The 115,343-nt window shown below is 69.2% G+C and carries 85 protein-coding genes and 2 pseudogenes (2 of these 87 cut by a window edge); 47 read left to right on the plus strand and 40 right to left on the minus strand.

Features of this window, described 5'->3' with window-relative positions:
- Positions 1–666, minus strand: partial view of an ABC transporter ATP-binding protein gene (locus tag EV192_RS16380; protein WP_207926080.1) — the beginning only. The gene continues 1,011 nt to the left of window position 1, outside the view; the window shows 666 of its 1,677 coding nt (coding positions 1–666); its start codon is at positions 664–666; its stop codon lies off the left edge, out of view.
- 13 nt (positions 667–679) lie between these two features.
- On the opposite strand from EV192_RS16380, the gene EV192_RS54795 reads away from it, so the two are divergent.
- A complete protein-coding gene (locus EV192_RS54795; RefSeq protein ID WP_207926081.1) occupies positions 680–856 on the plus strand; it encodes a hypothetical protein in 177 nt (58 codons plus the stop codon).
- Positions 857–1,844: 988 nt separating this feature from the next.
- Here the strand turns inward: EV192_RS54795 and EV192_RS16385 are convergent.
- From EV192_RS16385 to EV192_RS16405, 5 genes are all read right to left on the minus strand, one after another.
- Positions 1,845–2,633 carry a transcriptional regulator gene (locus tag EV192_RS16385; protein WP_132116086.1) on the minus strand — a complete coding sequence of 263 codons (789 nt, stop codon included), beginning with the start codon at positions 2,631–2,633 and terminating at the stop codon, positions 1,845–1,847.
- Between the two features lie 77 nt (positions 2,634–2,710).
- Complete coding sequence (pip, locus tag EV192_RS16390) at positions 2,711–3,673, minus strand: prolyl aminopeptidase (protein ID WP_279493565.1); 963 nt, start codon at positions 3,671–3,673, stop codon at positions 2,711–2,713.
- A 24-nt stretch (positions 3,674–3,697) separates the two neighbouring features.
- Entirely contained in the window at positions 3,698–3,823 is a 126-nt protein-coding gene (locus EV192_RS56815) for a hypothetical protein (RefSeq protein WP_279493443.1), read from the minus strand.
- On the minus strand, positions 3,820–4,248 hold the full coding sequence (locus EV192_RS16400; protein WP_132116090.1) for an SRPBCC family protein: 429 nt from the start codon (positions 4,246–4,248) through the stop codon (positions 3,820–3,822). The genes EV192_RS56815 and EV192_RS16400 overlap by 4 nt, the downstream gene beginning before the upstream one ends.
- Positions 4,248–5,135: an RNA polymerase sigma-70 factor gene (locus EV192_RS16405; RefSeq protein ID WP_132116092.1), complete on the minus strand. Its 888-nt coding sequence runs from the start codon at positions 5,133–5,135 to the stop codon at positions 4,248–4,250. Before EV192_RS16405 ends, EV192_RS16400 begins: the two co-directional genes overlap by 1 nt.
- Before the next feature lie 264 nt (positions 5,136–5,399).
- Here EV192_RS16405 and EV192_RS16410 point away from each other — a divergent pair, with 264 nt between their 5' ends.
- Entirely contained in the window at positions 5,400–5,708 is a 309-nt protein-coding gene (locus EV192_RS16410; RefSeq protein WP_243726871.1) for a hypothetical protein, read from the plus strand.
- 58 nt (positions 5,709–5,766) lie between these two features.
- On the opposite strand, the gene EV192_RS16415 is transcribed toward EV192_RS16410, so the two are convergent.
- The 3 genes from EV192_RS16415 to EV192_RS16425 form a co-directional block, all read right to left on the minus strand.
- Positions 5,767–6,237, minus strand: coding sequence for a hypothetical protein (locus tag EV192_RS16415; protein ID WP_132116094.1), 471 nt, complete (start codon positions 6,235–6,237; stop codon positions 5,767–5,769).
- A gap of 91 nt (positions 6,238–6,328) precedes the next feature.
- Complete coding sequence (locus EV192_RS16420; protein ID WP_132116096.1) at positions 6,329–7,672, minus strand: cytochrome P450; 1,344 nt, start codon at positions 7,670–7,672, stop codon at positions 6,329–6,331.
- Positions 7,669–7,986, minus strand: coding sequence for a hypothetical protein (locus EV192_RS16425; RefSeq protein WP_132116098.1), 318 nt, complete (start codon positions 7,984–7,986; stop codon positions 7,669–7,671). Before EV192_RS16425 ends, EV192_RS16420 begins: the two co-directional genes overlap by 4 nt.
- A gap of 161 nt (positions 7,987–8,147) precedes the next feature.
- On the opposite strand from EV192_RS16425, the gene EV192_RS56820 reads away from it, so the two are divergent.
- The 3 genes from EV192_RS56820 to EV192_RS16440 all read left to right on the plus strand — a co-directional run bounded on the left by EV192_RS56820 (position 8,148) and on the right by EV192_RS16440 (position 11,793).
- A complete protein-coding gene (locus EV192_RS56820) occupies positions 8,148–9,347 on the plus strand; it encodes a sensor histidine kinase (RefSeq protein ID WP_132116794.1) in 1,200 nt (399 codons plus the stop codon).
- Positions 9,344–10,030, plus strand: a complete 687-nt coding sequence (locus EV192_RS16435) for a response regulator transcription factor (RefSeq protein WP_243726872.1) — start codon at positions 9,344–9,346, stop codon at positions 10,028–10,030. The genes EV192_RS56820 and EV192_RS16435 overlap by 4 nt, the downstream gene beginning before the upstream one ends.
- Positions 10,031–10,245: 215 nt before the next feature.
- Positions 10,246–11,793, plus strand: a complete 1,548-nt coding sequence (locus tag EV192_RS16440) for a M4 family metallopeptidase (RefSeq protein WP_243726873.1) — start codon at positions 10,246–10,248, stop codon at positions 11,791–11,793.
- 85 nt (positions 11,794–11,878) lie between these two features.
- Here the strand turns inward: EV192_RS16440 and EV192_RS16445 are convergent, their stop codons facing one another.
- From EV192_RS16445 to EV192_RS54800, 4 genes are all read right to left on the minus strand, one after another.
- Positions 11,879–12,727, minus strand: a complete 849-nt coding sequence (locus tag EV192_RS16445; protein ID WP_132116100.1) for a hypothetical protein — start codon at positions 12,725–12,727, stop codon at positions 11,879–11,881.
- On the minus strand, positions 12,724–13,134 hold the full coding sequence (locus EV192_RS16450) for a peptidase inhibitor family I36 protein (protein ID WP_132116102.1): 411 nt from the start codon (positions 13,132–13,134) through the stop codon (positions 12,724–12,726). The genes EV192_RS16445 and EV192_RS16450 overlap by 4 nt, the downstream gene beginning before the upstream one ends.
- A gap of 164 nt (positions 13,135–13,298) precedes the next feature.
- Positions 13,299–13,796: a helix-turn-helix domain-containing protein gene (locus EV192_RS16455; protein ID WP_341770861.1), complete on the minus strand. Its 498-nt coding sequence runs from the start codon at positions 13,794–13,796 to the stop codon at positions 13,299–13,301.
- Positions 13,699–14,166, minus strand: coding sequence for an AraC-like ligand-binding domain-containing protein (locus EV192_RS54800; protein ID WP_207926083.1), 468 nt, complete (start codon positions 14,164–14,166; stop codon positions 13,699–13,701). The genes EV192_RS16455 and EV192_RS54800 overlap by 98 nt, the downstream gene beginning before the upstream one ends.
- 174 nt (positions 14,167–14,340) lie before the next feature.
- Here EV192_RS54800 and EV192_RS16465 point away from each other — a divergent pair, with 174 nt between their 5' ends.
- Complete coding sequence (locus EV192_RS16465; protein ID WP_132116108.1) at positions 14,341–15,798, plus strand: MFS transporter; 1,458 nt, start codon at positions 14,341–14,343, stop codon at positions 15,796–15,798.
- Here EV192_RS16465 and EV192_RS16470 read toward each other — a convergent pair.
- Positions 15,788–16,321 (minus strand): TetR/AcrR family transcriptional regulator, encoded by a 534-nt coding sequence (locus tag EV192_RS16470; protein ID WP_341770862.1) that lies wholly within the window; start codon positions 16,319–16,321, stop codon positions 15,788–15,790. The genes EV192_RS16465 and EV192_RS16470 overlap by 11 nt on opposite strands.
- 113 nt (positions 16,322–16,434) lie before the next feature.
- On the opposite strand from EV192_RS16470, the gene EV192_RS16475 reads away from it, so the two are divergent.
- The 3 genes from EV192_RS16475 to EV192_RS16485 are packed head-to-tail and all read left to right on the plus strand — an operon-like array spanning position 16,435 to position 18,212.
- Complete coding sequence (locus tag EV192_RS16475) at positions 16,435–17,283, plus strand: SAM-dependent methyltransferase (protein ID WP_243726874.1); 849 nt, start codon at positions 16,435–16,437, stop codon at positions 17,281–17,283.
- A gap of 48 nt (positions 17,284–17,331) precedes the next feature.
- Entirely contained in the window at positions 17,332–17,883 is a 552-nt protein-coding gene (locus tag EV192_RS16480) for a mycothiol transferase (RefSeq protein WP_132116112.1), read from the plus strand.
- A gap of 41 nt (positions 17,884–17,924) precedes the next feature.
- On the plus strand, positions 17,925–18,212 hold the full coding sequence (locus EV192_RS16485) for a DUF1905 domain-containing protein (protein WP_132116114.1): 288 nt from the start codon (positions 17,925–17,927) through the stop codon (positions 18,210–18,212).
- Here the strand turns inward: EV192_RS16485 and EV192_RS16490 are convergent, their stop codons facing one another.
- Entirely contained in the window at positions 18,213–19,583 is a 1,371-nt protein-coding gene (locus EV192_RS16490; RefSeq protein WP_132116116.1) for a hypothetical protein, read from the minus strand.
- 90 nt (positions 19,584–19,673) lie between these two features.
- Positions 19,674–20,267 carry a toll/interleukin-1 receptor domain-containing protein gene (locus EV192_RS16495; protein WP_165960415.1) on the minus strand — a complete coding sequence of 198 codons (594 nt, stop codon included), beginning with the start codon at positions 20,265–20,267 and terminating at the stop codon, positions 19,674–19,676.
- A 104-nt stretch (positions 20,268–20,371) separates the two neighbouring features.
- Between EV192_RS16495 and EV192_RS57380 the strand changes: the two are divergent.
- The 3 genes and pseudogenes from EV192_RS57380 to EV192_RS57390 all read left to right on the plus strand — a co-directional run.
- Positions 20,372–21,745: pseudogene (locus EV192_RS57380) on the plus strand (nSTAND1 domain-containing NTPase); the annotation flags it as partial.
- Between the two features lie 415 nt (positions 21,746–22,160).
- Positions 22,161–22,466, plus strand: a pseudogene (locus EV192_RS57385) (hypothetical protein); the annotation flags it as partial.
- Between the two features lie 108 nt (positions 22,467–22,574).
- The gene (locus EV192_RS57390) at positions 22,575–24,104 is read left to right on the plus strand and encodes a WD40 repeat domain-containing protein (protein ID WP_132116120.1); all 1,530 of its coding nucleotides are present in this window, start codon (positions 22,575–22,577) and stop codon (positions 24,102–24,104) included.
- On the opposite strand, the gene EV192_RS16510 is transcribed toward EV192_RS57390, so the two are convergent.
- Positions 24,101–24,706, minus strand: coding sequence for a TetR/AcrR family transcriptional regulator (locus EV192_RS16510; RefSeq protein WP_243726876.1), 606 nt, complete (start codon positions 24,704–24,706; stop codon positions 24,101–24,103). The genes EV192_RS57390 and EV192_RS16510 overlap by 4 nt on opposite strands.
- A gap of 65 nt (positions 24,707–24,771) precedes the next feature.
- Between EV192_RS16510 and EV192_RS16515 the strand changes: the two genes are divergently transcribed.
- The gene (locus EV192_RS16515) at positions 24,772–26,187 is read left to right on the plus strand and encodes an FAD-dependent monooxygenase (RefSeq protein WP_132116122.1); all 1,416 of its coding nucleotides are present in this window, start codon (positions 24,772–24,774) and stop codon (positions 26,185–26,187) included.
- Here the strand turns inward: EV192_RS16515 and EV192_RS16520 are convergent.
- From EV192_RS16520 to mgtA, 4 genes are read right to left on the minus strand one after another with little or no spacing between them, the layout of a single operon-like run.
- Positions 26,166–27,446: an ABC transporter ATP-binding protein gene (locus tag EV192_RS16520; protein ID WP_243726877.1), complete on the minus strand. Its 1,281-nt coding sequence runs from the start codon at positions 27,444–27,446 to the stop codon at positions 26,166–26,168. The two genes, EV192_RS16515 and EV192_RS16520, sit on opposite strands and share 22 nt — an antisense overlap.
- 14 nt (positions 27,447–27,460) lie before the next feature.
- A complete protein-coding gene (locus EV192_RS16525; RefSeq protein ID WP_132116124.1) occupies positions 27,461–29,197 on the minus strand; it encodes an ABC transporter permease in 1,737 nt (578 codons plus the stop codon).
- Between the two features lies 1 nt (position 29,198).
- Entirely contained in the window at positions 29,199–29,918 is a 720-nt protein-coding gene (locus EV192_RS16530; protein WP_132116126.1) for an MgtC/SapB family protein, read from the minus strand.
- 33 nt (positions 29,919–29,951) lie between these two features.
- Positions 29,952–32,543 carry a magnesium-translocating P-type ATPase gene (gene mgtA / locus EV192_RS16535; protein ID WP_132116128.1) on the minus strand — a complete coding sequence of 864 codons (2,592 nt, stop codon included), beginning with the start codon at positions 32,541–32,543 and terminating at the stop codon, positions 29,952–29,954.
- A 276-nt stretch (positions 32,544–32,819) separates the two neighbouring features.
- On the opposite strand from mgtA, the gene EV192_RS16540 reads away from it, so the two are divergent.
- The 10 genes from EV192_RS16540 (at position 32,820) to EV192_RS16585 (ending at position 43,776) form a co-directional block, all read left to right on the plus strand.
- Positions 32,820–33,170 (plus strand): ArsR/SmtB family transcription factor, encoded by a 351-nt coding sequence (locus EV192_RS16540; RefSeq protein ID WP_243726878.1) that lies wholly within the window; start codon positions 32,820–32,822, stop codon positions 33,168–33,170.
- A 43-nt stretch (positions 33,171–33,213) separates the two neighbouring features.
- Entirely contained in the window at positions 33,214–34,464 is a 1,251-nt protein-coding gene (locus EV192_RS16545; RefSeq protein ID WP_132116130.1) for an MFS transporter, read from the plus strand.
- Between the two features lie 87 nt (positions 34,465–34,551).
- Positions 34,552–34,746: an MbtH family protein gene (locus tag EV192_RS16550; RefSeq protein WP_132116132.1), complete on the plus strand. Its 195-nt coding sequence runs from the start codon at positions 34,552–34,554 to the stop codon at positions 34,744–34,746.
- Between the two features lie 26 nt (positions 34,747–34,772).
- Positions 34,773–35,663: a GNAT family N-acetyltransferase gene (locus EV192_RS16555; RefSeq protein ID WP_132116134.1), complete on the plus strand. Its 891-nt coding sequence runs from the start codon at positions 34,773–34,775 to the stop codon at positions 35,661–35,663.
- Complete coding sequence (locus EV192_RS16560) at positions 35,660–36,244, plus strand: hypothetical protein (RefSeq protein WP_132116136.1); 585 nt, start codon at positions 35,660–35,662, stop codon at positions 36,242–36,244. Before EV192_RS16555 ends, EV192_RS16560 begins: the two co-directional genes overlap by 4 nt.
- Positions 36,241–37,263, plus strand: coding sequence for a BtrH N-terminal domain-containing protein (locus EV192_RS16565; protein WP_132116138.1), 1,023 nt, complete (start codon positions 36,241–36,243; stop codon positions 37,261–37,263). Before EV192_RS16560 ends, EV192_RS16565 begins: the two co-directional genes overlap by 4 nt.
- 11 nt (positions 37,264–37,274) lie before the next feature.
- Positions 37,275–40,613 carry a non-ribosomal peptide synthetase gene (locus EV192_RS16570; protein WP_165960417.1) on the plus strand — a complete coding sequence of 1,113 codons (3,339 nt, stop codon included), beginning with the start codon at positions 37,275–37,277 and terminating at the stop codon, positions 40,611–40,613.
- 2 nt (positions 40,614–40,615) lie between these two features.
- A complete protein-coding gene (locus EV192_RS16575; protein WP_132116142.1) occupies positions 40,616–41,512 on the plus strand; it encodes a thioesterase domain-containing protein in 897 nt (298 codons plus the stop codon).
- Complete coding sequence (locus EV192_RS16580; RefSeq protein ID WP_165960418.1) at positions 41,512–42,654, plus strand: acyl-CoA dehydrogenase family protein; 1,143 nt, start codon at positions 41,512–41,514, stop codon at positions 42,652–42,654. Before EV192_RS16575 ends, EV192_RS16580 begins: the two co-directional genes overlap by 1 nt.
- A 12-nt stretch (positions 42,655–42,666) precedes the next feature.
- On the plus strand, positions 42,667–43,776 hold the full coding sequence (locus tag EV192_RS16585; protein ID WP_132116146.1) for an acyl-CoA dehydrogenase family protein: 1,110 nt from the start codon (positions 42,667–42,669) through the stop codon (positions 43,774–43,776).
- On the opposite strand, the gene dapF is transcribed toward EV192_RS16585, so the two are convergent.
- The 5 genes from dapF to EV192_RS16610 are packed head-to-tail and all read right to left on the minus strand — an operon-like array spanning position 43,703 to position 50,427.
- On the minus strand, positions 43,703–44,572 hold the full coding sequence (dapF, locus tag EV192_RS16590) for a diaminopimelate epimerase (RefSeq protein ID WP_132116148.1): 870 nt from the start codon (positions 44,570–44,572) through the stop codon (positions 43,703–43,705). The two genes, EV192_RS16585 and dapF, sit on opposite strands and share 74 nt — an antisense overlap.
- Complete coding sequence (locus tag EV192_RS16595) at positions 44,569–45,273, minus strand: sulfotransferase-like domain-containing protein (protein ID WP_132116150.1); 705 nt, start codon at positions 45,271–45,273, stop codon at positions 44,569–44,571. Before EV192_RS16595 ends, dapF begins: the two co-directional genes overlap by 4 nt.
- Positions 45,270–46,253, minus strand: coding sequence for an aldo/keto reductase (locus EV192_RS16600; RefSeq protein WP_132116152.1), 984 nt, complete (start codon positions 46,251–46,253; stop codon positions 45,270–45,272). The genes EV192_RS16595 and EV192_RS16600 overlap by 4 nt, the downstream gene beginning before the upstream one ends.
- Positions 46,254–46,272: 19 nt before the next feature.
- Entirely contained in the window at positions 46,273–49,266 is a 2,994-nt protein-coding gene (locus EV192_RS16605) for a non-ribosomal peptide synthetase (protein ID WP_132116154.1), read from the minus strand.
- 9 nt (positions 49,267–49,275) lie between these two features.
- Complete coding sequence (locus EV192_RS16610; protein WP_132116156.1) at positions 49,276–50,427, minus strand: PLP-dependent transferase; 1,152 nt, start codon at positions 50,425–50,427, stop codon at positions 49,276–49,278.
- Between the two features lie 352 nt (positions 50,428–50,779).
- Between EV192_RS16610 and EV192_RS16615 the strand changes: the two genes are divergently transcribed.
- From EV192_RS16615 to EV192_RS16670, 12 genes are all read left to right on the plus strand, one after another.
- Positions 50,780–52,105, plus strand: coding sequence for a cytochrome P450 (locus EV192_RS16615; protein ID WP_132116158.1), 1,326 nt, complete (start codon positions 50,780–50,782; stop codon positions 52,103–52,105).
- 8 nt (positions 52,106–52,113) lie between these two features.
- On the plus strand, positions 52,114–52,917 hold the full coding sequence (locus EV192_RS16620) for a hypothetical protein (RefSeq protein WP_132116160.1): 804 nt from the start codon (positions 52,114–52,116) through the stop codon (positions 52,915–52,917).
- Between the two features lie 22 nt (positions 52,918–52,939).
- Entirely contained in the window at positions 52,940–54,472 is a 1,533-nt protein-coding gene (locus tag EV192_RS16625) for a condensation domain-containing protein (RefSeq protein ID WP_132116162.1), read from the plus strand.
- The gene (locus EV192_RS16630) at positions 54,472–56,244 is read left to right on the plus strand and encodes a non-ribosomal peptide synthetase (protein ID WP_132116164.1); all 1,773 of its coding nucleotides are present in this window, start codon (positions 54,472–54,474) and stop codon (positions 56,242–56,244) included. Before EV192_RS16625 ends, EV192_RS16630 begins: the two co-directional genes overlap by 1 nt.
- Positions 56,237–63,955: a type I polyketide synthase gene (locus tag EV192_RS16635; RefSeq protein WP_132116166.1), complete on the plus strand. Its 7,719-nt coding sequence runs from the start codon at positions 56,237–56,239 to the stop codon at positions 63,953–63,955. Before EV192_RS16630 ends, EV192_RS16635 begins: the two co-directional genes overlap by 8 nt.
- A 1-nt stretch (position 63,956) precedes the next feature.
- The gene (locus EV192_RS16640) at positions 63,957–73,922 is read left to right on the plus strand and encodes a type I polyketide synthase (RefSeq protein WP_132116168.1); all 9,966 of its coding nucleotides are present in this window, start codon (positions 63,957–63,959) and stop codon (positions 73,920–73,922) included.
- 31 nt (positions 73,923–73,953) lie between these two features.
- Positions 73,954–79,278: a type I polyketide synthase gene (locus EV192_RS16645; RefSeq protein WP_132116170.1), complete on the plus strand. Its 5,325-nt coding sequence runs from the start codon at positions 73,954–73,956 to the stop codon at positions 79,276–79,278.
- A gap of 34 nt (positions 79,279–79,312) precedes the next feature.
- Positions 79,313–89,257, plus strand: coding sequence for an SDR family NAD(P)-dependent oxidoreductase (locus EV192_RS16650; protein ID WP_481729068.1), 9,945 nt, complete (start codon positions 79,313–79,315; stop codon positions 89,255–89,257).
- Between the two features lie 11 nt (positions 89,258–89,268).
- Complete coding sequence (locus tag EV192_RS16655) at positions 89,269–92,286, plus strand: type I polyketide synthase (protein WP_207926084.1); 3,018 nt, start codon at positions 89,269–89,271, stop codon at positions 92,284–92,286.
- A 10-nt stretch (positions 92,287–92,296) separates the two neighbouring features.
- Positions 92,297–92,674 carry a nuclear transport factor 2-like protein gene (locus tag EV192_RS16660; RefSeq protein ID WP_132116174.1) on the plus strand — a complete coding sequence of 126 codons (378 nt, stop codon included), beginning with the start codon at positions 92,297–92,299 and terminating at the stop codon, positions 92,672–92,674.
- A 142-nt stretch (positions 92,675–92,816) separates the two neighbouring features.
- The gene (locus EV192_RS16665) at positions 92,817–93,596 is read left to right on the plus strand and encodes an AfsR/SARP family transcriptional regulator (protein WP_132116176.1); all 780 of its coding nucleotides are present in this window, start codon (positions 92,817–92,819) and stop codon (positions 93,594–93,596) included.
- Positions 93,597–93,681: 85 nt separating this feature from the next.
- Entirely contained in the window at positions 93,682–94,854 is a 1,173-nt protein-coding gene (locus EV192_RS16670; RefSeq protein ID WP_132116810.1) for a glycosyltransferase, read from the plus strand.
- Positions 94,855–94,862: 8 nt separating this feature from the next.
- Here the strand turns inward: EV192_RS16670 and EV192_RS16675 are convergent, their stop codons facing one another.
- A complete protein-coding gene (locus EV192_RS16675) occupies positions 94,863–95,465 on the minus strand; it encodes a transglycosylase SLT domain-containing protein (protein ID WP_132116178.1) in 603 nt (200 codons plus the stop codon).
- Positions 95,466–95,467: 2 nt separating this feature from the next.
- A complete protein-coding gene (gene tatA, locus EV192_RS16680; protein WP_132116180.1) occupies positions 95,468–95,752 on the minus strand; it encodes a Sec-independent protein translocase subunit TatA in 285 nt (94 codons plus the stop codon).
- Positions 95,753–96,373: 621 nt separating this feature from the next.
- Between tatA and EV192_RS16685 the strand changes: the two genes are divergently transcribed.
- Positions 96,374–97,183, plus strand: coding sequence for an endonuclease/exonuclease/phosphatase family protein (locus tag EV192_RS16685; protein WP_132116182.1), 810 nt, complete (start codon positions 96,374–96,376; stop codon positions 97,181–97,183).
- A 365-nt stretch (positions 97,184–97,548) separates the two neighbouring features.
- Here the strand turns inward: EV192_RS16685 and EV192_RS16690 are convergent, their stop codons facing one another.
- Positions 97,549–98,274 carry a hypothetical protein gene (locus tag EV192_RS16690; protein WP_132116184.1) on the minus strand — a complete coding sequence of 242 codons (726 nt, stop codon included), beginning with the start codon at positions 98,272–98,274 and terminating at the stop codon, positions 97,549–97,551.
- Between the two features lie 138 nt (positions 98,275–98,412).
- Here EV192_RS16690 and EV192_RS16695 point away from each other — a divergent pair, with 138 nt between their 5' ends.
- Positions 98,413–99,000, plus strand: coding sequence for a TIGR03086 family metal-binding protein (locus EV192_RS16695; protein ID WP_132116186.1), 588 nt, complete (start codon positions 98,413–98,415; stop codon positions 98,998–99,000).
- On the opposite strand, the gene EV192_RS16700 is transcribed toward EV192_RS16695, so the two are convergent.
- The gene (locus EV192_RS16700) at positions 98,974–99,921 is read right to left on the minus strand and encodes a pseudouridine synthase (protein WP_132116188.1); all 948 of its coding nucleotides are present in this window, start codon (positions 99,919–99,921) and stop codon (positions 98,974–98,976) included. The two genes, EV192_RS16695 and EV192_RS16700, sit on opposite strands and share 27 nt — an antisense overlap.
- 4 nt (positions 99,922–99,925) lie before the next feature.
- Entirely contained in the window at positions 99,926–100,489 is a 564-nt protein-coding gene (locus EV192_RS16705; protein ID WP_132116190.1) for a TetR/AcrR family transcriptional regulator, read from the minus strand.
- Between the two features lie 72 nt (positions 100,490–100,561).
- Here EV192_RS16705 and kal point away from each other — a divergent pair, with 72 nt between their 5' ends.
- Positions 100,562–100,954 (plus strand): 3-aminobutyryl-CoA ammonia lyase, encoded by a 393-nt coding sequence (kal, locus tag EV192_RS16710; protein WP_207926085.1) that lies wholly within the window; start codon positions 100,562–100,564, stop codon positions 100,952–100,954.
- A 3-nt stretch (positions 100,955–100,957) separates the two neighbouring features.
- Here the strand turns inward: kal and EV192_RS55785 are convergent, their stop codons facing one another.
- On the minus strand, positions 100,958–101,422 hold the full coding sequence (locus EV192_RS55785; RefSeq protein ID WP_132116194.1) for a MarR family winged helix-turn-helix transcriptional regulator: 465 nt from the start codon (positions 101,420–101,422) through the stop codon (positions 100,958–100,960).
- Positions 101,423–101,488: 66 nt separating this feature from the next.
- On the opposite strand from EV192_RS55785, the gene EV192_RS16720 reads away from it, so the two are divergent.
- Positions 101,489–102,250 carry a phosphotransferase family protein gene (locus tag EV192_RS16720; RefSeq protein ID WP_165960387.1) on the plus strand — a complete coding sequence of 254 codons (762 nt, stop codon included), beginning with the start codon at positions 101,489–101,491 and terminating at the stop codon, positions 102,248–102,250.
- On the opposite strand, the gene EV192_RS16725 is transcribed toward EV192_RS16720, so the two are convergent.
- The gene (locus tag EV192_RS16725; protein ID WP_132116198.1) at positions 102,243–102,608 is read right to left on the minus strand and encodes a hypothetical protein; all 366 of its coding nucleotides are present in this window, start codon (positions 102,606–102,608) and stop codon (positions 102,243–102,245) included. The two genes, EV192_RS16720 and EV192_RS16725, sit on opposite strands and share 8 nt — an antisense overlap.
- A complete protein-coding gene (locus EV192_RS16730; RefSeq protein WP_132116200.1) occupies positions 102,605–103,234 on the minus strand; it encodes a DUF998 domain-containing protein in 630 nt (209 codons plus the stop codon). The genes EV192_RS16725 and EV192_RS16730 overlap by 4 nt, the downstream gene beginning before the upstream one ends.
- A gap of 72 nt (positions 103,235–103,306) precedes the next feature.
- Between EV192_RS16730 and EV192_RS16735 the strand changes: the two genes are divergently transcribed.
- Positions 103,307–103,813: a MarR family winged helix-turn-helix transcriptional regulator gene (locus tag EV192_RS16735; RefSeq protein ID WP_132116202.1), complete on the plus strand. Its 507-nt coding sequence runs from the start codon at positions 103,307–103,309 to the stop codon at positions 103,811–103,813.
- On the opposite strand, the gene EV192_RS16740 is transcribed toward EV192_RS16735, so the two are convergent.
- On the minus strand, positions 103,784–104,257 hold the full coding sequence (locus EV192_RS16740; protein WP_132116204.1) for a flavodoxin family protein: 474 nt from the start codon (positions 104,255–104,257) through the stop codon (positions 103,784–103,786). The two genes, EV192_RS16735 and EV192_RS16740, sit on opposite strands and share 30 nt — an antisense overlap.
- A gap of 177 nt (positions 104,258–104,434) precedes the next feature.
- On the opposite strand from EV192_RS16740, the gene EV192_RS16745 reads away from it, so the two are divergent.
- Positions 104,435–105,043, plus strand: coding sequence for a TetR/AcrR family transcriptional regulator (locus EV192_RS16745; protein WP_165960419.1), 609 nt, complete (start codon positions 104,435–104,437; stop codon positions 105,041–105,043).
- 109 nt (positions 105,044–105,152) lie between these two features.
- Positions 105,153–106,037, plus strand: a complete 885-nt coding sequence (locus EV192_RS16750) for an SDR family oxidoreductase (protein ID WP_132116208.1) — start codon at positions 105,153–105,155, stop codon at positions 106,035–106,037.
- A gap of 16 nt (positions 106,038–106,053) precedes the next feature.
- On the opposite strand, the gene EV192_RS16755 is transcribed toward EV192_RS16750, so the two are convergent.
- Together EV192_RS16755 and EV192_RS16760 are read right to left on the minus strand one after the other, a co-directional pair.
- A complete protein-coding gene (locus EV192_RS16755) occupies positions 106,054–106,755 on the minus strand; it encodes a hypothetical protein (protein WP_132116210.1) in 702 nt (233 codons plus the stop codon).
- A gap of 58 nt (positions 106,756–106,813) precedes the next feature.
- Complete coding sequence (locus tag EV192_RS16760; RefSeq protein WP_243726880.1) at positions 106,814–107,311, minus strand: SRPBCC family protein; 498 nt, start codon at positions 107,309–107,311, stop codon at positions 106,814–106,816.
- 347 nt (positions 107,312–107,658) lie between these two features.
- Between EV192_RS16760 and lnt the strand changes: the two genes are divergently transcribed.
- Positions 107,659–109,239 carry an apolipoprotein N-acyltransferase gene (gene lnt / locus EV192_RS16765; RefSeq protein ID WP_243726881.1) on the plus strand — a complete coding sequence of 527 codons (1,581 nt, stop codon included), beginning with the start codon at positions 107,659–107,661 and terminating at the stop codon, positions 109,237–109,239.
- Positions 109,240–109,255: 16 nt separating this feature from the next.
- The gene (locus EV192_RS16770; protein WP_132116216.1) at positions 109,256–110,005 is read left to right on the plus strand and encodes a polyprenol monophosphomannose synthase; all 750 of its coding nucleotides are present in this window, start codon (positions 109,256–109,258) and stop codon (positions 110,003–110,005) included.
- A 108-nt stretch (positions 110,006–110,113) separates the two neighbouring features.
- On the opposite strand, the gene EV192_RS16775 is transcribed toward EV192_RS16770, so the two are convergent.
- Both EV192_RS16775 and EV192_RS16780 read right to left on the minus strand, forming a co-directional pair.
- Positions 110,114–110,458 carry an RNA polymerase-binding protein RbpA gene (locus tag EV192_RS16775; protein ID WP_132116218.1) on the minus strand — a complete coding sequence of 115 codons (345 nt, stop codon included), beginning with the start codon at positions 110,456–110,458 and terminating at the stop codon, positions 110,114–110,116.
- A gap of 342 nt (positions 110,459–110,800) precedes the next feature.
- Positions 110,801–112,159, minus strand: a complete 1,359-nt coding sequence (locus tag EV192_RS16780) for an MFS transporter (protein ID WP_132116220.1) — start codon at positions 112,157–112,159, stop codon at positions 110,801–110,803.
- A gap of 176 nt (positions 112,160–112,335) precedes the next feature.
- Between EV192_RS16780 and EV192_RS16785 the strand changes: the two genes are divergently transcribed.
- Positions 112,336–112,713: a transglycosylase family protein gene (locus tag EV192_RS16785; protein ID WP_132116222.1), complete on the plus strand. Its 378-nt coding sequence runs from the start codon at positions 112,336–112,338 to the stop codon at positions 112,711–112,713.
- Here EV192_RS16785 and EV192_RS16790 read toward each other — a convergent pair.
- A complete protein-coding gene (locus EV192_RS16790; protein ID WP_424923360.1) occupies positions 112,710–113,498 on the minus strand; it encodes a glycerophosphodiester phosphodiesterase family protein in 789 nt (262 codons plus the stop codon). The two genes, EV192_RS16785 and EV192_RS16790, sit on opposite strands and share 4 nt — an antisense overlap.
- 67 nt (positions 113,499–113,565) lie before the next feature.
- Between EV192_RS16790 and EV192_RS55790 the strand changes: the two genes are divergently transcribed.
- Positions 113,566–113,946 carry a hypothetical protein gene (locus EV192_RS55790; protein ID WP_132116226.1) on the plus strand — a complete coding sequence of 127 codons (381 nt, stop codon included), beginning with the start codon at positions 113,566–113,568 and terminating at the stop codon, positions 113,944–113,946.
- Between the two features lie 111 nt (positions 113,947–114,057).
- Positions 114,058–115,343: the 5' portion of a putative bifunctional diguanylate cyclase/phosphodiesterase gene (locus EV192_RS16800; protein ID WP_243726882.1), read on the plus strand. Its footprint extends 409 nt past the window's final position; only the first 1,286 of its 1,695 coding nucleotides appear in the window; its start codon is at positions 114,058–114,060; its stop codon lies beyond the right edge, outside the window.

The raw sequence follows: 115,343 nt of genomic DNA on the forward strand, positions 1-115,343 counted from the left end.
CAGGAAGTTCGCCGCCAGCACGAAACACAGCGCCAGGGCGCTCAAGACGTCGGTGCCGCGTTGTGCCCACACCTTCGCCATCGCGTCCGTCCACTCGGTACGGAACCGGTCCACCAACCAGTCCGCCAGGCCGAAGACGCGGATCTCCTTGGCAGCGCCCCCGGTCAGGGCCAGGTCACGGAAGTAGTCGGCGCGCCGCAACAGTCCGGTCTGGCTCACCAACGCCTTGGTCTGCCGGGCGTACTCCCGGCGGGTTACCCGGCCCCACACCAGTTGGGCCGCGAAAATCAGCGCCGCCAGCCACCACTGGTAGAACGCGATCAGCACAACCGCCGCGACACCCTGCACCCACTGCCCGGCCCGAGTGGTCAAACCCGTCACGGCACCACCAGGCGTGTAGCCGCCCACACCCATCCCCGCCACCCGGCTGACCTGGTTCTGCACGGCCGGGTCATCCAGGTGACGGACACCCACCGGCCCATTGACCGCAACGATCGCGCGCTGCTGCAACCGGCCGTCCAGCCTGGCCCCCACCGTGCCGGCCACACTCGCCGACAACCGAGCCACGACCTGCTGCCCGACGAACGCCACACCCATGAGAACCAACGCCCAGACAGCCGTCCGCCCATCCGCGGAGTCGAACCCACGGCTGACAGTTCCAGGCACAGCCCCGACAATCATGCCCGAAGCCAAAATGGCCACGGCCGGCAGCAAACCATTGACCAAGACGAGCAAACACAGCGCCGCGGCCAACCCAGCGCTGACCCCAGGCAAGAACCGCACCGTCCACACAACCGGCGACCCCCACCAGGCCCGCAACTTCGCCGATATCACCGCACAACACCCCCATCCCTAGCGATCCAGGAGCCGGTCGACGGAAGAAGCCAGCGACGCAGGCCCCGCCGGCGCCGAAAAGCCCGCTGACCACGAGGGATTCGTTGGCGGTGAAGGGCCTGCTGACGATGAAGGCGTTGGCGACGAGGGTCCTGCGGACGACAACGGCCCGCTTGCCGACGAGGGCGAGCCTGGCTTCGAGGGCCTCGTTGGCGACGAAGGCCCAGCTGGCGATGAGGGTCCTGCGGACGACAACGGCCCGCTTGCCGACGAGGGCCAGCCCGGCATCGAGAGACTCGCTGACGACGAAGGCCCAGCTGGCGCCGACGGCGCCGTTGGCGTTGAGGGCCAAGCTGGCGACGAGGGCCCTGTGGCCGACAACGGTCCCCTCGACGACGACGGCCCCGCCGGTGACGAAGGCCCAGCAGACGCCGCTGGGCCCACAGGCGACGAGAGCCCCGCCGGCGATGAAGGCCCTGCTGACACGGAGGGCGCCGCTGACGCCAAGGTGCCTGCTGACGATGAAAGGCCTGTGGGCGACAAAGGCCCCAGCGACAAGGGCCCTGCGGAGAAGGAGGGACTCGTTGGCGGTGAAGGACCTGCTGTCGATGAAGCCGTTGGCGACGAGGGCCTTGCGGACGAGGGCCTTGCGGACGACAACGGCCCGCTTGCCGGCAAGGGCCTGCCTGGCGTCGACGGCGCCGTTGGCGACGAAGGCCCGGCTAGCGACGACGGCGCCGTTGGCGTCGAGGGCCAAGCTGGCGATGAAGGCCCGGCTGGTGACGAGGACCCTGCTGACGACAACGGTCCCCTCGACGACGACGGCCCCACCGGTGACGAACGCCCCACTGACGCAGTTGGGCCCACTGGTGACGAGGGGCCGGCTGGCGATGGGAGGCCGGTTGGCATTGAAGGGCCGGCTGGTGACGAGAAGCCGGCTGGTGACGAGGGGCTGGTTGGCATTGAGGGGCCGGCTGGTGATGAAAGCCTGTTGGCGATGAAGTGCTCGATCATGACGAAAAGCCTGCTGAGGAGGAAGGCAACGAAGCCCCTGTTGATGCTGTGGCGAACAGGGAGTCCATGGTTTCGTGCTGTCGGTGGGCGACGTCCTTGGCCACTTCGTCCGCGTTCGGTCCGGTGGCGAAGATCCGGATCAGGAACCGGTCGCGGCCGAACCAGATCCGCGACTCGTTCTCGGCTTGCCTGGCTCGCGCCGCTGGGAGGTCTGGTACGTCCACAGTGGAGCCGAGGCCGTCGAGGACGGCTGTGGGCACCGATGGGTCGTCCAATTCCAGGAACACGACGTCGACACTGGCTCCGTCCCGGACCCACCGGCGGCGGTAACCGCCCCGGACCTCGAAGTCCGGGTGCAGTACGCCGTGTACCCGGTCGGACTCGACGGTGATTGGCTGCTCCACCTCGAGCGAGAACCCTGGTGGGACGGCGCTGAGCACGAACGGACGCCACTGCGCGTCGATCGAGAAGGTGACGCGGTGGGGGTAGCCCGCGAACGCCGCCACTTCGCGCATGGTGTCGAACTCGTCCCACAGGGACGCGCGGCCCTGTGACGTGATCGCCAGGAGTGTGCGCGGCTTTCTGTCCTGGAACGTCTTCTCGATCGTGATCAGGGCGGCTTCGGCCAGCACTCCCAGGTGTCTGCTCAGGCTGCCGTCGGGCTGGTCAAGCGCGTCGCGCAGTTCCGTGAAGCTCGCCCCGCGCATGGCGAGGACGCTCAGGATCCCCAGGCGCACGCGCTGGTGCACCGTCTCGTCCAACCGCTGGTACGGGTGCTCGGCCACTGGTCCTCCTGCTTCCGGTCTGTAGGTACTTTTATATCGGAAGTACTCGTGTGTGGCAAGTGAGCGGCTCGGGTTGGTCAGGCGAGTTCGGTGAAGGCTGCCGTCATGGCCTGGATCATCTTCGGCCCGCCGTGTCCTTCGTCGTCAACGAGCACGAACTGGCTGCCCGGCCACGCCTTGTGCAAGTCCCACGCGACTCCAGCCGGGCTGCTGACGTCCAGCTTGCCCTGGATCAATACCCCGGGAATCCCGTGCAGCGTGGGCATTCCGTCGCGCAACGCGGTGGGGGACAGGAATCCGGCGTTCTTCCAGTAGTGCACCACCAGCGTGGCGAACACCTGTCGCCACTCGGGGTCGTATTCCTTGCGGATGTACGGAGAACCCATCGAGACATGCGCGTCCTCCCACGCCATCCACGCGGCGGCTGCCTGGATGCGCACCTGAGGGTCGGCGCTGGTGAGCAGGTCGTAGTAGGCGTCGACGAGGCGCTGACCGGGCCGTGGGGCAGCCGCTGAGCGAAAGGCCTCCCACTCCGCGGGGAACAGGCAGCCCACGGTCTCGGTGATCCACTCGACGCATTCCGGCGTGCTCAACGATGTGGCCGCCAGGACCACCGCACTGACGTGTGACGGATGGGCTTGGGCGTAGGCCAGGGCGAGCGTCGTGCCCCAGGAGACTCCGTTGACCAGCCATCGCGGCACACCAAGGTGGGTACGCAGGGCTTCGATGTCGGCGATCAGGTGCTGTGTGGTGTTGGTGGCCAGGGTGGTCTCGTCGTGGGTGGCCAGTGGGCGACTGTGACCGCAGCCGCGTTGGTCGAAGCCGATGATCAGGTACTTCTCGGGATCGAACCGGCTGCGGTAGCCGGGCCGCAGCCCGCCACCGGGCCCGCCGTGCAGGTACAGCGCGGGTTTGCCCGAAGGGTTCCCGCTGGTCTCCCAGTAGATCGAGTGGCCGTCGCCGACGGGGAGCATTCCGCTGGCGTACGGTTCGAGCGGGGGGGAACGTCGAGGACACGGCCGGAGCGTATCGGCCGCGATTCGAGATGCGGCCGGGCCGACCGCCTACCTGGCCGGGCAGTGCCCGCTCGACGCCGCCGGCACGTTGGTCGGCCCCGGCGACGTCGGCGCCCAGATCGACCAGGTCGTGGCCAACGCCGCGACCGCGCTGCTGCCCGGCTGACTCCTCACCGTTCGGCGAGGTCGGCGTCGGCGGCGTCGAGGATCTTGCCGAAGACGTAGGTGATGAGCGTTCTGGCCAGCGGCCGGATCGGGAACGGGACTTCGACGATGCTGGTCCAGACCACGCGGGTGCCGCCCGGGACCTCGGTGAACGTCATCCGGCCGAGCTTGTGCCTGGCCGGCGGGAAGCTGCGGTCGACGACGTAGTCGAAGTCGTGCGGCGGGTGGTAGGCGGTGACGCGTTCCTTGAACCAGCCGATGGCCCAGGTGTGCAGGCGGACGGCGCCGACGCCGTAGGGCGCGCCGTCGCCGGGTTCGGCCAGCCGGGCACGGAGGACGAGCGGGGTGCGGGTGTAGTTGCTGGAGGTGGCGCACCAGTCGAACACCTCGTCGATCGGCGCCGCCACGACCCGCTCGACCTTGACGGTCACCATCAGGAGTCCTTTCCTCGGGTGAGCCGGTGAACGACGGTCGCGGCACGGAGTTTGTCCGGGTTGCGGACGGCGTAGAGGCCGCGCACGAGGTTGTCGGCGATTTCGAAGATCACCACGTAGTCCAGGTCGTCGGCGGCGTAGAACAGCAGTGCTGGCAACGCGTTGTACGTGGCGATCTCGATCCGTGGGTCGGGCACGTCGCGGCGGGCGATGGCGGCCACGAACTGGGCCACCTGGGCGGGGCCGTGGATCGGTCTGCGCGCGGCTGTCACTTTGCCGCCGCCGTCGGCGATCTGCACGACGTCCGGGGCCATCATGTCCATCAGGCCCTGCACGTCCCCGGTCTGCGCCGCGGCCAGGAAGCGGTCGACGACGTCCGATGCCGTCGGGGTGTTGGGGTGGAACCGGGCGCGGCGGGCCTGGACGTGCTCGCGGGCCCGGTGGGCGATCTGCCGGACTGTCGTGTCGGTCTTGCCGACCATGTCCGCGATGTCCCGGTAGGGGTAGCCGAACACCTCGTGCAGCACGAACACGGCACGTTCGTGCGGGCTCAGTGTCTCCAGCACGAGCAGCATCGCGATCGACACCGACTCGGCGAGGACGGCGTCCTCGCTGGCGTCGCCCTGGGTGCGGATCGGTTCGGGAAGCCAGGCGCCGACGTAGTCCTCACGTCGGCGGCGCGCGGTACGCAACTGGTTGAGCGCCTGCCGGGTGACGGTACGCACCAGGTAGCCGCGAGGGTTGGCCACTTCGGCGTGGTCGACGTCGCGCCATCGCAGGTAACTGTCCTGCAGCACGTCCTCGGCGTCGGCGGCGCTGCCCAGGATCTCGTAGGCGATGGTGAACAGCAGCGGCCGGTACTCGACGAAGACCTCTTCGTGGTTCATCGGGCGACCGCCGCGACGTCGCCGTTGTCCACTGTCACCGACTGATCATGGATCACGGAACACCGACCGGGGATGGACCAACGTCACAGCACGCTCCCTTCCGAGGTATCACCCATCTGACACCGCGGGCCGGGAAACCGTGACACCTCCGGGAATGACTCGGATCACACTGCGCCTACTGCTCCGTGACCGCTCATCACTCCAGCGGGTGATCTCCCCGGACTCGAAGTGAACATGTGTTCGAGTGCGGGTAGGTTGGCGTGCATGGACGCACCAGGGTCAATGTGGCAGTCGGATGGGGACGTGATCTACCGGACCGACGCGGTCGGGGAGCGCGTCGGCGTGTTCCCGGCGACGTGCCGCCGGGGAGAGCACTCGTTGGACAACGTCGGATACCGGGCGCACGACACGGGAGAGGGCTTCCTGCAGATCAGCTGTAACGCTTGTTTCCAGGAAACACCACCGAGATACGACCACTACTGGGTGCTCCGGCTGAGCGGGCCGGCGCCCGCGCGGGCCGAGATCGACGACCAGCCGTACCTGAACCTGCTCAGGGCGGTGCAGCTGTCATAGTCCATTGTGGATGGCCGTCGTGGGGACGCCACGACGGCCATCGCACACTACCGTCCGGTCACGGTGACTTAGGTCCGCACCTTGCCGGGGCCGGCGGCAGGTCCACGGCGCCGTCGATGACCTCGTGGGTCGGGCCGTCCAACCGGACGGCGTGCGCGGTCATGTGCTCCGGGGTGTTGTGCACCGCCGGGTTCATGTGGACTTCCCTGATCCCGGTGGCGATGGAGACGTCGTCGGGGTTGTTGAAGAACACCACGCCGTTGTCGGCGAAGGTGACCGACCAGTGCTGCCCGGCGGCCTCGGTGTTGATCTCGAACTCCTCGCCGACCACGAGCGCCCCGGGAACCGGGCCGTCGTCGTCGTACTGGGACTTCAGCGTCCATCCGGTGCCGCTGCTACCGTTGCCCTTGGTGGACACCGGGTCACCGCATTTGCGGCCCTTGGCGAACGCGGCACCACCGCCGACCGTGCCACTCGCCACCGATAAGGCACTCAGCGCCACAACAACTGCCAGTACTCGCTTGCGCATCGGACAACCTCCCGTGTGTCAGCGCTTGCGTCTTGCAGTAGTTGATACGCCAAAGGGTTACACCGCCGAGTTCGTCCACAGTGGACCATAGTTAGGCGTTTTCCGTCACGGTGGTACGGTTTGTGGCCGTTTGCGAAGCGGCACGGCCGGCGCGCAGGGGCAGTTGGCGGTAGCCGCGCAGGACCCGGGTGCCACCACGGGTCGGCGCACCGCTGGAGGTGAGCTCCGGCAGGCGGTCGAACAGCGTCCGCAGGGCGATGGCGGCTTCGAGGCGGGCCAGTTGGGCGCCGAGGCAGTAGTGGATGCCCGCGGAGAACGCCAGGTGCTCCCGGGCGTTCTCGCGGCCGATGTCGAACCGGTGCGGGTCGGTGAACACGGCCGGGTCGCGGTTGGCGCCGCCGAGCATGACGATCACCGAACGACCCTTCCGGATCGGACGATCCAGCAGGTGGGTGTCGCGGCCGGCGGTGCGTAACGTGATCTGCACGGGGGAGTCGTAGCGCAGGATCTCGCCGATGGCGTTGTTCCACCGGCCGGGGTCGTCGCGCAGCAGGTCCAGTTGTTCGGGGTGGGCGAGCAGCAGCGCGGCGCCGTTGCCGATCAGGTTGACCGTGGTCTCGAAGCCGGCGCCGAGGATCAGCAGGGCGGTCACCCGCAGTTCGGTGTCGGTGAGCCGGTCGCCCTCGTCGACGACCTGCACCAGCTGGCTGAGCAGGTCCTCGCCGGGGTTCGCGCGCAGGTTGGCGATGTGCTGGTCGAGCCAGTGGTGGCTGGTGCGCACCGCCACCTGGGCACGCTTGTAGTCCCGCCAGGACAGGCCGGGGTCCAGGGTGAGCGCGCCGTCGTTGCCCCAGGCCAGGAACTGCTTGCGCATGGCGGTGGGCACGCCGAGCATCTCCGCGATGACGGTCACCGGCAGCAGACTGGCGTACGTCTCCATCAGGTCGAACACCGGCGGCCCGGCGATGATGTCGTCGAGCAGTTCGTCGGCGATCTGCTGGATCCGGTCGCCGAACTGGGCCACGGCCTTGGGCGTGAACGCGCGGGACACCAGCCGCCGGATCCGGGTGTGCTCCGGCGGGTGCAGCCCGAGCAGCGACGGTGCCTCGAACGGGCCGAGCGAGTGCGGGTCGGACGCGGCGGACACGAGCCGGCCGAGCCGTGAGTCGGCCAGCGGCACGTCGCCGTCGACGAACTCGTCGTTACGCAGGATCATGTTCGCCGTCGCGTGGTGGGTCGTGGCCCGGATGAACGGGTTGCTGGCGACCGGTCCCTGGGCGCGGAGCTGTTCGTAGACGGGGAACGGGTCGGCGAGCACCTCGGGGTCGGCGACGACCCGGGCGATCAGGTCGCCGCGGGCCGTGGCGACCCGCAGCCCCACGCCGGGCAGGCCGTAGCGGATCGCCCAGATCAGGCCGGAACGTGCTCGGTTCATGCCATACCCCTCACCGCCGTCGTCAGCGACGGCTCCGTGTCGTGAGTTCGAAGGACGGCGAGCAGGCTGCGGTGCCGCAGCATCATGGCTCGCAGTTCGGCGCTGGGCCGCCCGTCCGGGTCGTAGGGCTCGTCGACCTGCGCACGCACGATCAGCTGCCAGTGTCGGCGCAGCGCGAGCACCAGGCCGGCGGGGTCACGGAAGATCTCGGCGAACTCGTCGCACCACGGCAACGCGCCGTCGTCGGTTCGTTCCACCTGGTCCACGACGGCCCGCAGACGGTCGTAGTACCGGTGGGTCTCGGTCCACGTCAACGGGCACCTCCCACGCCGATCGGGTAGATCATGGCCAGGACGCTATGCCCGGTTTCCGACGTGCCGCGACGTGCCGGGGGACCTATACCGTGGGCGGAGGCGATGCCCGTCCGCGGCGGGATGTCCCCGCCCGGAGTTGACCTTATTCTGGGCGGGTGGTGATGCTGCAGCGGTTCAAGGCACGGCTGGAGGCGACCTGCCTGCGCCTCGGGGTGCCGTATCCCTGGTGGCTGCCGTTGGCGTCGGCGGTGCTGAGCATCGGGTTCACCCTGGCGGCGTTGGCCCAACGAGGCGCCCTGCTGCCGCCGACTCCGCTGGCGCTGGTGCTCGTGCCACCGGCGGTCTACTGGCTGCAATGGATCATCACCGGGTGGTGGATGTCGCCGTGGCTGGAGGCCGTGATCGTCACGGGCTTCGTGGCGGTGCTGCTGACAGTCCCGACGGGACCGGTCGCCGACTTCGCACCGCTGGTGCTGGTGGTCGGCGTGGCCGAAGTCGCGGCGACGCTGCGGTTCCGGCACGCGGCCGTCGTCGCGGTCCTCGCCGCCGGGGTGCTGGTGTGGTCGGCGGCCAGGACGGGGCTGATCGGCACCCCGGTGTATCTCGTGTCGCTTGTCCTCGGTGCGCAGGTCGGCGTCGCGCTGCGCTGGCAGATCCGGGCGTTGGCCGCTGAGCGCGAGAACCACGCCATCACGCGGGAACAGGCGGTGTCGGCGGAGCGCCAACGGATCGCCCGCGAAGTGCATGACGTGGTCGGGCACTCGCTGACCATCACGTTGCTGCACCTCACCGGCGCACGGCACGCGCTGCAGGAGGACCAGGACATCGCCGAGGCCGTCGAGGCGCTGACCGAGGCGGAGCGGGTCGGCCGGGCGGCCATGGCGGACATCCGGCATTCGGTGGGCCTGCTGGGCTCCGGGCCGGCCGAGACCCAGCCGCTGCCCGGCATCCAGGACGTGCCGGACCTGGTGGAGCGCACCCAGGCCGCCGGGATCGACGTGCAGTACCGGCAGACCGGTGATCTGTCCATTGTGGATCGTACGCACGGGCTGGGGCTGTACCGGATCGCCCAGGAGTCGTTGAGCAACATCGCCAAGCACGCGCCGTCGGCCACAGCTACCGTGCTCCTGCGCGCGGATCTGGACGGGACGCGGTTGACCGTCCGCAACACGTTGCCGGCGGGCTGCGTCACGGCGAACGTCCACGGTACCGGCCTGAACGGCATGGCCACCCGGGCCCGGCAGCTGGGGGCCGTCCTCAACCTCGGTCAGCAGGGCGAGCACTGGGTGGTGGACCTGATCATGCCGTTCCTCGGAACCGATCCGACGTCGGTGTGCCCGATCCGGACGGTGATGTCGTGACCGACGTGACCGACGACTGCGTGCGGGTCCTGCTTGTGGACGACCAGGAGTTGGTCCGCGCGGGCCTGCGCCGGATCCTGCGCCGCCGCGCCGGGTTCGTCATCGTCGACGAATGCTCCGACGGCGCCGACGTGCCGGCGGCACTTGACACCCACGCGGTCGACGTCGTCGTGATGGACCTGCGGATGAAGAACGTGGACGGGATCGAGGCCACCCGGCGGCTGCGTCAGCGCCAGGACAACCCGCCTGTGCTCGCGTTGACCACGTTCGACGACGACGAGCTCCTGTCCGGCGCGCTGCGCGCGGGCGCCGCGGGTTTCATCCTCAAGGACTCGCCGGCCGAGGACCTGATCCGGGCCGTCCGGACGGTCGCGACGGGGGACAGCTGGCTGGATTCCACCGTGACCGCCCGCGTGCTCACCACGTACCGCCGGGCCGCCGACACGGGCCAGCCCACGGAGCCGCCCGACCAGCTCACCAGCCGGGAACACGATGTGCTGCGAGCGATCGGCCGCGGCATGACCAACAGCGAGATCGCCGACAGCCTGTTCATCTCCGAGGTCACGGTGAAGAGCCACATCGGCCGGATCTTCGCCAAGCTCGGCCTGCGCGACCGGGCCGCCGCGATCGTCTACGCGTTCGATCACCAGATCGTCACGCCCGGCCGCCCGCACACCGCCTGACCGGCATTCACACTTAAGTATTGATATCCGAATATGTTCTAGTTGCCCGATTCCGCACTATCGACGGTGTTCAGGGCCGGGGGTTCGTGTTTACGGTGCCGGTGTCACTGTGCGTGCTCTAGCCGACGCGTGCAGTGCACAAGTTGATCTCACGTGGATGTTTCGTCCCCTGCATGTTTCCAGCGCTCAACGATGACGCTGGGAAAGGAGCATCTGTGAAACGCACTTTGCACCGCACGATCGCCGTGGGTGCTGTGTTCGCGGCGGCACTGGCCTTGGCCGTGCCCGCTTCCGCGACGAGCCCCAGCCCCGGATTCACTGTGCAAGCCATGGCCGCTCGAGGCGCGGACGCGCTTGTGGCCACCCGACCCTCGGCCCTGTTCGCCAGCGCCGGCGAGCAGTTCGTGCAGCAGGGAGTGACGAGCTCGGCCGGCATGCAGTACGTGTCGTACGAGCGCACTTACCAGGGGCTGCCCGTCATCGGTGGCGACTTCGTCGTGGTCACCGACGGCACCGGCGCGGTTCAGGAAATGTCCGTGGCGCAGCAACAGGCCGTCGGCACCCTGGCCACGACCCCTCGGATCACCTCAGCGCGTGCGACGCAGCTCGCGCGCGGCCAGCTCGCGCAGGTCGACTCCGTGACCGCACCGGTCCTTTCGGTGTACGCGCTTGACGGCAAGACACGCTTGGCGTGGGACACCCGCGTGACCGGCAACGACGGCAAGGACTACTCGATCCAGTCGGTCTACGTCGACGCACGCACGGGCGCCATCCTGGGCACCCAGGAACACGTCATGCACGGCACGGGCAACACCGTGTGGAACGGCCCGACGCCGGTGCAGATCGCCACGACGCACCAGGGCGCCAACTTCCTGCTGCGCGACCCGGCGCACCCCACTGAGCAGTGCCAGAACGCGGCGAACAACACCACGTTCACCAAGACCACCGACACGTGGGGCAACGGCAACGCCACCAACCGGGAAACCGGCTGCGCGGACGCCATGTTCGTGATCCAAAAAGAGAACCAGATGTTGTCGCAGTGGGTGGGCCGCAACAGCTTCGACGGCAACGGCGGCGGATGGCCGATCCGGGTCGGCCTGAACGACCTGAACGCCTTCTACGACGGCAGCCAGGTCCAGATGGGCCACAACCAGCAGAACCAGTGGATCACCTCGCTCGACGTGGTCGCGCACGAGCACGGCCACGGCGTCGACGACCACACCCCGGGCCGGATCTCCCGCGGTGGCACCCAGGAGTTCGTGGCCGACGTGTTCGGCGCGTCCACCGAGTGGTTCGCCAACGAGCCGGCTCCGTTCGACACGCGCGACTTCCTGGTCGGCGAGCGGATCAACCTGGTCGGCAGCGGCCCGATCCGCAACATGTTCAACCCGCAGGCAGTGGGCAACAACCCGAACTGCTTCTCCAACGCGGTACCCAACATGGAGGTACACGCGGCGGCAGGACCGGGCAACCACTTCTTCTACCTGTTGGCCGAGGGCAGCAACCCGACTGACGGCCAGCCGACCAGCCCCACCTGCAACGGCCAGCGAGTGACCGGCGTCGGCACGCAGGCCGCGTTCACGATCTTCTACAACGCGATGCTCCGCAAGACCACGGCCAGCGGCTACCCGCGGTACCGGCTCTGGACGCTGCAGGCGGCCAAGGCCCTCACCCCGGGCAACTGCACCAACTTCAACGCCGTCAAGGCGGCGTGGAACGCGGTGAGCGTGCCGGCACAGGCCGGCGAGCCCGCCTGCCCGTGATCGACTGATCTGGTGAACCAGTAGCAGTGGCCGGCCATCGCCGTGTGCGGTGGCCGGCCATTACTGTGCGGCGTTGTTCGTACGGTCATGGCACGACTGTCTGCGCGCGTTCGACCGCGGCGGCTCGGTACGCGGCGAGCTCGTAGAGCAGCTTGCGGTCAGCGTCGGGCAGGGACGCCACGAGGTCTCGTTCGGCTCGCAACGCGACCAGAGGCAGGTGTTCCCGCATCGCGCACTCCCCGTCGGCGACCGCCACGGAGATCTCCCGTTGCGACACCGCCGCGGTTCCTGTTTCCTGCCCGAACGAATGGCGAGCGTCGTCGGGCGTCTGAAACGGGAACCCTCGCGCCGCCACACATTCCCGCCAGCCGGCCATGGCCGAGAGGTAGCCCGGGGCCGACGTGGCCTGAGCGGTCAGCCGGTCGTTGACCTGTTCCGGTACGTACGTGAGACGGGCCCACAGGACGACGTCGCCGACGAGGGCCCGCCGGCTGTCCGCCTCGCACCCCTGCCCCTTGACCGTGTATCCGCCGGCGATCCCGGTCGGGACGTCGGTTCCCGGCGGGCCGAACAGCGCGGCCTGGTAACCGGGTGGCCGCGACCCCGGGCTTGTGTCTGGAGTGGACGGTTCGGGTCGGTAACCCCGCGTCCTGCGGCCGGGCAGGTCGATGATGGCCGTCTCGTCCTCCGGTGACGGTGGCAACGGGGTCGTCCTCACCGGATAGTCGAACCCCCGTGCGGCCATACAGTGCCGGTCCAGGTGCGCGATGGCGTTGTCCAGCACCACCTGGGTGGACCGCCACGTCCCGGAAGGGGTGGCCAGGTCGACGGCGGTGGCATCCAGTTCGCCGGTGAAAGCCGGCGGACCGGCCGGCCGCGCGGTGGCGCAACCGGTGAGCCCGGCCAGCAGGATGACCAGCGTCCAGGTTCTCAACAGGTGCTGTCCGAACTGATCTTGTCGTTGAATCCTGGGTCGTTGTAGCCCGTCGGGGGCTGCGCGGCGAAGTTCGGGACCCGGTCACCGGCCGCCAGGCTGTGGCTGTGGCCACGGTAGTTCGCGTCGACATGGAAATAGGCGGTGCACCCCTTGGTGTTCGCGATGGAGCTGATGCAGTCGTTCCAGGTGCCGGTCTGGCACGCCGAGTGCGGAAACGCGGTGAAGTTGGGATTGCTGTGCTTGACGACACCGGGTGCGCCGGGGGAGTAGTTGGTGTCCACCCAGAAACAGAGGCTGTCCGCCGGGCACGAGGCGGTCGCCGCCTCGGCACTCGGCGCGGCGGCGAGCATGGACAGCAGTGGCAGAGCGGCGATACCGGCCGCGAGGACGTTCCTTGTCCGCATGGTCTTCCTCTTTCGATCAGGAACCGGTTGGCGAACCTGCCGGGAGCGTGGGAATCCCGCCAGATTGGGACAACGGCACTCTGTCGGGCTTCGGGGACGTCGAGTTGACGACGAGCGCTTGGACGTTGACCGCGTGTGCGAGCCGCCGTTCGGACGCGACGACCTCAGCGCACGGATCCGCGGCGCCGGTAGTGGCTGGGCGGAACGCCGTATCTGGCCCGGAACAGTCGGCTGAAGTGCGCCTTGTCGGCAAAGGCCCAGCGGGCCGCGATCGCGTGGATCGGTCGTCCGGCCAGCCGGGGATCGGCCAGGTCCCGGCGGCACCGTTCGAGGCGCCGCTGCCGGATACTGCCCACGACCGTCACACCCTGCTGCTGGAACAGGTGATGCAGATGCCGGGTGGAGATGTAGTGGGCGGCGGCGATCGTGTCGGGGGCGAGTGTCCGGTCGGCGAGGTTGCGTTCGATGAAGTCCTGGATGTGGACGAACAGCGCGCGGTGGCGCGTTTCCGGAGACAGTTCCCCGGTGGCGTCGAGCTCGTGCGCACACCACGCGGCCACGAGGTCAAGGGCCACCATGGCCAACCGGGCCGAGTCGCCCGCCCGGAACGCCCCCGCGTGCCTGACCAGCTCCTTGACGTAGGTCACCAGGACCGCGCTCATCCCGTGATCCGTCGACACGGGGATGCCGAACATGCGGCTGACCGCATCGGCTGAGGTGCCCCGGGCCGAAGCGGGAATCCCGCCCGGCCTGGCTGAACACGAACTTCCCGGACAGCGGCACGGCCAGTTGGAACTGTTCCGGATCGGACCTGCGGATCAGTCTCGCCGTGCGGAGCGACTCCAACTCCGGCAGGCGCATCGTCCTGAGCTGAAGGTCGCCGAAGTCCATCGACCGCATTTCGGCCAGGAACCCGGACGATTCGTCGGACACCACCGTGCTCGGGATCAGCGAGCCGGCGACCAGTTCTCGCCACGCGGACAACCGGTCGGCGACAGGAAGATCACTTGTCCGGAACACGGTTTCGATCATGAGCCGCCCCTCCCCGAGTGGTCTCGCACAGCCCATTGTTCCGGCGCGACCTGGAGGTTTGCGGAACGGCACCGGGCCAAGTGGTGATCCAGATCCCGTTGACTGAACCGTCCGGACGGTATACTTTGAACCCTGAAACTATACCGTCTGGACGGTTTACGAAAGAGGTGTGTGATGTCGGCCCGTGCGCGGCGGCTGGCACTGGGTGTCCTGGTGCTGCCGGTGCTGCTGATCAGTGTGGACATGACCGTGCTGGGTGCGGCCTTGCCGCAGCTGAGCGCGGACCTGGGCCCGACCGGGGTCGAGCAGCTGTGGATCGTGGACATCTACGGGTTCGTGCTGGCCGGGCTGCTGGTGTTCATGGGGTCGTTGGGGGACCGGATCGGCCGGCGACGGCTGCTGCTCGGCGGCGCGGTCGTGTTCGGCGTGGCCTCGGTGGTCGCGGCGTTCTCGACCACGCCGATGATGCTGATCCTGGCGCGCGCGTTGCTCGGTGTGGGTGGTGCGACGCTGATGCCGTCGACGCTGTCGTTGATCCGCACGATCTTCACCGAGGCCGGGCAACGCCGGATGGCGATCGCCGTGTGGAGCGCGGCGTTCTCCGGTGGGATGGCGATGGGGCCGGTCGTCGGCGGCTGGCTGCTGGAGCACTTCTGGTGGGGCTCGGTGTTCCTGGTGAACGTGCCGGTGCTCCTCGTCCTGCTGGTCGCGGGGCCGGTGCTGCTGCCGGAGGCCAGGGACCCGAAGCCGGGCCGGTTCGACCTGGCGTCGGCCGTGTTGATGCTGGCCGCGGTCCTGCCTGTGGTGTACGCGATCAAGATGCTGGCGACCGGTGAACTCACTGTGTTGTCGGCGTTGGGTGCCGGCGCGGGTGCGGCGGCGGGTGTGCTGTTCGTCCGTCGGCAGCGGAAACTCACGCACCCGATGCTGGACCTCGGGTTGTTCGCCAACCGGGCGTTCACCGGGTCGGTGCTCACCAACACGTTGAGCGTGTTCGGCATCGCGAGCCTGCTTTTCCTGCTGCCCCAACATCTTCAGCTGGTGCTGGGGATGTCGCCGCTGCAGTCGGCGATGTGGCTGCTGCCGGAGACCGCGGCCAGCCTCACCGGTGCCTTCGCGGGTGCCCAGCTGGCGAAACGGTTCTCCCAGTCCCGGCTGATCGCCGGTGGCCTGCTGCTGGCCGTCGGCGGGTTCGCGGTGATCGGGGTGGACGCCGGGCTGACCGGCGTGGTGGTCGGCTGTGTCCTGGCCGGCCTCGGCCTGGGGCTGACGTCGACGTTGACCAACGACCTGGTGGTCATGTCCGCTCCGGCGGAGCGGGCCGGCGCCGCCGCCGCGGTGTCCGAGACCGGGTACGAGCTGGGCGGTGCGCTGGGCACGGCCGTGCTGGGCAGTGTGGCGACAGCGGTGTACCGGGGCGGGCTGCCGCACGACGCACCGGCGGAGGCCCGGGAGACGTTGGCGGCCGCGGAGCACACGCCCGGCCTGATCGACGCCGCACGCGAAGCGTTCGTCAGCGGCCTGCAGGTGGCGTCATGGGCGGCCGCCGTGATCCTGCTGGGCGCGGCCATCCAGGCGTACACGATGTTGCGGCCGACGAACGCGCCGGTCGCGGACCTGGTCAGGCGTTGAGCCGGTTGGCGATCTCGCCGATCCGGGCGAGCAACGTCGTGGTGTTGGCCTCGCCGAGCGCCGAGCGCATGTAGAGGCCGTCACCGACGAGCAGCACGAGTTCGGCGGTGAGCGGGTCGTCGATGTGCTCGTTGAGCAGGTCGCGGTAGGCGGTGGTGCCGCGATGCATAACCTCCGTGGCCCGTGGGTCGTTGAGAGCCAGACGGAGGGTGGCCATGGTGGTGCGGTGCAGTGGGTGCTTGGGGGTCGCGTCGGTGATGGCGGTCCGCAGGAAGTACCGCACCACCCCTTCGGGGGCATGGCGGGCGTTGTCGACGTCCTCGGCCGTACGTTGCGTCATCCGGTCGAGCAGACCGTCACGCAGCGCGTCCTTCGAGCCGAAGTGGTACAGCAGGCCGCCCTTGGACACGCCCGCGTGCGCGGCGACGGCGTCGAGCGTGATCTCGACCGGCCCACGTTCGGAGAGGATGTTCTCGTACGAGTCCAGGATCCGTTCCCGGGACGACGGCTTCGGCACAGTCATACTGTACCGTCCGGACGGCACATATCGCCGTTCCGGGCGGCCGTGTGTCCCGGGTGGGTTTCGAAACACGCGGTCTGGACCACCTGCCGCCATCTTGGCCTTACGCTGGAAGAGTGAGCGGCGACACGGCGGTTCGGGGGCGAGTCATGACGCATGGTGAACGGTCGACCGATGACTCGGGAACGCATATCGCGCGTGTCTACAACGCGCTGTTAGGCGGCAAGGACAACTACGAGTCGGACCGCGCGATCGCCGACGAGTTCACCGCCGTCGCGCCCGAGTTCACCGCGCTGGCGTGGGACAACCGCCAGTTCCTGATGCGCGCCAGCCGGTTCCTCGCCGGCGAGGCCGGGATCAGCCAGTTCCTGGACTTCGGCGCGTGCCTGCCGGTCGGCGACAGCACCCACGAAGTGGTGCAACGCCTGAACCGCAACGCGTCCGTGGTCTACATCGGGATGGATCCGCTGGTGCTCGCGCACGGCCGCGCGCTCCTCGCCGACAACGACATGACCCACATCGTCGACGTCAACTGGCTCGCGCCGCAGAACGTGCTCAACGACGCCGCGGTCTGCAAGTACATCGATTTCGAGCAGCCGGTCGCGTTCTGTCACGTCGGCACCCTGATGCACGTCCCCGACGAGTACGACCCGTGGGACATCATGCGGGAGTTGATCGACGCGAGCGCACCGGGTTCGTACTTCGCGTTCGCCCATCTGCTCGACCCCGGGCCGGGGCACGAGCTGGCCGAGTTAGCCGCCCGCGTCCAGGACGTGTACCTGAACAGCCCGATGGCCAGCGGCTGGTTCCGCCCGATCGACCGGATCACCGAGATGCTGCCCGGTCTGGACCTGGTCGAACCCGGCGTGGTGCCGCTGGCCGACTGGTGGCCGGACGGCCCGCGGCTCAAGCCGGTCGCCCCGGTCCAGCGCCTGCTGGTGGGAGCCGTCGGCCGCAAGCCGTAGAGCGGGTTCCGGAAGCGGAACGTCCGCAATGGGTTCTACGGTGTCGCCATGACCGACACCCCTTGGGAACCACCGCTGGCCGGCACCGAGGTCGAGCACCTCGTCGGCGCGCTGGAGCGCCTGCGCACGACTTTCCGCTGGAAGACCGACGGCCTCGATTCAGCGGGGTTGCAGGTCCGCGTCGGCGCGTCCTCGCTGACTCTCGGCGGCCTGCTCAAGCACCTCGCCCGCGCCGAACAGCAGATGTTCACCAAGAAGCTCGACGGAACACCGGTCGGCGCGCCGTGGGACACCGCCGACTGGGCGGCCGACCCCGACTGGGACTTCAACTCGGCCGTCAACGACACCCCGGAGCAGCTCTACGCGCTCTGGGACGACACCATTGAACGGTCCCGGGCCCGGCTCGCGGCCGCCCTGACCGACGGCGGACTCGACCAGCTCGTCCACGTCTCCTGGCCGGACGGCCGGCACGCCAGCCTGCGGCGCCTGGTGTGCGACCTGATCGAGGAGTACGGCCGGCACACCGGCCACGCCGACCTGCTCCGCGAGGCCGTGGACGGGCGCGTCGGCGAGGATCCGCCGGCCGGCTGGCACGGGTGACAGTGTCCGATGTGGACATCGAACGAGGGGATGGGTGACTGGTGCGACTCAGGTTCAGCGGCGAGATCTGGTACTGGCGCGGCCCCGCGCCGTGGTTCTTCGTCACCGTCCCGGATGAGCAGTGCCGCGACCTGGAGGACCTGTCCGGGCGCGTCAGCTACGGCTGGGGGATGATCCCGGTGACCGTCACGGTCGGCGCCAGCACGTGGCGGACTTCCCTGTTCCCCAAGGACGGCAGCTACATCGTGCCGGTGAAGGCCCAGGTGCGGAAGAACGAGGACCTGGACGAAGGCCACACGGTGACCGTCCACATGGTCGTGGACACCTGATCACCGCTGCCGGTCGGAGGGGCCGCCGGACTCGTGGATGTCCTGGAACACGCCGCCGCGCCAGATCACCGAGAACCGCAGCTGCTTCCCGTTGGGCGCGCGGATGACCAGGATCCGCTTCTGCTCGCCCGGCTCGGTCGAGAGATCCTCGGGCTGCAGCCGGACCGAGCTGTACTGCTGTCTGGACCACTTGTTGTAGGGCTCCTGGTTCAGCGGCGGCGGATACCGGTTCATCAGCTCCTCGAACGCGGACTCCTCAGTGAACGGGGCGGACCGGGGAGCGCCGACGTCCTCGCCTCGGCGCAGGCGGTCGAAGTCCGCCGCTTCCCGTTCCAGGCCGGCGAGTTCCGCTTGGGCGGCCCGGCGGACGCCTTCGTCGGCCGCGCCGAGCCGGTCGCGCAGGTTGCCGACGTCACGGAACAGGCTGCCGGAGCGTTCCAGCCGGTCGAGCCGGCTCCGGGCGTCTTCCACATCCGCGGACGACACCTGCAGCTGCTCGACCCCCGTCGGCTGGCCGGGCAGGGAGACCGGCCCGGTTTGCCCGCCTGGCAACGAAACCGGGCCGCCCTGCGGTGCTCCGGGCGCGCTGACCGGTCCGCCGCCCGGCGCGGGTGGGGCGACGGCGGGCCCGCCTGGGGCGCCCGACGGCGCCTCGACCCGGTCGTAGTGGCGGTAGACCAGGTAGCCGACGACGCCGATCACGATGATCCCGGCGACGATCCAGCCCGCGACCGGAATGGTCGACGCGCCGCCGGCGGCGGTGGCTCCCGTGGCCAGGACCTCGGCGGCGGTCGCCTCGGCCGCAACGGCCTCCATCGCCGCCGCGCCAGCCTCCGCGGTGGTGACGCCTACCTCCGCGGTCGTCACCGCCGTTGTCTCCGCGGCTGCGGCTTGCGTTCCGGTGCCGAACAGGACCGACGGCGGGACGCCGGGTGGCCCGCCGGTGGTCGGCACGATCATCATCCCGGCCGCCAGCGATATCGCGCCGGGCATCCCCACCGGTGACGGCTGCCCTGGCGGGGCGGGCGGCGCGGTCACCCGCGCGGCCGGCGGGTGGTCGACCAACGGCAGGATCCGGTCGCGCTCCTGCAGGAGCCGTTGCAGTTCGACGGTGGACATGGCCGGGTTGGCCTGGACCTGCTGGTCGATCTCGGCCGCGCGGGCGGCGGCGCCGGCCTCGGAGTACGGCTCACGGCGCACCAACATCCGGGACACCTGCGAATTGCCCGCACACCGCTGGAGTTGCAGCAGGTACGGCTCAGTTCCGTCGGTTCGGGCGCGGTCCAGGTCCGCGGTCAGCTTCTGAGTCCGCGCGTCGAGTTCGTTTCCGGACGTTCCCCACTCGGTGTCTTGTTGTCGAGGCTCCCGCACGTTCGTCCACGCTGCCATCATTCGGCGGCGGGGACACCGACGTCCGGATGCTCGTGGGGGCACCGATGGCCGCACGTTCGGGCGCGCCGGCTACTTTTGCGGCGACTCATTGATTGTCTGGTCGCGGACAGCCTGATAGATGCGACTGTGGCCGGTGGCGTGCGCGGAGATCACGATTTGTCCATTCGTCGGTGAATTGTCGACGCCAGGACGGGCGAGTTCGGGAATCGCTTTGGTGAGCGCGTCGGCGATGGTGTCGAGGTCCGAGTCCAGGTCGTGATGGCGTAGCCGCAGGTATTGGCACGTGGTGATGGGCGCGATGGCCGGCGGAAGAGTCTCCCCGGTCAGCCTTTTCGTGGCGCCGACGAGGATCGGGATGACTCTGATGTCGTGCGCGAAGGCCTCCGCGATTTCCCGGCGCACCCAGTCGCCGTCCTGGTCGATGGGCCGCTGACCATCGGGTCCGGTGGGGGTGAGCCAGCGCGGGCCGACCACCGCGAGCAGGACCCGGCAGCCCCGCACCCGGTGCAGAAGTTCCCGTTCGAAGTCGTTTCCCGGGGGAATTCCACGGTCGCTGGCGAGGAAGACGGTGTCCTCACCGAGCCGCTCGGACAGGCCGCGCTTGAGCAGCGTCGCGGCACTCGGTTCGTCACTGGTCCGATAGTTGACAAAAACAGCGGTCATGATTCCGAACTCCCACTTCCGGCGACCGAACAAACGCATCCTACCGACACTTCTGTAACAGAAGCCTGCCCCAGGCGACCCATGGTGCGGAAGGGGTGATCTCGATGACGGACGACAATCCGGTGAATGCGCACCTGAACGCGTACGCGTCCGGTTCGGCTCAGGTCTTCCAGGCCGCCCGGGACCAGTTCGTCGTCGATCGCGATCTGCACATCTATTTGCACAACGGAGTGCGGGTGACCCGCCGGACCGTGAGCGCGCCGGCCGATGTCGAGTGTCCCTATCCGGGGCTGGCCGCGTTCGAGTCCGAGCAGGCGAAATGGTTCTTCGGCCGGGACCGGCTGGTCGCTGAGCTGGTCGGGAAAGTCGGCCATCAGCTCGACGAGCCGGGCATGCAGGCGGTGATCGCGCCGTCCGGAGCAGGCAAGTCGTCCCTGTTGCGGGCCGGCCTGATCCCCGCGGTCGCTCAGGGAGCGCTCCCGGTCCGGGGCTCGGCGCAGTGGCCGCAGGTCTACCTGACCCCGACGGCCCGGCCGATGCCCGCGCTCGCCAACAGCCTGGCGGCGCTCACCCGACTGCCACCGGAGCACGTCTGGCGGGTCCTGCACGCCCGGCCCGCGGCCGCCGGCGCGCTGGTCGCGACCGAGATGCGCCGGCAATCGGCCGCTGTTCCGCTGGTGATCGTCGACCAGTTCGAGGAACTCTTCACGATGTGCGCGAACCCCGCGGAGCGGGTCGCGTTCGTCGACGCACTGACGTCGTTGAGCCCGCGAGGCACGACTGGGCCACCTGCGGCACTGGTGGTGTTCGGGATCCGCGCGGACTTCTACGCCGCGGGATTCGACCTGCCGTCCGTGCGCGCGGCGCTCCAGGACGTGCCCGTGCTCGTACCGGAGATGTCGGAGTCCGAGTTGCGCGACGCGATCGTCTGCCCGGCCCAGCTGGAGCACCTGGATTTCGCGGACGACCTGGTCGAACTGCTGCTGCGCGACCTTGGCACGGGCTGCGCCACCGACGGCTACCCGGCGCACCGGCTGCCGATGCTGGCGTACGCCTTGCGTGCGACCTGGCAGACCCGGCACGGACACACCCTCACTGTGGCGGGTTACCGGGCGACCGGCGGCATCGCCGGCGCGATCGCCACCGCCGCGCAGCGGACCTTCACCCGGCTCAGCAGCACCGAGCAGGACATCGCCCGGCGGATGTTCCTGCGCCTGGTGCGGATCGGCGACGAGGACGTCCGCCGGCTGCTCCCCACGGACGAGTTGCTGGCGGCATTCCCCGGCAAGCAGGCGCACCCGGTGCTCGCCGCCTTCACCGCCAATCGCCTGCTCACCCAACGGGAGAACACGGTCGAGATCAGTCACGAGGCGCTCCTGCGGGCGTGGCCGACCCTGCGGAAATGGCTCGACGAGGACCGCGCCGGCAACCTGGTCAGACAGGACATCGAAGACGCCGCGACCGGCTGGATCCGTGACAAGCGGTCGAACTCCGTGCTGTACCGGGGAAACCGGCTCACCGCCGCCCGGGACTGGGCGGCCCAACCGAACCACGGGCTGAGCCACACCGGACACGCGTTCCTTGCCGCGTCGGTCCGACAGTTCAAGCGGGGCAAGAGGATCCGCCGCGCGACCATCGCTCTGCTGGTGGTGCTCACGGTTGTCGCCAGCGTCGTCGCCGGCTACGCCTTGGACAAGCGGGACGAAGCGGAGTTCAACGAGATGGTGGCCGCCAGCGCCGAACTCATGAAGATCGACTCGACGCTGGCGGCGCAGATGTACGTCGCCGCCAGGCATTACGGCCACAGCGTCCACCTCGACAGCGCGCTGGTCACGTCCCAGAACGCGCCGCTGGCGACGGTCCTGTTCACCAACTACGGCAACAACGAGCAACTTGGCTTCTCGGCGCTGGCCCACAGCCCGACCACCGACCTGGTCGCCGCCACCGACACGACCACGAAGCTGTACCTGTGGTCCGGCCCGCCCGGGCCGCCCACAGTCGTGCCTCTCGGCGGGCAAGCACGGCGAGAGCCTGGCGTTCTCGCCGAGCGGCGACCTGCTTGTCGTCGGCCACGACGACGGGACGTTCCAGGTATGGGACACCACGAGCCGGGCGACTCCGACACCGGTCGGGAAGCCGGTGCGCGGGGCGCAGGCCGCCCTGGTGGCCATGGCGTTCGACGCGCGGGGACGCTTTCTCGCCACCGGCGGGCTGGGCGACAGCGTCCGCTTGTGGGACTTGGCCGACCCGGCCGAACCGAGCCGGATCAGCGACGTGCCGGCCGGTGCGCGGGCCGGCATCCGCACCATGGCCACCAGCCAGGACGGCGATCTCCTGGCGTTCGCCGACGAAGGCACCGTGCACCTCTGGGACGTGTCGGATCCGCGACACGCCACCCGGATCGGGCAGCCGAGGCGGCTGGGCGACGCACCCGTGCTCGCCCTGGCGTTCAGCCCGGACGGCCGGGAACTCGCGGCCGGCACCATGGCCGGTGACGTGCTGCGGCTGGACATCGACGACCCCGGCCACCCGCGCGTCATCGGGCCGCCGTTGGTCACCGGCGGCGAGGTCCGGACACTCGCGTACGGGCCTGACAAGGACCGGCTGGCGGCGGGTCTCGGCAATCGGGACATCGCGTTGTGGTGGCTGGACGACGCCGGGACCATCTTCGCGGCCGCGAACGTGCTGGCCGGCCATGGCTCGGCCGTCACCGGACTGTTCTTCGCCGGCCCGGAGCACGTCATCGGGGTGGACGCGGGCGGCTCGTTGCGTGACTGGCACCTGCCACCCACCGTGTTCTCGCCGGGACAGCGGCCGGCTTTCACCCGGTTCGCGCCGGCCGGCGACCGCCTCGCGGTCGGGTTGGCCGACGGGTCCGTCCGGTTCTGGGACACCGGCGACCCCGCCCTGCCCATGCGGCTGGACGCGACGATCCCGGCGGGCGCGTGCACGGCCGCCGGGGTGTGGCTCAGCACCGAGCGAGACCTGTTGGCCTGTGTGGACGCGCACGGGCAGGCCCACATCTGGGACATGGCCACCTTGGACTCAGTGCGTCGGTTCGACGGCGTCATCCCGTCGGCGGCGACGACTGTCGCGTTTGGACCGGGCAGCCGCAGCCTCGTCACCGTGCGGTCGGACTCGGCCGCGCAACTGTGGTCGATCGACGACCCGGACAAGCCGCGACCGCTGGGCCAGCCCTTCGGCCACGACTACGACATGGTCGTGGCCAGTGCCGACGGCACTCGGCTGGCCGCCGCCCGGACCACCGGCGAGATCGACCTGTGGGACCTGTCGGATCCGGCCCACCCCCGGCCGTGGGGCACCACACTGACCGGCCCGGTGCAGCGGACAGCGGCGATGGCGTTCAGCCCGGACGGCCGTACCTTCGCCGCTGGCGGCATCGACCACGGCATCCGGCTCTGGACCGTGGCGGACTTCTCGCACAGCGGCGATCCGACCGTGACGCGCCTCTCCCCGGGCGTGGTGTTCGCCATCGACTTCAACCACGACGGCACCAGGATGGTCACCGCCGGCCTCGAATCCGAGCTGCACGTCTGGGACACCGGGACGATGGCCGAGGTGTACTGGCCGATCAGTCTCAATGCCGCCACTGTCTCGGGGGCGACGTTCCCCCGCAGGCCCACCTCCGCGCAGTTCCGTCCGTCCGGCGACTGGCTGGTGACCAGCCTCGACGACGGCACAGTCGCGCTGTGGAACACCGATCCACAACGCACGGCCGACCGCGTGTGCGCGCTGACCACCGAGTCGGACCTGCCCGCCAAGTGGCGCGAACACTTCCCGCAGATCTCGTATCGCGCGCCCTGCGGCTGGCGTTAGTATCCGCGGCTTCCGGCGCCGTCGCTGAGCAGGGAGAACGCTTCCGCGGCGGCCACTGTGGCCTCGGGGTACAAGGAGTCCGCGGTGCGGCCGTCGGCGAGGCCGCGCCAGTTCTCCCGGGCCAGTGTTTTGAGCACGGCGACGATCTGGGTCGCGACCAGGCGGGCCATCAGGGTTCCGTCGAGGGCCGATGTCAGCTGGTCGACGTCGTGGGTTTCCAGGTCCGCCAGTCGGGACGCCAGGCTGGGGGTGGTGAAGACCAGGCGGTGGAAGGCCAGGACGTCGGGTCTGTCGCAGAGGCCGGTGACTGGGTCGCGGCGGTCCAGTCCGGCCTGAAAGTGGTGGTGCAGGGCGGAAAGCGGGGACCGGGCGGGATCCCGTTCGCGGACGGTACGGGCGGGTTCGCCGATGTGGTCGGCGAAGCGGTGCAGCACAAGGTCTTCCTTGGTGGCGAAGTACCGGAACAGGGTGGGTTTCGACACCTCGGCCGCGGCGGCGATGTCCGCCACGGAGACCTGGTCGAAGCCGTCCGCGAGGAACATCTCGATCGCCACGGCCGAGAGCGCCCGCCGGGTCCGTTCCTTCTTCAGCTCTCTCAGCACGTCTGTAACCCTAGCACAAATTTAACCGGGTTGTATTTGAGACTCGGTTGTGTTTTGGTGGGGCCATGACCAGTGTGCTGATCGCCGGAGCCGGGCCGACCGGCCTCACCCTCGCCTGTGACCTGGCCCGATGGGGTGTCGACGTGCGGATCGTCGACAAGGCCGCCCGGTTCTCGCCGGCGTCCCGCGGCAAGACGCTCAACCCGCGCAGCCTGGAGATCCTCGAAGACCTGGGGCTGGTCGACGAGATCATCGCCGCGGGCATCACCCACCTGCGCTACCGCAAGTACCGCGACGGCCGGCAACTGTCCGAACTGGACCCGTTCGCCGAGCCCGGCCCGACCCCGGACGCGCCCTACGACAGCCTGCTGTTCGTTCCCCAGTGGCGGACCGAGGAGATCCTCCGCGACAAGCTCGCCTCGTCCGGGGTGAAAGTGGAGCTGGACACCGAGCTGAAGGACTTCACCCAGACCCCCGACAACGTGCGGGCGACCCTGGCCGACGGCCGGGAGATCACCGCCGACTACCTGGTCGGCTGCGACGGCGGGCACAGCCTGGTGCGCAAGCTCTTGGGAGTGTCGTTCGCGGGGGAGACCGCGCGCGAACAGACCATGATCTGCGGCGATGTCGAAGTCGACCGACTGGACCCGAACGTGTGGCACCAGTGGATCGACGAGGACGGCGCGGTGCTGCTGTCGCCGTTCCGCTGCACGAGATCGTGGCAGCTGCAGGCGAGTTGCGCGCCCGACGCCGACGGGCGCCTGCCGGAACCGACCCTGGCGACGTTCCAGCGGCTGTTCGACAAGCACGCGCGGATCCCCGGGGTACGGCTGCGCGATCTCACGTGGTCCACGACGTGGACGGTGAACACGCGGATGGTCGACCGCTACCGGGTGGGCCGGGTCCTGTTGGCCGGCGACGCCGCGCACATCCACCCGATCGCGGGCGGGCTCGGGATGAACACCGGCATCCAGGACGCCTGGAACTTGGGATGGAAACTGGCGCTCGTCGTGTCCGGGCGGGCCGGGACGGACCTGCTCGACACGTACGAGGAGGAGCGGCTGCCGATCGCCGCGTGGACCCTGAACCTCACGACCGACCGGCTGAACGCGGTCATGGCGGCCGTGCGGAAACCAGGGGTCGGCCTGGAGCGGGTGCTGACACCGGAAGGCAGGGGCCTCACGATCGGGTACCCGTGGAGTTCCCTGGCCGGCGCGAACGGCGGCGGCCGAGCGCCGGACGCCCCCACCGCGACCGGCCGACTGTTCGACATGTTCGCGGGACCGCATTTCACGCTCTTGACCTTCGGCGACGTCCAAGCCGAGATCCCGGTCGACACCTACCGGATCACCGACGACAACGTCCGTGCCACTTACGGGATCGAAGGTGACGGCATGGTTCTGGTCCGACCGGACAACCACGTCGCGCTGACGTCGGCCGACCCGCGACCGGTGATGGACTACCTGGCCGCGTTGGCATAGCCATCAGTGGTGAGTTGGTCGGTGTTGGTGTCGTAGTCGAAGAGTTCGGCGTACCGGCCCCAGTCGATCGCCGTGTCGAGTTGGTGTTGGGCGTCGGTGGCGGAGAAGGCGCGGCGGAGCAGGTCCAGGAAGAAGGTGGCACGCAGGGATCCGTCGGCGCTGGCGTCCAGTGCCCGGCAGATGGTTCGGACCAGTGGGGCGTGGTCGCGCACCTGGGTGGCGAAGATCTTCTTGCTGTGCTGGATGTCCGCCGTGGTGAAGGCCGCGCCGGTAGCCGTGAGGTGCAGGTCGGCGCCGGTCACGACGAGCAGTTGCAGCATGGCCGCCGCGTCCACCAGGGGCAGCAGGTCGTCCACCTCGAAGTTGAGGTCGGTGGCCAGGTCGGGCAGGTCCGCGTCGCCGCCCCGGGCGTGGATGATCTCAACCAGGCCGGCCAGGCCGCCGACGGACGCCTGCGGCAGCGGACGGGCCGTCGGGGTGGGTTCGGGGCTCGACTCCTCGGTTTCGCGTCCGGCGAGCAGGTCGTAGAGGTGGTCGACCACGCTCGCGAACGCGGTGGACCGGCGGTCGCGCGGGCGAGCCAGGGGGATGGTGACCTCGGCGCGGATGCGGCCCGGGTTGGCGCCGAGCACGAACACCCGGTCGGCGAGCAGCACCGCCTCCTCGATGTTGTGGGTGACGATGCAGATCGCCTTGGTGGGGAACTGATCGCCGGCCCACAGGGACATCAGTTCGGTCCGCAGGTTCTCCGCGGTGAGCACGTCGAGCGCGGAGAACGGCTCGTCCATCAGCAACAGGTCCGGTTCGAGCACCAGGGCCCGCGCGAAGCCGACCCGCTGCCGCATCCCGCCGGAGAGTTCCTTGGGATACGCCGACTCGAAGCCGTCCAGGCCGATCAGGTCGAGCGCGGCCAGTGCGCGCGCCCGGCGTTCGGCGGGCGCGACACCCCGCGCGGCGAGACCAAGCTCCACATTGTCCTGCACGGTGAGCCACGGCATCAGCGCGAACGACTGGAACACCATGGCGGCACCGGGATTGGCGCCGTTGAGCACCTCGCCCCGGTACCGGACGGTTCCGCTGGTCGGGCTGATCAGGCCGGCGACGGTCCGCAGTAACGTGGACTTCCCCGACCCCGACCGGCCCAGCAGCGCCACGATCTCGCCGGCTCGCAGGTCCAGGGTGATGCCGTCCAGTACGCGCAGTTCGTCGCCTGCCGCGCCGGTGAAGCTCTTGCTGACGTTGTCCATGCTGATCAACACGGGATCCTCCAGGTTCACAGGGTGAAACGGCGTTCGGCGATGGCGTACAACCGGCGCCAGAACAGTCGGTTCAGGCCGACCACGTACAGGCTCATCACCGCGACGCCGATCAGGATCCGCGCCCCGTCGCCCGTTGTCGTGGCGTCCTTGATGTACGCGCCCAGCCCGGTCGCGGTGAGCGTGGTGCTACCGTAGCTGACGATCTCCGCGACGATGGACGCGTTCCAGGCGCCGCCGGCCGCGGTGATGCCGCCGGTGACGTAACTCGGGAAGATCGCCGGCAGGACGAGCCTGCGCCACCACAGTTTCCGGGGCAGCCGGAGGGTGGCGGCGGCCTCCCGCAGGTCGTTCGGGATCGCCGAGGCGCCGGCGATCACGTTGAACAGGATGTACCACTGCGCGCCCAACGCCATCAGCAGGATCCCGCCCCAGTCCAGGCTGATCCCGGTCGCCACCAGCACGCCCGTGATCAGCGGGAACAGGAAGTTCGCCGGGAACGACGCGCACACCTGGACAACCGGCTGCGCGAGCCGGGACACCTTGGGGTTGAGCCCGATCCACACGCCGATCGGCACCCACACGAGCGTCGCCACGACCAGCAACGCGATCACCCGGCCGAACGTCACCAGCCCGAGCAGCAGGGCGTGGCCGACCTCGCCGAACCCCGCCGTGTCCGCGATGAACGTGACCATCCGGACCAGGCCGTAGCCGATGAGCGCGAACACCACGACCGCGAAGACCACGTCCCCGATCCGGCGCCGCACCGGCGATGTCCGAAGTGGACGGTCCGCGAGGCCCAACACCGCCATCAGCCGGTCCAGCGGCCGCACCACCCAGCCGAACAGCCGGCCGAGCCCGCGCGGCACCCGAGACCGGCGCAGCAGGTCGAGCACGATGCTGCGGGGCGCGGTCGCCGCCTCGGACTCCTCCACCCGGAACCGTTCCGCCCACGCCGTCAACGGCCGCCAGAACAGCACGTTCACACCGACCACCATGACGATCATCACCGCGATCGCCAGCAGGACCTTGCCGAGGTCGGCGTCGTCGGTCGCGGCGGCGACGTACGCGCCGATGCCTGGCAGCACGTACGAGTGGTTGTTGACGCTCAACGCCTCCGATGCCACCAGGAAGAACCAGCCGCCGCCGAAGCTCATCATCCCGTTCCACACCAACGGGATCATCCCGCCGGGCACGTCCACCCGCCAGAACCGCTGCCACTTCGACAGCCGCAGCAGGCGCGCGGCCTCGTCCAGCTCCCGGGGCTGGGACACCAGGGACTGGTAGAACGCGAACGTCATGTTCCACGCCTGCGAGGTGAAGATCGCGAACACCGACGCGAACTCCAGGCCGAGCTGCGAGCCGGGGAACAGCGCGAGGAACCCGGTGATCGTCACCGAGAGGAACCCGAGGATCGGTACGGACTGCAGGATGTCCAACACCGGCAGCAGAACCTTCTCCGCGCGCCTCAGTCGGGCCGCTGCCGTCGCGTACACGAACGTGAAGACGACCGACAGCACCAGCGCGGCGAACATGCGCAGCAGCGAACGGGCCGCGTAGTACGGCAGTTCGCCCGGGTCCGTGGAGATCCGGTCCGGTGCGTTGGCCTCGTCGAAGGGCGCGACGAGGCCGTGCGACAGCTGGACCACCGCCCACAGCAGCGCGGCGGCGCCGGCGAGCACCACCAGGTCCGCCGCGCCCTGCCGGGGGCGGGACAAGGCTGGGCGGGACGGGAAAGTACGCAGTAATGCCATGTCACTTCTCCTGCCGCGGCGTTCGGACGTCCCACCGCACACTGGTCACCGAGGGTTCGAGGGACAGCCGGCTGACGGCCGTCTCCATCTGCTTGTCGTCCCGCCGGTCCGCGGCCAGTTCGGCGCGCACCTCGACGTGGCCGTTGTCGGGCGCGTTGCTGCTCTGCACCGACTCGAGCCGGAAATCCGTGCGCCCCAACGCCTGCACCAGCAACGCACGGACATGCGCCTCGGCGTCGTCCTTGGTCACCGCGCGGAAGATGTACACGGTCGGCGTCTCGTCGCCAGCCTCCGGCCGGCGGTCGATCACCCGGCCCAGCGGGCGCAGCAGGACGTTGACGATGACGACCACGACCGTGCCCGCCAAGGCGACCTGGTAAAGGCCGGCACCGGCCAACGAGCCGACCGCGGCCGAACACCACAGGGTCGCGGCGGTGTTCAACCCGCGCACCGTCAGCCCGTCCCGCAGGATCACCCCGGCGCCGAGGAAACCGATCCCGGACACGATCTGCGCCGCCACCCGGGTCGGGTCGGCGCTGCCGCTGCCGGTCAGCCCGCCGAAACCGTACGAGGACAACAGGACGAACAGCGTCGCCCCGGCCGCGACCAGCGCGTTGGTCCGCAGGCCCGCCATCCGGGCCCGGTACTGCCGTTCGAATCCGATCGCGGTGCCCAGCCCGACACCGGCGCCCAGGCGCAGCAGCATTTCCGCAGTCGTCATAACCGCGCTCACTTTCTTACAGTGTAAAAGGAGTTACAGCCAGGCGCCTGTCCGACGCGTGTACATCGTCTTCGCCAGCTGTGCGGCCACCCCGTACGCCGCCAGAATGGCTACCAGCCAAGGGAAATAGCCGAGTGGCAGTGCGGACAGGAGTAATGGTCCGGCCAGGGGCGACAGCGGCAGCGCCAGCGCGACGAACGCCACCACGCACGTGGCGACGAGCACCTGCCGAGACGGCCGACTGCCCATAATGGACCGCAGCACGAGGACGGCGATCAGCTGGGACAGCAGGCCTTCGACGAACCACCCGGTCTGGAACACCGTCGGGTCAGTGTCATTGTTACTGCCCGTGCCCAACGCCCACCACAGCACCGCGAACGTGGTCACGTCGAACAGCGAGCTGACCGGTCCGAACACGAGCATGAACCGGACCAGGCCGCCCGCCTGCCACCGGCGCGGGCGCTTCAGGTACTCCCGGTCGACCCGGTCCCACGGCAGCGCGAGCTGAGCGGTGTCGTACAAAAGGTTCTGGACCATCAGCTGCACCGGCAGCATCGGCAGGAACGGCAGGAACGCACTGGCCACGAGCACCGACAGCACGTTGCCGAAGTTGGAGCTCGCGGTGATCTTGACGTACTTCATCGTGTTGCCAAGCGTGCGCCGGCCTTCCACGACGCCGTCGGCGAGCGCGCTCAGGTCCCGTTCGGTCAGGATGAGGTCGGCCGCGTCCTTGGCGACGTCCGTGCCGCCCTGTACCGAGATCCCGACGTCGGCGGCACGCAGCGCCAGCGCGTCGTTCACGCCGTCGCCGACGAAACCCACCGAGTGGCCCGCCGACCGCAGTTCGGCGACGATCCGCGCTTTGTTCGCCGGGGTGAGCTTGGCGAACACCGTTCCGGTCGTGACCAGCCGCCGAAGGTGGGCGGCGCTGGCGCGGTCGATCTCGTGACCCTGCACCACCTCACCGATCCGCAGGCCCGCCTGTCCGGCCACGAACGCTGCGACGTGCTGGTTGTCCCCGGTGAGGATCTTCACTGACACGCCGCGCTCGTCCAGCGAACGCACGGCTGTGGCGGTGCTGGCCCGGACCGGGTCGACGAACCCCACGAACCCGACGAGCACGAGCCCGGCTTCGTCCATTTCGGAGTAACCGCCCAACCGCGCCGGTTGCTGGCGTGCGGCCACGGCGAGGATCCGCATGCCGTGTTCGGCGTAGGCGCGGACGAGGTCCTCGGTGTCCCGTCGCCGGGCGTCAGTCAGTTCGATGACCGCACCCGCCTGCCACGCTTGGGCGCATCGCGGCAGGACCTGGTCCGGGTCTCCTTTGGTGATCACAATGTGCTCGTCGTCGTGCCGCACCACCACGGTCGCCCGGCGTCGGTCGTGGTCGAAGCCGATCTCGTCGACTGCGCTGTAGGCCGCGTTGTTCGACACAGCATCTTCGTCACCGGCGAGCTGGTCCGCGATGGCCTCGTCGAGCCGGTTGCGTGGCCCGGACTGGAATCGTACTGCCAGGTACGCGTATTCGGCGGCTTCGCCGTCAGGCTGGCCGTACAGGTCGATGCTGTGCGCGTACGCCACGCGGTCCTCAGTGAGCGTGCCGGTCTTGTCCACGCACAGCACGTCCATGGCGCCGAGGTCCTGGATCGCGTTGAGCCGCTTGACGACCACCTTGCGCTCGGCGAGCCGGACCGCGCCGCGCGCGAGGTTCGTGGTGACGATGACCGGCAGCATCTCCGGGGTGAGCCCGACCGCCACGGCCGCCGCGAACATCGCCGCCTGCGCCCAGTCACCGGTGACGAACCCGTTGACGGCCAGCACGATCGGCACCATGACCAGCATGAACTTGACGAGCGTCCAGCCGACCGCGCGGACGCCGAGGTCGAACCCGGACGCCGGGCGCGCGCCCTGGATGTCCCGGGCGATCGTGCCGAAGTACGTGTCCGATCCGGTCGCGACCACCACCGCGGTGGCCGTGCCCGCCACCACGGAAGTGCCCGCGAAACAGATCGTCTCTATGTCCACAATGGACGCCTGACGCGTGTTGGTCACGCCTTTGCGCTCGGGCAGCGTCTCGCCGGACAGCCCGGACTGGTCCACCATCAGGTCCACCGCGCTCACCAGCCGTACGTCGGCGGGCACCACGTCACCCGGGACGAGCAACACCACGTCGCCCAGCACGAGGTCTTCGACCGGCACTTCCCGCGTCACGGCAGTGTGGCCGTCGCTCGCGCGTCGGCGCACGGTTGCTGTCGCGCTGACACGTGCGCGCAGCGCGTCCACCGCGCGGTCCGAGCGAGTGTGCTGCCAGAACCGCAACCCCACGGCCAGCACGACCATCGCGCCGACCGTCACGGCGCCGCGCACGTCGCCGACAACGACGAACACCACACACAGGCCCGTCAGCAACGCGATGAACGGACTGTTCACACCCGCGCGCACACGCGCCCACACGCTGGCGCGCGTCGGCCTGGCCACATGGTTGTCGCCGTGCTGGGCCAGCCGGTCGGCCGCCTCGGCCTCGGTCAGGCCCTTCGGAGTGCCGTGCACGGCACGGAACAGCGGCAGCTCGGCCGCGTTCGCCAGTTCACGCAGGCGGGCGTCGTCGGAGAATGTCTTGAACATGGTGCGGTCCTGTCACGTCGGCGGCGTCGGCCGGGAACAACTGGCAACGACGAGCACCACGCGGACCGCCGGGCTAACTGAGCCCTCGCGGGCGCGGCCGGGCGACCGCGTGGTCGTGACTACTTCCCTCGCCGGTCATCCGGCACACCTCCCTCCAGCACAAGTCCTGGCCGCTCAGCGGCCATGAGCCATTAGACATGAGCGGGCCCGATCAGTCAAACAGTTGTGCAAGTGTTTGTTCTATGTCACTCTGGCGGTATCACCCGAGAGGACGCCGTGCCCGTCGAACACTTACCCCAGCCCGCTGAACCGTTGCCCGCCGACCTGCTGCAGGACACCGCGGCGACCTTCGGGATGCTCGCCGGGAGCGTGCGCCTGCAGATCGTGTGGCTGCTCGCCGCGGGTGAGCGTGACGTGGGCACGCTCGCGGCCGAGGTCGGCCAGTCCGTGGCCACGGTCAGCCACCACTTGGCCAAGCTCAAGCTGGCCGGTCTGGTGCGCGCCCGCCGCGAGGGAAAGCGCCAGGTGTATGTCGCCGCCGATCCGCATGTGGTCGACGTGGTCCGGCTGGCAGTCCGACACCAGGACGAACTCAGGACACCCTCGCAGGCCCGCGCCACCCGCTGACCCCCGGGGTTAGGCTTTCAGGTCGCACCCGGGAGGGGGACCTATGAGCCGGCCACGTGGGTTGATCCGCCGACACCGGGATTTTCGGTGGTTCTGGTCCGGGCAGGCCGTGTCGGTGATGGGTACGCAGGTCACGGCGGTCGCTTTGCCTTTGGTGGCCACGCTGTTACTGGATGCGCGGGCGGGTGCGGTCGGCGCGATCGCGGCGGCGACCTACCTGCCGAACGTCGTGGTTCCGATGCTGGCGGGTCACTGGTTGGAGACGCGTCGTCGCCGGCCCGCGTTGATTGGCGCGGATGTCGTGCGGGCCTTGGCGCTGGCGGTGGTGCCGTTGTCGGTGTTGTTGGGCTTTTTGTCGTTGCCGCTCCTGGTTGTTGTCGCGTTCGTGGTCGGGGCCGCGAGTGTGGTGTTCGACGTGGGGAGTTTTGCCTACGTACCAGGCATGGTGGACGACGACGACCTGCCGAGGGCGAACCAGGCACTGGAGGGCTCGCTGACAGTCGCCCAGGTCGCCGGCCCAGGGTTCGCCGGTGTGCTGGTGCAATGGCTGGGGCCGGCGGTCGCGGTCCTGGTCGACTCGGCCAGCTACATCGCCAGCTTGGTGGGCATCACCGCCGCGCGCCGGCCGGAGCCGGAGCCGGTGGTGGACAGCACTGAGCGGCGCAAGGTGCTGGCGGGGTTACGGCACCTGCTCGGCAACCCGGTGCTGCGGGCGTTGACCATCCACGCGGGTGTGTACAACGTGGGTTCGCAGATCTTGATGGTGAACCTGTTGGTGTGGCTGGTGTCCGACCGGCAGGTGAGTGTCGGCGTCTACGGGCTCGGGTTGTCGGCGGCGGGCGCGGGGGCGTTCGTCGGCACCATGTCGGTGTTACGGGTCAGCGGCCGGATCGGCTACGGCTGGACGTATGTGTTGGCATTGCTGCTGTTCACCGGCGTGCCGCTGGTTCTCGCCGCGCTGCCCATGAGCGGTACCGCGTTGGGTGTCGCCGTTTCGGCGGTGTGGGTGGTGGCGGGAGTGGGGCTGGGCGGGGCGAACGTGCTGTCCACGACGCTGCGGCAGGCGGCGGTGCCGAAGGCGGCGCTGGCCAGGTCCATTGGCACGTACCGGTTTCTGATCTTCGGCGTGATCCCGTTGGGCAGTGCGGCGGCCGGTGTGATCGGGGAGACGTTCGGCAGCCGGACCGGAGTCGCCGTCGGCACGGTCGTCATGGCTCTTTCGGCGGTACCGATGGTGCGCCGTGAAGTGCGTGGGTTACATGATCCCCAAGACGCGGTGACCACGGCCGACTGATTTTTCCCAGACCTTGAGCGTCTTCCGTTTCGGCTGGGCGTGGCGATAAAATGCGATCAGCCGAATTGGTGTTACGGAGGCGGGCCGATGTCGGATGACCGGACGTACCTCGTCGTGGTCAACCACCAGGAACAGTACTCGATCTGGTTGGCGGACAAGGACATTCCGGACGGCTGGCGCGCCGAGGGGATGAGCGGGACCAAGCCGGAGTGTATCGGCCACATCGAGGAGATCTGGACGGACATGCGTCCGTTGAGTCTCCGGCTGAAAACCGACGGCTGAGCGTCCCGGTCGACGATGAGGGGGACATGTGTGCTGAGACCAGCATTATCCGGTTTCCCCGGATGACGATCTCCGCGCCCGCGTTGACGACGATAACGATCGACAACGTGAATGCGGAGACCGCCGAACGGGTCGCCGCGGTCACTCGTCGGTCCTATGTGGACTCTGATCCGCTGCCCGGACTGCCCACACCGGACGGCGCGGTCGAGGACGCCGGCCATGTCATGCGGTTTCTGGCGGACGGCGGGTCGATCCGGGCGCTGCGGATCGACGAGGCCATCGTGGCTGTGCTACGGACGAAGCTGTTGTCCGACGGCGCCTGGTGGGTCGCCCGGGTCGCGGTCGACCCTGCCGCACGAGCCCGCGGCGTCGGCCGGTGGCTGATGGCCGAGGTGGAAGCGACCGCCCGCGCCGAAGGCGCCCGAACGGTCCGGTTGGACGCGGTCATCGAACGCTGCCTGCTGCCGTACTACGCGAATCTCGGCTACCGGGCGGTGGCGTACCACCTGCCGGACGACGGGAAGCTGCTCACCGAGGCCGCGATGGAACGCGACCTCACCCAGCCACCCGAACCCATGCCGGTCTACGGGCCGGATCCCGGCGCGACCGGCCGAATCACTTGGTACGTCACACCGAACGGCCTGATCGCGACGACCGAACCGGTTGGCCGGGGACGGCTGGCCGGAGTGGACGTCTGGCGCGGTGATCCGGCCGAACTGCCCGAACTGCTTCGCACGACCCCTGGCGCCCGCCCGACCGACGACCCGCGCGTGGTCGTGTTCCGTGCCAGCCGCGCGAACGTCCCCTTGCACCGCATGCCCCGCGCCCTGCACAGCGACCTATGGGCGGTGGCCCGGTTCCGGCCGGGTCACGAGATCCAGGAGTTCCCACCGACGGCATCCAGGAGTGAGACTTGACCACGACCGCGCCGCGGCTCTTATCGGCCACCCCCGTCGACCTCGGCGGCCACTTCGACAACCGCGGCATCACCCGCGGCGGCGAACTGGACCAGGGCGGCTTCAACATCTGGGACAACACGTTCCCCGCGGAGGACCTGCCCGAGCCGGGCGGCACGGTCCGGATCGGGGACGTGCCGTTCCTGTTCCCCGCGCCCGATCCGGCCGGCCGGGACAACCTGCGGTGCTCCGGCCAGGTGATCGAGCTGCCGACCGGCCGGTACGACTGGTTATACCTGCTGGCCGCGTCGGAGCGGCGCAGCGAGGACGTGATCACCCTGCATCACGCCGACGGATCTGTGGATCCGCAATGGCTGCGCGTGTCCGACTTCTGGGCGGAGACCCCGGCGCATTTCGGCGAGCAGGCGTCCGTGCGGTGCCGCAGCCTGCACTATCCGCGGCACATCCAGCGCAACATGGCACCGGTGATCTGGCGGACCAGGGTGCCCGTGCCGAGGGAGACCGACCTGGCCGCCATCGGGCTGCCGGACAACGTGGCCATCCACATCTTCGCGCTCACCTTGATCGGACCAGAGGCATGACCGCGACAGGGGTGATCGATGATGTCGTGCCGTGGCGCCACGACCTGGTCGGCTGCCTGTGGACGAGCGCGGCGACGATCCTGCGCTGGCACGGCGTGCCCGAGTTGGAAACCCTTGGCGCGGCATGGGGTTTCCGGCACATCCCGACCGACTTGAGGCGCGAGGAGTACTACTACCCGACGCCGCCCGGCGTCTCGCTGTACGAGGGGCTCGCGCCGTACCATCCGGTCCGTTCGGTGTGGCACGAGCCGGCGGACGCCGCGCAGGGCTGGGAACAGGTTCGGGCGCAGGTGGCCGCCGGTGTCCCGATCGTGGTGGCGGCGGACAACTTCTACCTGCCGTTCCGGCCCGCGTACCAGGACGTGCACACCAATCATCTGGTGATCGTGTACGGCTACGACGACAACGCCGGAACAGTCCGGGTCCTGGACGCCGTGCCGCCGCGGTTCGACGGCGACATCCGGCTGGACGAGCTAGCCGCCGCGCGCGACTCGCAGAACCCGATCCTGCACAACCGGGACATGTTCTTCACCAACCAGCCGATCGGCAACCGGTGGCTGGAGATCCACGTCGACACGGACGCCTTCCCGCCGTTCGACCGGGACACCGTGTTCGACACGATCCGCCGCAACCTGCACGGATTCCGCTCGGCCGGCGACGGCTACGTGGGCCTGACCGGGCAACGCGCCTACCTCGCGGACGTGGCCGAACGGTTCGAAGACGAGGCCGACATCCGGGACGAGCTGTTCCTCGTCGCCGGGGCCGTCCTGGCCAACACCGCGCTGCACGCCGACTGGCTGGTGTTGGCCGCGTCCGCCGCCGACGAACCGGCGCTCGCCGTGCTTGGCCGTTCCGTGCAACGCATCGCCCACCACTGGACGGCCGTGCGGATCATGAGCGCGCTCACCAGCACCGGCGAGATGTCCGCGGACCGGTTGCGCCGCCGGTTCTCCGCATTGTGCGACGACCAGGCGCGGGTACTCGCCGAGCTGTCGGACGTCGTGTCCGGGAAGTTCTGAGGATGGAGCAGATGTCAGGCGACAGCGGAAGTCCCGAGACCTCGTTGGCCGAGGCCCGGCGCGCCTTGCTCGCGATGAAGATGCGCCAGCGGCAGGCCGCCGCGGCCGAACGGGACCGGATCGTCCGGGTGCCCCGCTCCGGCCGCCTGGCGGTCACCGAGCAACAGCACTACATATGGTTCCTGCACCAGGTCTCGGTGGACCTCGCCCAGTACAACATCCCGTTCGTGTTGCGGCTGCGTGGTGAGCTGGACGAACCGGCGCTGCGTAAGGCCGTGCGGGATGTCGTCAACCGGCACGAGAGTCTGCGTACGACGTTCGGCGTGGACAGGGGAGTGCCGTTCCAGATCGTCGCCGACCCGGTGACGGACGTGCCGGTGACCGTCACGGACCTGTCCGGGCTCGCCGAGGACGAACGCTGGGCCAAGGGCCTGTCGGTGGCGATGGCCGAGATCCGCGTCCCGTTCGACCTCGCCACCGGTCCGCTGCTGCGTTGTGGGCTGGTCAGGTTGGCCGCGGCGGATCACCTGCTCGTGATGACGTTCCACCACATCATCACCGACGGGTGGTCCACCGGTCTGCTGATCCGGGACCTCGCCGAGTTCTACGACGCCGCGCACACCGGCCGCGAGGCGAGGCTGCCGGAGTTGGCCGTGGCACCGGTCGACGTGGCGGTGTGGCAACGGCGTCAGCTGACCGGTCCGGGGCGGGAACGTGACCTGGAGTACTGGCGTGGCGCGCTGAAGGATCTGCCCACTTTGGACTTCCCGGCCGACAAGCCGCGGCCGCTCACTCCGACCGGGCGGGGCCTGGCGTTCGTCCGGCCGTTCCCCGGCGACCTGCTGCGGGCCGCCCGGGACCTCGCGGCGCAGTGGAACATCAGCGAACTTTCGGTGTACGCGGCCGCGTTCGCGATCGTGCTGGCCAGATACACCGGGCAGACCGACATCCCGTTCGGTTCGGCGGTGTCCGCGCGGACCCGGCACGAGCTTGAGTCGATGGTCGGGATGTTCGCCAACACGGTCGTGCTGCGGATCGACCTGACCGGCGACCCCACCGTGGCGGAGTTGCTGCGCCGATCCAACGAGCACGTGCTGGACGTGCTGGCGCACCAGGACGTGCCGTTCGGCCGGGTGGTGGAGGACCTGCGGCCGGAACGGGACGCCGCCCGCAACCCGTTGTACCAGGTCGCGCTGAGCCTGCTCAGCGAGGAGATCATGGCCGACTTCGCGTTCGGCGACGTGCGGGTGGAGAACGTGGAGGTGCACACCGGCACGTCCCGGTTCGACCTGTCCGTCCAGCTCAACACCCGCTCGGTCGGCGACGGGTTCGTGTGGGTGAACTACGCGGACGACCTGTTCGACCCGGAGCGGATGGAACGGCTGGTGGTCCACTTCCGGACCGCGCTCGAGGCGATCGTGGCCGACCCGGCCCAGCCGGTGGCCGGGATCTCCGTGCTGCCCGAGGAGGAACGCCGCCGGCTGGTCGCGGAGTGGAACCCCGAGCCGGTCGACTTCGGCACCGCCGACCGCACGCTCGTCGACCTGGTCGGCGCCGCCGCGGCGGCAAATCCGGCCGGGGTCGCGGTGCGGTTCGAGGGCGCTGATCTCACGTACCAGGAACTGGACCGCCGGTCCAATTGTCTGGCGACGCTGCTGCGTGCCGAGTACGGGGTCGGCCTGGAGTCGATTGTCGGCATGCTGCTGGAACGCGGCCCGAACGTGCAGACCACCGAACTGGCGTCGATCAAGGCCGGCGGCGCGTGGCTGCCGCTCGACCCGACCCATCCGGCCGCGCGCCTGCGGTTCCAACTGGAGGACGCGGGCGCGGACGTCGTCGTCACCACGACCGCGCTCGCCGGTCTGCTGCCCGCCGACATGCCACGAGTGCTGCTCGACACCGCAGATCTGGAGTCCTGTTCGGACAGTCCGCTGCCCCAGGTGGCAGGCCCGGACAACGCCGCGTATGTGATATACACGTCCGGGTCGACTGGCAAGCCTAAAGGTGTGGTGGTCACGCACCGGGCGGCCGTGAACTTCGTCGGCGCCGCCCAGCAGCTGTTCCACATCACGCCGGCGGACCGGGTGCTGCAGTTCGCGAACCCGACCTTCGACGTCAGCGTGTTCGACGTGTATTCCGCGCTCGCCAACGGCGCCACCTGTGTATCCGCGCCGACTTCCGTGTTGTACGACCCGCACCGGCTCGCGGAGCTGATGCGACAGGAGTCGGTGACCGTGGCCGACATCGCGCCGGCCGTGCTCGGCCTGGTGACCGACACGGATCTACCGGAGCTGCGCGCGTTGTTCGTCGGGATCGAGGCGTTCACCGCCGACCTCGTCAACCGGTGGCGTACGTCGAAACGCGCTTTCCATAACGGCTACGGCCCGACTGAGGCGACTGTGGCCTGTGTGGACTACGAGTGTCCGCCGGAGCGGTTGACCGCGGCGCCGCCGATCGGCCGGGCGATGGCGAACATCAGCGCGTTCGTCGTGGACGGTCGCGGCGATCTGGTTCCGGTGGGTGTGCAGGGCGAACTGTGCATCGCCGGGACGTGCCTGGCGCGGGGCTACCTGGGCCGGCCGGGGCTGACGGCGGAGAAGTTCGTGCCGTGCGAGTTCGGCGGGCCAGGGGAGCGGATGTACCGCACGGGTGACGTGGTGCGATGGGAATGGAACGGCCAGCTGGTGTTCGTCGGCCGGGTGGACCGCCAGGTGAAGATCCGGGGCCTGCGGGTGGAGCTGGGCGAGATCGAGGACGTCCTGGCCGGCGCACCCGCGGTCGCGCAGGCCGCGGTCGTCGTGGCCGACAGCGACACTGGCCCCAGGCTCGACGGGTATGTGGTGGCTGAGCGCGGCGGGAAGCTCACCGAGGACTCGGTCCGCGACTGGTTGGTGGACCGGTTGCCCGTGCACATGGTGCCGGCGACGTTGACGATCCTGGCCGAGTTGCCGCTGACGGGCAGCGGGAAGCTGGATCGCAAGGCGCTGCCGGCGCCTGCGACGGGCGTCGCCGCGGGCGGGATGGTGACCGGCACCGGGCGGCTGCTGGCCGAGGTGTGGGCCGGGCTGCTGAACGTGTCGGCGGACACGGTCGCCGGCGCGGACAACTTCTTCACCCTCGGCGGGAACTCGTTGCAGGCCACCCAGCTGATCTCCCGGATCCGCGACACGTTCTACGTCGAGCTGGACGCCCGGCAGCTGTTCAGCCATCCCCGGCTGAACCAGATGGCGGACCTGGTGGACGAGGCCATGCGCGCCGCCATGGACGAGAGCGAACTGGCCCTGCTGGAGAAAGAGGTCGCCGAACTGTCCGAAGAGGAGCTGGACCGGTTGTTGGCTGAGGACGAGTGAGTATGCCGTCCGTCGACGACAAGCGCCGCGCCCTGCTGGCGAGACGACTGCGCGAACGCGCGGATCGTCCACAAGGGACTGGGCAGACCCGGGCCGCCGGGCTCGCGGAGTGCGTGATCCCGCTGCGCGCGGGCGAGGGTACGCCGTTGTTCCTGCTGCCCGCGGTCGGTGGCGGCGCTGGTCCGTATGTGGCGCTCGTCGAACACCTGCCGCCCGGCCGCCCGGTATACGGTCTGGAGTCGCCCGGCCTGCACGGCCAGTCGATTGTATACAAACTGGACGAACTGGCGGCCGTGTACCTGGATCTGATCACCGGGATTCGGCCGGACGGGCCGTACCTGCTGTGCGGGTGGTCGGTGGGCGGCGTGGTGGCGCAGGAGATCGCGGTCCGGCTGCGGGAACGTGCCGCGGACGTGCCGCTGGTGGTGATGCTCGACTCGGCGCTGGCCCCCTCGGAGCCACCACCGGACGACACCACGGTCCTGGGATGGTTCGCCGAGGACCTGTCGGCGACCTTGCGGGCCGAGCCGCCCGACCTCGCCTTCCTGCACGCGTTGCCCGAGGACGAACGGACGGACGGTCTGATCGAGGCGCTGGAGAACGCCGGAACCGTGCCGTCGGGCATTCGTGCGGAGATGCGGCAGCGGATCGCCGCGTTCGCCGGGAACGCCCGCGCCTACCGGAGTTGGCGGCCGCGGCCGGTGGACGTGCCGGTCACGTTCGTCCTGGCGGAGGACACCGACGCGGGCGAGGTCGACCGCTGGCGGCCGTACGCGTCCGCCGTCACTTGCCTGCCGGTGCCTGGCGCGCACCACACCATGCTGCAACACCCGGATCTCGACAAGGTCGTCGACGCACTGAGCCGGTGTCTCGGCGAGGCCGACCCAAGGAGTCCATAGTGGACTTGACGTTCCCGCCGAAGCAGGAGCGGTTCCGTCAGGACGTCCGCGCCCTGCTGGCCCGCGAGTCGGTGCGCGAGGAGGTGGCGCGGGTCCGTGCGCTGCCGGCGGACCAGGAACCCGGTCTGCTGGACACATATCGCCTGCTGGGTGAACGCGGCTGGCTCGCACCGAACTGGCCCCAGGAGTACGGCGGCATCGGCGCGACGATCGTGGAGAAGGCGATCGTGACGGAGGAGCTGATCGCCGCCGGTGTGCCCGATGTGGCCCACACGCTGTCCATCGACATCGTGGGGCTCGCGGTGTACCTGCACGGCACGCCCGAGCAGAAGGCGCGCTGGCTGCCCTCGCTCGCGGCCGGCGAGTCCATCGGATGTGTGCTGTTCTCCGAACCGGAGACCGGGTCGGATCTCGGGTCGCTCGCTACTCGGGCGGAGCCTGACCCGGAAGGTTGGCGGCTGCGTGGTCGCAAGTTGTACAGCCTCAAGGCGCACATGGGGGACTTCGCGCTGTGTCTCGCCCGGACCGGGTCGTCGGAGGTGCGATACTCTGGGCTGAGCGTGTTCATTGTCCCGCTCGACAACACCGGCGTGCTGATCAGTCCGTTGTGGACGATGATGGACGAGCACTTCGGCGCGGTGACCCTGGACGGCCCGTTGGTGACTCGGGCGGACGTGTTGGGCGAAATCGGCGACGGCTGGCGGATCGCGGGCGAGGTGCTCCGCCTGGAGCGGACCGGCATCGAGTTGGAGGCTAAGGCGCGTCGGACCGTTGACGCGTTGCTGGCCAACGTCGCCGAGGACACGGCGTACGCCGATCGGCTCGTGGCGTTGGACGCCGAGGTGGAGGCCGGACGGCTGCTGTCGTGGCGTGCCGTGGGCACGATCGCGGACGACGTGCGCGACGAGGCGTTGTACGCGATGGCCAAATGGCACACCTCCGAGACGGCCAAGTCGGCGGCCGTGCTGGCGGCCGAACTGGCCGGGATGGACGCCGCACTGTCCCTTCGCGACGAATCAGCGGTCCCGGGTTCGTTGGTGGAACACGGTTATCGCGACGGGCCCGGGTTCACGATCGCGTCGGGTACGTCCGAGGTGATGTTGTCGATGATCGCGTCGACCGCGCTCGGCCTACCGAGCTGATGGGGGAGAGGCATGCGCGTCACGTTGTCGGAAGTCCAGCGCGACGTCCGCGACCGGTTCGCGGACCTGTTCGACGACGACCTGGGGCCGTGCATCCGGCGGATGGCCGAGCTGCCGGCGCGTGGGTCGACCGACCCCGGCGGCACCGATGCCGAGTCCGCCGCGGTCCGGGACGCGGTGTGGCGGGCCATGGTCGACCTGGGCGCGACCAGGCTGCTGCTGCCGGAGAAGGCAGGCGGCGAGGACGCCCGCCAGGCAGGCGCGGTCATGCTGTGCGAACTGCTCGGCGCGGCGCTGTACCAAGGCCCGCTGTTGGACACATACATCGCGCAGGAGGTGTTGCTGCGGACGCTGGACACCGACGCGGACCGGATCGCCGAAACCGCGACGGGCGCGCCGATCGCGGTCGCTGTCCGGGAGACGGCGACGGACGCGTTGCACCGGCCAGGACCCGCGCTGGGCACCGGCGACACCCTGGACGGAGTCCGGCGGTTCGTCGGCTCGGTGCCGGAGAGCCAGTACCTGCTCGTGGTCGCCGACGACCCGGCCGGTGTCCGGTGCGCGCTGGTCGCCGACGGCTACCAGGCTCGCCGATACGACGAGGTCGGCCGTAGCCAGCTGTTCGAGGTCCGGTTCACGGGCGCGCCCGTGGTGTCGTGGCACCTCGAAGACCGTGACGGGTGGATGCAACTCGTCGCCCGTGCCCGCATACGGTATGCAGCATACATTATTGGTTCTGCGCAAGGGGCGCTCGACCTTGCCGTCGCGCGATCGCAGGAACGCCACCAGTTCGGTCGACCGATCGGCACGTTCCAGGCACCGGCGTTCCGGCTCGCCGAACTGGCCGCCCGGATCGAGGCCACCCGGTGGTTCGTCCGGGCGGCCGCGGCCGAGGCGGACACTGGGTCGGATTCCAGGCTCCGCGCCGCGCAGGCGTTGAGCATGGCAGCCGATGTCTACGGCACGACCGTGCTGGTGGCGATGCAGGTGCACGGCGCGTACGGCCTGACCGAAGACGCCGACATCCAGCTGTACTACCGGCGAGCGCTCATCGACCGGGTGTGGCTGGGCTCGCCGGTCGAGGTACGCCGGGAGGTGTTTCCGCTGCTGCGGGACCGGTGAACGTGCCCTCGAAGACGACCTCCGCCGGGCCGGTCAGCGTCAACGCGCCGAATGGCGGCGCGTCCCCGGCGATCCGCACCAGCAACGGCGTTCCGGAGCGGGTGTGCGCGGCCACCGTACCCTCGCTGACCAGGCCCAACGACCGTGCGACCGCGACACACGCCACGGCTCCACTGCCACACGACAGCGTCTCCTCTTCGTTGCCGCGCTCATACGTCCGTACCGCGAGGCCGTCGTCCCGCACCTGCGCCACGCTCACGCTGAGACCGTCCGGCGCGAAGTGCGGGTGGTAACGCACGAACCTGCCAAGCTCGTTGACGTCCAGCGCGTCGGCATCGGGCACGATCGCGACTGCATACGGTGTACCGGTGTCTACGGTATACAAATCAAGGGCTGTGTCAATTTCCTTGGTGGCCAGCCGGACCGGCCCACCGATCCGGTCCGGCTCGGGTGAAGTGACCTCCACCAGACCGCCACGCGACCACGCCCGCATCGTGTGACGACCCAGCTCCACCGTCAACGGCCCGCTTGTGCCGGTGGCGAATGCATAGTACGCCGCGCATCGGGCGCCGTTACCGCACATTTTCGCGATCGATCCATCTGGATTGACCACGGTCACGCCCAACCGGTCCGGGCCGTCCCGGCGGAGCAGTATCAACCCGTCCGCGCCGATGCCGCTGTGCGGCCGGCACGCCCACACGGCCAGACCGGACACGTCGTCCGGCACACCGCAGGAGTCCGTGTCCAGCAGCACGAAGTCGTTGCCGGCCGCGACCATCTTCACGAACGGCGTCAACTGTGCGCCACCAGTCGCTCGTAGAACGGCAGGTGGTGCTCGTAAAATCCGCGCAGCACAGGGTTGTTGTCCACGGTGTCGACGTATTCGTTGCGTCGGTCATGGAAACCGTTGCTGCGGCTGACATCCGCGTGCCAGTCCTGATGCCGTTCCCACTCCGGCCGGTGCCCCGGCCGCCACTGCAACGCCTCCGCCTTGAACGGCAGCCCGACGTGGTCGCAGTACGCCCGGACCACCTGCTCGGCGTCGGTCACCAGCGACTCCGCGCGCAGCACGAACGGTTCCCGCCCGGACGCGGCCCGGACCAGCTCGAACAGCTCGTACAGCCGCTCGTAGCCGATCTCCGGGCTGGTGACCGTGTTCTTCATGGCGTAGTGCGAGGCGATCGTCTGCCGCGGGTCGCGCACGATGAACGTGTGCGTCAGCTCGGCCAGCTCGTCGGGGTGGTCGAAGAGGTACTGGTAGGGGTAGTCGAGGACCTCCTTGACGAACACGTGCTGGGTACGCCCCAGCGAGACCAGCCGGGCCAGCAGGTCGTGCTCGTCGCGCACCACGATGTCGCCCGGTAGCTTGGCCTCGCCGGTCTCGGTCAGGTGCAGCAACGGCTCGTGCACCGTCGACACGTCACCGCGTTCGGCCATCATCCGCAGGAAAGCCGTTGACGCGGAACGGGAATGCGCCCACAGGACGATCGCGCTCATCCCGACCACCACGCCGGCTGACGGTCCCAGCGATGCGCCCGCAACCGGTCCGTCAACTCCGCCGGCAGCGGGAAGCCGTCGCTGACGCCGAGGTTCGCGTTGACGTGGTCCAGGGTGCGCATGCCGGGGATGACCGTGCTCACCGCCGGATGCGCCAGGACGAACCGCAACGCCAGCTCCGGCAACGGCATGTCGGCCGGCACGTCGGGCCGCAGCCGTTCGAGGTGTTCGACACTTGGTCCGAGGTTCTCCGGGCCGAAGTACGTCGACCGCCAGTCCGCGTCCGGCCAGGAGCTGTCCAGGGACAACGCGCCGGTCAGCGTGCCCTCGTCGAACGGCACTCGGGCGATGATGCCGATGTCGTCCCGGATGGCGCGGGCGAACAGCTCGTCCTCGGGTGCCTGGTCGAAGATGTTGTATATCACCTGGATCACGTCGACCAGGCCAGTGTCCAGGGCGCGCAGGCAGTTGGCCGGCTCCCACCGGTTCACGCTGATCCCGACCGCTTCGACCAGCCCGTCGTCCTTGAGGCCGCCGAGGGTGTCCTGCCAGCTCGGGTCGTCGGCCCAGCGGTCCTCCCAGACGTGCAGCTGCAGCAGGTCGATCCGGTCCACCCCGAGGTTCTTCATGCTCTGTCGGGTGCGGTCGACCAGGTGGTCCGGCGGGAACACGTCGGCCAGCGGGTCGGTCGGCCCCGGCGGCCATGCCATGTTCTTCGGCGCCACCTTGGTGGCCACGTACAGCTTGCGGTCCGGATGCCGGCGCAGCAGGGCGCCCAGCATCTGTTCGCTGATCCCGCGGCCGTACGCCCATGCGGTGTCGAAGAAGTTGCAGCCCTGCTCGACCGCCAGGTCCAGGCAGGCGGGCGCCAGGTCGTGGTCCTCGCCGGTGAAGCCGCCCGGCCCGCCGGCAATGCCCCACATGCCGTAGCCGACCTCGCTGACCTGCCAGCCGAGCCGACCCAACGTGCGGTACCGCATCAACGCCCTCCTTGTATGGTCATGCCAGCACTGTCCGGCCGGCCAGGTACCGGCGGTACGCGGTGATCGACGGGTCGAGCGACTCGTGCCCGAGTTCCCAACCGCGTTGCGCCGCTTCGGCCTGTGTGCCGTCGTACCTGGTCACGTTGTCCGTCAACACCTCGCTGAACACCGCGCGCAACTCGGTTTCGGTCAGCTCACCGGGCTTCGGCAGGAACGCCGCCAGCAGGCCGGGCTCCCGGTCCTGCGTGTCGGCCAACGCCGCCAGGAAATCGGTGCAGGACACCGTGGTCAGGCCGGGGAGCAGCCGGGTGAAGTCGACCCGGTCCGAGTGGCGGATGTTCAGCGTCGCTCCCCACGTCGTGGGGTCCAGCGCCGCGGCGACCAGGCGCCGGGCGGCGTAGTCCACGGGTGTGTAGTCGGACCAGATGTCCACGTCCGGCACGACTCCCATGCGGTGGAACGCCGTCAGCAGCAAGTGGCTCAACGCGGAGGTGTTCGGGATGCCGTTGTCCGCGGGCATGACCTCGCCGAGCCGCAGGACGGTCACCAGCGCGCCACGCTGCCTGGCCAACGCGAGACGGCGTTCGATGACCCACTTGGACCGGTTGTAGCCACCCGGCGGCGCGTCGACCGTGACCACGTCGACGTCCTCGGCCAGCGGTGTGGCTCGGTCGGTGGCCGACTGCAACGCGGCCAATGTGGATACATAATGCAACGGCGCCGGCCGTCCGCTCATCGCCAGCCGCAGCACCTCGGTGGTGCCCAGCACGTTCGCGCGGCGATGGGCCCGGTAGTCGTACAGGAAGTTGACCAGGGCCGCGCTGTGCATGATCAGGTCACAGTCCTCGGCGAGCCGGTCCCAGACCGGGTCGGCCAGGGCCAGCCGGGGCAGGGCCAGGTCGGCGGCGAACCCGGTCAGCCGGTCGGCGAACGCCGGATCCCACCAGCCGCGGCCGGCGAGCACGTCAACCACCCGGCGGGTGGCCCGGTCGTCGTCGCCGGCGCGGGCCAAGCACACCAGCCGCAGGTCCGTGCCGGCCAGGATATCGTATGCGATTCGGGCACCGACGAACCCGGTGGCGCCGGTCAGCAACACCGTGCGGGGCGGTTCACGGGTTGCCGTGGTGATCGGCATGTCGGGTTCGGACCTGGCGTCCGCGGTCATCAGGTCCTCCTCGGACCGGACGATCGTGTCATCGGCCTGATAGGTCCGGACCACGAGGGCGAGCCGTTCCGCGGTCGGATGGTCGAACAGGTCCTGCGCGCAGACCTCCTGCACACCGAACTCGGCCCGAATCGTGTTAACGACTGTTAACGCCTTGAGGGAGTCGCCGCCGGCGTCCATGAAGTGGTCCGTGGCCGACAGGTCCGGCCGGCGCAACGCGGACCGCATCGACTGCAGCACCCGGGCATCGAGATCCGTGGCGGACTCGTCGTCCCTGAGCCGGTCGGCGTCCAGGGCCAGCCGCTTGTCGAGCAATACGGCCAGCTCGTCCCGGTCGGCCTTGGCGTTGTCGTTCACCGGGATGGAGACCAGGAAGAAGTAACGCGCGGGCATGCTGGTGCGCGGCAGCGACCGGCTCAGGTGTGCGCGCAGCTTGTCTTCAGTCGGCTGTATACCGCATGCCACGAATAACGCGAGCGACTTCTCACCATCCTCGTCGGCCACCAGCACCTCGGCCTGGCGCACACCCGGACAGGACTCGGCGACCGCCTTGATCTCGTCGAGTTCGATCCGCATGCCGCCGATCTTCACCTGGAAGTCCTTGCGGCCGCCGTAGAACAGCCTGCCGTGCGCGTCCATCCGCCCGAGGTCACCGGTGAGGTACACGCGGTCGCCTGGAATCTCCGGACGCAACGGGTTCGGCACGAACGCGCGCGCGGTCGCCCCGGCGGCGTGCACGTATCCGGCGCCGACACAGGCACCGCCGATCATGATCTCGCCCAGGTCGCCGATGGGAACGGGCCGTAGATCGTCGTCCACGATGGCGGCGTGGCAGTTGTCGATCGGCCGGCCGAGCGGCACGAGATCGCCGTCGGCGTCGCTCATCGGATGAAACGCCATCCCGATCGCGGTCTCGGTTGGACCGTAACCGTTGGTCACCTTCAGGTCCGGCAACAGCGTGGTCAACGTCCGCACGGCCCGTAAGTTGACCGGCTCGCTGCCCACGATCAGCCAGCGTAGCGAGGACAACCGCGGCAGCAGCTCGGGCTCGCCCTGCACAAGCGTGACCAACGCGTTGAAGATGCTGGACACGAAGTCCGACGCGGTCACCCGGTGCTCGGCGATGAGGTCGACGGTCCGGTGCAGGTCCAGGAACTCCCGGTGGGCCGGCAGGATCACGTGCCCGCCCCCGGTCAACGGCCACAACAGCTGCCACAGTGACGAGTCGAACGTGTGCTTGCTGTTCTGCAGGACCACTTCGTCGCCGGTGGCGCGGAAGTAGCGGGTCATGAACCGGAACCGGTTGGCGAGGCCGCCGTGCGTGTTCACCGCGCACTTCGGCGTGCCGGTCGTGCCGGAGGTGAAGATCCCGTACGCGGGTTCGTCCGGTCCCATCGCGAGCGGCGGCCGACGGGCCAGAGGGATGCGACGGACGTCGACCTCGAACGGCCTGCCGTGGTGGCCATCGGGCGGCGCAGTCGGCCCGTGCAGCACGATCGGACACGTCAGGACATCCAGGGCAGCGAGGACACGCTGGACCGGCCACAAGGGATCCAGTGGCACGAAGGCCGCGCCGAGCTTCATCAGCGCCAGGCACGCGACCGGCAGCTCCAGGCTGTTGACCATGAGCACCGGCACCAGGTCGCCCCGGCGGACACCGGCCGCGGCCAACTTGCCGGCGAGCCCACCGGCCAGCTCGTCCAGCTTCCGGTACGTGAGGGTGTTGTGGTGGCAGGTGATCGCGGGACGGTCGGGTGTGGCGAGTGCCTGGCGCGCGATCAGCTCGGACACCGGGACGTACGGGGTGTCGTCCGGATCTCCCGCGCTCACCGACGGTGTACTCATCGGATCTCCTCAGCGCAGCGCGTTGTCCAGGTCGTCGATGACGTCGGCCACGTCGTCGGTGTAGCCGAGGGCGAGCCGGATCGTGCCGCGGGGGACACCGATGGTCGCCAGCCCCGCGTCGTCGTACTCGAAGTAGGTGAAGAACGTGCTCTGCTCGACCAGGGTCTGCGGCGCGCCGAAGTTGGACGCCATGAACGGCACCTTGAGCCGGTCGACCACTTCGGCGGTCTCGGCCTCGGTCCGGTCGAGTTCGAACGTGACCACGCCGCCGTGCCCGTTGAGATACTGCTGGCCCAGCTTGAAATGCGGATGGCTCGGCAACCCGGTGTAGTAGACCCGGCTGACCTTCGGATGCGCGTCCAGGTGCAGGGCGACCGCCATCGCCTGGGCGTTCACCCGTTCCATCCGCAACTGGAGGGTGTAGAGGCTGCGCCGCAGCAGCGCGGCCACGTGACCATCGGTGACCGGCCCGGTGGTGTCGCGGTACCAGCGGATCTGTTCGATCAGGTCGGCCCGGCCGGACAGCACACCGGCGACGATGTCACCGTGGCCGCCGAGGTACTTGGTGGCGCTGAACAGGGCGAGGTCGGCGCCCCAGCGCAGGGCGTGGAAGTTCGGCGGCGGCGAGAACGAGCTGTCCAGGGTGACGATCACGTCCGGACCGAGCACGTCCCGGACCTGCGCCACGTCGATCAGATACATATGCGGCGATGACGGCATCTCCAGGTGCACGAGCCGAACCTGGTCGCGCAGCCGCCGCACGCCGGCGCAGAACATATCGGGGTCACGGATCGAGATCTCGTGGACGATGATGTCGAATTTCTTGAGGATCTCGTGGAAAACGTTGCGTACCTGCCGGTAGGACTCGGCGGCGAGAACCACGTGGTCACCGGGCTTCAACAACGCGAGGAACGTCGTGCTGTGCGCGGCCATACCGGACGAGAACAATAACGACGATTCGGCCGAGTTCAGTTCGCTGAGCTGAGATTCCACCTCGAGCCATGTGGGGTTGCTGTAGCGTCCGTACCGACCGGCCGCAGTGGACCGCTCGTGCAGGCCGGCGCGCACGTGGTCGGAGTCGTCGAAATAATAGGAGGCGCTCTGGTAGGTCGGTGGTTCAACGCTGTTCAGATATAACTCCCGACCGCGTCGCCTGGTCATCGTGCAGTGGCCCCCGCTCTGGCCGAAATGGATTGGATGCGCGCCCCATTGCCACCTCGTGACGTGTCCATAAACGACCGTCAAAGCATATCGATCCGGCACAGTCCTCGGTGGCCAGATCTTGAGTCTAGCTCGTCGTCGACCATATTGGCAGGAAACTTTTTGTGACTTTGTTTGCCTTTTGCCGGATGGCGTTCCGCCATTCTAGTGAATTGATCTTTTCGGTGGCCGCGGTCCGGTGGCCGACCGGCCCGGCTCGGCCGCACTACCGAAGCCCTATCTCAGGCCCACCGATCCGCTACGCCCGCGCCCTAGCGTGACTGGTGCGTCACAGACTCCCAGGGAGGGCTTGATGGCCACGGTCGACGTGAACCAGGTGTCCGCTGCCGATACCCTTCCCCCGGGGCCGACATCGTCGCGGATCGTCCAGACCTTCAAATACACCGTCGCGCGCAGCAAGTTCTACGCGGACCTGCAACGCAAGTACGGCGACACGTTCACCATGCGGATCACCGGCAACCGCAACATCGTCGCGCTCACCCGGCCCGAGCACATCAAGACGGTGTTCACCGGGCCGTCGTCGGTGTTCCACGCCAGCGAGGCGAACAAGATCCTGCTGCCGGTGACCGGCCCGAACTCGTTGCTGGCCCTGGACGAGGACCCGCACCTGCGGGCCCGCAAGCTGCTGATGCCCGCGTTCAACGGCGCCGCGCTGCGCGGCTACCGGGACATGATGACCGACCTGACGCTGGCCGAGATCGAGCGGTGGCCGACCGGCCAGGTCTTCGCGTCCCAGCCCCGGATGGCCGCGATCACCCTGGAAGTCATCCTGCGGGTGGTGTTCGGGATGGACAAGGGGCCACGGCTGACCGAGCTGCGGGACGTGATCCACCGGATCTCCAGCATCGGGCCGATCGGCTTCATCGGCTGGGCCTACCCGAAACTGGACCGGTTCTGGCCGTGGAAGCGCAACAAGGAGAACCTACAGCTGGCCGACAGGTTGCTGTACGCCGAGATCGACGAGCGGCGGGCCGCGACCGACCTGGCCGACCGCCAGGACGTCCTGTCCCGGCTGCTGACCGGCGCGGAGATCGAGGCGACCAACCCGGAACTGCGGGACCACATGATCTCGCTGCTGATCGCCGGGCACGACACCACGTCGACCGCGCTCGCGTGGACGTTCCACGAACTGGCCCGCCGGCCCGAGGTGCAGCGCGCCGCGCACGACGCCGCCGACCGCGGCGACGAGGACTACCTGCTGGCCATCCACAAGGAAGTCATGCGGCTGCGGCCGGTCGTCCAGAACGTGGGACGCACGTTGATGCAGCCCACCGAGGTCGCCGGGTACCAGCTGCCGGCCGGCACGATCGTCGCGCCGATCATCAACGTGGTGCACCGCGCCCCGGAGGCGCATGAGGCGCCGGAGGAGTTCCGGCCCGAGCGGTTCGTCGGCAAGCAGCCGGACGCGAACACCTGGATCCCGTTCGGCGGCGGCGTGCACAGGTGCGTCGGGGCGGGTTTCTCGTTGCAGGAGTCGGGTGCGGTGCTCCTCGAAGTGCTGCGCCGGTACCACGTGAGCGTGCCGAGCCTGACGCCGGAACAGCCACGATCGCGGCACGTCACCCAGGTTCCGGGCAACGGCAGCCGGATCATCGTGACACCGCGTCAATCAGCGTAGGGGGAAACATGACCACGGCCGGGCCATGGCGGGTCCTGAGCGACGCCGGTGTCGAGGACATCGTTCTCGTCTGCGACTTCCCGACCCAGATCCGCCCCGAAGCGGGCTTCTCGCACCTGGCGCCGCTGCTGGACCCCGCGCGTACGGTGTGGGAGGCCGTGCCACCGCCGGCCGGCAGCGAGCAGGGCTGGTCCAGCGACGACTACCTGCGGTACTGGATGGACGCTCTCGGTGACGTCACCGTGGGCGCGGTGCTGGGGTTCTGCGCCGGCTGCGTGTTCGCCGCCGCGGTCACCGAACAGGTCGCCGAGCGGCAGGGGCGGACACCGCGGCTGGTGGTGTTCGACCCGGAACAGCCCACCAGCGGCGCGTTGTACGCCCAGTACCACCGCGGCGCCGAACTGTTCGGCGCGGTGTTGCCCCCCGACGAGGTCGTGGAGATCCTCGGCCGCGGCCAGAAGCTGTTGGCGGACAACGACGACGTCCAGATCTTCGGCCCGGCGTTGAGCGCGCTCTACGCGGAGGTCGGCGACGCCGCCTTCGCGCGGGTCGGGCTGGATCCGGTGCGCCGGGCCGAGCTGGCCGCCACGTTCGCGTCGTTCGTCAACTGGGTCGTGGCGGCCGACCAGATCGACCCGAGGCCGGCGTGGGCCTCGGCCACCGCGGTGACGTCGCAGACCCGCGGCACCGCCGCCGATCTGGCGCTGCGGGAGATCCGTCTCGACGTCGCCCACGTCGACCTGCTGCGGGACGCGGGCGTGGCGGGCACGGTTTCCGAACTGCTCAGCGCGGTGCCCGGCACAGTGGACTGAACAAGACGAGAGGGGAGCCATCGTGGGGGACGCCTCGGCATGGTCCGCCGCCACCGGCAACGAGGAATCGCTGTGGCTGCTGGAGAAGTTCGTCCCGGACAGCGCGGTCAACAACGTCGCGTTCGCGTTCCGCGTGCCCGGGACCCTTCGCCGGGACACGCTGAACTCCGCGCTGCGGCACGTGATCGCCCAGCACGACGCCCTGCGGACCCGGTTCCGGGTGGACGAGTCCCGCCTGGTGAAGTCGGTGGCCGACACGGCCGTCGAGTTCGAGGCGGTCACCGACCTGGTTGGCTTCGCCAACCAGGTCCTCCCGCTGGACGGCCGTCCGCTGCTGCGCGCTGGAATCCACAGTGGACCGAACGGCGACGAGGTGTGCCTGGTCGCGCATCACCTCGTGTTCGACGCGATCTCCGCGTTCGCACTCGGTGAGTCCTTGGCCGCCGCGTATGACGCGATCGAAGACCACCGTGAGCCGGAACCAGTGTCCAGTGCGCAACCGACGCAGGGGCAGCCGAGTGACTTCTGGCGGGACCACCTGGACGGGTTCGACCCCGACCGGCTCAGGCTGAACATCGACACCCATGAAAGTCCGCAGTGGACACTCGCGGGCTCGGAGGTCGACTACCACCTGCGCGCGGAAGTCCCGAACGTGATCCGCCGGCTGCGCAAGGAAATGCGCGCGCCGGACGCGGTGGTGCTGCTGGCCGCGTACTACGTTCTGCTCGCGTCCCACGGCGCCGGACCGGACCTGGTCGTCGGCTGCCCGTTCACCACCCGGGACGAGTCGTCGGCCCGCGCGATCGGTTTCCACGTGAACGTGCTGCCGTTGCGCGCGTCCGTGGACCGGACCGTGACCTTCCGACACCTGACGCGGGAACTCCGCACGCTGTTCTTCGCCGCGATGGACAACACCGCGGTCGACGTCGACGCTGTGCTCCCGCAGTCCACGCGGTCCTCGTGGCGTAACCCGATCTTCCGGCACGTCTTCAACTATGTGCCCACCGGCACCGACATGACGTTCCAGATCGGTGGCCTGACCGCGGAACAGGTGCCCCTCGAAGCCCGGTTCGCCAAGTTCGACCTGGAGTTCTTCCTGCTCGCCGCGCCGGACGACCTGCGGCTGCGCGCGGTGTACTCGACCGAGGTGCATTCCGCGCGGGACGTGGAAGCGTTGCTGCGCCGGTACGAGGCGGTGCTGCTGGCCCTCGACGCCAACGTCGACCAGCCGATCGGCGAGATCCCGCTGTGGGCCGGGTTGGACTGGTCGAGCCCGGCACCCCCGCACCCGGCCGTCGTGGAACCCGTCGCGGCGCTGGACGCGAACGACGCCCTCGTCCAGACGTTCGTGGGGCTGTGGAAGCAGATGCTCACCCGCGACGACCTGGACGCCGACTCCAACTTCTTCGCCAACGGCGGCCAGTCGCTGCTCGCCGCGCTGCTCGCGCAACGCGCCGAGGAGGTCGCCGGGGTGCCGATCCCGCTCGCGGAGTTCTTCACCCACGCGACACCGGCGACGCTGGCCGCGTACGTACGTGCGGGACAGGCTGCCTGATGACCGCCGGACTGAGGTCGCCAAGGCCGACGCCGTGGCGACGGTACCGGGCCGAGACCATGCACGGGCTGTTCCGGTGGTGTGTTGAGCGATGGCCGACGGCGGTCGCGTTACGTCACCACGACCGCGAGATCAACTACGCCGAACTGGACGCGATGTCGGACGGTTACGCGGCGGCGTTGGCGGCCAGGGGAGTGGGGCCGGGTCATTTCGTGCCTGTGCTGATGCCGAGGACCCCGGAGTTCATCGCGGTGCTGCTGGCCGTGCTGAAACGCGGCGCCGCGTACGCCGCCTTGGATCTGCGCTGGCCACGGCCCCGGTTGATCGACATGATGACCATGCTGGCCGCGCCTGTCGTGGTCACCGAGGCCGATGGCCCGTGGCCGTTGCCGGTGTGGCGTCCCGCGCTGGGCTCGGGGATCGCACTGCCGTTGCGGGTCAGCGGCGACGACGCGAGCGCGGTGTTCTTCACGTCCGGGTCGTCCGGCACGCCCAAGGCCGTGGTGTGCGCGCATCGTGGGACTGTGCGGCTGTTCGACGACTGGGACTTCGCGCCGGTCGGGTCGGGCGCGGTCATGCCGCAGTCACTGGCCGCGAGCTGGGACGCGTTCGGGTTGGACTCGTGGGGTGTGCTGCTCGGCGGCGGCACCCTGATCCTGTTGGACGAAGGCACCTTGGAACTCGCCCGCCGGCTGCGTGAACTGGTCCGCGACGAAGGTGCGAACACGGTGTTCGTGCCGACCGCGGTGTTCCAGATGATCGTGGAGACGGATCTCGACGCGTTCGCCGGTCTCCGGGTGGTCGGCACCGGCGGCGAGCGGCTGTCGCCGCGGCACGCCGCCCAGTTCGTGCGGCGACACCCGGGCATCCCACTGCATAACATGTACGGTCCGGTGGAGAGCACGATCGCCGCCACGGATCACGTTGTCCAGCCAGCAGACTGCGACCGTCCACACGGGATTCCCTTGGGGCACGCGCTGCCGGGCACCGACGCGTACGTGCTGGACGGCGACCGGCCGTGTGACGTCGGCGAGATCGGCGAGATCTGCCTGGCCGGGCAGGGCCTGGCGGTCGGCTACTGGCAGGACCCGGCGCTGACCGCGCGGAAGTTCGTCTCGGTCACCCTGGACGACGTGCCGACGCGGCTGTACCGCACAGGTGACCTGGGCAGCTGGACCTCGGACGGGCTGTTGCAGTTCCACGGCCGGCAGGACCGGCAGGTCAAGATCCGTGGACATCGGGTGGAGCCGGACGAGATCGAGCGGACCGCGCAGGATGTCGACGGGGTCGGCAGCGCGGTGGTCGTGCCGGTCGGCGGCGCCGACGGGAACTGGGAAGAGCTGTGCCTGTTCTACGTGAGCGTGGGCGAACTGTCCGAAGAGGACCTGCGGGCGCAGTTGGCCCGCCGGCTGCCGGGCTATCTCGTCCCTGGGCACGTGTATCGGATCGACCAGCTGCCGGTGCTGGAGGACCGCAAGGTCGACCGGCACGAGCTGCGGGCCGTCTTCGACCGGCACTGCGCGGCGGCCCAGGTCGACCAGCCACGGACGGCCACGGAACGGCTGCTTGCTGGCATCTTCACCGAAGTCCTGGGCGCACCGAACGTGTCCCGTTCGGCCTCGATGTTCACGATGGGCGGCAACTCGTTGTCGGTGGCCCGGATGTGCGTGCGGATCGACGAGGAGTTCGGCGTCTCGATCCCGGTGTCGCAGGTCTTCGAAGCCGCGACGGTCGCGGGTATCGCCGGATTGCTGGAGGGAACAGATGACTGAGTCGACCGCCCTTCCGCTGCTCCTGTCCGGCCGGACCGAGGGCGAACTGCGGGAACGGGCCCGGCACCTGCTGTACCACCTGGCCGACCACCCCGGGCTCGCCCCGGCGGACGTCGCCTTGACGTTGGCTGTCACCGAGTCGCGCTTGGCGCACCGGGCGGCCGTCGTCGGCGACCCGCTGTTGGGGCTGGCGGCGTTAGCGGCCGGCGAGTTCTCTGCCGACGTTCTACGGTCGACAGTATACAATTCACAGGCGCCAGTGTTCGTCTTCCCCGGCCATGGTCCACAGTGGACGGGAATGGCCATGGCGTTGCTGGAGTCCTCCGAGGTGTTCGCGACCCGGATGAGGGAGTGCGCCGCGGCGTTGAACCCCTTCACCGGCTGGGACCTGCTGGATCCCCCCGACCTTGACCGAGTGGACGTGATCCAGCCGACGCTGTGGGCGGTCCTGGTGTCCTTGTCCGCGCTGTGGGAGTCCTGGGGTGTGCGGCCGGCGGCGGTGGTCGGGCACAGCATCGGCGAGGTGGCCGCGGCCTGTGTGACCGGCGCCCTGTCGATGTCCGACGGGGCTCTGGTGATCGCCCGGATCGGCCAGGCGCTGGCGACGTTGGCCGGTTTGGGCGCGATGGCCGCCGTCGCGTTGCCCGAGGCGCAGGTCCGGGACTTGTTGGACGAACGGGTGGGCCTCGCCGGGATCATCGCGCCTGCCCAGACCGTGATCTCCGGTGACGCCGACGCTGTGCCCGCGGTCGTCGACGAAATCCGCGCTCGTGGCGGCTGGGCGCAACCGATCGCGATACCCATGGCCGCGCACTCACGGCATATCGACCAGATCAGCGATCGGTTGCGGGCGGACCTGGCGTCGATCCGGCCGCGCTCGGGCACGGTCCCGTTCTACTCGACCGCGACGGGACAGTTGATCGACACGGCTCGGCTCGACGCGGACCACTGGGTCGCGAGTCTGCGTAACCCCATGCTGTTCCAGTCGGCGGTCACCGCGGCACTCGGTGAGCACCGCGTGTTCCTTGAGGTGAGCCCACATCCGCTGCTCACCCTGGCTCTTCAGGAAACCGCCGAGGCGGCCGGTGTGGACGCGTTCGCCACCGGCACGCTCCGACGCGACGAAGGTGGCCTGGACCAGTGCCTGTCGGTCGCGGCGGGCCTGCACGTGCACGGCGTGGATATTGTATGGGAACGACCGTTCTACAATGGCAGTCGGATCCAGCTGCCGGGGACGGCCGCCGAACTCGTCGCGGAGCCGGTGTCGTCCTGGGTCGACACTGTCACCGGACTGTCCACCGCGGAGCGAAACCGGGTGCTGCTGCGGTTGATCCGTGACCAGGCGGCGGCCGCGCTCGGTGTGTCGTCGCTGGACGGATTCCAACCGGGGCAACCGTTCCGGGAGGTCGGGTTCACGTCGTTGATCAACGTCGACCTGCGCAACCGGCTGGCGGCCATCACCGGCCTGCGGGTGCCGGTGACCGCGATCTTCGACCACCCCACGCCGACCCGGCTGGCGGACTTCCTGGAGTCCCAACTGACCGGCACCCGCGCCGAACCCACCCAGGTCCGGGCGGTCGCGCAGGACGACCCGGTCGCGATCGTCGGCATGGCGTGCCGTTTCCCCGGCGGCGTGTCCTCGCCCCAGGACCTGTGGGAACTGGTGTCCGATGGCCGCGACGCGGTGGGCTCGTTCCCGACCGACCGCGGCTGGGACGTGGCCGGCCGCTACCACGAGGACGTCGACCAGGCGGGCCACTACTACCAGCGGGACGGCGGTTTCATCGAGAACGCCACCGAGTTCGACGCCGCGTTCTTCGGCATCTCCCCGCGTGAGGCCCTGGCGATGGACCCACAGCAACGACTGCTGCTGGAGGTGTCCTGGGAAGCCCTGGAGTCGGCGGGCATCCCCGCGGACTCGTTGCGAGGCAGTGACACCGGTGTCTTCATGGGCCTGATGACCCAGGACTACGGACCGGGCATCGACGGCCAGATGGCCGACTACGAGGGATACCTGTTCACCGGCGGCACCGGCAGTGTGGCGGCCGGACGGGTGTCCTTCACGTTCGGGTTCGACGGCCCCGCGGTCACCGTGGACACAGCGTGTTCGTCGTCGCTGGTGGCGTTGCACTTGGCGTGCCAGTCTGTACGGCTCGGCGAGTGTTCGCTGTCGTTGGCCGGGGGCGCGACTGTGCTGGCGAGCCTCGGTATGTTCATCGAGTTCAGCCGGCTGCGCGGCTTGGCCCCAGACGGCCGCTGTAAGGCCTTCTCCTCGTCAGCGAACGGTTTCGGGATCGGCGAGGGCGTCGGCATGGTCGCGATGGAGCGCCTGTCCGACGCCCAACGCCTCGGCCACACCGTGCTCGCCGTGGTCCGTGGCTCGGCCGTGAACCAGGACGGCCCCAGCTCCTGGCTGACCGCACCACACGGCCCGTCCCAGGAGAAGGTGGTCCGCCAAGCCCTCGCGAACGCCGGACTGTCCCCTTCGGACGTGGACGTGATCGAAGCCCACGGGACGGGCACGAAACTCGGCGACCCGATCGAAGCCCAAGCCCTGCTCGCGACCTACGGCCAGGACCGGGAGACCCCGATCCTGCTGGGCTCGGTGAAGTCGAACATAGGTCACGCCCAAGCCGCGGCGAGCGTCGCCGGTGTGATCAAGATGGTATACGGTATGCGCCACGGCCTCATCCCGGCCTCCCTGCACGTGGTGGAACCCACCCCGCACGTGGACTGGACCATGGGCGCGGTGCAAGTGGCCGCGGAACACACCCCCTGGCCGGAAACCGGCCGCCCCCGCCGCGCAGCGGTGTCCGGCTTCGGCGTCAGCGGCACCAACGCCCACATGATCCTCGAAGCCCCCGCGCCGCCCCCGCCCGCCGATCCGCGTGTCTCGCGTTCCGGGACGGTGCGTCGCGCGTTGCCGGACCATGAAATGCCCGTTGGGGAGGCAGCGGTCGTACCGTGGGTGCTGTCCGCCAAGTCCGCCGCCGCTCTTCGGGCTCAGGCCGAACGACTCCTTTCCGTCGAGTCGGATCCCGTTGACGTCGGCTACTCGTTGGTGACCACCCGGTCCGTTTTCGATCACCGGGCGGTCGTTGTTTCGGGCGATCCGCGGTCAGCTTTGGCGGAGTTCGCGGCCGGGGAGCCGTCCGCCGACGTGATCGAGGGTTCGGGACCGGGCGGGACCGGGCCGGTGTTCGTGTTCCCGGGCCAGGGGTCGCAGTGGGTCGGCATGGCGTCGGCGTTGCTCGCCGAGAACGAGGTGTTCGCGAACCGGATGAGTGAGTGCGCGGCGGCGCTCGACCCGCACGTCGACTGGGAGTTGTTGGAGGTCCTCACCGACGAGGAAACCTTGCTGCGGGTCGACGTGATCCAGCCGGTGTTGTGGGCGATGATGGTGTCCCTCGCCGCTGTGTGGGAGTCGTTCGGTGTCCGGCCGGCCGCCGTCGTCGGCCACAGCCAGGGGGAGATCGCGGCCGCGTGCGTGTCCGGCGCGCTGTCCATTGAGGACGCGGCGTTGGTGGTCGCGTTGCGGTCGCAGGCGATTCGGGCGTTGGCGGGTCGGGGCGGGATGGTGTCGGTTCCGCTGAACGAGGCCGCGGTACGGGAGTTCATCGCGCGGTGGGACGGGCGGATCTCGGTGGCCGCGGTGAACGGGCCGGCCGCGACCGTTGTCTCCGGTGACGCGGACGCGTTGGACGAACTGCTCGACCAGTACGCGGCCAAGGACGTCCGGGCCAAGCGGATCCCGGTCGACTACGCCTCCCATTCGTCCCATGTGGACGCCATCCGCGACAAACTGCACACCCTGCTGGCCCCGATCTCCCCCCGGACCCCGGAGATCCCGTTCCACTCGACCGTCCCCGGCGACCACGACCTGCTGGACGGCGAGTACTGGTTCACGAACCTCCGTGAGACCGTGAACTTCGCGCCCACGGTCGCGGAGTTGGTCGACGAGGGTCACACGGTGTTCATCGAGGTCAGCGCCCACCCAGTGCTGGCCATGGCGGTCCAGGACATCCTCGGGGACGCGGGCGTCGCCGTCGGCACCCTCCGGCGCGACGACGGCGGCCCGGACCGCCTGCTGATGTCCCTGGCCGAGGCGTTCGTCAACGGAACCGCCGTCGATTGGGAACGAGCGTTCCAGAATGGACGCAAGGTCGACCTGCCGACGTACGCCTTCCAACGGGAACGCTTCTGGCTCACCGCGAAGCCGCAGTCCACCGGCGTGCCCGGTGGGATGACGGCTGTCGAGCACCCGTTCCTGACCGCCAAGGTCGTCCTGCCGGATGAAGACCTCCTGGTCACAGGCCGGATTTCGGTGCAGGAACACCCGTGGCTGGTCGACCACGCCGTAAGCGGAACGGTGTTGCTACCCGGCGCGGCGTTGCTGGAGATGGCGCTGTTCGCGGGCGACCAGATCGGGTGGCCCACGGTCGACGAACTCACTCTGGACGCCCCGCTGCTCCTGGAAGACCACAGCGATGTGCAGGTGATCGTCGAACCCGCCGATGACACCGGACGGCGCCCGGTCAAGCTGTACTCACGGAACGCCGAAGACCAGCCCTGGATCCGGAACGCCATGGGTAGCCTCACCCAGGCCCCGGTGCCGACGGGCCCGATAGTTCCCTGGCCGCCCAACGCGATCCGCGTGGCCACCGACGGACTGTACGAGCAGCTCGCCACCTCCGGCTACGAGTACGGCCCCGCTTTCCAAGGCCTGCAAGCCATGTGGCGGGACGAGCAGAACCTCTACGCCGAGGTACGCCTCCCGGACTCCACCGCCGAGTTCGCCATCCACCCGGCGCTGCTCGACGCCGCCCTGCACGCCAGTGTGCACGCGATGGTCGGTCAAGGCCCGGTGCTGCTGCCGTTCTCCTGGAGCGGAGTGACCCTGCGCGCAACTGGCGCGACCGCGCTGCGTGTCCACATCGTCCTTAACGACAACACCATCACGCTCCACCTCACCGACACCGCGGGCCAACCCGTCGCCGACGTCACCGCCCTCGCGCTCAGGCCGGTCGCACCGGACGCTCTGCAAACCCGGAACGACCCGTTGTACGAGGTCAGCTGGGTGCCGGCGACGGTAGGCGAGCCACGGGACGTCGAGATCGTCAACTTCGCGGGCGACTGCGGCGAACAAAACCCGTCGGTCGTGGCCCGTACTCTCACCCAGGAACTCCTGGCCTACCTGCAGAACTGGCTCGCCGAGGACCATCCGGAGGACGCCCAACTGGTCGTGGTGACCCGCGGTGCCGTCGGGCCGGACGTGACGGACCTCGGCGGCGCCGCGGTCTGGGGGCTCATCCGGTCCGCGCAGTCGGAGCATCCGGGCCGGTTCGTCCTCGTCGACGTCGACGAGGACGAAGCGTCCGCGAAGGCGATCCGGGCCGCCGCGGCCGCCGGCGAGCCACAGGTCATCCTGCGCCAAGGCCAGATGCGGGTGCCCCGGTTGGCACGGGTCACCGCCAACGACGAGCTGCGCCCGCCCGCTGGCCCGTGGCGGATGGAGATCACGACCAAGGGCTCCATCGACAACCTGGCGCTGCTGCCGTGCCCGCAGGTGACCGAACCACTGGGCGAAGGCGAGGTCCGGGTCGGTGTCCGAGCCGCCGGGATCAACTTCCGGGACGTGCTGAACACCCTCGGCCTCTACCCGGGCGAAGCCGGCCGGCTCGGCCGGGAGTGCGCCGGGGTGGTGCTCGACGTCGGCCCGGGGGTCACCGGATTCCGGGTGGGCGACCGGGTGCTCGGGCTCGTCCCGGGGTCGTTCGCGCCGATCACGATCGCCGACCACCGGATGCTCGCGCGGATGCCCGCCGGGTGGACGTTCGAGCAGGCCGCCTCGATGCCCGCGGTGTTCCTGACCGCGCACCACGCCCTGATCGACCTGGCTGACCTGCGGCCAGGGGAGTCGATCCTGGTGCACGCCGCCGCGGGCGGGGTCGGCATGGCCGCCGTCCAGTTGGCGAGGCACCTCGGCGCCGAGGTGTACGGCACGGCCAGCCCGGCCAAGTGGGACAAGCTCCGCGAGGCAGGATTCGACGACGCGCACACCGCTAACACGCGAACGCTGGACTTCACGGAGAAGTTCCTTACCGTCACTGACGGCGAGGGATTTGACGTCGTGCTGAACTCGCTGGCCGGCGAGTTCGTGGACGCATCCCTGCAGCTCCTGCCGCGTGGCGGGCGGTTCGTCGAGATGGGCAAGACAGACATCCGCGACGAGGTGCCACCGGGTGTTTTGTACCAGACGATTGACATGCGGGCAACGGATCCGCTAAGGGTCGGCGAAATGCTCGCCGAACTGCTGGAGCTGTTCGCCCGCGGCGCGCTGACCCTGTTGCCCACCACCACGTTCGACGTCCGGCGGGCCAAGGAGGCGTTCCGGTACGTCAGTGCGGCCCGGCATGTCGGCAAGGTCGTCCTCACTGTCCCGGCCGGACTCGACCCGGACGGCGCGGTGCTGATCACCGGCGGCACCGGGACGCTCGGCGCCGAACTGGCCCGGCACCTGGTCGCCCACCACGACGTGGGCCATCTCGTGCTCGCCGGCCGGCGAGGTGCCCAAGCTCCGGGCGCGACGGACCTCGCCGAGGAGTTGACCGCCATGGGCGCGTTGGTCACCCTCGCCGAATGTGACGTCAGCGACCGGCAGGCCGTGGCGGACCTGGTCGCCGGCCTGCCGAACCTCACGGCCGTGGTACACGCCGCCGGTGTGCTGGACGACGCCATCGTCACCGCGCTGACACCGGACCACATCGACCACGTCTTCGCGCCGAAGGTCGACGCGGCCTGGCACCTGAGTGAAGCGACCGAACACCTGGACCTGTCCGCGTTCGTGCTGTTCTCGTCGGTCGCCGGCACGGTCGGCACCGGCGGGCAGGCGAACTACGCGGCGGCCAACAGCTTTCTGGACGGCCTCGCGCAGCACCGGGCGTCCCGTGGGTTGGCGGCGTCCTCGTTGGCCTGGGGGTTGTGGGAGCAGAGCAGCGGCATGACCGGGCACATGGCGGAAGCCGACCGGCTCCGGATGCGGCGCACGGGTGTCGCGCCGATGTCGACCGAGCAGGGCCTGGCCCTGTTCGACGCGGCCCTGCGGGCCAGCAGGCCGCAGCTGGTGACCGCGAAGCTCGACCTGACCGCGATGGCCGCGGACGCGCCCCCGCTGTTCCGTGGCCTGGTCCGGGCGCCGGCCAGGCGCGCCGCCCAAGCGGCCGAGCCGTTCAGTGAGTCCTTTGTGGACCGCTTGGCCGGGTTGACCGAGGCCGAACGGGACAGTGCCCTGCTTGACCTGGTCCGTGGCCACGCGGCGGCCATCCTCGGCCGTGGCTCGGCGTCGGACATCGACAGCACCCGGCCGTTCAAGGACTTCGGGTTCGACTCGTTGACCGCGGTCGAGCTGCGCAACCGGCTCGGCAAAGCCACCGGTCTGCGGCTGCCGCCCACGCTGGTCTTCGACTTCCCGACGCCGAAGGTCCTGGCCGAGCACCTGCGCGAGGAGCTGCTCCCGGACACCGAGCCCGACGAGGAATCGACCATGCTGGCGGCCATCGCCGCGATCCCGCTGCCACGCCTGCGCGACGCCGGGCTGCTGGACGCCCTGCTCAAGCTCGCCGGGCACGCACCCGAGGTGGCCGACGAGGTCGACGTCGACGACATGGACGAAGACGCCCTTGTCCGCGCGGCGATGGCCGTGGGGGACTGACATGAGCACCGCCAATGACAAGCTGGTGGCCGCACTGCGGACGTCGGTCAAGGAGAACGAACGTCTCCGCCAGCAGAACCGCCATCTCGAGAACGCCGCCAGGGAACCCGTCGCGATCATCGGCATGGCCTGCCGGTTCCCCGGCGGCGTCGCGTCTCCCGAACAGCTGTGGGACCTGGTGGCCGGCGGTGTTGACGCGATCTCCGGGTTCCCCACCGACCGCGGCTGGGACCTGGCCGAGATCGGCACCTCACTGGCCCACGTGGGCGGCTTCCTGAACGGGATGGCCGACTTCGACGCCGGATTCTTCGGGATCTCCCCGCGCGAGGCGCTGGCCATGGACCCGCAGCAGCGGCTGTCCCTCGAAGTGGCGTGGGAGGCGATCGAACGGGCCGGGATCGCGCCGGACACGTTGCACGGCAGCCCGACCGGTGTGTTCGTCGGCGCGATCGCGGACGAATACGGGCCGCGGATGCACGAGGGCACGGACTACACGGGCGGCTATCTCGTCACCGGGAAGACCACGAGCGTGGTGTCCGGGCGGATCTCGCATGTGCTGGCGCTGGAAGGGCCGGCCGTGACGGTCGACACCGCGTGCTCGTCGTCCCTGGTCGCGATGCACCTCGCCAGCCAGTCGCTGCGACAGGGGGAGTGTTCGCTGGCGTTGGCCGGAGGTGTCGCGGTGATGCCGACCCCCGGCCTGTTTGTCGAGTTCGGCCGGCAACGCGGGCTGGCGGCGGACGGTCGGTGCAAGGCGTTCGCAGCGAACGCGGACGGTACCGGCTTCGCCGAAGGCGTCGGAATCCTTGTGCTGGAAAGGTTGTCGGACGCCGAACGGCACGGCCACCCCGTCCTCGCGGTCATCCGGGGGACCGCGGTCAACCAGGACGGCGAATCGAACGGTCTGACCGCGCCGAACGGCCCGTCCCAGCAACGCGTGATCCGGCAGGCACTGGCGAACGCCCGACTGTCCACAGCGGACGTCGACGTGATCGAGGCGCACGGCACCGGCACCCGACTAGGCGACCCGATCGAAGCGCAGGCGCTGCTCGCCACCTACGGGCAGGGCCGGGACCGGCCGGTGCTGATCGGCTCTCTCAAGTCGAACATCGGGCACGCGCAGGCCGCGGCGGGCGTCGGCGGGGTGATCAAGACCGTGCAGGCGTTGCGACACGGAGTCGCACCCAGGACTTTGCATGTGGACGAGCCGACCCCGAACGTGGACTGGTCGGCGGGCGCGGCGTCACTGCTCACCGACCCGGTGCCGTGGCCGGAGACCGGGCGTCCGCGCCGCGCGGCCGTGTCGTCGTTCGGGATCAGCGGGACGAACGCCCACGTCATCCTGGAACAGGCGCCGCACACCGAGACTATATCCATCGTGGATATATCCCTGCTGGTGCCGTGCCTGGTCTCGGCGCGAACCGAAGCGGCCCTGCGGGCCCGGGCGACTGATCTGTCCCATACAGACGGAAGTCTTCTGGATATTGCATACTCCCTCGCGACCACGAGAACAGCGCACGAACACCGCGCGGCCGTGCTCGCGTCGAACCGTGCCGAACTGGCCCAGGGCCTCGCGGACCTGACCAGCCAGACCCGCACGGACGGGAAGACCGCGTTTCTCTTCTCCGGCCAGGGCTCGCAGCGCACGTCCGCGGGCGACGGGCTGGCCAGGTTCCCGGTGTTCGCGGAGGCGCTCGCCGAGGTGTGCGCGCACCTCGAAGAGGGTGTCCTGACCAGGGATCTCGGCCGGACCGAGTACGCACAGCCGGCGATCTTCGCGATCGAGGTGGCGTTGTTCCGGCTGGTCGAGTCGTGGGGGCTGCGGCCGGACTACTTGCTGGGCCACTCGATCGGCGAGTTGGCTGCCGCACACGTCGCCGGAATACTGTCTATCGAAGACGCGTGCCGGCTGGTGACGGCTCGGGGCCGGCTGATGCAGGCGTTGCCCGACGGCGGCGCCATGCTCGCGGTCCAGGCCACCGAGGACGAGGTCCGGCCGTTCATCAGCGGTGATATCGCGATCGCCGCGATCAACGGACCCCGCGCGATCGTGCTCTCAGGACCGGCGGACGCCATCGACGAGGTGGCTGCGGAGTTCAGCGAGAAGAAGCGGCTGCGGGTGAGCCACGCGTTCCACTCCTCGTTGATGGATCCGATGCTCACCGAGTTCGCGGTCGTGGTCGCCAGCGTTGAGTTCCGCAAGCCGACCATCCCAGTCATCTCGACGGTGACCGGGGAGCCGCTCACCGCCACACCGGAGTACTGGGTGCGGCAGGTCCGCGACCCGGTTCGCTTCCTGGACGGCGTCCGTAGACTGTATTCCCTTGGTGTGGACAGGTTCCTGGAGGTCGGGCCGGACGCCCCGCTGACCGGGCTCGTCGGCGACTGCGCGCCCGAACCGGTCGTCGCCGTCCCGGCGCTGCGACGGGACCGCGACGAGGAACGCACCATCGTCACCGCCCTGGCCACATTGTGGACCGCTGGCGCCACAGTGGACTGGAAGGCGTTCTTCGTCGACGCACGGACCGTGCCGCTGCCGACTTACCCGTTCCAGCGTGAACGCTACTGGCTGGACACACCGCCGGCGAACGCCACTGGCGTCGGGCTGACGGTCGCGGGACACCCTCTGCTCGGCGGCATGACCGTGCTCCCGGAATCGGACGGGATGCTGTTCGTCGGCCGGCTCTCCACCCGCGCGCATCCGTGGCTGGGCGACCACGTGATCGCCGGAACGGCACTGCTACCCGGGACCGCGTTCGTCGACCTGGTCGCGCACGCCGCCGAGCACGTCGGCTGTGCCCGAATCGACGAGCTGACCCTGCACGAGCCCCTGGCGCTGACCACCGATGTGGCCATCCAGATCGCGGTCCGCGACCGCGAAGTCACTGTCCACTCACGGCCCATGAACGCGCCGGACGACCAATGGACGAAGCACGCGACCGCGGCCCTGTCCACACACTCCGAACCAGTGTCCGGAGTGGACGAGTGGCCCGACGCGACCCAGGTCGACGTCGACGACCTCTACGACCGCCTCGCCGACCAGGGCCTCGCCTATGGGCCGACGTTCCGTGGGTTGCAAGCCGCGTGGGAACGTGACGGGGAGATCTTCGCCGAGATCCGGTTGCCCGAAGATGTCCCCAATGGACAGTACGGCGTTCATCCGGCCTTGCTGGACGCGGCACTGCACACCATGGTCGTCGCCGGTGAACCCGTCGGAGTGCCGTTCTCCTGGCAGGGAATCACGATCCACGCCTCCGGTGCGAACACGCTGCGAGTGCGGCTGACCCGCGTACGCCCGGGAACCGTGTCGCTGAACCTGGCCGACGGCAACGGCCGACCGGTGGCGACGATCGAGTCGCTCACTGTCCGGCCGCTCCGGGCCGAGGGATCGCGGAACCTGTTCGGGGTGGACTGGGTAGAAGCCGCCGCCCAGTCGCCGGACGTGACATTCACCGTGTTCGAACCACCCACCGACACGATTCGAAGCGCGACCCACGAAACCCTGGCAGCGCTTCAGGCGTGGTTGACGCGACCAGAATCCGACCGGCTGGTGGTGGTGACGAAGGGCGCCGTGGCCACGGACATCACGGCGGACGTGCCGAACCTGGCCGGAGCGGCGGTGTGGGGCCTGGTCCGCGCCGCCCAGGCCGAGCACCCGGACCGGTTCGTCCTGGTCGATGTAGACGGTATACCGTCTACCGAAGCGGCCCTTCCAGCGGCGCTCGCCGTCGGCGAACCGCAGGTCGCCATCCGGTCCGGAACCCTCCGCGTCCCCCGCCTGACCAGGGCGTTGGCCGGTCTTCAAGACCCACCGACCCAGGGGACAACGGTCTCAGACAGCCGCCAACCCGGATTCGGCGGGACCGTTCTCATCACGGGCGCCAACGGCGCACTCGGCCGGTTGGTGGCCAAACACCTGGTCGCGAACCACGGTGTTCGACGGCTCCTGCTGGTGGGTCGTCGCGAGCCCGAGGTGCCGGCGCTTGACGCCGAGGTCATTGTGGCGGCCTGTGACGTGGCCGACCGGGAAGCTTTGGCGGCATTGCTGGCGAAGCACCCGGTCAACGCGGTCGTGCACGCGGCCGGTGTCCTGGACGACGGCATCCTGGAGTCAATGACCCCAGACCGATTGGATACTGTATTCCGGGCGAAGGTCGACGCGGCCCTCAACCTGCACGAACTCACCCACGACCTCACCGCGTTCGTGTTGTTCTCGTCGGCAGTCGGCGTGCTGGGCGGTCCGGGACAGGCGAACTATGCGGCCGCGAACGCCGTACTCGACGCGCTCGCACAACACCGTCGGGCGAACGGCATGGCGGCGACCTCCCTGGCCTGGGGGCTGTGGGACACCTCCGGCGGAATGGCCGGCGGCCTGGACTCGGCAGCGGTCGATCGCTTGGCCCGCAACGGTGTTCTCGCGTTGCCGGAGCCTGAGGCGTTGTCGCTGATGGACGCCGGTGTGGCGCACGAACGTCCCGTGCTGGTGCCGGTCCGCCTCGGCCGTTCGCTCACGTCCGTGCCGCCGATCCTGTCGGAGCTGATTCGCGCGACGCCCCGGAAAGCCACGACCTCTGGCGTCACCGACCTCACGGCGTTGCCCGAAGCCGAGCGTGCGCGTGCCGCGTTGGAGTTGGTGCGGTCGGAGACCGCGCGCGTCCTCGGTCACGCAGGGGTGTCCGCAATCCCTGCGGGCCAGGCGTTCAAGGAGATGGGTTTCGACTCACTGACCGCCGTCGAACTGCGGAACCGTGTCAACATGGTCACCGGTCTGACACTGGCCGCGACCGCGATCTTCGACTACCCGACACCGACCGCCCTCGCCGACGAAGTACTCAGGCAGGCGTCAGGCAGCCGGCGAACAGTCGTCACCCAACGAACGGGCGTCAGCGACGATCCGGTCGCGATCGTCGGGATGGCCTGTCGATACCCCGGTGGGGTGTCGTCGCCGGACGAGTTGTGGGACCTGGTCGCCGCCGGCCGGGACGCGATCTCCGGGTTCCCCACCGACCGGGGCTGGGACCTGGCCGGGCTCTACGACCCCGATCCCGCGTCGATCGGCAAGTCGTACGTGCGGGAAGGCGGATTCCTGCACGACGCCGCCGAGTTCGACAGCAAGTTCTTCGGGATCTCCCCGCGCGAGGCCCTGTCCATGGACCCGCAGCAGCGGCTGCTGCTGGAGGCGTCCTGGGAGGCCCTGGAAGCGGCGGGCATCCCGGCCGACTTGTTGCGCGGCAGCCAAACCAGCGTCTTCGCCGGTGTGATGTACCACGACTACGGCGCTCGCATGCTCGCCGAGTCGTCCCCCACGCTGGAGGGCTACATCGGGAACGGCAGCGCGGGCAGTGTCGCCTCAGGGCGGGTGTCGTACCTCTTCGGCTTCGAAGGACCCGCGGTGACCATCGACACCGCGTGTTCGTCCTCCCTGGTGGCCATCCACCTGGCGGCTCAGTCGCTCCGGAACGGCGAGTGCACGCTCGCGTTGGCCGGTGGCGTGACGGTCATGTCGACCCCTCAGACCTTTGTGGAGTTCAGCCGGCAGCGTGGAGTGTCCCGCGACGGCCGGTGCAAGTCGTTCGCGAACGCTGCCGACGGCGTGGGCTGGTCCGAAGGCGTCGGCGTGCTCGTGTTGGAGCGACTGTCGGACGCCTCACGACTCGGCCATCGGGTGCTGGCCGTGGTCCGTGGTTCGGCGGTGAACCAGGACGGCGCGTCGAACGGCTTGACCGCGCCGAACGGCCCGTCGCAGGAACGGGTTATTCTGCAGGCGCTGGCGAACGGCCGTCTGACCACATCGGACGTCGACGTGGTGGAGGCGCACGGAACCGGAACGACCCTCGGCGACCCGATCGAAGCCCAGGCGTTGCTCGCGACCTACGGCCAGGACCGCGAGCGGCCGTTGTTGCTGGGCTCGGTGAAGTCGAACATCGGCCACACCCAAGCCGCGGCCGGCGTGGCCGGTGTGATCAAGATGGTCCTGGGCATGCGACACGGCCAGGTGCCCCGAACCCTGCACGTCGACGAACCCTCCGAACACGTGCGATGGGACGTCGGTGCGGTCGAACTGGCGACCACCACAGTGGACTGGCCGGAAACCGGACGGCCCCGCCGAGCCGGAGTGTCCTCGTTCGGCGTCAGCGGCACCAACGCCCACATCATCCTCGAGCAACCCGCAGCGAACAGCGAAGTCGGCAGTCTTCAAGACCCATCAACCCCCGGGTCGGCTGGTCTTGAAGACCTGCCAACCCCGGTTCCGTGGGTTCTATCCGGCCGGTCTCCGGCGGGGTTGCGAGCTTTGGCCGAGCGGCTCATGTCCTATGTGGACTCGCCTGCGGCTGATGTGGGGTTCACGCTGGCGACCGGACGGTCGGCGCTGGACTACCGGGCGGTCGTAGTCGGCGAGCATCGGGACGACTTCCTGGCCGGGCTCCGGGACGTGATGTCGGGCGAAGCGCCCGGTTGCCAGCCGGCCGGTCCGGTGTTCGTGTTCCCGGGGCAGGGTTCGCAGTGGGTGGGGATGGCGTCGGCGTTGCTCGTCGAGAACGAGGTGTTCGCGGAACGGATGGGGGAGTGCGCGGCCGCCCTCGATCCTCACGTGGAGTGGCAGTTGTTGGATGTTTTGGGGGATGAGGAAGCTCTGTTGCGGGTGGATGTGATCCAGCCGGTGTTGTGGGCGATGATGGTGTCCCTTTCCGCTGTGTGGGAGTCGTTTGGGGTTCGTCCGGTGGCGGTGGTGGGGCACAGTCAGGGTGAGATCGCTGCGGCTTGTGTTGCTGGCGCACTGTCTGTTGAGGATGGTGCGTTGGTGGTCGCGTTGCGGTCGCGGGCGATTCGGGTGTTGGCTGGGCGTGGCGGGATGGTCTCGGTGTCGTTGCCTGAGGCGCGGGTGCGGGAACTGTTCGGCCGGGTGGCGGTCGCGGCGGTGAACGGCCCGACGGCGACGGTCGTCTCCGGCGACCCCCAGGCGTTGGACGACCTGATGGCCGAGTGTGACCGACTGGACGTTCGCGCGAAACGGATCCCGGTCGACTACGCCTCCCATTCGTCCCATGTGGACGCTATCCGCGACGAACTGCGCACTCTGCTCGCGCCCATTCAGCCGAAGCCACCCGAGATCCCGTTCCACTCCACGGTTCCGGGCGACCACGACCTGGTCGACGCCGAGTACTGGTTCACCAACCTCCGGCAGACCGTGAACTTCGCGCCCACCATCGACGCGCTCGCGGCCGACGGACACCGAGTGTTCATCGAGGTCAGCGCCCATCCAGTGCTCACCATGGCCGTGCAGGACACCATCCAGGACGGCCTCGCCATCGGGACCCTCCGGCGGGACGAGGGCGGTATGCGGCGCCTGCTGTCGTCGCTTGGCGAGGCGTACGTCCACGGCGTCCCGGTCGAATGGGAACGAGCGTTCCAGAATGGATGCCATGTCGACCTGCCGACCTACCCCTTCCAGCGGGAACGGTTCTGGCTGCAGCCGGAGTCGTCAGCGGGTGACCTCGCGTCGGTCGGGCTACGGGCGGGCGATCACTCGTTGCTCGGCGCCGCGGTCGAGCTCGCGGAGGGCGGCTGTGTGTTCACCGGACGGCTGTCGTTGGCCACGCATCCGTGGCTGGCCGACCATGCCGTGGCCGGAACGGTCCTGCTGCCCGGCGCGGCCATGCTCGAAATGGCCTTGTACGCAGGGCAGGTGACGGGGTGCGGGACAGTCGACGAACTCACGCTGGAAGCACCGCTTGTGGTGCCCCGAGACGGCTCGATCGGCTTGCAGGTCATCGTCGGCGACCCCAACGACGACGGACGGCGGCCGGTCAGCCTCCACTCCACGGCCGATGACGAGACCTGGACCCGAAACAGCACGGGCCTCCTGTCGACGGCCACAAGCCCAGGCGCGGACCTCACCGAATGGCCTCCGCGCGGCGCCACGGACGTGCCCGTCGACCGTCTCTATCTGGACGCGGCCGTCGACTACGGCCCCGCGTTCCAAGGCGTCCAGGCGGCGTGGCGGCGTGGCGACGACCTGTTCGCCGAGGTCAGGCTGCCGGACGGGATCGACGGCAGGTTCGGTGTCCACCCGGCGTTGCTGGACGCGGCACTGCACCCCGCGTTGATCAACGAGCAAGGGCTCAAGCTGCCGTTCTCGTTCAACGGAGTCCACCTGCACAGCGCGGGGGCGAGAAACCTGCGCGTCCGCGTCTCACCCGTCGGCGAGGCGATCACGGTGGCGATCGCGGACGAGAACGGCCTGCCGGTGGCCACGATCGACACACTCCTGGCCCGGCCGGCGACACCGGACGACCTGGTCCCCAAGACCGACGCACTGTTCCATGTGGACTGGGTCGAGGCGGCGACCCGAGGCGACCACACCACCGAGATCGTGTTTGTGGAACCAGGAACCGGGGACTTCGCCGCGCGGGCGCACGCTGCGACCAGCCACGTGTTGAAGCTCGTGCAGGAGTGGCTGGCCCAGGACGACGCGGCCCGGCTGGCGATCGTCACCCAGGGCGCGGTCGGCGAGGTCACCGACCCGGCCGGGGCGGCAGTGTGGGGCCTGGTGCGGTCCGCCCAGTCGGAGCACCCGGACCGGTTCGTCCTGGTGGACTTCGATGGCGATGAGTCCACTTTGGCCACAGCCGTGGCGTCCGGCGAACCGCAGGTCGCGGTCCGTGCGGGCAAGATGTACGTGCCGAGGCTCGTCAAAGCCGCCTCGTCGACCGGCGAGTTCAGTCCACACGGGACGGTTCTGGTCACCGGAGCCAGCGGAACCTTGGGCACGCTGGTGGCCCGTCACCTGGCCGCCCAAGGCGTCGACCACCTGGTGCTGCTCAGTCGCCGCGGCCTCGCCGTGGACGATTTGGGTGTCCCGGTGACGGCGGTGGCCTGCGACGCGGCCGATCGTGCCGCCCTCGCCGAGGTCCTGTCCCAGGTCGGCCCACTGACGGCGGTCGTGCACTGTGCCGGCGTCCTCGACGACGGCTCGGTGGAGTCGCTGACCCCCGAACGGCTCGACATCGTTCTAGCGTCCAAAGTGGATGCTGTGGTGAACCTGCACGAGCTGACCGACAACCTGGAGGCGTTCGTGTTGTTCTCCTCGCTCGCCGGTGTCCTCGGCAGCGAAGGACAGGCCAACTACGCGGCGGCGAACGCCTTCCTGGACGCGTTCGCCCAGTTCCGGACGGCCAACGGCCAACCGGCCACGTCGATCGCGTGGGGCCTGTGGGAGCAGGACAGCGGCATGACCGGCCACCTGGGCGCCGTAGACCGCTCTCGCCTGGCCCGCCGAGGAATGCGCGCGTTGACCCAGACCGAAGGACTGTCCCTTTTCGACGCCGCCGTCCGGGCCGGCCAACCGGCCGTCGCGGCCGTGGGACTGGACACCGTGGCGCTCCGGGCGATGGCAGCCGACGGAACCACCCCGCCGCTGTTGCGAGGTCTGGTACGGGCCCCGGCCAAACGGGATGTCACGCTGTCGAGCCGGCTCGCCGGGCTGCCGGAGGACCAACGGCGTCGTGTGGTCGTCGACGAAGTCCGCAAGGCCGTGGCCACGGTACTCGGCCATGGTTCCGCGGAGTCGGTGAGCGCCACCCAGGACTTCAAGGGCCTAGGATTCGACTCCCTGACCGCGCTCGAACTACGCAACCGGCTGCACACGGCGACAGGCGTCCGGATGCCGGCGACCCTGGTGTTCGACCACCCGACGCCGGCCGCCGTCGCCGAGTTGTTGCTCGCCAAGCTCGCTCCGGCGGCCGAGCCGGACGGTGTCGAGCAGGTTCTCGGTGACCTGGACCGGCTGGACGGCGCGTTGTCGGCGTTGGCCGAACAGACCACCGACGGCGACCGGGTTACCGAAAGGCTGCGGGAGATCCTGCGGACGTGGACAGCCGGCCGGAGCGCGCCCGTGGACGTGCTGCGGGCGTCCGGCGCGGACGAGGTCTTCGACTTCATCGAGAACGAACTGGGGATCTCCTAGAGGAGTGCTGGGGCTTCGAGAGGCGAGGCGGATGACGAACGAAGAGAAGTACCTGGACTACCTCAAGAAGGTCAGCGCGGACCTCCAGCAGACCCGGATCCGGCTGCGGGAACTGGAGGACAAGCAGGCCGAGCCGGTCGCGATCGTCGGCGTCGGCTGCCGTTATCCCGGCGGGGTGTCGTCACCTGACCACCTGTGGGAGCTGGTCGCCAAGGGCACCGACAGCATCGCCGAGGTCCCGCCGGACCGCGGCTGGGACGAGACCATGCTCGCCAAGTCGTACGTGCGCGCGGGCGGCTTCCTGGACAGCGCGGCCGACTTCGACGCCGGATTCTTCGGCATTTCCCCCCGCGAGGCCCTGGCGATGGACCCGCAGCAGCGACTGTTGCTGGAGGTGTCCTGGGAAGCCCTGGAATCGGCCGGGTTGCGAGCCGACTCGTTGCGTGGCTCGCGGACCGGTGTGTTCACCGGCGTGATGGGGTCGGACTACGGGTCACGGTCGCGGAACGTGCCGGAAGGCGTCGAAAGCCACCTCGGGATGGGCAACACCGGTAGCGTCGCGTCCGGCCGGGTGTCGTACCTGCTCGGCTTCGAGGGGCCGGCGGTGACCGTGGACACCGCGTGTTCGTCGTCGCTGGTGGCGTTGCACCTGGCGTGTCAGGCGGTACGGAACGGCGACTGCTCGTTGGCGTTGGCGTCTGGCGCGACCGTGATGTCCACGCCGAGCCAGTTCGTGGAGTTCAGCCGGCAGGGCGCGTTGTCCCCGGACGGCAGGTGTCGCGCGTTCGCGGACGCCGCCGACGGCTTCGGCCTCGCCGAAGGCGTCGGCGTCCTGGTGGTGGAGCGGCTGTCGGACGCGGACCGGCTCGGCCATCGGGTGCTCGCCGTCGTGCGGGGAAGCGCCGTCAACCAGGATGGCGCGTCGAACGGCTTGACCGCCCCGAACGGCCCCTCTCAGGAGCGCGTGATCCGCCAGGCGTTGGCGAACGCCCGAATGTCACCATCTGACGTCGATGTGGTGGAGGCGCACGGAACCGGCACCAATCTGGGCGACCCCATCGAAGCCCAAGCACTCCTCGCGACCTACGGCCAAAGCCGCGAGCGGCCGTTGTTGCTGGGCTCGGTGAAGTCGAACATCGGCCACACCCAGGCCGCCGCCGGAGTAGCTGGCGTGATCAAGATGGTGTGGGCGATGCGCCACGGCATCGTGCCTGCGACCCTGCACGTGGACAAGCCCTCCACCCACGTCGAATGGTCCACAGGCGACCTCTCCCTGGTCACTGCCAACACACCGTGGCCGGACTCAGCCGCCCCCCGCCGAGCCGCGGTGTCCTCCTTCGGCGTCAGCGGCACCAACGCCCACGTCATCCTCGAGCAACCCCCCGCGGACAACGAAGTCGGCAGCCGCTCCGCACCTTTGACCCCGGTTCCTTGGGTCTTTTCCGCACGGTCGCCGGCCGCTCTGCGGGGACAGGCCGACCGGCTGCTGTCCGGTGTGGACTCGGATCCGGTCGATGTCGGCTACTCCTTGGTCATGACCCGGTCAGCGTTCGAGCATCGGGCGGTGGTCGTGTCCGTCGACCCACGGACCACCTTGGCCGCCTTTGTCGCGGGGGAGCCGTCGGCGGAGGTCGTCGACGGCGCGGGATCAGGCGGGGCTGGTCCGGTGTTCGTGTTCCCGGGGCAGGGTTCGCAGTGGGTGGGGATGGCGTCGGCGTTGCTCGTCGAGAACGAGGTGTTCGCGGCGAGGATGAGTGAGTGCGCCGCGGCCCTGAAGCCGTTCGTCGACTGGGACCTGCTGGACGTTCTCGCCGATGGGGAGGCACTGGCGCGGGTGGATGTGATCCAGCCGGTGTTGTGGGCGATGATGGTGTCCTTGGCGGCTGTGTGGGAGTCGTTTGGGGTTCGTCCGGTGGCGGTGGTGGGGCACAGTCAGGGTGAGATCGCTGCGGCTTGTGTTGCTGGTGCACTGTCTGTTGAGGATGGTGCGTTGGTGGTCGCGTTGCGGTCGCGGGCGATTCGGGTGTTGGCTGGGCGTGGCGGGATGGTCTCGGTGCCGTTGCCTGAGGCGCGGGTGCGGGAACTGTTCGGACGGGTCTCGGTGGCCGCGGTCAACGGGCCCACGACCACTGTGGTGTCCGGCGATCCCGAAGCGCTGGACGACCTCATGGCGGAATGCGAACGGTTGGACGTCCGGGCCAAGCGGATCCCGGTCGACTACGCCTCGCACTCGCCGCATGTGGACGCCATCCGCGACGAACTGCGCACTCTGCTCGCGCCCATTCAGCCACAGCCACCCGAGATCCCGTTCCACTCCACGGTTCCGGGCGACCACGGGCTGCTCGACGCCGGATACTGGTTCACGAACCTCCGCGAGACCGTGAACTTCGCCCCCACGGTGGCGGAGCTGGCCGAGGCGGGTCACACGGTGTTCGTCGAGGTCAGCCCACATCCCGTGCTCACCATGGCCGTTCAGGACACGATCCAGGACGGCATCGCGGTCGGCACTCTCCGGCGGGACGACGGCGGCACCGACCGCCTGCTGATGTCCCTCGCGACCGCCTACGTCCACGGCGTGCCGGTCGAATGGGAACGAGCGTTCCAGAATGGCCATCGAGTCGACCTGCCGACGTACGCCTTCCAGCGCGACCGCTACTGGCTGCGACCCGAGCACCCGACCGGCGACCTCACCACGGTCGGGCTGCGCGCCGCCGACCACCCGATCCTCGCCGCCGAGGTCGGCCTGGCCGACGACAGTGGCCTGGTCCTGACGGGCCGGATCTCCCTGGACACCCATCCGTGGCTGGCCGACCACGCGGTCACGGGCACGGTCCTGGTCCCCGGCGCGGCCCTGGTGGAATTCGTCCTGCACGCCGGGCAGCGCGTCGGCCTGGCGGCGATCGACGAGCTGACCCTGGAGGCGCCGCTGGTGCTGCCCGAGAACGGCCGGGTCGCGGTACAGGTCATCGTCGGCGACCTGGCCGACGGCTACCGGCCCGTCACCGTCCACTCCAGACTGGACGACGGCCCGTGGACGAGGAACGCGACCGGCACCCTGACCACCACTGAGACGACCCCCGAGCCGCGAGCCTGGCCGCCGGCGAACGCCGACCACGTTCCAGTGGAAGGCCTCTACGAGCAACTCGCGAACGCCGGCTACGAGTACGGACCCGCGTTCCAGGGGCTGAAGGCGCTCTGGCGGGACGGCGCGCACACGTACGCCGAGGTCGAACTGCCGGACGACTCCCCGGGCTTCGGCATCCACCCCGCCCTGCTCGACGCGACCCTGCACGCGAGCGTATACATCATGCTGGGCGGCAGTATCACGGGCAACACCGAGATCCAGCTGCCGTTCTCCTGGCGGGGCGTGACCTTGCACGCCACAGGCGCGACCGCGCTGCGGGTGCACATCGTGGCCGACGAGAACCACACCTTGACCATCCACCTCACGGACACTGACGGCCAGCCCGTCGCGGACATCGAGGCGTTGGCGTCACGGCCGGTCGCGGCAAGCCAACTCCAGGCCGGACGCAGGAGAAGCGGTTTACTGTATACCGTCGACTGGGAACGGTTGTCCACTACGAACGCACGGCCGGGGGCCTGGGCGACGATCGGCTGCGAAGACCCTGATCTGGATACGGTATTCAATCAGCACGGGATACAGGTCGAGGCGTTCGCTGACAACCAGGCGTTCCACGACGGGCTCAGCTGGGACGCCCCGGCGCCCGAGGTCGTCCTCGCCTGGTGCCCGCGGCACACGGGCGATCTCACCGGCCGCGCGCACGCCATCGGCCGGCTCGGCCTGGAGTGGGTGCAGGACTGGCTGGCCGAGGAACGACTCGCCGCCGCCAAACTGGTTGTACTGACGAAAGGCGCGGTGAGCCCAGCCGGAGACGTAACCGACCCGGCCGCCGCCACCGTGTGGGGCCTGCTGCGGTCCGCCCAGTCAGAACACCCCGGCAAGTTCGTCCTGGCCGACGTCGACGGCGACGCACAGTCGTGGCACGCCCTCGCAGCCGCCCTGACGTCGGACGAGACCCAGTTCGCGGTCCGAGCCGGGACCGTCCACGTCCCCCGCCTGACGAAGGCCACCCCCACCGAGGCAGTCACCTTCGAGGGCACGGTCCTGATCACCGGCGCGACCGGCACCCTGGGCTCGCTCGTCGCCAAACACCTCGTCGAGACGCACGGAGTCCGCAGCCTGCTGCTGGCCAGCCGCCGGGGCCTCGCCGCGGAGGGAGCCCCGCAGCTGCGGGATGAGCTCACGAACCTCGGCGCGGACGTCGAAATCGTGTCGTGCGACCTGGCGGACCGCGCCGCCCTCAAGGAGATCCTGACCGGGCGCGAGGTGCGCGGAGTCGTGCACGCGGCCGGCGTCCTCGACGACGCCGCCGTCGAATCGCTACGACCCGAACAGCTGACCGAAGTCCTGGCATCCAAAGTAGACGCTGCGGTCAACCTGCACGAGCTGACCGACGACCTGTCCGTGTTCGTGCTGTTCTCCTCGCTGGCCGGCGTCCTCGGCGGCCCAGGGCAGGCCAACTACGCGGCGGCGAACAGCTTCCTGGACGCCTTTGCCCAATTCCGCACGGCCAGCGGCCAAGCGGCCACGGCCATCGCGTGGGGCCTGTGGGACCAGACCAGCGAGATGACCGAACACCTGGACGCGGCAAGCAAAGCCCGCGTCCGCCGCGCCGGAGTCCGGCCGCTGCGGTCGGAGGACGGACTCGCGTTGTTCGACGACGCCCTCGGGACGGCGGCCGTCGTCGCCACCCGGCTGGACCTCGCGGCCGACGGGCCGACACCGGGCATCCTGCGGCGACTGGCCGTGAAGCGAACCGCGGCGGCACCAGTGAGCAGCGGAGACGTGAAGGAACGCCTCGCCGGACTGTCCGAGGGCGAACAGAAAGCCGCGCTGCTCGACCTGGTCCGCGGCCACCTCGCCGCCGTGCTCGGCTACGAGTCACCAGCCGCCGTCCCGGTCGACCGGGGCTTCCTGGACCTCGGCATCGACTCGCTCACCGCGGTCGAACTGCGCAACCGCCTGAGTACGGCCACCGGCCTGCGGCTGCCGACCACGTTGATCTTCGACCATCCCAACGCGACCGCGACCGCCGAGTACCTCCGGGTGAGCCTGGGTGTCGGCGCGGCCGGCGACGACGGGGTGGTCGCCGACCTGGACCGGCTCGCGTCCGCGTTGCGTGACCTGCCGGCCGACGAGGCCGAACGGCTCGGTGTGCTGCCGAGACTGCGGTCGATGCTGTCCACATGGGACGTCAGATCCGATGTGGACGACCTGGAGTCGGCCACCGAGGACGAGATCTTCGCCATGCTCGACGACGAGTTCGGCAGGTGACCCGATGGCCGACGAAGAGAAGTACCTGCAGTACCTGAAGAAGGCCACCGCGGAGCTGCGGGAGGCCCGGGGCCGGCTACGGGAGGTGGAGGACCAGCGGACCGAGCCGGTCGCGATCGTCGGCATGGGCTGCCGGTTCCCGGGCGGCGTCGGGTCGCCGGACCAACTGTGGGACCTGGTCACCGCGGGCGGGGACGCGATCTCTGGCGTACCCGCCGACCGCGGCTGGGACTTCGACAGCCACTACGACCCCGACCCGGACGCGGCCGGCAAGTCGTACGTGCGCGCCGGCGGCTTCCTGGACGACGTCGCCGCGTTCGACGCCGGCTTCTTCGGCATCTCACCCCGGGAAGCCCTGGCCATGGACCCGCAGCAGCGACTGTTGCTGGAGGTGTCGTGGGAGGCCCTGGAAGCGGCCGGGTTCTCCGCCGACACCCTGCGCGGCACCCAGACCGGTGTGTTCGTCGGCTCGGTGGCCCCGGACTACGGGCCGCGAATGCACGAAGGCACCGCCGAAACCGCCGGATACCTGGTCACCGGCATGGCGACGAGCGTCGTCTCCGGGCGGATCGCGTACGCGCTGGGACTGGAGGGAACGGCGTTCACGGTCGACACGGCGTGCTCGTCGTCGTTGGTGGCATTGCACCTGGCGTGCCAGTCGCTGCGTCAGGGCGAGTGCTCGCTGGCGTTGGCCGGCGGCGTCGCGGTCATGTCCGCGCCTGGGCTGTTCGTGGAGTTCAGCAAGCAAGGCGCGCTGTCACCGGACGGCCGCTGCCGTGCGTTCTCCGCGTCCGCCAACGGGTTTGGCTTGGGCGAAGGTGTGGGCGCGGTGGTGTTGGAGCGGCTGTCCGACGCGCAACGCCGCGGTCACCAGGTGTTGGCCGTGGTGCGGGGGAGCGCGGTCAACCAGGACGGCGCGAGCAGTGGCCTGACCGCGCCGAACGGCCCGTCGCAGGAGCGCGTGATCCGCCAGGCACTGGCGAACGCCCGAATGTCAACGTCCGACGTCGACGTGGTGGAGGCGCACGGAACCGGCACCAACCTGGGCGACCCCATCGAAGCCCAGGCGCTCCTCGCGACCTATGGCCAAAGCCGCGAGCGGCCGTTGTTGTTGGGCTCGGTGAAGTCGAACATCGGGCACGCGCAGGCCGCCGCCGGCGTGGCCGGCGTGATCAAGATGGTCCTGGGCATGCGGCACGGCGTGGTGCCGGCGACCCTGCACGTGGACGCGCCGTCACCGCACGTCGACTGGTCGGCGGGGTCCGTCGAACTGCCCACCGAAGCCGTTTCCTGGCCGGACACCGGACGGCCACGGCGGGCCGGCGTGTCGTCGTTCGGCGTCAGCGGGACCAACGCGCACGTGATCCTGGAACAAGCGCCACTGCTTGAGGACCAGCCCGCCGCGCCCCAGACCGGTGTGGTGCCGTGGATACTGTCTGCGAAGTCCTCTTCCGCATTGCGTGCACAGGCCGGACGCCTGCTGTCCCATGTGGACTCCCGGCCGGACCTGCGCCCGGCGGACGTGGCGTTCTCGCTGGTCGCGACCAGGTCGGTGTTCGACCACCGCGCGGTCGTCGTGTCCGCCGACCCGCGGACCGCGTTGGCCGGCTTCGTCGCGGACGACCCGACCGCGGACGTCACCGTCGGGGTGGCTCCGGCCGGCAACGGCCCGGTGTTCGTGTTCCCCGGCCAGGGTTCGCAGTGGATCGGGATGGCGGCGGCGCTGCTCGCCGAGAACGAGGCGTTCGCCCAGCGGATGACCGAATGCCAGGAGGCATTGCGGCCGCACGTCGACTGGTCCCTGCTGGACGTCCTCGATGACGAGGACACGCTCAGTCGGGTGGACGTGATCCAGCCGGTGCTGTGGGCGGCGATGGTGTCCCTCGCCGCGGTCTGGGAGTCGTTCGGAGTCCGCCCGGCCGCGGTCGTCGGGCACAGCCAGGGCGAGATCGCGGCGGCCTGTGTGGCCGGGGCGCTGTCCCTGGCGGACGGCGCACTGGTGGTGGCGCGTCGATCCCAGGCGTTGCGCGTGCTGGCTGGACAAGGCGGCATGGTCTCGGTGCCGTTGCCCGAGGCGCGGGTGCGCGAACTGTTCGGCCAGGTGGCGGTCGCGGCGGTGAACGGGCCGTCGGCGACAGTCGTGGCCGGAGATCCAGGCGCGCTGGACGACGTGTTGGCCGAGTGCGAACGAATGGACGTCCGGGCCAAGCGGATCCCGGTGGACTACGCCTCGCACTCACCGCACGTGGACGCCATCCGCGACGAACTGCTCACCCTGCTCGCGCCCATCCGCCCACAGCGGCCGGCGATTCCCTTCCATTCCACCGTTCCCGGTGACCACGGCCTGTTGGACGCCGGCTACTGGTTCACCAACCTGCGGCAGACCGTGAACTTCGCTCCGACCGTGCAGCGGCTGGCCGGCAGCCACCGGGTGTTCGTCGAGGTCAGCCCGCACCCGGTGCTCACCGCCGCCGTGCAGGACACGCTGGCCGACGGCATGGCGATCGGCACCCTGCGGCGCGACGACGGCGGAATGGCCCGGTTCCTGACGTCCGCGGCCGAGGCACACGTGCACGGTGTGGCCATTGAATGGGAACGAGCGTTCCAGAATGTCCGTCGGGTCGAGCTGCCCACGTACGCGTTCCAACGCGACCGGTATTGGCTCAGCCCCTACGCCGGCGGCGGCGACCCGGCCCGGCTGGGTCTCGGCCAAGTGCGGCACCCCATGCTGGGCGCCGTGGTGACGTTGTCCGACTCGGGCAGCCTGCTCATCACCGGCCGGATATCCCTGTCCACCCATCCCTGGCTGGCCGACCACGCTGTGCTGGGAACGGTCCTGGTGCCCGGTGCCGGCCTGCTGGAACTGGCGCTGTACGCCGCGCACGAGGCCGACTGCGCCGGTGTCGAAGAGTTGACGCTGGCAGCCCCGCTCGTGCTGTCCGGGGAAACCGCGCTCCAGATGTTCGTCGACCGACCGGACGACACCGGGCGGCGCGTGTTCCGGCTGTACTCCCGGGCCGACGGGCAGCCGTGGACCCAGAACGCCTCCGGCACCCTCACGCACACCGCGCCGCCGGCCGACGACCTCACCCAGTGGCCCCCATCTGACGCCGAACCCCTTGCCACGGAAGGACTGTACGAACGGCTCGGCGACGCGGGCTACCACTACGGGCCGACGTTCCGTGGACTGCGCGCCGCGTGGCGGCGTGGCGGCGAAACCTACGCCGAAGTCGTCCTCCCGGACGACCCCGGCCAGTACGGCATCCATCCGGCCCTGCTCGATGCCGCCCTGCACGCCGCGTTGGCCGGCGCCGACTGGCAGGCCGACGGGCTACGACTGCCGTTCTCCTGGCGTGACGCGACCTTGTTCGCCAGTGGCGCGACCGCGGTCCGGGTGCGGCTCACGCGAACCGGCGACGACGCCATGTCCGTCCTGCTGGCGGACGCCAGCGGCCGGCCCGTCGTGTCGATCGGCTCACTCGTCGGCCGGCCCGTGTCGCCTGAGCAACTCCCGCGCGCCCAATCCCATTCGCTCTACTGTATGGAGTGGACAGAGCGGCCGGCGCCCCCGGGCGAAGCCGACGACGTCACCGTGTCCCGGATCGGCACCGAGCCGGGAGCCGTCCACCGAGGCCTCGATCTCGTGCAGTCCTGGCTCGCCGAGGACCGACCCGGCCGCCTCGCGGTGGTCACCACGTTAGCGGTCGCGGACGACGTCACGCATCTTGAAGGCGCCGCTGTCTGGGGCCTGCTGCGTTCGGCGCAGTCCGAGAATCCGGACCGGTTCATCCTGGTTGATGTCGACGGTATGCAGTCTTCCGAAGCGGCCCTGCCTGCGGCGTTGGCCCTCGGCGAACCGCAACTCGCCATCAGGTCCGGAACCATCCGCGTCCCCCGCCTAACCAAAGCCTTGGCCGGTCTTCAAGACCCACCAACCCTGGCGGCTACCGTCTCCAACGACCGCCAACCGGGGTTCGGACCAGGCGGGACAGTTCTGCTCACTGGTGCGACCGGGGCCTTGGGCGCCTTGGTGGCCCGCCATCTGGTGACCACACACGGTGTCCGGCACCTGGTGCTCCTCAGCCGCAGCGGCCTCGCCGCGACAGGTGCCCCGGAACTGCGCGACGAACTGACCGAACTCGGCGCCACTGTCACGATCGAAGCGTGCGACGCCGCGGATCGGGCAGCGCTCGCGGACGTCCTGTCTCGAATCGGCAGATTGGATGCAGTATTCCACGCTGCCGGTGTACTCGACGATGGCATGCTGACCGCGTTGACCCCTGAACGTCTGGACAAAGTCCTGGCGCCCAAAGCCGTCGCCGCGATGAACCTGCACGAACTCACGCACGACCTATCCGCGTTCGTGCTGTTCTCGTCGGCCGCCGGTGTCCTTGGCGCGCCGGGCCAAGCGAACTACGCGGCAGCCAACGGGTTCCTGGACGCGCTCGCCCAGTATCGCGTCGCGCAGGGCCTTCCGGGCACGTCGATCGCGTGGGGCCTGTGGGCACAGGACAGCGGCATGACCGGCCGCCTCGGTGACACGGACCGGTCGCGGCTCGCCCGAGGCGGTCTCGTCGCGTTGCCGACCGACGAAGCCCTCGCACTGCTGGACGCCGCCATCGCCTCGCAACGGCCGCAGGTCGTCGCGGCCCGACTGAATTTCCAGGCACTGCGCGAGCAGGCCGCGAACGGAACCATGGCCCCGCCACTGCGCGGCCTGGTCCGTGCCCCGCTGCGCACGGCGGCGGCTGAGGACCGGTCCGACCTGGCGCGGAAACTGGCCGGACTGACCCCGGACGAACAAGACTTGGAACTCACCGAACTCGTCCGTTCGCACGCCGCCGCAGTCCTCGGGCACGGCTCCACTGACACCGTCCCCGCCGAGAGGGCGTTCCGCGAGCTGGGATTCGACTCGCTCACCGCCGTCGAACTCCGCAACCGGCTCAACAGCGCTACCGGGCTGCGACTGCCCGCGACCGTCACCTTCGACCACCCGAACGCGACCGCCCTGGCGGTGTACATCCGCGGCCAGTTGACCGTTGGGTCAGCCACCCCGCGCGCGCCGCGAACCACGGCGACACCGGTCGACGAGCCGATCGCGATCGTGGGCATGGCCTGCCGGTACCCCGGCGGCGTACACACCCCGGACCAACTGTGGGACCTGGTCGTCGGCGAAACCGACGCCATGTCGACGTTCCCCGTCGACCGCGGCTGGACCGTCGACGCGTTGCCCGGCCCGGACGGCTCACCCGTGACCCACGCGGCCGTCGGCGGATTCCTGTACGACGTCGCCGACTTCGACCCCGGCTTCTTCGGCGTGTCCCCGCGTGAGGCGACCGCGATGGACCCTCAGCAGCGCCTGTTGCTCGAAGTCTGCTGGGAAGCCGTGGAACGCGCGGGAATCCCACCGCACTCCCTGCGCGGCACCCCGACCGGTGTGTTCGCCGGGGTGATGTACCACGACTACGGCCGGTCCGGCGGTGACGACCCGTACCTGGTCACCGGCAACACAGGCAGTGTGGCGTCCGGCCGCGTGTCGTACGCGTTCGGCCTGGAGGGACCGGCGATCACGGTGGACACGGCGTGTTCGTCGTCCCTGGTCGCGCTGCATCTGGCGTGCCAGGCCCTACGCAACGGCGACTGCACACTCGCCCTGGCCGGCGGCGTGACCGTGATGTCCACGCCGGAAATGCTGGTCGAGTTCAGCCGCCAAGGCGGGCTCGCCGCGGACGGCCGGTGCAAGGCGTTCTCAGCCGACGCGGACGGCACTGGCTTCTCCGAAGGCATCGGCATCGTGCTGGTCGAGCGGCTGTCCGACGCCCACCGAAACGGCCACGACGTGCTCGCCGTGGTCCGTGGCACCGCGGTGAACCAGGACGGCGCGTCGAACGGGTTGACCGCGCCGAACGGCCCGTCCCAAGAGCGGGTCATCCTGCAGGCGCTGGCGAACGCCCGAATGTCAACATCTGACATCGACGTGGTGGAGGCGCACGGAACAGGGACCACGCTAGGCGACCCGATCGAAGCCCAGGCCCTGCTCGCGACCTACGGCCAGGACCGCGAGCGGCCACTGCTGCTGGGCACGGTGAAGTCGAACATCGGCCACACCCAAGCCGCCGCCGGCATGGCCGGAGTGATGAAGATGGTCCTGGCCATGCGCGACGGCACGGTACCCAGGACCCTGCACGTGAACGCTCCCTCCCCGCACGTGGACTGGTCCACGGGCTCGGTCTCCCTGGTCACCGCGAACACCCCATGGCCAGAAACCGGCCGCCCTCGTCGCGCAGGGGTCTCGTCCTTCGGCGTCAGCGGCACCAACGCCCACGTCATCCTCGAGCAACCGCCCGCGGACAACGAAGTCGGCAGCCGTTCCGGACCTCCGACCCCGGTTCCTTGGGTCCTTTCCGCACGGTCCGCGGCCGCGCTTCGTGACCAGGCTGAGCGCCTGTTGGCCCACCTGAGCGACCAAGAGCCCGTCGACGTCGGGTTCTCGCTCGCCACCGGTAGGTCCACTTTGGAGCATCGGGCCGTGATGGTCGGCGCGGAGTTGGCGGACTTCCGGGACGGGCTGGCCGCGGTGGCCGACAACGCCGGCACGTACACGGACCTCGGCGGCCGGACCGCGTTCCTGTTCTCCGGCCAGGGCTCGCAACGGTTGGGCATGGGCAGGGACCTGTGCGCCCGATACTCCCGCTACGCCCAGACCTTCGACGAGATCTGCGACCAGTTCGAGCTGGGCAGGCCGCTGAAGGACGTCGTGTTCGGCGACGATCCCGAGGTGCTCGGCCAGACGATGTTCACGCAGGCCGCGCTGTTCGCCGTCGAAGTCGCCTTGTTCCGGCTGCTCGACCACTGGGGTGTCCGACCGGACTACCTAGCGGGCCATTCCGTCGGTGAACTGGCCGCCGCCCATGTCGCCGGCGTGCTGTCCCTCGAAGACGCCTGTCGGCTGGTCGCCGCCCGGGGCCGCCTGATCCAGGCGCTGCCACCGGGCGGGGCCATGATCGCCGTCCAGGCCGCCGAGCACGAGATCCCGCTGACCGGGCCGGACGTGGTGATCGCGGCCGTCAACGGACCGAAGTCCGTGGTGCTCTCCGGCGACGAGGACGCTGTTGTCGAACTCGCGGCCACCCTCGGCCGCAGAACGAAACGGCTGCAGGTGAGCCACGCGTTCCACTCGCCCCGGATGGAGCCGATGCTGGCGGAGTTCGCGGAAGTGGCGGCCGGGCTCACCTACCACGAACCGCGGATACCCCTGGTCTCCAACGTCACAGGCGGCCTGGGCGAGGACGTCGCCAACGCCGAGTACTGGGTGCGGCACGTCCGCCAGCCAGTCCGGTTCGCCGACGGTGTCAACGCGCTCGCGGCGGCCGGTGTCCGTCGTTTCCTGGAGGTCGGCCCGTCGGGTGCGCTCACGTCGATGGTCCGCGAGTGCCTCCCTGACGCGGCGGCCATCCCGACCATGCGCCCCAACCGTTCCGAAGAACGGACGCTCGTCTCCGCCGTCGCCGAACTACACGTCCGCGGCGGCCGCGTCGACCTGCCGTCCCTGTACCCCGGCGCACGACGAGTCGACCTGCCCACGTACGCGTTCCAACACTCTCGCTACTGGCTGGACGCCCGCCCACCCGTCGACGCCCCAGCGCTTGGACTTGAACCGGCCGGTCACCCGTTGCTCGGTGCGGTGGTGACCTTGCCGGACGACAAGGGTCTACTGTTGACCGGTCGACTGTCTACAGTCAACCATCCGTGGCTGGCCGACCATACCGTCCTCGGGACGACCATCGCCCCCGGCGCGCTGCTGGTCGAGCTGGCGATCCACGCCGGCGAACTGGTCGGCTGCCCGCTGCTGACCGAGCTGACCACGCAGGCCCCACTGAGTCTCCCGCTCGCTGTCCGGGTGTCCGTCGGTCCGCCGGACGACAACGGCAGGCGTCCGCTGACCATCGACTCGGACGTCCGGCACGCGACCGGAACCCTGTCGCCGCCCGACGAAACGCTGCCTGAATTCCCCCGGATCTGGCCGACCGTAGACAGTATGGACATCGACGGCCTCTACGAGAGACTGGCCGAAACGGGTCTCGACTACGGCCCCGCGTTCCAAGGCCTGCGGGCGGCCTGGCGGCACGGCGACCAGACGTTCGCCGAAGTCGAACTGCCCACCGGGCTGACCACCGACCAGTACGGAATCCATCCCGCGCTGCTCGACGCGGCATTGCACCCGTTGTTGCTGGAGGCCCGCACCGACCAGGTGTGGGTGCCGTTCGCCTGGTCTGACGTGGCCGTGTACGAGCCAGGTGCGCGGGCCGCGAGGGTCGCGTTGACCGTGTCGGGTGACAGCATGTCCGTCCTGCTGGCGGATCAGAACGGCCGGCTGGTCGCGTCGGTCGGTTCCCTGACCGGTCGGCCGGTGTCAGCGGGTCAGCTGCGAGGTGCCCGAGCGGCACTGTCCGGTGTGGACTGGGTGCCCGTCAAGGCATCAGCGTCCGCACCGGAAACGGTCGTGCATACAGTCGACGGCGACGATGTGCACGACACCTTGCATCGCACGCTGGCCGCAGCCCAAGAGTGGCTGGCCAATGGTCGGCCGGCCCGCCTGGCGTTCGTGACCCACGGCGTGGCAGCGGGGGAGAACCCGGCCGGCGCGGCCGTGTGGGGCCTGATCCGGTCGGCGCAGGCTGAGCATCCCGGCCGGTTCGCCCTCATCGACGTCGACGACGATCAAGCGATACCGACATGCGACGAACCTCAGGTCGCCGTGCGAGCAGGCACCCTGCTCGTGCCGAAGGTGACACCTCGCCAGCCGGTCACGGCGACACCGGACTTCGGCGACGGCACGGTCCTCATCACCGGAGCAACCGGCGCGCTCGGTCGTCTCGTCGCACGGCACCTGGCCGAACGGGAACTCCTCCTGGTGAGCCGGAGCGGGCCGACCGACGAAGTCCCGGACGCAGTCGCCTGTGACGTGTCCGACCGGACCGCGCTGGCGGCGTTGATCGACTCGTACCCCGGGAAGATCACCGCGGTCGTGCATACAGCCGGTGTCCTCGACGACGGCACGTTCGAATCGTTGACTCCGGAACGGGTCGACGCGGTGCTCGCACCCAAAGTGGATGCTGTATACAATCTGCACGAACTCCTCGGCGACCTGACGGCATTCGTGCTGTTCTCCTCCGCGGCGGGTGTGATCGGGACACCGGGCCAGGCGAGCTACGCCGCCGCGAACGCCTTCCTGGACGCGTTCGCCGTCCAGCGCCACGCCATGGGCCTGCCCGCGACATCCATCGCGTGGGGTCCTTGGGAACAGTCCGGGATGACGGCACAGTTGGCCGAGCGGGACCTCCAGCGGATGGCCCGCACCGGCGTCCAACCGTTGTCGGCCGAGGAAGGGCTGGCGATGTTCGACGCGGCCGTGGCCAGCGGCCTGCCCGCCGTGGTCGCCGCACGCACCAGCCCGACACCCGCCCGTCGCGTCCGGAAACCCAGGCAAGGCCCGTCGCCGCAGCTCGCGAACCTGTCCGCCGAAGAACGCGAACCGGTGCTGTTGGAATTGGTGCGAACGCACGCTGCCGCGGTCCTCGGCCACGCCTCAGGGCAGTTCATCGAGGCCGGCCAGGCGTTCCAGGACCTCGGGTTCGACTCGCTCACCGCCGTGGAGTTCCGCAACCTGCTGACCGACGCCACCGGGCTGAACCTGCCGGCCACGGTGGTCTTCGACCACCCGAACCCGGCCGCGTTGACCCGTTACCTGCGCGACCGGTTCGGCGGCGACGACACCAAGTCCCTCCCGGCCGTGCTGACCGACCTGGACAAGGCGCTTACCAATGCCGCGATCGACGACGCGGTACGCGCCGGGCTGGTCGGCCGGCTGCGCGGCCTGATGACCCGGCTGGATGTCGGGCAAGGTCCCGGAGGACTTGAGTCAGCCACCGACGAGGAGCTCTTCGCGCTGCTCGACAAAGACTTCGGCATCTCGTGACGGGGGTTGTGATGACGGACGTGGCCAAGCTCCGCGACCTGCTCAGGAAGGCGACCGCCGAGCTGTACCAGATGCGCGACCGGTTGCGGGACATGGCGGACCGGACGGTCGAGCCGATCGCGATCGTCGGCATGGGCTGCCGCTACCCCGGCGGGGTCGCCTCCCCTGAACAGCTCTGGGACCTGGTGGTCACCGGCCGGGACGCGATCTCCGAGTTCCCCACCGACCGCGGCTGGGATTTGGACGGCCTCTACGACCCGGACCCCGAGGCGACCGGGAAGTCGTACACCCGGCACGGCGGCTTCCTCGACGGCGCCGCCGGGTTCGACGCCGGATTCTTCGGCATCTCCCCCCGCGAGGCCCTGGCGATGGATCCCCAGCAGCGACTGCTGCTGGAGGTGTCCTGGGAGGCACTGGAGTCCGCGGGCATCCCGGCCGACACGTTGCGTGGTTCGCGGACCGGCGTGTTCACCGGCGTCATGTACCACGACTACCTGGCCAGGCTGCGGGAGATCCCGGCGGAGCTGGAAGGGCTGCTGGGCACCGGGGGAGCGGGCAGCGTCGCGTCCGGCCGGGTGTCGTACTCGTACGGGTTCGAAGGGCCGGCGGTGACTGTGGACACCGCGTGCTCGTCTTCCCTCGTAGCGTTGCACCTGGCCTGTCAGGCGTTGCGGCTGGAGGAGTGCACGCTGGCGTTGGCCGGGGGAGCGACCGTGATGGCCGGTCCGGCACCGTTCGTGGAGTTCAGCCGGCAACGCGGGTTGTCGCCGGACGGCCGGTGCCGGTCGTTCGCGTCGGCCGCGGACGGCGTCGGCTGGGCCGAGGGTGTCGGTGTGCTCGTGCTGGAGCGGCTGTCGGACGCCCAGCGCCTTGGCCACGACATCCTGGCCGTGGTCCGCGGTTCGGCCGTCAACCAGGACGGCGCCTCGAACGGGCTCACCGCCCCCAACGGCCCCTCACAGGAGCGCGTCATCCGCCAGGCGCTGGCGAATGTCCGAATGTCAACATTCGACATCGACGTGGCCGAAGGGCATGGCACAGGCACCGCGCTGGGCGACCCGATCGAGGCCCAGGCGTTGTTGTCAACATACGGACAAGGCCGTGAGCGGCCGCTGCTGCTGGGGTCGGTGAAGTCGAACATCGGACACGCGCAGGCGGCCGCCGGAGTGGCTGGTGTGATCAAGATGGTGCTGGGGATGCGGCACGGCGTGGTGCCCGCGACGCTGCACCTGGACACGCCTTCGTCCAAAGTGGACTGGTCGACGGGCGCGGTGTCCGTCGTCGGGTCGAACACGCCGTGGCCGGACACCGGGCGGCCACGGCGAGCAGCGGTGTCGTCCTTCGGCATCAGCGGGACGAACGCGCACGTACTCGTCGAGCAGGCCCCGGCCGCGGAAGCCCTGGCGGATCCGCCGGCCACCGACTTGACGCCGTGGCTGCTGTCGGCCAAGTCCAAGGAAGCCCTGCGCGCACAAGCCAAACGGCTGTTGTCGCACGTGGGCACGCACGACGACGATGCGGCGGACATCGCCCGATCGCTGGCGACGACACGAACCGTGTTCCGGTACCGGGCTGTGATCGTGGCCGCCGACCGCACCGACTTCCTACACGGCCTGGACGCGTTGGCCGGCGACCAACCCAGCGCCGGCTTGGCCACAGGGAGCGCGCTAGGCGGGAAGACCGCGTTCGTGTTCTCCGGCCAAGGCGCGCAACGCACCGCGATGGGACGCGAACTGCACGCCCGGTTCCCGGTGTTCGCGGACGTGTTCGACGATCTGTGCGCACGCCTGTCCGAGGGGCTCGGGTATTCGCTGCGGGATGTCGTGTTCGGCGAAGGCCTGCTCGACCAGACCGGGCACGCCCAACCTGCGCTGTTCGCGATCGAGGTCGCGTTGTACCGGCTGTTCGAGCACTGGGGTGTCCGGCCGGACTACGTCGCCGGGCATTCGATCGGCGAGCTCGCGGCGGCACACGTCGCCGGGCTGTTGTCCGCGCCGGACGCGTGTCGCCTGGTCGCGGCACGGGCCACGCTGACCCAGAACCTGCCCGCGGGTGGGGCGATGGTCGCGGTCCGAGCCGGCGAGGAGGAAGTACAGCCGCTGCTCGCCAATACTGACGTGGCGATCGCGGCGATCAACGGACCGAGTTCGCTCGTGCTGTCCGGCGCGTCCGAGGCGGTCATGGATCTGGCCAGTGTGTTGGCCGAGCGGGGGCACGACACCCGGCGGCTTCGGGTGAGCCACGCGTTCCACTCGCCCCTGGTGGAGCCGATGTTGCCCGCGTTGGCCGAAGTGGTGCGTGGTGTCTCGTTCGGTGACCTGACCGTTCCGATCGTGTCCACATTGACCGGGAAGACGGCGACCCGGGACGACATGAGCTCACCGGAGTACTGGACACGGCAGATGCGCGAGCCCGTGCGGTTCGCCGACAGCGTGCGGTTCCTGTCCGCGGAAGGCGTGCGTTGCTTCCTGGAGTTGGGGCCGGACGCCGTCCTCGTGCCGATGATCCAGGACTGCGTGACCGAGCCCGTGGTGACCGCGCCCGCCCTACGCCGTGACCGACCGGAAGAAGCCGCCGTCACCACGGCACTGGCCGCTATGTACGCCCATCGGCCCGAGCTGATCGACGTGCCCGGCCGCCGGATACCACTGCCCACCTACGCCTTCCAACACCAACGGTTCTGGCTGGAATCCAGCGGCACGGTCACCTACAGCAGCACCGGGCTCGACGACACCGCCGAGGAAACCCTGCTGCAGCGGCTGGACGGCCTCACCGACACCGAGCAAACAGCCCTGCTCGTGAGCCACGTCCGCGCCGAGGCGTCCACGGTGATGGGACACCAGGCGCCGGACGCGATCCAGGAGGACGACGACTTCCTGGACATCGGGTTCACCTCGATGACCGTGGTGGAACTGCGCAACCGGCTGCGCGCCGCGACCGGGCTGGAACTGCCGATGAGCGTCATCTTCGACTACCCGACCCCTCGGGACGTCGCCGAGTACATGCGCGTCGAGTTGGCCAGCCAGTGAAAGGGGTGCCATGAGCCACCAGGAGTTCCGGCGTGCGGTGGAGCTGCACGACCGTGAGTTGATCAGCGCCGCGCTCGCGCCCGACGTCGTCGTCCACAGCCCGGTCACCGCCCGCCCCTTCACCGGCAAGGACGTCGTGACCAAGCTGATCTACGCCGCCCGCGCCGGTGTCGACGGATTCGTGTACACCGACGAGATCCTGGCCGACGGCGTGGCCGGCCTGATCTTCAAGGGCAAGATCAAGGGCCGCCCGGCCGAAGGCATGGACCTGGTCCGGCTGACCGACACCGGCCTGGTGTACGACCTGACCGTGATGATCCGCCCGCTCTTCGCCGGCGCCGCCTTCAACGAGGTGATGGCCCCGGTGGTGGCCGAACTGCTTGGTTGACCCTGTGTTCGTCATGGGTGAACCGGACCATGTTCACCCGCCATGTCGTGGCCCGTTCACTGTCCCCGGCACAAAGGTTTTGGGAACGTAAAGCCGTGCCGCGGCCGGCAGCCCCGAAGGCCGTGCTGGGGATTGGGGTGCGATGCGTATCAAAGTACTTGGGCCGATGGAGGTCTCCCGGGACGAGCACCTGATCACGCCGACCGCGACCAAACACAGGCAGCTGTTGGCCCTGCTCGCGTTGAACGCCGGCCAGGTGGTGTCGGTGCGTACGTTGTTCGAGGAGCTGTGGGGGAGCGAGCCACCGAACACCGCGGACCAGACGCTGCGGACGTACATCCTCCATCTGCGCCGCAGGATCGGCCGGCAGGCCAAGGAGGTGCTGGTCACCCGGCACGGCGGCTACCAGCTGGACCTCGCCGCGGGTGACCTGGACACCCAGGTGTACGAGCGGCTGGCCACCGAGGGGCGATTAGCCAACGACCAGGGCCGGACCGAGGCGGCGTCCCGGCTGTTGCGGTCGGCGCTGGAGGTCTGGCGCGGACCGGCGTTGGTCGACGTCCATGTCGGACTGCCGATGAGTGTGCACGTCAACCGGCTCGACGAGAGCAAGCTCGGTGTCCTGGAGGCGTGGATCGACACGGATCTGCGGCTCGGCCGCCACCAGTTGCTGCTCAGTGAGCTGGCGGAGCTGACCGCCCGGTTCCCGATGCACGAACGACTGTGCGGCCAGTACATGATCGCCCAGTACCGCTCCGGGCGGCAGTGGCGGGCGCTGGAGATCTTCCGCACCCTGCGCCACAACCTGGTCGCCGAACTGGGGGTGGAGCCGTCCGCGGGCATGCAGCACCTGCAGCGCGCGATCCTGAACGCGGACCCCCGGCTCAACGATCCGATCACCGTCGTAGCCTCGGCCTGGTGAGGATCGATATCGACTTGACGCACACTCGGTGGCGGCCGGCAACGTGGCCGAAACACGCGGCCGTCATCGTGCACCCGTGATCACAATGGTGGGCGTTCCCGCCCGCAACGAAGCCACGACCATCGAGTCCGTGGCGCGCGCCGCCGACGCCGGCCTGAAGGACCTGGGCACGGCGCACAACAGCATGATCGTGCTTGCCGACAACGGCAGCACGGACGGCACACCCACGCGGTTCCTCGAAGCCGCGACCAGGACCCGCCAACTGGTCATCCAGTCCGGCGGTACGGGCACCGGGAAGGGCACCAACGTGCTCGCCCTGATGCGCGCGGCCCTCGAACACGGCGCCGCCCACCTGATCCTGCTGGACGCCGACGTCCGGTCGGGCGAGGCGGCGTGGATCGCCCGGCTCGGCTCGGCGGTCGACGGCGACACCCCGACCCTGGCGGTGCCTACCTACCGCCGTAACCGGTACGAGGCGAACACCACCAACCACCTGGCCAGCCCGCTGGTGGCGGCCCTGTTCGGCGCGCCGCTGCAGCAGCCGATCGGCGGCGAGTTCGCGATGAACCGGGCCCTGCTGGAACAAGCCCGCCACTGGCCAGCGCCGGCGAGCGCGTCGCTGTACGGGATCGACATCTGGCTGACGACGAACGCCCTGCGCGAAGGCCACCGAGTGGTCGAGGTGCCCCTCGGCGTGAAGCTGCACAACTCGCCGTTCCCCAAGATCCTGTCCCTGCCCCAGCAGGTCCTCGACGCCCTGTTCCACGTCACGCTCCGCCTGGACCGCCCCCGTCCGGCCGAAATGGACATGCGCATGTCCCGAAGGTCCGCGGTGGACACCGAGGCCCGCAAACAGGACCCGGCGACGGTGGCCAAGGTGGTGAAAGCGGCCGCCGGTTACCTGGCGACCCATCACGCCGTGGTCAGCAGTATGTTCCCGACCGTCGCCGGCCTGCGGGTCGCGCCCTGGGGACACCGGATCCTCACCCAGGACTGGCCGCACATCCTGGCCGACGGCGTGGAAGCGCTCGCCCGGGGACAGTTCCAGCCGGCCCGCGACCACCTGATCGCCCTGTACATCAACCGAGTCCTGAGCTTCTGGGACGAGATAGCCGACCTGACCGGCGCGGAGATCGACGCCCTCCTGGACCGCCAAGCCACGGAGACGGTGAAAGCGGTGGCAGACCGCCCGATCACCTTCACCGGAGTGACCCAGGCGACCGGGTTCGACCGCGGCACCTGGACCGCCATCTCTTGACCCCGGCGTCAACTCGCCAACGCGTGTTCGGCCGCGGCGATGTTGGCGCGCCAGCGGTCCAGGTAGTTCTGGGCTACGGTGCCAGGTTTCTCGCCTCGGGTGAAGGCTTTCATGGCGCTCGCGCCGGCGTCGTAGCCGAGGGCGAGCAGTTCGTCGTGCGTGTACGGGCCTGGCCACTTCGGCGGCAGCTGGGTGGCCAGGTCGTGCAGGAACCAGGCGGCCGCCTTGATCGCGAGGTCGGGGTCGTCGGGGAGGTCCTGCCAGTCGCGGGTGGCGAAGTCGCGGCCTCGGCGAGTGTCGTCGAAGGCCGCCTTGTGCATGTTGGCGATGCCGAAGGCGGCGTCCGGCTTGATTTTCTGCCAGGCGCGCTCGGTTTCTGGATCGTGTGGTTTGTCTGATTCGTTGTACAGGATCGCCATCAGCAGCGTGGGATTCACCGCCGCATTTCGGGCGTATTCACGGACTTTCGACGCATACCGGGCAGGGTCCTGCGGACTCGCTATCGCGGAGCTGGCAGGACTCGGCGACGGCGGTGGTGTTGCGTCCGTGCTCTGGCAGCCGGCCAGGGCCAGGAGCGCCACCACCGCACAGGCCAGCCGAGCCCGCAGCACGTCTAGTCGTGGCCCTGGCGGGCGGCGAGCTGGGTGCGCAGGTCCTCCACCTGCTGCTGCATCCGCGCCAGCCGGGCCTGGTCGTCCGTGGACGCCGACGCCGACGTGGAGGCAGGGGGCTCCTCCTCGTCGTCCTTCCGCAGGCCCTTGGTCTCCGCTTTCAGGATGCGCAGGGAACGTCCCACTGAACGCGCGGTGTCCGGCAGCCGTTTCGATCCGAAGACCAGAAGGACGACGATGCACAGGATCAACAGGTGCGGCCAGCCCAACCCGTTTGCGAAATTCATGGCATTCCTTCACGATCTCTTGACCGAATTGTGTTTCCCACCGCCGAAATCGTAGCGCCCGAATTCGCCGCCTGGATACGACCCACGCGGTAGTGATCATCCACACTTGGTGTATGCGGTATACGATCTACTAGTATGGCTGTATTATGAAGACACACGACCACGGAGCGCGGTCAGCACAGCTCAGACACAGAACGTTCCCGGCGGAACCGGCCCGACAGGCGGGCACACCGACACCGCCGGCCTGTTCACCAGCCACCCCAAGACCAGCCACCTCAAAGATCCCTCGTGATTGATCCTTAACCAGGCCCCGGCATCACGAGTCATCATCGTCAGACGACGAACGCCCGGTATGCCGTTGTCGTCGATACGCCCATCCGGCCACCACCCCGTAGACGACTGCCCCCAGCGACAACCCCACCCCGCGCCAGGGCACCGGGTCACCAATCCACGCCGCCGCACCCATCACTGCCAGACTGCAACTGAGCAGCGCATGCCGCTGCCACCGCCATCGCGGCCCTGGTGCCCTGTGCGCCACAACTCAATCATGAACAAGAAGTCGATCCGCCGTTGAGCGACACGTTAGAGTTGGGGCCGCGCCGGTCGGATTCAGGGGGTGCGATGCTCCGGCTGTTACCCGTCCTGGCGGTGCTGGCGTTCGTCGCCACCATGGTGTCCGCCGCGACGTCCCCCACGGTCGCGGCCACCCCGGACGGCCGGTCCGTCCGACTCGCCACGTTCAACATCTACGGCAACGTCGGCCACCAGGGCCGGGCGGACTGGGTGCCGGACGCCGTCGACGAGGTGCTGCGGCCCGCGCCGACCGCGTTGGCGTTGCAGGAGGCCTGCCGCAACCAGGCCCAGGAGTTCGCCGACCGCCTCGGCGGACGGATGGAGTTCCTGACGTTGATGCCACACCGGTGTGACAACGGCGCGGACTTCGGCGACGCGGTGGTGTATCGGGGGCCGGCGAACGGCACGGCGGTCCGCCGGATCCTGCCGGGCCTGGACGAGGAGGACGAGCCCCGCGGCCTGATCTGCGTTCCCCTCAGGCCGCACGGGCGCCCGATGATGTTCTGCTCGGTCCACCTCTCGCTCGACCCGGGGCGTCGCCTCGCCCAGACCACCGTGCTGGCCGACGCGGAGGCGGGCCGACGGCCGGACACGCCGCCGTTGGGGGAGTGGGGCCAGGTCGTGCTGGCCGGCGACTTCAACGCCGAACCCACCAGCCGTGAGCTGGATCCGTTGTACGACACCATAGGCGCGATGGAAGCCCTCGGGCCGCGCGGCCGGTTCGCCCAGCCGACCCACGGCGACGGCAAGATCGACTACATCTTCACGTGGCGGGCGAAGGGGTCGTTCGAGTACACGAACGCGATCCCGTGCCGATACAGCGACCACAGTCTGTACACCAGCGAGTTCACCTTCTGAGGGCCAGGGCCGCCCACCGATAACGCAGCCGCAGCACGAGCGGCCCGTCCGCCGGCCTGGCCTCCCGTAAGCCGGTCGGCGCCTGACCGAACGCCGCCCGCACCGCGCGGTTGAACTGCCGAACACGGGGGATAGCCCGTCGCGGCTGGACATCGCGCGGTAGCAGATCTCGAAGTCGAGCATCTGTCCATTGTCGACAGTCAAGGCCCTGGTGTCCGGCCATGATCGAGTATGGTCGGTTCAGTCGAGACTTTATTCATGACTACGGCAACAGTGAAAAACATAAGTGACAAAACTACACAACAGGCAATGACCGAAGCCGTTCCCCGAGCCACGACATCGCTCGGGGAACGGGGGAGGTCACATCACAGGCCGGCCAGCTGTGTCAACGTCTGGTTGGCCGTCGGCCAACTCGTGCTCTGCGCGGCAGCGGTCTGCGCGTGCAGCTTGTCGAGTTCCATGTCGACACCGCCGTTGTAGGCCGTGCAGTACCACACCCTCTTGTGGACGTCGGGGTCGAGGATGTTGATGCAGCCCGGGGCCAGGCTGGTGCTGATCTGCTGGTTGGTGGAGCGAAGGACCGGGATGAAGCTCGCGTTGCTCAGGCCCGCGCGGCTGCGGGTGATCAGGGCGATCGGGCCGACGGCGTTGGCGGAGAAGCCGAGCTGGTCCTTGGCGCCCTTGTCGGTGACCGTGGTCACCAGGCTGTTGATGAGGTTCGAGCAGGACGTCGCGTGCAGGGCGAACACCTGCTGGTTGTCCGGGGTCAGGAACTGGAAGTTGGGGAAGTCCACGACTGCGTCCTGCGCGCAGGCCTGCGCGTCGGCGGCGGCGATCGCGTCGATGTGGCTGATGATCGCGGTCTGGGCGCCCTGGATGGCGTTGAGGATCTTGTTGACGGCGCCGTCGACGGAACTGCCGCCTGAGGCGAAGCTCTTGTACGCGTCGTACGCGGCTTTGGCCGCCTGGATAATGGTGATGACGTCGACATTCGGGTGGGCTGTGTCGCGTGTGGACGGCGCCGCCTGTGCTGGGGCGACGCCGAGCGCGGTCGTGATGGCGACGATGCAGGTGATCAGTCTTCGCTTCACGGTGCTTGTGCCTCTCTGGAAATGGACATCGAGCCGAGGCCACCGTCGGACGATTGGGCGAAGGCGGCCACGCACTCCGATACGTCGTGGGGTTACAGGATTTGACAGGTAGGAAATCTCCTACCTATGGTGGGTGGCATGTCGAACGCAACTGACCGGTTCCGCCGTACCGCCGAGGGCTTCCTGGCCCGCATCGAGGCTGTCCCGCCGGACAAGTGGAACACACGCACCCCATGTCCACAGTGGACGGCCCGGGAGGTGGTGCTGCATGTGATCAACGAGCAGCGCCGGAACCTGGCCACGGTCCGGGGTGTCGAGCCGCGGCCGCTGCACGGCGTCGGCGTGGCTGAGATGGGGCAGTTGCCCGAGGCCGACGCGGACGCCGATCTGGCCGCGGCGTGGCGGGAGATAGGGGAGGGGCTGACGGCGGCGATCGCCGATCCGGCATGTGCCGAGGTGCCCATTCCGTCACCGATGGGGCCGGTGCCGTTCGGCACCATGGCGGACGCGATGCCCGAGGATGTCCTGATCCACACCTGGGACCTGGCGCGGGCCACCGGCGGCGACGAGAAGCTGGACGAGGACGTGGTGCACCACGTCTACGAGCATTTCAAGCCGATGGACGAGGTGCTCCGCCAGCCGTGGGCGTTCGGCCCGAAGGTCACCCCGCCCGCGGACGCCGACCTGCAGACCGAGTTCCTATGCTTCGTCGGCCGCAACCCCTGACCATGTTTCGAGGGACTCCCACGCGCTGAGTCGCCGGGCGCTGGTGAACCGGCGGTGCTCGCCGGTCAACGGGTCGTCGAAGGCGAGGACCTGGGCCAGCAGCTGCAACGGCCGCGTGAAGTCGTCGAGCGGTTTCTCGCGCAGGGTGGGGTAGAAGTCGTCGCCGAGGATGGGTACACCCAGCCCGCTCATGTGGACGCGCAGCTGATGGGTTCGGCCGGTGGCCGGTACGAGCCGGTACCGGCCGAGCCCGTCCCGGTGTTCCATCAGCTCGATGTCGGTGTGTGCGTTGGGTTCGCCGGGGATTTCTTGTGCGACAAGGATTCCACGTTCCTTCACGATCCGGCTGGTCACCGTCCGCGGCAGCCGCAGCGCGGGATCGTGGCGCGCGATGGCCTGGTATTCCTTGTGTACCTTGCGATCCCGGAACAACGTCTGGTACGCGCCGCGGGCGGACGGGGTCACCACGAACATCATCAGGCCGGCGGTGACGCGGTCCAGCCGGTGCGCCGGCGACAGCTGGGGGAGCTCCAACTCGCGACGCAGCCGGACCAACGCGGTTTCCTGGATGTGCTTGCCGCGCGGGATGGCCGCCAGGAAATGCGGTTTGTCCACGACCACGAGGTGGTCGTCCCGATGGACGACCGGGATTGGGAACGGCACGGGCACCTCGTCCGGCAGGTCCCGGTGAAACCAGATGAACGTGCCGGGGGAGTATCGGGTGTCCACGGCCAAGGGGCCGTCGCTGCCGAAGATGCGTCCCTCACACAACATTTGTTCCAGTCGCTCCGGATCCACCCTGGGCAGCCGGTCGACGAGGTGTTCCAGCAGCGTGCTCCACGGCCCTTCCAGCGGGAGCTTCAGCCGGGCCGCGTCCAGGCCGTGCCGGGGCGGGATGGGGGAGGTGGGCCTGCGTCGCATCGGGTCAGCCGGCCTGGGCGGCGAGCAGCGCGACCGCGCCCTCGACGGCCTGGTCGAACGCCTCGGGGTCGTTGGCCGCCTTAGCGAGCACGTATCCGCCCTGCACCACGGCGGCGATCATGGCCGCGGTCCGGTCCGGGTCGAGCGTCTCGTCGAACTCGCCGCGGTCGCGTCCTTCGCCGACCACCCGGGCCAGGTTTTCGCGGAGCCATCGGAACATCTCGTCGACCGGGCCACGCAGGTCCGGGTCGGCGACCACTCCCGGGTCCTGGGTGAGCCGGCCGATCGGGCATCCCATCAGCGCGTCGCGGTCGCGGCGCAGGTACGCGGTGATCCGTTCGGTGGCCGTGCCCGGCCCGTCGAGGAGGGCGCTCACGTCGGCCCGCATCTGCGCGGCGGTACGGTCGATGGCGGTTCGGGCCAGGTCCGCTTTGCCGCGGAAGTGGTGGTACATGCTGCCCTGGCCGACGTCCGCCCGTGCCATGATGACTTTCGGGCTCATGCCGACATAGCCGCGTTCCCAGAGCAGTTCCCGGGTGCTTTCGATGAGCCGGTCCGCGGTGTCCACGAGGTAACTGTACATAACAGTAGTTACAAGACCGCTTTGCCTCGGGCTCGGTGGCCGTGATCTGCTGTGCGCGTGAGTGAAGCGTTGACCGAAGGTTTCGCGGTGACCCAGCGGCGGTACGTGCCGCATTCCCATGCCCACTACGGCGGCAGCCTGGTGGACGGCGCCTACGGGCTGGGGATGTTCGGGGACGTGGCGACCGAGATGATGATCCGGACGGACGGCGACGAGGGCCTGTTCGCCGGCTACGCCTCGGTGGAGTTCGTCGCGGCGATCCAGGCGGGCGACGTGATCGAGGCGACCGGCACCCTGGTCCGGGTCGGGAACCGGTCCCGGGAGATCACCTTCGAGGCCCGGGTGGTGTGTCGGGCCGCTCCTGAGCGGGGTCCGTCTGCGGCGGACGTCCTGGCGCCGCCGGTGGTCGTGACGCGGGCGCGCGGGACCGTGGTGGTGCCTGCGAAGTAGGGGTCAGGGCCGCAGTCGCCGTTCGCTGAGGGCGGCGAGCGCGCCGGAGTTCTCGGCCAGATGCCGGACCTGGTCGAGGAAGGCGGAGGCGCCGGAGCCGAGTGCCGCCCTGAGTTCGCGGTTGACGTGGGCGCGGGCGCGGCGGGTGGCGTAGATCGCGGCCCAGCCTTTCTCGGTGAGGTCGACCAGCCGGGTGCGTTGGTCCTCGGGCGCGGGGGTGCGGCTGACGTATCCCTTGCGCTCCATCTCGATGACGGTCTTGGAGACGCCCTGCGCGGTGATCCCGAGCTTGCCGGCCAGGTCGCCGATGCTGACCGGCCCGTGCTGCAGATGCTGGACCAGGTAGCCGTCGGACGGCCGCAGGTCGCCGTATCCGGCGTCGGCCAGGGCGGCGGTGATCTCCGCCTGCGTGGTCGACGCCAGTGCGGCGAACAGCAGGACCAGGTCGTCACCGAGGGGTTCGGGCATGGTCACGACCCCAGCATAGTTGCGCAACTTCGGTTGAATATCCGGCGCGCCGGTAGAGTCGTCCTGGTGGATCTTGCGGGAGGCTGGGACAGCGCGGCGACCCTCGTCGACGGACGGTGGATCGAGCGACGGCCGCGTCGTCCCGAGGTGGCCGACCAACTCCGCCGGGAGACCAGGCTGATGCCCCGGCTGGCACCCCGGCTGCCGCTCCCGGTGCCCGTCCCGTGGGTCATGTCAGACGATCCCGTGATCGTCCGGCACGATCTCGTCCCCGGCGAACCCCTCGAACACCCGACCGCCGCACACGGCCACACACTGGGATTCTTCCTCCGCGCCTTGCACGACTGTCCTGTGGACGACGCGATTCGCCACGGCCTGAAGACCTCCGCGGACGCGGCCGGCGAGCACGCGGAGATCGTCGACCGGTTCCGGGCGCAGGTCGTCCCGATGATGCCGGCCGAGCACCGGAACGCGGGCCTGGCCCTGCTTGACGAGGTGGGGGAGTGGACGGGCGACACCGTGGTCCACGGCGATCTCGGCCCCGAGCACGTCCTGACCAGCGAGGGCGCCATCACTGGCGTGATCGACTTCGGCGACGCCCACGCCGGGGACGCGGCGATAGACCTGGCCTGGGCGCTGAACGGCACGCTGCCCGCGTTCGCCGAGGCGCTGGGCGCGGCCTACGGCGTGACCGACAGCCAACGTGAGCGCGCACTGGCGTGGCACCGGCTCGGCCCGTGGTACGAAGTCACGTACGGCTTGGACACCAACGACTCCGACACTGTCCACAACGGACTCGACGGGCTGGTCCGCAGGTTGTTCAGTTGAGGTCGGTCGGGCAGCCGAGTGCGGCGCCGATGCCGGCGAGGGACGCGGCGAAGGCCGCACGGGTGCGGTCGTCGAATCCGACGAAGAACCGATTGGCCAGCGGTACACCCCAGCGGCCCCAGCGGGCCGCGTTGTAGACGCGATGGGTGATCAGGGTTCCGCGCGGGTGGGACTCGAGTGCGTATTCGCCGCGGTACCACCAACCGCCCTGGTAGGCGATCGTCCGCTCGGCCCGGTCGACCTCGATCGTCGTGTCGGGTACGAACAGCGGGGTGGACTTGTCCGTCAGCAGCAGGTCGGCGACCTTGGACAAGGGAGCTTCGACCACGCCCGCGATCTCGAAGAGGAGCTTGTTCACCGGGTCACGGCCGGAACTTGGGCTCGTGCCTTGACGGCCAGGTACACCGTCCAGGCGAAGCCGGCCACGAGCGACACGCGCTCGGCGAGTCCGGCGGGTGCCGGCCGCCAGGTTCCGGCGTAGTCGAGACCGGCCAGGACACCGGCCGCGGCCCAGCCGACCAGGGTGGTGATGCCGCAGGTCAGCGCGAAAGGCCTGGCGAAGCGCCGCGCGTAGACGATGGCGGCGGCCGCAATGGCGAAGAAACAGACCGGCCCGGCGATGTTGTGCAGCACGCCGTGCCAGGTGATCGCCGCTTCGGTGCCGGGCGGGTAGCCGAGCCCGGGATCGATGGTGAACACCCCGCCGGCGACCAGCGCGACTCCGCTGGCGGTGACCAGCCGTGGCCCCCAGACCGAGCCGGGCCCGTCCGGGAAGGCGGCGCGCAGGCCGCGGCCGAAAGCCGCGATCAGCGTGCCGCTGACCAGAAAGGCGGCGATCTGGATCCAGCCGGCGTCGGTCAGCGACAGCAGGCTGATCCAGTGCCGCGACGGTTGGTAGCCGGGCCGGACGCTCTGCTCGACCAGCCACACCAGCGTGAACAGGACCGGTCCGGCGATCCCGCCCGATAACAGCACACGGCGCATTACCTTCCCCGTTCATTATCTGAGTCATGCAGATACTGACAGGTGCAGAGTATGCGCATGTAAGATGGCGTCGTGTCAACCCCCGTTCCCGGCGGCCGCGCGGCCCTGGTGACCCGCCTGCAGGACGAACTGGTCCAGGCCGTCGCGGACGGAATCCTGCTGCAGCAGGCCGTCGCCGACCGGCTCGGACTGAGCCTTGGCGACTTCAAGTGCCTGACCGTGCTCGGCGAGACCGGGCACGCCACCGCCGGCGACATCGCGACCAGGACCGGCCTGACCACCGGTGCCGTCACCCGCATGATCGACCGGCTGGAACGGGCCGGCTGGGTCGTCCGCGAGCACGACCTGACCGACCGGCGCCGCGTGATCGTCCGGCCGGTGCCCGAGCGGCAGGCTGAGATCCTGCCGTTGTTCCAGGGGATGTCGGCGGGCTGGGCGGAGGCCCTGGCCGACTACCCCGACGAGCAGATCGCGTTGGTCCTGGACCTGTTCGAGCGCATGCGCGAGGTCGCGCGCGAACAGGCCGCGTTGATCCGCGACCAAGCCACCTCAGGACGTGGCCGCGATCCGAGCCCGTAGTCCTTCGGCGAACGTGTGTGCCGCGCCCAGGTCGGCGGCGTTGGGTCGGCCCTTCTGGATACCGCCGACGGGCTTGAACGGAAGCCACGTGTCGAACCCGCGGCACGAGAAGGTGTCGACGACCTCGAACCCCTTCCGCTCGACCAGCCGGACCAGGGGCCGGGAGAAGCGCTGGAACCGCGCTTCGGGAAGCCCGCTGGTGGCGAAGACGAACGCCTTGTGGCGCGGCTCCTGGGGGAGTGCCTGGACGAACTCACGCAGCTGCGCGTGGAACGCGCCCAGGAAGATCCCGGAGCCGAATCCCACCAGGTCGTAGCTGGCGAGCCCGGCGACGTCGACCTGGTCGGGGGCGACCACGGTGGCCCGCAGGACCTGGCCCATGACCTCGGCGACCCGCTGGGTGTTGCCGTGGGACACGGACGTGCACACGATGATGGCCTTCATGACGATGCTCCTTTCATCCCGCTCGTCCCTGAAGACACCGGCCACCGCCGAAGCGTGACAGCCCCACGATGTGAACCCGGACACCGAGGACGCGAGATTGACAGGTCGATTGAGGGGACGCCATGATAATGACTGTCCGGTCAGTCATTCTCGGAGGCGTCGATGAGTCCGCGGTCCATGAGCAAGGATGAGAAGCGCGCGGAGATCCTCGACGCGGCCATCCGCGTCTTCGCTCGCACCGGGTTCCACGCGACGAAGATCGAGGATGTCGCCCGGGAGGCCCGGGTCGCCAAGGGAACGATCTATCTCTACTTCGATCGTCGTGAGGACATTCTGGACGCCGCTTTCGTCAGGTTCGCCGATGGGGTACTGACGCAGATGCGAGCGATCGCCAAGGCGCGCGAGCCCGCGTTGAGCCGGCTGCGTTCGATCGTGGAAGCGATGCTTGCCGGCGCGCAGTCCGGCCCCGACCTCGCCCGACTCGTGTTCGACTTCTGGGCGGCGCGGCGGATCGGGGGAAGCGGCGAGCGACCCGGCACGCCGGTCGATTTCGCGGGGATCTACGTCGAGTACCGCCAGTTGATCGGTTCGCTGCTGGAGCAGGCCAAGGACGAGGGCGCCGTGCGTGCCGACGTGCCCGAGGACACCCCAGCGGTGATCGTGGGGCTGGTCGAGGGCCTGCTGCTGCAATGCCTTGTCGATCCCGGAGCCCTGACGCCGTCGAGGATGGCGGAGCCTGCCCTGGCGGTCATCCTGGACGGCTTGGCACCCGGCGCGCCGCACTGACCAACTGACCACTGCGCTGGGCCACCGGCACGCGAGGGGGCATCTCCACAGCGCCCCGCTGGCGGTGTCGAGGTGACGGCGTTTCACTACTGACCAAAGGGAAACCGAGATGGACGGCAAGACAGTGCTGGTCGCCGGCGCGACGGGGTACATCGGCAGGAACATTGCCTGGGCACTGCATGAGGGTGGCTATCGCGTTCGGGCCCTCGCCCGCGATCCGCGCCGCCTGGCCCCTGTACGCGATGCCTGCGATGAGGTCTTCACCGGCGAGGCGACCAGGCCAGGCACCCTCGACGGGCTCTGCGACGGCGTCGACGTGATCGTGTCATCGATCGGTCTTCGGACGCTGCGCAGCCGACCGACACCCGAGGCGGTGGACCTTCACGCCAACCTCAACGTCCTGGAACAGGGGCTCCGCGCCGGGGTTCGGCGGTTCATCTTCGTCAGCGTGTTGCACGCCGTTGACATGATGGAGTCGGTTCCTGTTCTGCGCCCGCGCGAGGAGTTCATCCAGCGGCTCAAGGACAGCGGACTGAACTGGACGGTGCTTCGGCCAACTGGCGCTTTCAACGACATGGCCGAGATCTTCCGATTCGCCCAGCGAGGCTGGGGGATCGTCTTCGGCCACGGGCAGTACCGGATCAATCCCGTGCACCCCGCGGACATCGGGCAGGTCGTGGTGAACGCGATCACCGACCCGTCGCTGCACAACGCTGAGTTCGGGTTCGGTGGTCCGGACACCTACACCGTGGCGGGGATCGCCGATCTGGCCCGGCGCGTTCTCGACCGGAGGCAACGGATGCTGCACCTGCCGTACTGGCCCGTGGACGCGCTGGCCGCCGCCGTGGGTCCGTTCAACCGCAACGCCTCCGGGTTCCTGACTTTTTTCCGACGGGCCCTGAGCCGGGACATGGTCGGCGTTCCGATCGGCCAGCACCATCTCCAGGACTATTTCCGTGCCCTGGCCGGTGACGGCGACACCGGCAGCTTCTGACCCGACCCTTCCCAGATCACCTGAAAGCCACCGGGTCGGTGCAGAAGCGGTGCTGCTGTGCATAGGGGACCCGCCCATGGAGCGCGATCTCGACGCCGTCCGCCTTGCCGAGTGCCAGAGCGGGCGGGTATGGCTGTGGCACGACCCCGAGACAGAAGACGACGCCCACCGGGTCGGACGGTAGTTTGGGTGGACCGTCATCGAAGGCGTCCCCGAAGGGGTGGTAGCCCGTTAACGGACGGGGCACCCGGATGGTTCGCGACTCCGTGGTGCCGGGGCGGACGCGCAGTACGCCCACGGACGGCGGCACCGCCAGTTCCTCGACTTCGTCGGGCCAGTCGAAGAGCCGCTGCGCGATTTCAATGTTGTCGCCGGCCGGGACAACATATGCGTCACCCTTCGGCACCTTGCCCTGATGCGTGACGAGCGTTGGGGCTACCAATTCCTTGCTACTTCGATTGACCACACGCCAGGTAACCGTGAGTTCCGCGCCGGTGATTGCCACATCGGCGTCGAACGTCACCTCGGCTGGAACCGTGGCGCCACCTGCTAGCTGGCCGGACCCGGCCCCTCCGCTGGTACCACAAGCGATGAGCAGCATTGCGCAGAAAGCAATCACCAAGCAGGCCCGCACGCTGGCACCGAACCTTCTTTCGACCGGACCCGAATCAACAATGTTCACGACGCCCCACTGTTCAGCCAGGTCCGCATTCGACACCTCCGCTTCACGGGCCGCGACGATCGCCGCGGTGACATCCGGGCGGTTGGCACGGTGGTCACTTGGGGTCGTTGAGTGCCATTCGGGCGGCGCGCATCTCCGCGTACATTTCCCATGGTCCTTGCGGGAGGACGTGCCCGGTTTCCAGGAAGGTCTTGAGGTTGGCCAGCACGGACGGCCATCCGGCGGAGACCGAGACGTGTTCGGCGTGGTCGGTCAGGTTCTCGTGAGTGACGGTGAGCCGGACGATGTCGCCGTGCGGCTCAATGTCAAAGGTGACTCGGCCGGGGCCGGTGGGCCGCTCCTCGTTCGGGCCGGTCCGGGTGATCACCAGCCGCTTGGGCGCCACGGCCGCCAGCACCGTGCCGACGAGGTCGGCGATCCCGGAACCATCGGTGCGCCGGTGCTCCCAGGGCGACCCGACCTGCCAGTCGGAGACGTTGCAGTGCTCTGCCCAGTATTCGGCGGTCACGTCGGCGTCGGTCAGCGCGTGCCAGACTCGCTCCGGCGTGGCCTGGATGAAGGTGACGTACACAAAAGCCGGCCTGTCAGCCACGTCATGTTCCTCTCTTCTCGTCGTTCCAGGTCGCGCAGCGCACGAAGACGCCGCCGCTCGGCCTTGTCGATCGTATGCAGTAATCATCTGGATACTGTCCAATCGGCATAGAGCTGCCACGCCGACACATGGCGCGTAGCCGTCCCGGCGGGACGCATCCGCGGGTCCCCACTGGCTCCAATTCTATGGCTACATTCAGGACTACGTTCACAGTCTCTTATCAAGTGACGAAAATCGACTGATAATCACCGACAGAGACCGGACAAGGGTCTGTTTTGTCCACTGTTCGTCGGATCGATACAGGGAGGCAAGCGGGCCGGATGGGGGACACACGTACGCTGAGTGGCGTGATCGAAACCGCCGTGTCACCGCAGCCGCGGCGGGTTCCGCATGGTCGGCGGCGTTTTGTGCCGAGTCGTCCGACGGTGTGGCGGCTGGTTCTGGCGGCGGGCGCGGGCGGTCTGCTGTTCGCGAGTTTCCCGCCGAGGCCGCTGTGGTGGGTCGCGCCGGTGGCGTTCGCGGTGTTCGCGGGAGTGATCCACGGGCGGCGGGCGCGGGCGGGTTTCGGGTACGGGCTGGTGTTCGGGTTGGCGTTCACGTTGCCCGAGTTGTACTGGTTGCAGCATTTCCTGGGTGCGGACTTCGGGCCGACGCCGTGGTTGGCGCTGTCGGCGGCGGTCGCGGTGTTGATGGCGTTGCCGGCGGCGGGGATGGCTGTGGTGAGCACGTTGCCGGGTGGGCCGGTGTGGATGGCGATGCTGTTCGTCGCTGGTGAGGCGATCCGCGGCCGGTTCCCGTTCGGCGGTTTCCCTTGGGCCCGTGTGGGTTTCGGGCAGCCGGAGGGGTTGTACCTGCCGTTGGCGTCGGTGGCTGGGGCGCCGTTGCTGACTTTCGCGGTGGTGCTGACCGGGTGTGCGATCGCCGTAGTGGTGATTCGCCGGCGGGTGCGGTACGCGGTGGTCGCGGTGGTGCCGTTGGTGGCGGGTGCGGCGTTGTGGCCGACGATCGGCACGGACGCGCAGGCGGGCTCGTTGACGGTCGCGGTGGTGCAGGGCAACGGGCCACAGGGGTTGGCGGGGCTCGGCTCGGGCGCCGGTACGACGATGCGGCGCAATCATCTGGAGCGTGCGGCGGCGTTGGCGGACGACATCCAGCATGGCCGGGTGCCGAAGCCGGACGTGGTGGTGATGCCCGAGACGTTCACCGCGCTGGGCGCGGACCCGGCGGCCGACCGGGAGATCAGCAAGGTGGTGGCCGATCTGGGGGTGCCGACGCTGGTCGGGGCGCGGATCCGGCACGCGGACGGCACGGAGCAGAACGTCGTGATCGTATGGGATCCGAAGACGGGTCCTGGGCAGATGTATGCAAAGTCGAAGCTGGTGCCGTTCGGTGAGTTCTTCCCGCTGCGGCCGGTCGCGCGGATCTTCACGCCGTTCGCCGACCAGGAGGTGGATCTCACGCCGGGGACGCAGCAGCCGGTGCTGGACATGGCCGGGGTGCGGATGGGTGTGGCGATCTGTTTCGAGGTCGCGTACGACGACGTGTTGAACGCCGCGGCGGCCCAGGGCGCGCAGGTGTTGTTGGTGCCGACGAACAACGCCTGGTACGGGCCGGGGGAGATGAGCTACCAGCAGTTGGCGATGTCGCGGGTGCGGGCGGTGGAGCTCGGCCGGGCGGTGGTGGTGTCGGCCACGACGGGGGTGAGCGCGATCGTGCGGCCGGACGGTTCGGTCACCCGTCAGACTGAGTTGTACACGCCTGACACGCTGGTCGCCACGGTGCCGAAACGGACGACCGTTACCCTGGCTACCCGGATCGGGGCCTGGCCAGAAGGAGCTATGGTCGTCGGCGGCCTGGCGGCGGTGTTGTGGGCGGTCGGGGGGCGGGTCCGGCGTCGGCGCGCTGACTCGAGCCGCGATGAGGAATGACAAGGAGAGGAAACGGATGGCGGAGCTCGAGCCGGTGCTCGTGGTGATCCCGACGTACAACGAGCGGGAGAACATCACGCCGATCATCGACCGGCTGCACAGTTCGGTGCCGAAGGCGCACGTGCTGGTGGTGGATGACGGCAGCCCGGACGGCACGGGTGAGATCGCCGACAAGCTGGCCGCGGCGGACGAGCGGGTGCACGTGCTGCACCGCACCGAGAAGGCCGGTCTGGGCGCGGCCTATGTCGCTGGGTTCCAGTGGGCGTTGGATCGGGACTACGCGGTGATCGTGGAGATGGACGCGGACGGGTCGCACGCGCCGGAGGATCTGCCGCGGATCATCGGCGCGTTGTCGGACGCGGACCTGTCGATCGGGTCGCGGTACGTGCCGGGTGGCAAGACGGTGAACTGGCCGAAGAGCCGGTACATGTTGTCGTGGGGTGCGAACCTGTACTCGCGGGTGTGGTTGGGCGCGAAGGTGAAGGACATGACGGCCGGGTTCCGGGCGTTCCGGCGGGCGGCGTTGGAGAAGTTGAAGCTGCACAACGTGGCGTCGGCGGGGTACTGCTTTCAGATCGACATGACGTGGCGGGTGATCGAGGCGGGGTTCACGGTGGTGGAGTCGCCGATCACGTTCACCGAGCGGGCGATCGGGCAGTCGAAGATGTCGGGTTCGATCGTGCGTGAGGCGTTGGTCCGGGTGTTCAAGTGGGGTCTGCGGTTGCGGTACAACCAGGTGCGCGGGTTGGTGCGCGGCAAGAAGTGAGGGTGGTCGTGGTTCCGGGCTTGGGGGCGCGGGACAGCGACACAAAAACCCCGCCTGGGCGGGAGGTCCAGGCGGGGTGATCGTGGTGGGAGTGCTTCAGGTCGTGTCCTAGGCGGTGCGGCTGCGCCGTCCGCGGAGTTCTTCCAGCCGCTCGGTGAGCAGGTCCTCGAGTTCCGGGATGGTCCGGCGTTCGAGGAGCATGTCCCAGTGGGTGCGGGGTGGCTTGACCTTCTTGGGCTCCGGGAGGGAGCCGTCGATCATCTTGGATTCGGTACCGTGGAGCCGACACTCCCAGGTCGGTGGGATTTCGGCGTCGTCCGAGAAGGGCACCTCGAATTCGTGGTCCTTCGGGCACGCATACCGAACCGTACGACGCGGGGCGAGATCGTGGTTCCGGTCAGTCTCGTAACTGACCGCTCCCAGCCGGCTTCCACGGAGAACACGGTCGGCCATGGCGGTGTCCTTTCGTTCGGCTCGGGCAACGAGCCAGGGTGTTGCTCACTGTGCGCAACGAACGGAACGGCCGGAAGATTCCCTCGCCCGGCACATCGTTGCACACAGTGACATGCTTCACCCGTCAACAACAGCTTCCTCCTAAGGGAGGGAATCGGCGCGGGAAAGTGACGCGTTATCCCGCGATCGGCACCAACATCTCACCCGATCGGAGGAGCTGTGTTACGGGCAGGTCCATCGTGCTGGGGTAACCCGTCCGGGAGGGCCCCAAACGAGGTTCTCGTCACAGTGAATATCAACAACGGAAAGTAGTTGGTCACTCTCTTATTGCGGTTGTTTTTCTCACCCCTTGCCACTGAGGCTACGGGGGAGCGTGTTGCCGGCGGCGGCGACCGCCTTGGGCACGTTGACCTTGAGCACGATGGCCAGGCCGACGACGAAGAACGCGATCAGGCTGAAGATCGCCACCCGGTAGCTGCCGGTGTTCTGCAGGGCGAGGCCGAACAGCAGCGGCCCGAGTGCGCTGGTCCCGGAGCTGGAGACCTCGTAGAGGGAGAAGAACTCGGCTTCCTTGCCGCGCGGGATCATGTTGGAGTACAGCGACCGGCTCAGCGCCTGGGTGCCGCCCAGGACGATGGAGAGCAGCATCGCGAGCCCGTAGAACTGCAGGGCGCTGCCGACCTGGAGGAAGTAGGCGGCGACGACGACGAAGATCCAGACGACGAGGCTGGCCGAGATCACCCGTTTGGCGCCCCAGCGTTCGGAAAGCCGGCCGAGCAGCAGGGCGCCGCCGAACGCGGCGAACTGCACGATGAGGATCGCGGACAGCAATGTCTGGTCGGACAGGTGCAGTTCTTTCTCGCCGTAGTCGGCTGAGAGGGTGGTGAGGGTGGAAATGCCGTCGTAGTAGACCAGGAACGCGACGAGGAACAGCAGCGACTGCGGGTAGGCGCGGAGTTTGCGGAGAGTGTCGCCGAGTTCACGGAATCCGGCGGTGATCACGGATCCCTCGATCTTTCGGTCCGGCACCGACCGGGGCAGGTTGCGCAGCAGGAAGACCGGGACGAGGGCGAAGGCGGCCCACCAGATGCCGGCGCTGGCCAGCGAGACGCGGGCGAGCAGGGCCTTGTCGTCGATCATGAACGAGAACACGAAGTTGATGGCGAGCAGGATGCCGCCGCCGACGTAGCTGATGGCCCAGCCGCGGGAGGAGATCTTGTCGCGCTGGTCGGCGTCGGCGAGGTCGGCGAGCAGGGAGTTGCTGACGACTTTGGCGGCGCTGTAGGTGAGGTAGGCGACGATCATCAGGATGGAGCCGAGTTGCCAGTCGGTCCTGCCGACGAACCACATGGCGGTGACGCTGGCGGCGGAGAGGTAGCCGAAGCCGAGGAGCATGGCGCGTTTGCTGCCGGTGCGGTCGGTGATGGCGCCCATGATCGGGAGCAGGATGAACAGCGAGATGCTGGACAGGGAGATCACGTAGGTGAACAGCGAGCCGGGTGCGATGGGGATGCCCAGGACGTGTAGGCGGCCGTTGTCGCCGACGGCGTTGATCGCGGTGGACGGGAGGTAGCGGCTCATGAACACCGTGATGACGGTGACTTCGAACGTGTGGCTGGCCCACGCGTAGCCGTACCATCCGAGCCGCTGGCGTTTGAGCGCGTCGCGGGGTGCGGTCGGCTGTGTCAACACCTCTGCCATGGCCGCCTTCCGGCAAGATCATCATTCGGTTGAGATGCCGGGACTGTACTGGTCTGGACCGGGTTCGGGGGAGTTTCCGGCCATTCCGGTAGCGGGGCGGTATCGAAAATTCACGTGCCCATCGTTCGGGTGACTCGCGGGGCGGGTGGGGCGAGTGTGTCGTAGCGTCGGCGATCATGATGAAACTGCTGGTCACAGCGTCGTTGGTGGCGGGAACGGTGGTGTCGGGTGGTTCGGTGGCGTGGGCGGACCCGCCGCGGTCGGGGTGGGCTCGGTTGCGTGACTGTGAGTCGGGCGGTCGTTATGAGGCGGTGACGAGGGGGCGGTTCTTCGGGGCGTACCAGTTCAGTCTGGGTACGTGGCGGAGTGTGGGTGGGGCGGGTCTGCCGCATCAGGCGTCCGCGGTGGAGCAGGACTATCGGGCGTTGTACCTGTATCGGATGCGGGGGTGGCAGCCGTGGGGTGGGTGTGTGCGTCGGGCGGGTCTGCGGGAGGACGGGGATGCCCGGAGCCGTCGGGTGCCGACGTATGTGGAGTCGGCGTATATGGGTTAGGCGGGTTTGGGGGTGGCCCAGGCGCCGCGGGCGCGTAGGACGTCGCGGAGGATGCCTGGTTGGTCGGTGACGAGGCCGTCGACGCCGAGGTCCAGGAGTTGGTTCATCTGGGTGGCGTCGTCGATGGTCCAGACGTGCACTTCCATGCCGCGGCGGTGGGCGGCGGTGATGAGGCGTTCGTCGACGACGCGGAGTCCGCTTTGGGTGACTGGGACCTGGGCCATGGCGCCGCGGATGGCGCGCCAGGCGCGGGGTGCCCAGATGCGGCCGGCGGTCCAGAGCGCGGCGACTGAGCGGGGGCCCATGGAGGTGACGAGTTTGGGGCCGATGCGGCGGCGGAGGCGTTGCAGCCGGGAGTCGGAGAAGGAGGCGAGGCAGACGCGGTTGAGCGCGCCGGTGCGGCGGAGGGTCTCGGCGACGGGTTCGATCGCGGAGTCGGCTTTGACGTCGATGTTGAGCAGGGCGTCGGGGAGTTCCTCGAGGAGGTCTTCGAGGCGGCAGACTCCTTCGCGGCCGCCGATCTTGGCGCGGGCGACGCTCTTCCAGGGCAGTCGGGCGAGGGTGCCGTGGGTGTCGGTGGTGCGGTCGAGTTTGTCGTCGTGGTGGATCACCACCACTCCGTCGGACGTGGCGTGCACATCGGTTTCGAGGTATCGGTAGCCTTCGTCGACGGCGCGGCGGAACGCGCTGAGGGAGTTCTCCATGCCGCTGAGGTCGTCGAGGTGCCAGCCGCGGTGGGCGAAGGCCCGCGGGTAGGGTCCGGCCAGGTAGTCAAGGTTGTGCACGATACGAGTGTGCACCGGCGGCGTGGCGTTTGGGTGGCGGGGCGATGTCCAGATACGGTCGAATCTCATGACGGTGGTTTCCGGTGACGCACCGGATGCGGTTGTGCCCGGGGTGTTCTCCGGGCGGGGTGAGCCCCGGCATTGCGGGTGGTGTGGCCGTAGGTTGCCGGAGGAGGATCGGGTGGGTCGGCCGAGGCGTTATTGTGCGCAGCCGTGTCGGCAGCGTGCGTATGAGCGTCGGGCGGCGTTGCAGCGCAGTGGTCTGCCTGATGACGCGGTGGTGTTGTCCACGGCTGAGTTGGCGGATTTGCAGGACAGGTTGTTTCAGCTGCGGTGTGCGGCGGAGGATGTGGTGACCGCGGCACAGGATGGGGCGGACGCCGCGGAGCTGGGTCGGTTGGCTGGGCAGATTCTGCGTTCGGCTGATGCGTTGGAGCGTCTGCGCTGATCGGGGTCGGTCGGCTACGCTTCGTGCGTCTTGTGCTGTGTCTTGATCGACAGTGCTTGATGACAACTGCTTGATCACATAAGGGTGGCCGAGAGACCTGCGAGGGTGTGAGTGAGCGACGACAGCGCCTCAGTGGGCGAGGTGCTGGCGGCCAGCGATGTCGCGTTTGCCGTCACCGACCAGCGGTGCCGGGTGAAGTGGGTGAACCCACGGATGGCCGAGCTGTTCGGGCTGAGCGCCGAGCAGAGTGTCGGTCGGTCCCTCCCGGCGTTGTTGGCGGGTGCCCCGGAGGCGCCGACGAATGGCCTGCCGGGGGTGGTGGTGTCCTGGCGGGGTGGCCAGGAGCACCGGTGGCTGGAGATCTCGTGTGCGGTGTTGTCCGGTGCGGATCTGTTGTTCCGGGCGACGGACGTGACGCGGTGGCGGGATCAGGAGCTGCGGGGTGCGAAGCTGGGCCATCGGCATGAGGATCTGCTGCGGATGGTGGAGGAGGATCCGCTGACCGGGTTGCCGAACCGGCGGGCGTTGACCCGTGAGCTGGAGCGGCAGTTGGCGTTGGGTGGGCATGGCGCGTTGTTGCTGCTGGATCTGGACAATTTCAAGGACATCAACGACCTGCGTGGGCATCCCGCGGGTGACCGGGTGATGTGCACGTTGGCGAATCTGCTGCGGGACCGGTTGACCGACGGTCAGGTGGTGGGGCGGCTGGGTGGGGACGAGTTCGCGGTGGTGTTGCCGGGTGCGGACGAGCGTGAGGCGGTGGCGGTCGCGGACCGGTTGCGGACGGCGGTGGCGGCGATTCCGTTGAGTGGTGGCGCGGGTGGGACGCGGACGACGATCAGCGCGGGGGTGGCGCGGTTCGAGACGGGGGAGAGCTGGCAGGCGATCCTGGCGAACGCGGATCTGGCGTTGTACGCCTCGAAGGCGGCGGGTCGTAACCGGGTGACGGTGTACGAGCAGGGTCATTACACGGATACGGCGTTGCGGGTGTCGGTGTTGGACCGGTTGCGGGCGGCGTTGCAGGACGGCGGGTTCGCGTTGCACGCGATGCCGATGGTGAAGCTGACGTCCGGCCGGGTGGTGGGGCACGAGTTGTTGCTGCGGTTGGAGGACAACAAGCACCCCCGGTTGGGGCCGGGTGAGTTCCTGCCGGCGGCGGAGCGCAGTGACTTGGTGTTGGACATCGACCGGTGGGTGGCGGGTACGGCGATCGACGCGTTGGTGGAGCATCCGTATCCGGGGCTCCGGTTCAATGTGAACGTGTCGGGGCGGACGCTGGAGGATGAGGATTTCGGTGATTTCGTGCTGGACCGGATCGCGGCGGCGGGGGTGGCGCCGGGGCGGTTGGGGTTCGAGATCACCGAGACGGCGGCGGTGACGAACCTGGACGCGGCGCG

The sequence above is a fragment of the Actinocrispum wychmicini genome (assembly GCF_004345645.1).
GTDB lineage: Bacteria > Actinomycetota > Actinomycetes > Mycobacteriales > Pseudonocardiaceae > Kibdelosporangium > Kibdelosporangium wychmicini.

What these genes read in the sequence shown, in the direction of transcription:
- EV192_RS16570 (WP_165960417.1), top strand. Translation starts at nt 37,275, where the DNA reads ATGTCAGGCGACAGCGGAAGTCCCGAGACCTCGTTGGCCGAGGCCCGG.
- EV192_RS16470 (WP_341770862.1), bottom strand. Translation starts at nt 16,321, where the DNA reads ATGACTGTGCCGAAGCCGTCGTCCCGGGAACGGATCCTGGACTCGTAC.
- EV192_RS16730 (WP_132116200.1), bottom strand. Translation starts at nt 103,234, where the DNA reads ATGCGCCGTGTGCTGTTATCGGGCGGGATCGCCGGACCGGTCCTGTTC.
- EV192_RS55790 (WP_132116226.1), top strand. Translation starts at nt 113,566, where the DNA reads ATGACGGTGGTTTCCGGTGACGCACCGGATGCGGTTGTGCCCGGGGTG.
- EV192_RS16775 (WP_132116218.1), bottom strand. Translation starts at nt 110,458, where the DNA reads ATGGCCGACCGTGTTCTCCGTGGAAGCCGGCTGGGAGCGGTCAGTTAC.
- EV192_RS16620 (WP_132116160.1), top strand. Translation starts at nt 52,114, where the DNA reads ATGACCACGGCCGGGCCATGGCGGGTCCTGAGCGACGCCGGTGTCGAG.
- EV192_RS16565 (WP_132116138.1), top strand. Translation starts at nt 36,241, where the DNA reads ATGACCGCGACAGGGGTGATCGATGATGTCGTGCCGTGGCGCCACGAC.
- EV192_RS16645 (WP_132116170.1), top strand. Translation starts at nt 73,954, where the DNA reads ATGACGAACGAAGAGAAGTACCTGGACTACCTCAAGAAGGTCAGCGCG.
- EV192_RS16555 (WP_132116134.1), top strand. Translation starts at nt 34,773, where the DNA reads ATGTGTGCTGAGACCAGCATTATCCGGTTTCCCCGGATGACGATCTCC.
- EV192_RS16740 (WP_132116204.1), bottom strand. Translation starts at nt 104,257, where the DNA reads ATGAAGGCCATCATCGTGTGCACGTCCGTGTCCCACGGCAACACCCAG.
- EV192_RS16415 (WP_132116094.1), bottom strand. Translation starts at nt 6,237, where the DNA reads ATGCGCAAGCGAGTACTGGCAGTTGTTGTGGCGCTGAGTGCCTTATCG.
- EV192_RS16595 (WP_132116150.1), bottom strand. Translation starts at nt 45,273, where the DNA reads ATGAGCGCGATCGTCCTGTGGGCGCATTCCCGTTCCGCGTCAACGGCT.
- EV192_RS16685 (WP_132116182.1), top strand. Translation starts at nt 96,374, where the DNA reads ATGCTCCGGCTGTTACCCGTCCTGGCGGTGCTGGCGTTCGTCGCCACC.
- EV192_RS16635 (WP_132116166.1), top strand. Translation starts at nt 56,237, where the DNA reads ATGACTGAGTCGACCGCCCTTCCGCTGCTCCTGTCCGGCCGGACCGAG.
- EV192_RS16495 (WP_165960415.1), bottom strand. Translation starts at nt 20,267, where the DNA reads ATGACCGCTGTTTTTGTCAACTATCGGACCAGTGACGAACCGAGTGCC.
- EV192_RS16605 (WP_132116154.1), bottom strand. Translation starts at nt 49,266, where the DNA reads ATGAGTACACCGTCGGTGAGCGCGGGAGATCCGGACGACACCCCGTAC.
- EV192_RS56820 (WP_132116794.1), top strand. Translation starts at nt 8,148, where the DNA reads ATGCTGCAGCGGTTCAAGGCACGGCTGGAGGCGACCTGCCTGCGCCTC.
- EV192_RS16545 (WP_132116130.1), top strand. Translation starts at nt 33,214, where the DNA reads ATGAGCCGGCCACGTGGGTTGATCCGCCGACACCGGGATTTTCGGTGG.
- EV192_RS16450 (WP_132116102.1), bottom strand. Translation starts at nt 13,134, where the DNA reads ATGCGGACAAGGAACGTCCTCGCGGCCGGTATCGCCGCTCTGCCACTG.
- mgtA (WP_132116128.1), bottom strand. Translation starts at nt 32,543, where the DNA reads ATGTTCAAGACATTCTCCGACGACGCCCGCCTGCGTGAACTGGCGAAC.
- EV192_RS16480 (WP_132116112.1), top strand. Translation starts at nt 17,332, where the DNA reads ATGACCGACACCCCTTGGGAACCACCGCTGGCCGGCACCGAGGTCGAG.
- EV192_RS16655 (WP_207926084.1), top strand. Translation starts at nt 89,269, where the DNA reads ATGACGGACGTGGCCAAGCTCCGCGACCTGCTCAGGAAGGCGACCGCC.
- EV192_RS54800 (WP_207926083.1), bottom strand. Translation starts at nt 14,166, where the DNA reads ATGATCGAAACCGTGTTCCGGACAAGTGATCTTCCTGTCGCCGACCGG.
- EV192_RS16770 (WP_132116216.1), top strand. Translation starts at nt 109,256, where the DNA reads ATGGCGGAGCTCGAGCCGGTGCTCGTGGTGATCCCGACGTACAACGAG.
- EV192_RS16780 (WP_132116220.1), bottom strand. Translation starts at nt 112,159, where the DNA reads ATGGCAGAGGTGTTGACACAGCCGACCGCACCCCGCGACGCGCTCAAA.
- EV192_RS16630 (WP_132116164.1), top strand. Translation starts at nt 54,472, where the DNA reads ATGACCGCCGGACTGAGGTCGCCAAGGCCGACGCCGTGGCGACGGTAC.
- EV192_RS16405 (WP_132116092.1), bottom strand. Translation starts at nt 5,135, where the DNA reads ATGAACCACGAAGAGGTCTTCGTCGAGTACCGGCCGCTGCTGTTCACC.
- EV192_RS16700 (WP_132116188.1), bottom strand. Translation starts at nt 99,921, where the DNA reads ATGCGACGCAGGCCCACCTCCCCCATCCCGCCCCGGCACGGCCTGGAC.
- EV192_RS16530 (WP_132116126.1), bottom strand. Translation starts at nt 29,918, where the DNA reads ATGACGACTGCGGAAATGCTGCTGCGCCTGGGCGCCGGTGTCGGGCTG.
- EV192_RS16615 (WP_132116158.1), top strand. Translation starts at nt 50,780, where the DNA reads ATGGCCACGGTCGACGTGAACCAGGTGTCCGCTGCCGATACCCTTCCC.
- EV192_RS16750 (WP_132116208.1), top strand. Translation starts at nt 105,153, where the DNA reads ATGGACGGCAAGACAGTGCTGGTCGCCGGCGCGACGGGGTACATCGGC.
- EV192_RS16525 (WP_132116124.1), bottom strand. Translation starts at nt 29,197, where the DNA reads ATGGCATTACTGCGTACTTTCCCGTCCCGCCCAGCCTTGTCCCGCCCC.
- EV192_RS16695 (WP_132116186.1), top strand. Translation starts at nt 98,413, where the DNA reads ATGTCGAACGCAACTGACCGGTTCCGCCGTACCGCCGAGGGCTTCCTG.
- EV192_RS16575 (WP_132116142.1), top strand. Translation starts at nt 40,616, where the DNA reads ATGCCGTCCGTCGACGACAAGCGCCGCGCCCTGCTGGCGAGACGACTG.
- EV192_RS57390 (WP_132116120.1), top strand. Translation starts at nt 22,575, where the DNA reads ATGGCCACCAGCCAGGACGGCGATCTCCTGGCGTTCGCCGACGAAGGC.
- EV192_RS16400 (WP_132116090.1), bottom strand. Translation starts at nt 4,248, where the DNA reads ATGGTGACCGTCAAGGTCGAGCGGGTCGTGGCGGCGCCGATCGACGAG.
- tatA (WP_132116180.1), bottom strand. Translation starts at nt 95,752, where the DNA reads ATGAATTTCGCAAACGGGTTGGGCTGGCCGCACCTGTTGATCCTGTGC.
- EV192_RS16610 (WP_132116156.1), bottom strand. Translation starts at nt 50,427, where the DNA reads ATGACCAGGCGACGCGGTCGGGAGTTATATCTGAACAGCGTTGAACCA.
- EV192_RS16600 (WP_132116152.1), bottom strand. Translation starts at nt 46,253, where the DNA reads ATGCGGTACCGCACGTTGGGTCGGCTCGGCTGGCAGGTCAGCGAGGTC.
- EV192_RS16640 (WP_132116168.1), top strand. Translation starts at nt 63,957, where the DNA reads ATGAGCACCGCCAATGACAAGCTGGTGGCCGCACTGCGGACGTCGGTC.
- EV192_RS16585 (WP_132116146.1), top strand. Translation starts at nt 42,667, where the DNA reads ATGCGCGTCACGTTGTCGGAAGTCCAGCGCGACGTCCGCGACCGGTTC.
- EV192_RS16670 (WP_132116810.1), top strand. Translation starts at nt 93,682, where the DNA reads ATGGTGGGCGTTCCCGCCCGCAACGAAGCCACGACCATCGAGTCCGTG.
- EV192_RS16410 (WP_243726871.1), top strand. Translation starts at nt 5,400, where the DNA reads ATGGACGCACCAGGGTCAATGTGGCAGTCGGATGGGGACGTGATCTAC.
- EV192_RS16745 (WP_165960419.1), top strand. Translation starts at nt 104,435, where the DNA reads ATGAGCAAGGATGAGAAGCGCGCGGAGATCCTCGACGCGGCCATCCGC.
- EV192_RS16420 (WP_132116096.1), bottom strand. Translation starts at nt 7,672, where the DNA reads ATGAACCGAGCACGTTCCGGCCTGATCTGGGCGATCCGCTACGGCCTG.
- EV192_RS16455 (WP_341770861.1), bottom strand. Translation starts at nt 13,796, where the DNA reads ATGAGCGCGGTCCTGGTGACCTACGTCAAGGAGCTGGTCAGGCACGCG.
- EV192_RS16515 (WP_132116122.1), top strand. Translation starts at nt 24,772, where the DNA reads ATGACCAGTGTGCTGATCGCCGGAGCCGGGCCGACCGGCCTCACCCTC.
- EV192_RS16550 (WP_132116132.1), top strand. Translation starts at nt 34,552, where the DNA reads ATGTCGGATGACCGGACGTACCTCGTCGTGGTCAACCACCAGGAACAG.
- EV192_RS55785 (WP_132116194.1), bottom strand. Translation starts at nt 101,422, where the DNA reads ATGCCCGAACCCCTCGGTGACGACCTGGTCCTGCTGTTCGCCGCACTG.
- EV192_RS16660 (WP_132116174.1), top strand. Translation starts at nt 92,297, where the DNA reads ATGAGCCACCAGGAGTTCCGGCGTGCGGTGGAGCTGCACGACCGTGAG.
- EV192_RS16465 (WP_132116108.1), top strand. Translation starts at nt 14,341, where the DNA reads ATGTCGGCCCGTGCGCGGCGGCTGGCACTGGGTGTCCTGGTGCTGCCG.
- EV192_RS16665 (WP_132116176.1), top strand. Translation starts at nt 92,817, where the DNA reads ATGCGTATCAAAGTACTTGGGCCGATGGAGGTCTCCCGGGACGAGCAC.
- EV192_RS16785 (WP_132116222.1), top strand. Translation starts at nt 112,336, where the DNA reads ATGATGAAACTGCTGGTCACAGCGTCGTTGGTGGCGGGAACGGTGGTG.
- EV192_RS54795 (WP_207926081.1), top strand. Translation starts at nt 680, where the DNA reads ATGCCCGAAGCCAAAATGGCCACGGCCGGCAGCAAACCATTGACCAAG.